An 85,994-nucleotide genomic window follows, 5' to 3' on the forward strand; every position below is an offset into this window, starting at 1 on the left:
CAGCGTGTACCCGCTTTTCTGGAACAGCTGCGCGATGTGCACGACCGGCAGGCCCTGCTGGCGCGCGGTGAGCAGGTCCGTGATCCACGTGGTGCCGAAGTCGGCGGTGCCGGTGGCGACCGTCTGGATGGGCGACTGGTCCCCGATGGGCAGCAGCGTCACGTCTAGGCCCTCGGCCTTGTAATAGCCCTTGGCCTGCGCGACGAAAAAGCCCGCGAACTGCGCCTGCGGGAACCACTTGAGCTGGAGCTTGACGGGCACGTTGGCGGCGTGGGCGGAACCGAGGGTGGCGGCGGCGAGGGCGAACAGCAGGGCTTTCTTCATCGGGAACCTCCGGAACGTGGGGAGCGGGTTAACGGTTCAGACGGCGGCTGGCGTGCCAGCCCGTGAAGCGGTGTTCGAGCCACTGGATGACCGCGTAGAACGCGATGCCCAGCACGGAGGCGACCACGATGGCTGCCCACACGATATCGAGGTTGAACCGCCCGGCCTCGATCTGGATGCGGAAGCCCAGGCCGCGCCCGGTTGTGCCGAAAAACTCCCCGACGATGGCGCCGATCATGGCGAGGGTCGAGGCGACCTTGAGCGCGTTGAACAGGAAGGGCAGGGCGCTCGGCACCCGCACCAGCGCGAACGCCTGTGCGGGCGGGGCGGCGTAGGTCCGCATCAGGTCGAGCAGCAGGGGATTGGCGCTCTGGAGGCCGCGCACCACGTTCACCACGACGGGGAAGAACACGGTGATCGCCACGATGATCGCTTTGCTGGTCCACTCCAGCCCGAAGGCCTTCACGACCACCGGCGCGAGCGCCACGATGGGAATGCTGGAGAACAGGCCCGCGTACGGCAGCGCTCCGCGCTCCAGGAACGGAAAGCGCACGGCCGCCAGCGCGACGAGGATGCCCAGCGCGGCGCCCGCTGCGTAGCCGGTCAGGGTCTCCTGCACGAAGGTCACGCGGGCGTCTTGCAGCAGCACCGCGCGGGCCGACCACAGCGCCTGCACCACCCGCGTGGGCGTGGGAATCAGGCCCGGCGGCACCCCGAAGGCCCGCAGCAGCGCCTCCACGCCGATCAGGACCAGCAGCGCGGCGATCAGCGCCGGGAGGAGCCCCGACAGGCGCGCGGCGACCGCGCCCAGCCCCGCGACGCCGCCCAGCGCGCCCAGCACCGTCAGGGCGATGCTCAGCGCCTTGCGGCCCGGCGGCACGCTGTCCAGCGGGTAGGGCCACACCACCCACACCGCCGCGAGCAGCAGCAGCGCGCCCAGCGCCAGCAGCGCCCAGCCGAGTGCGGTGCGGCTGCCCCCGCGCGTCAGCGTCACCGCGACTGTCCCGCTCGCCACGGCGTCACCAGCCTCTCGACCACGCCCAGCAGACCCACCAGGGCGATGCCCAGCGCCGCGCCGTACAGCATGATCACCCACAGCGCCAGCGTGTCCGATGCGCGCGAGTTCTCCGCCAGCATCTTGCCCAGTCCCGCAAAGGAGATGGTGCTGATCTCCGCCACGATGGAACCGATCAGCGCGGCCGTCGCGGCGACCTTCAGCGACGTGAACAGGAAGGGCAGGCTGGCCGGCAGCCGCAGCTTCCAGAACACCTGGGAGCCGGACGCGCGGTACGTGCGCATCAGGTCTTCCTGCATGGGGTCAGGGCTGCGCAGGCCCGCCGACACGCCCACCGCCACCGGGAAGAACGCGATGTACGCCGCGATCAGCGCCTTGGGCAGCCAGCCCTGCACGCCGTACTGCCCGAGCACCACCGCCAGCATGGGCGCGAGCGCCACCACCGGCACTGTCTGCGACGCGATCAGCCACGGCAGCGTCACGCGCTCGAAGGCGCGGCTGGCGACCAGCCCCACGGCCAGGATCACGCCCAGCACCGTGGCGATCCCCAGGCCGACCAGCGTCTCACCGGCGGTGACCAGGGTGTTGTACGGCACGCTGGTCGGGGACATCGGCGGCGTGCTCATGGTGCGGAAGCTCGCGCCGAGCTGCGCGGGGGCCGGCAGCACCGGGTTGCGGAGCTGTGTGGCGCACGCGATGGCCGTCTTGCACTCCAGTTCCGCGCCGCTGTCGAGCGTCCGCTGCGCCTGGCCCACGTTCGCCCACAGCATCAGCGGCCAGTACAGGGCCAGCACGACCACGGCCACGACCAGCATCGGCCCCAGGGTTCCGATGCTGCCCGGCCGGCGGAGGGTCGTCATCGGCTACTCCTCGACATCGAAGCCGTGTCCCTTGCGCAGCAGTTCGCGCACGCGCGTGGCCAGTTCAAAAAAGCGCGGCGACTCGCGCGTCTCCTGCGTGCGGGGGTGTGGCAGGTCGATGTCCACCACGCCCTCGATCTTGCCGGGTCTCGCGGTCATCACGACCACGCGGGTGCTCAGGAACACCGCCTCGGTGATGCCGTGGGTCACGAACACCACCGTCTTGCGCGTGTCCTGCCACAGCCGCAGCAGCTCGCCGTTCAGCTTCTCGCGGGTAATCTCGTCCAGCGCGCCGAAGGGTTCGTCCATCAGCAGCAGCGGCGGATCGAAGGCCAGCGCCCGCGCGATGGACACGCGCTGCTGCATGCCGCCCGACAGCTGCCACGGGTAGCGGCCCTCGAAACCGGTCAGACCCACCAGCTCCAGCATCTCGCGCGCCCGCGTCTCGCGGGTGGCCTTCGGGCGGTTCATGACGTCCAGCGGCAGCATCACGTTCTGGAGGACCGTGCGCCATTCCATCAGCGCCGGAGCCTGGAACACGTAGCCGTACTCGCGCGCCTGCCGCGCCTGCGCCGGCGTCTTGCCGCCGATCCGCAGCTCGCCGCTGGTGGGCGTGATCAGGTCGGCCATCAGCCGCAGCAGCGTGGTCTTGCCGCAGCCCGACGGCCCGATCAGCGAGATGAACTCGCCGGGCCGGATAGCAAGCGTGGCGTCCTGCAACGCGATGGTGTCGCTGCCCGCGCCCCGGAACACCATGTTCAGGTTCCGCAGGTGAACGGCCGCCGCGTCCGTGCCGACGGTGTATGGGGTGGCCGGTGCGCTCAAGCGGTGCTCCCGTGCGGGTGGCGGCGCAGCAGGTGCCCGCGCGACGGATCGCCCACGAACTCGCCGTCCCGCGCCGCGACCTGACCGCGCACCGTGACCACGCTGGGCCGCCCGTCGATGTCCATACCCTCGAAGCCGCTGTAGTCGTTGTTCACGTGGCAGGTCTCGGCGCTGATCTTGCCACGGTACGCCGGGTCGTAGATCACCAGATCGGCGTCCGAGCCCACCGCGATCTCGCCCTTCTTCGGGTACAGGCCGAAGATCTTCGCCGTGCGCGTGCTCGCCGCGTCCACGAAGCGGTGGACGTCCAGATTGCCCCGGCTGACGCCGTAGGTGTACAGCAGGTTCACGCGGTCCTCGATGGCGGGAATACCGTTGGGGATCTTTGTGAAGTCGCCGTCCCCCATGTGCTTCTGCGCTACGTCGAAGGGGCAGTGGTCGGTCGCCACCGTGTCGATCTCGCCCCGCTCCAGCGCCGTCCACAGCGCCTTCTGGTTCGATTTGTCGCGCAGCGGGGGGCTCATCACGTGCTTGGCGCCCTCCACGCCGGGCCGCTCGGCGTAGGTCTTGTCCAGCAGGAAGTGCGGAATCACCGACTCGATGTGGAGGTTCACGCCGCGCGCCTTGGCGTCCAGCGCGGCCTTCAGCGCACGGGCGTTCGACAGGTGCACCACGTAGCCCTCCGCGCCCGTCATCTCCAGGAAGGTGGCGAAATGCGCGGTGCCGTCGGCCTCCACCTGCTCCGGGCGGCTGGGTTCGTGCCACTCCGGCCCGGTCTTGCCCTCGGCAAGGAGCTTGGCCTGGAGCTGCGACACGAGTTCCGCGTTCTCGCAGTGGGCCGTGACGACCACGCCGAGTTCCTTCGCCAGCGTCAGCGTGCGGAACAGCGCCGCGTCCTCGATCCCGAAGGCGCCCTTGTACGCCAGGAACACCTTGAACGACGTCATGCCGCCCGCGACCAGCTCGCGCAGGTAGCCCTCGGTCGCGTCATTCCACGCGGTCACGCCGATGTGGAAGGTGTAGTCGCACGCGCTGTGGCCCTCGGCCATGCCGGACCACAGGTGCCACGCGTCCATCAGGTCCTCGCTGCCACCCGGCGCGAGCATCTCGATGTACGTGGTCGTCCCGCCGATCACGGCCGCCTGGCTGGCAGTGGTGTGCGTGTCCTTGGCAAACGTCCCCATGAACGGCAGATGGACGTGCACGTGCGGATCGATGAATCCGGGGAAGACCAGCTTGCCGCTCGCGTCGATCACCTCGGCGCCGTCCGGCGCGCTCAGGTGCTCCCCGATCTGCGCGATGGTCTCGCCCTCGACCAGGATGTCCGCCGTGTACCGCCGGTCCGCGGTGACGATCTCGCCGTTCTTGATGAGCAGGGTCATGTCAGCTCCAGAGAGGGGGCCAGAGAGAGGGACGGGGGCCGCTCAGCCGGCCGTGGTCACTTGCACTGCAACTGCACGGCGCGGCCGTTCGGGGTGTTGTCGTAGGCGATGGCGCAGGCCATCTGCGCGTTGCGGCACGATTCGATGGCGATGTTGGTGCTCGTGACGGTGGTCACGCACGCGAACTTGCTGGGCGGGAACTTGTTCGTCGCGGCGGTGCCCTGTGCGCGGGCGACGGTCGGGCCGACCACGCTGCCCGCCACGAAGGTGCCGATCAGGGCGAGAACCACCAGTGAGTTGCGCTTGTTGTTCATGTCTGCTCCCCGGTGGACGTCCGTGGCCGGTGCTCAGTGGATGTCGATGCCCTGTTCCTTGCGGTAGGCCATCATGGCATCCCAGCTCGTGGCAACCTCGGGCCGCTGCGCGGTCAGCTGATCCCACGTGATGCTCTCGCGCCCCGACGGCACGCTGACCATCTCGATACAGCCGTCCACCGGACAGACGTTCGCACACAGCGCGCACCCGACGCAATCCGGCTCGCGCACGACCGGCTGCGGCCGGGTGTCCGCGACCTGCCTGCCGTTCGCGCGGACGTCGAAGCCGGGGTTCACGCGCACGCCGCCGTCGGCAACAAGGTCGATGCACTGGTGCGCGGTGTCGTTGCACGCCACGTAACACAGGTTGCACTGGATGCACTTGTCCGGGTCGATGCGGGCGACCGCCTGGTAGCTCAGATCGAGTTCCCCGAAGGTGCTCGTCTGCGGCAGCGCCCTGCCGGCGACGTCGTAGATGGTGGCGAAGCCCTTGTCGTCCATCCAGTTGCTCAGGCCGTCGATCATGTCCTCGACGATGCGGTAGCCGTAGTGCATGGCGGCGGTGCACACCTGCAGCGAGGTCGCGCCCAGCAGCAGGAATTCCGCCGCATCGCGCCACGTCACGATGCCGCCCATGCCGCTGATCGGCACGCCGCTGGCGCGCACCCGCGCGTCCGTCATCAGCTCGGCGAGCATGTTCAGCGCGATGGGCTTGACCGCCGGGCCGGCATAGCCGCCGTGCGTGCCACGCCCGCCGATGTTCGGCGTGATTCTCAGCGTGTCCAGATCGATCTTCATGACCGAGTTGATGGTGTTGATGAGGCTCAGGGCCGTCGCGCCGCCCGCCAGCGCGGCGTGTGCGGGTTCGGTGATGTGCGTGATGTTCGGCGTGAGCTTCACGATCACCGGCAGCCGCGTGATGGACGTGACCCACTGCGTGTTCAGCTCGCACATCTCCGGCACCTGCCCGACGGCCGCGCCCATGCCGCGCTCGCTCATGCCCTGCGGGCAGCCGTAGTTCAGCTCGATGCCGTCGGCGCCGGTGTCCTCGATCTTCATCACGATGTCGCGCCACGCCTGCGGATCGGCGTCCACCATCGCGGAGACGATCACGGCGCGGTCCGGCCACATCCGCTTGACCTCCGCGATCTCGCGCAGGTTCACGTCCAGCGGGCGGTCACTGATCAGCTCGACGTTGTTGATGGCGAGCAGGCGCTGCCCGGCGATGCTGAGGCCGCCGTAGCGGTTGGAGATGTTCAGCACCGGCGCGCCGATGGTCTTCCACACCGCGCCGCCCCAGCCGTACTCGAAGGCGCGGTGGATCTGGTGCCCGCTGTTGGTGGGCGGCGCGGACGCCAGCCAGAAGGGGTTGGGCGCGCGGATGCCCGCGAAGTCGATGCTCAGGTCAGCCATGCGCGGCCTCCTTGGGTGCCGAGAGCTGCTCGTGGATGGCGGCGGCGGCGTACTTGCCGTCCTGCACGGCCATGACCGTGCTGGCGGTGCCGCGTGCCCGCACGCAGTCGCCGCCGGCGTACACGCGCGGAATGCTGGTCCGCATGCCGCCGTCCACGGCGATGTACCCGTGATCCAGTTCCAGGCCCAGCGCGACCGCCAGCGCGGGCTTCTCCTGCCCGATGGCCTTGATGACCTGATCGCAGGGAATCACGAACTCACTGCCGGGCAGTGGCCGGGGGCTGGGCCGGCCCGACGCGTCCGGCACGCCCAGCACCATCCGCACGCACTCCAGCCCGGTCACGGTGTCCCCCTCGGTCACGACGCGCACCGGCTGGGTCAGGAACTGGTAATTGATGCCCTCGTGCAGCGCGAACTCGTACTCGTGGCGGTACGCGGTCATCTCGGCTTCCGTGCGGCGGTAGACCATCGTGACGTCGGCGCCGTGCCGCCGGGCAATCGTCGCCGCGTCGATGGCGGTGTTGCCCGCACCGATCACCGCGACGCGCCGGCCCACCTGCAGCGCGTCCGGGCTCACCTTGCTGTCCTCGATGAGTTGCAGGCCGTCGAGCACGTACTCCTCGCCGGGCATGCCCATGGCGGGCACCGCGCCCAGGCCCACTGCCAGCACCACGGCGTCGTATTCGGCCAGCAGCACGTCGAGGTCGGCCGCGCCGACGAGTTCGCGCTGGGTCTGCACGTCCACGCCCAGTGCCCTGACCGCCTCGACCTCGCGCAGCGAGACCTCAACGGGTTCGCGCAGCACGATGATGCCGTATGTGGAGAGCCCGCCGCCCAGCTCGCGTTTTTCCAGCAGCGTGACCGCGTGGCCCAGCTTGGCGAGTTCGGCGGCGGCGCTCAGACCGGCCGGCCCGGAGCCGACCACGGCCACCCGGCGCCCGGTCGCGGGGCCGGGCTGGAACAGCTGAACGCCGCGCTCCTGTACGTGGTCGACCGCGTAGCGTTGCAGGCGGCCGATCGCAATGGGCTTGTCCTCGGCGTTCAGCACGCACGCGCCCTCGCACAGTTCCTGCACGGGGCACACCCGCGCGCAGGTGCCGCCCAGGAAGTTCGCCTCCAGGATGGTGCGGGCGCTGCCGCGCAGGTTCCCGGTGCTGATCTTGCGGATGAACGTCGGGATGTCGATGTGCGTGGGGCACGCCTGGAGGCACGGCGCGTCGAAGCAGTACAGGCAGCGGTTCGCCTCGACCGTCGCCTCGTGCGGGGTGAGCGGCATGTACGTCTCCGCGAAGAGGTTCGCGTCGGGCACGGGGGTGTTCGGCGGGACGTGGGCGGTCGCATCGGTCATCAGGAACCTCCGGGGCGTGGTGGGCCTCCCGGCGCCGCCGGCCGGGGCGGAGCGGGAAGCGGTTCAGACCCTCTCAGGAGACGATTAACCGCGTATTGGGCGCATGCTAGGGCGTGAATAAAGAGAAAGTCAACGCCAAATTCACGTCCAGCCCAGATGACGGGAAAGCCACGTTCTGGTCGGTAAAAACAACAATCGTTCGGGCGAATGATCGCAGCGCGAAAATATGCAACCTGTGCATAAACAAGGACGTTCCGACACCTCGGCGGAACAGGACAGCGCGGACTGGTGCCCCCATGGTACCAGTCCGCGCTGTGCCCGTGGTCAGCGGCTCTGTGTGTCGGCGGCGTCGCGCAGGGCGTCGCCCATGAAGTTGAAGGCCAGCACCGAGATCACGATCAGGACGCCGGGCAGCAGCAGCCACGGGTACAGGCTCAGGGTCTCGAAGTTCTGCGCGTCCTTCAGCAGCAGCCCCCACGACGTCATGGGCTCCTTGATGCCCAGGCCCAGAAAGCTCAGGGCGCTCTCGCCCAGGATGTAGCCGGGCAGCGCCAGGGTCGCCGTGACGATCAGGAACGAGCTCAGGTTCGGCATGATGTGCCGCAGGATCACGCGCAGGTCGCTGGCGCCCAGGCCGCGCGCCGCCTGCACGTAGTCCACGTTCCGCGCCGAGATGACCTGCCCGCGCACCACCCGCGCCAGCCCCGCCCAGCCGATCAGCGCGAGCACCGCCACGATGCCCAGATACACCCACGTCGAGGGCCAACGCGCCGGGATGATCGTCGAGAGCGCCAGCAGGATCGGCAGGCGCGGGAACGACAGCAGGATCTCCACCAGCCGCTGGATGACGTTGTCCACCCAGCCGCCGAAGTACCCGCTGACCCCGCCCAGCACGATGCCGATGGCGAAGGAGATCAGCACGCCGATCACGCCGACCGTCAGGCTGACCTGCGCGCCCACCAGCATGCGCGACAGCAGGTCGCGGCCGAACTTGTCGGTGCCCAGCGGGAAGTAGAAGCCCTCCTTCACGCCGAACAGGTGCCACTGGCTGTGGAAGACGCCCAGCAGCGAGTAGCGCGATTCGGTGGGGTCGTCGCCGCGCACGAAGAACAGGATCGGGATGGGGCGCGAGGTGTCCGGCGCGAAGGTGGCCTTGAAAGTCACGGGATCGCGGGATTTTTTGAAGCCGTACACGAAGGGCCGCATCAGCTTGCCCTGGTGCACCACGTGCACCGCCTGCGGCCGCTGGTACGGGTTGTCCTGGTGCTGCGCGGTGATCGAGTATGGCGAGAGGAACCCGGAGAAGATGGCGATCACGTACAGCGCGACCAGCACCCAGAAGCTCAGCACACCGACCTTGTTGCGCCGGAAGCGCCGCAGGGCCAGGCTCAGCGGCGTCTGGCGGACCTCGGCGGTCGGCGCGGTGGGGGAGAGGGTGGCGGTCACTCGAACCTCACGCGTGGGTCGGACCACGCCAGCGCGAGGTCCGCGAGCAGGTTCCCGAGCAGCAGCAGCGCGGCGCTCAACAGCAGCAGCGTCATGGCGACGTACTGGTCCTTGTTCAACAGCGAGTCGTACAGGAACGGCCCGATGGTGGGCAGGTTCAGCACGATGCTGGCGATGATCGTCCCGGAGATCAGGCTGGGCAGGCTCAGGCCCGCGAGACTGATGAGGGGATTGATCGCGTTGCGCACCGCGTGCCGCCACAGCACCGTGCGCTCGTCCAGGCCCTTGGAGCGCGCGGTCCGGACGTAGTCCTGGTTGATGACGTCCAGCGTGCTGGCGCGCATCTGGCGCATCAGGCCCGCCACGCCCTCCAGCCCGATGGCGATCATGGGAATCCACAGGTGGTTGAGCAGGTCGAGCACGCGCGCCGGGCTCCACGGCGCGTCGATGAACTTCGGGCTGAACAGGCCGCCCACGTTCGTGCCGCCGAAGTGCAGCACCAGCGCGATCAGCAGCAGCGCCACCAGAAAGTCCGGCGTGGCGAGGCTGACATAGCCCAGGAAGTTGGCGAAGGTGGACGCCGGGCCATAGCGGTTGATGGCGGTGTAGATGCCCAGCGGAATGGCAATTACCCAGCTCACGATCAGCGTGAGCACCGCCAGGAACACGGTCCAGCCGAGCCGTTCCCAGATCAGCGAGCTGACCGGGCGGCCGTTGGCGAACGAGAAGCCGAAGTCGCCGTGCAGCACGATGCCCTTGATCCACGTCAGGTACTGCACCCACGCGGGCTGGTCCAGGCCGAGCTGCTTGGTGATGGCGGCGACCGTTTCCTTGGTCACGCGCGGATCTTCGAGGTACTGGTCGAGAAAGGAGCCGGGCTGGAGGTTGATCACCACGAAGCACACGGCGCTGATCAGCAGCAGCGTGGGGATCATGCCCAGCACGCGGCGCAGGGCGTAGGTCAGCATGGACGGGAACTCAGGGGCACGGTGGACACTCCGGGGAACGAAAGAGGGCGTGGTGAGACGCCGGGGGCGGGCCTCACCACGCTCCCCTGGCGACTTACTTCTGGTAGATGAGCGGAACGGGGTTGTAGCCGGGAATCACGCCGAGGTTGTACACGTAGTTCCCGAACTTGTTGCTGACCGCGCCGATGTTCTCGGGCTTGGCGATGGGCGTGACCGGCAGGTTCTGCGCGAACAGCAGCTGCCAGCGGGTGTACAGCGCCTTGCGCTCGCTGGCGCTGGGCGTAACGGCCGCCTTCTCGAAGATCGAGTAGATCTCCTTTTCCCACGGGGCCATCTTGGCGACGTTCGGGGTCTCGCCGTCCTTGGCGGGCTGCAGCGAGCGGTGCCAGTAGTACAGGCTGCCGCCGGGCTCCCAGATGGGGCGGCGCAGTTCCGGGTCCGGCTGGTCGCCGAAGGCGTGCAGGATCATGTCGTAGTCGCCGGCCAGACCGGTCGAGAGCAGCTTGCTGCTGAGAATTCCGCGCAGGTTGACCTTCACGCCGACCTTGGCGAAGTCGCTCTGGAGGATGGTCGCGATGGGCGGGTACACCGCCGAGTCCGTGCCGTACGTCAGGTCGAACTCCAGCGGCTTGCCGTTCGGCAGCAGTCGCACGCCCGCGCTGTTCTTCTTGTTCAGGCCCATGGCGTCCAGCGCCGCGCCCGCGGCGGCCAGGTCGAAGCTGCCGAGCTGGCGGGTGGTGTTCACGTAGAACGCCTTGTTGGCTGGGGCAACGCCGTGGCCGGGCAGGCTCGCCAGGCCGTTGTACACCGTGTCGATCACGCGCTCACGGTTCACGGCAGACTGCATGGCCTTGCGGAAGCGCACGTCGCTGAACACCTTGGCGAGCGCCGCGTCCTTGTCGTCGAAGTTGTAGGCCACGAAGGGCGGGCTGCCGAACAGCGCCGTGAAGCGGTTGACCTTGAACGCGCCGCCGGCGAGTTCCTTCTGCTTGAGGTCCGGGAACTGCGCGCCGCTGGAGTTCAGCTGGTCGAGGTTGCCCGCCAGGAACTGCGCGAGCTGCGCCTGCGGATCGCGGATGATCAGGAAGTCCACCCGGTCGAGGTACGGCAGCTTCTGGCCCTTGCCGTCCACCTTCCAGTAGTTCGGGTTGCGCACCAGCGAGACCTTCTGCCCGGACGTGTACGAGTCGAGCTTGAAGGGACCGGTGCCGACGACCTCGCTGGGCGCCACGTTGGTGGGCCACGCGCCGTTGATGTCGGCGGCCTTGGCGCCCCCGTCGATGGAGAACTTGACCAGCTTGTGCTGCGGCAGGATGAAGTAGCGCTGCTGCAGGAGGAAGGCCGGCGCGGGGCGCGGCAGCGTGAAGCGCACGGTGTAGTCGTCTACCTTGGTGAACGTCACGTCCTGCCCGCCGAGCTTGAAGTTCCCGGCGTCGCCGGCGCGGGTCTCGGGGTTGGCGATCAGGTTCTTGTACGTGAAGATCACGTCGTCGGCGTTGAAGGTCTGGCCGTCGCTCCACTTCACGCCCTGACGCAGCTTGAAGGTGTAGACCTTGCCGTCGGGGCTGATGGTCCAGCTCTCGGCCAGGGCGGGCTCGATCTTGTACGTGGCGAGGTTGAACTCGACTAGGCCGTCGAACAGCTGCTGCGAGATCAGGCCCAGGTTGTTGTCGATGGCGCCGTAGTAGTTCAGGCTCTGTGGGCTGTCCCCCAGGCTCAGGGTGTAGGTGCCGCCGGACTTGCCGTCGGTGACGCCCAGGCTGCTGTAGCCGGTGACTTTTTTCGGCGCGGCCGAGGCGCCGCCGATCAGGGCGAGCGTGACGAGGGCGGCAGCCAGGTGGGGCGTGCGGGTACGGTGTGACATGAAAACCTCCGGGTGCGGGGAGTATGGCATGATGATGTTCCACCCACACTAATACCACTCTTCGTCCACTTGCAAGTCTTCCGGATCGTGGTCTGAAAGTGGTATCGTCTTGAGGATGCCCATGACCGACCACTGGTCCCTCCCCATCGACGCGGAGAGCGCCACGCCCGTGTACGTGCAGGTCGCGCAGCAGCTGCAACGCCGTATCGAGAGCGGCGAGCTGCGGCGCGGCAGCGCCCTGCCCGCCGAGCGCGACTTCGCTGCCCAGCTCGGCATCTCGCGGGTCACGGTCCGTCAGGCGCTGGCGCTGCTTGAAAAACAGGGCCTGCTGCTGCGCAAACACGGCAGCGGCACCTTCGTCACGCCCCCCGCCCGCCCCGGCGAGATGCCCAGCCGCCCGCTGGGTTTGCTCTCCTCCTTCTCCGAGGACGTCCGCTCGCGCGGGCAGCGGCCCGGCGCCCGCGTGCTCGCCTTCGAACGCGGCCGGCCCACCGCGCACGAGGCCCTGAGCCTGGCGCTGTCGCCCACCGAGTCCGTGTACCGCGTGCGGCGCCTGCGCACCGCGAACGACGAGCCCCTCGCCATCGAGGAAAGCACCCTGCCGGCCACCATGGTCGGCGTGCTCACCGCAGCGGACGTCACGGACACCAGCCTGTACGCCCTGCTGCGCCGCCGCAACCTCGAACCCAGCCGCGGCATCCGGCACCTGCGCGCGGTGAACGCGGACCTCACGCTGGCCGCGCAGCTGAACGTGCCGGTCGGCGCGGCGCTGCTGGCCACCGAGCGCGTGTCGTGGACCGCCGAGGGCCTGCCCATCGAGTACGCCCGCGCGCAGTACCGCGGCGACCGCTTCGACTTCGTGATGGAACTCCACGGGGACAATGACACCTGATGCCCACCGCGCCGCGACCGCCCGCGCCACACGCTCCGACCCTCGCCCGTCCCCAGGGGGCACCATGACCGCCGACCCGCGCCGCACCGAGGCCGTCCATCCGGCCCACGCCGACCTCGACCGGCTGGACCTGCGCGCGCTGGTGGACGCCTTCGTGGACGACCAGCAGGACGCCGTGCGCGCCGTGCAGGCGGCGGCGCCGGCCCTGACGGGCGCGGTGGGGGCCGCGCTGCCCCGACTGCGCGCCGGGGGCCGGCTGGTGTACGCCGGCGCGGGCACCAGCGGCCGCCTGGGCGTGCTGGACGCCACCGAACTCACGCCCACCTTCTCGTGGCCGCCCGAGCGCGCCGTGCCGCTGATCGCGGGCGGCGAGGGCGCCATCCGCCACGCCGTCGAGGGCGCCGAGGACAGCGTGCAGGCCGGTCAGGACGACGTCCGGGCCGCCGGCGTGGGCCGTGACGACGTGCTGCTCGCGCTGGCGGCCAGCGGCACCACCCCGTACGTGCTGGGCGCGATCCACGCCGCCCGCGCGGCCGGGGCGCTCACGGTGGGCATCGCCAACAACCCCGACACGCCGCTGCTCGCGGCAGTGGACTGCCCGGTGCTGCTCGACACCGGCCCGGAGGTGATCTCCGGCAGCACCCGTCTGAAGGCCGGCACGGCGCAGAAGATCGCGCTGAACACCCTGTCCAGCGCCCTGATGGTGCAGCTCGGCAAGGTGTACGGCAACCTGATGGTCGACATGCGCGCCAGCAACGAGAAGCTCCAGGGCCGCGCCCTGCGGCTGGTCGTGCACGCGACCGGCGCGGACGAGGCCGCCGCCCGCACTGCCCTGGCGCAGGCCGACGGCCACGTGAAGACTGCGGTCGTGATGCTGCTGCTGGGCGTGGACGCTTCCCACGCAGAGGCCCGGCTGCGCGCCGCCGGCGGTCAGGCCCGCGCGGCCCTGGAGCGGCCGTGATTCCGCAGAGCACCCGCGCCGTGCTGGACGCCGCGCTCGCCGCCGGCCTGCCCGGCGCGGCGCTGGGGGTCGTGGACGCCTCGGGGCAGCGAGACACCGTAGTGCTCGGTCTCGCGCAGCGGGAGCCCACTGCCGAGCCGCTGGGTGCCGATCATTTCTTCGACCTGGCCAGCCTCACCAAGCCGCTGTTCACCGCGCGCGAGGTGCTGCGCGCCGTGGCGGACGGCCTGCTCGACCTCGACGACGAGCTGGGCCACTTCCTGCCGGAACTCGCGTGGATGCAGGACACGCCGCTGCGGTCGCGCACGCTGCGCCAGCTGCTCACGCACACCGCCGGCCTGCCGGCGTGGGCGCCGGTGTACACCTGGGGCGACGCCGCGACCATCCGCGCCCGCATCATTCAGGAAGCGTGGCCCATGCAGGAGCCCGGCGAGGTCGTGTACTCGGACCTGGGGTACATGCTGCTGGGCCGCGTGCTGGAACGCGTGCACGGCCGCCCGCTGCGCGACTTTGCGCTGGACGACGGCCTGACCTTCGCGCCGGACCCCGCCCTATCCGTCGCCACCGAGCGCTGCGCGTGGCGTGAGCGCATGCTGCGCGGCGAGGTCCATGACGAGAACGCCGGCTCGCTCGGCGGCGTGTCCGGCCACGCGGGCCTGTTCGGCACGCTGGCGGGCGTCCTGCGTCACGCCGAACTGATCCTGCGCGGCGGCTGGCTGCCCCCCGCCGCGCAGGACGCCGCCCTGCGCCCCGCCGCGCCCGGCCGCACCCTGACCTTCGTGCAGATGCAGCCCGGCTGGAGCGGCGGCAGCCTCGCTGGCCCGAACGCCGTGGGGCACACCGGCTTCACCGGCACCGGCGTGTGGGTGGACCACGCGCGCGGCCTGGGCTGGGCGCTGCTCACCAACCGGGTGCACCCCACCCGGCACTCGGGCTTCGACATCCAGGGCCTGCGCCGCGCGGTCGGCAACACCCTGCTCGCCGCGCAGCACTAAGGGCTCTACCGGCCGAACAGGTCGGTCATCGGCGCAGCCGTCGCGGCGCCGCGCAGGGGAGGCAGGCCCCACGCGTCCTGCAGCGTGCGCAGCAGCGAGTAGTGCGTGTACGGTGTGCGCGACGTCACCCCGCGCGGCCCGGTTCGCGTCACGACCACCGTGGCGATCCGGCCGCCGCCGCCCACGTCGTCCTCGCCCTCGTCGAAGGTGATCACCAGGGCCGAGCGGCCCGTCCACGCCGGCGACGCCAGGATCGCGTCCGTCCAGGTCTTCAGGAAGGCGTCGGCGGCGCGGTTCAGGGCGCGGCCCGGCGGGCAGTGTGGCGCCCCGTGCAGGTCGTGGCACACGTCCGGAACGATCAGGGTGTAGGCCGGGACGCGGCCCGCTTTCAGGTCCGCGGCCAGCGTCTCCAGGCCCAGAACCTTCGCCCGCCGCGCCGGGTCCGCGGCGATCTCCGCGAACAGCATGAAGGGGTTGTGCTTCTTGCCGTAGTCGCCGGCTGCCCCGCCGTCCCAGCCGGGGCGCGGCAGGCCCTGGAAGTAGCCCCGCCAGTCCCGCCCGGCGTGTTCCAGCTGCAGGGGCAGGGTATCGCCCCGGAAGCGCTGGCGGGTGTCGTCGCTGGCGCTGCCGAAGGTGCTGCCGCTGATCATGGCGACATAGTTGGGCAGGCTGGGGTGCGCCACGCCGGTGTACGCGGCCGCCAGTCCATAGGTGCGCGCCAGGGTAGTCAGGGTGGGCAATTCCGGGTTGCCGATGGCCTGTGCATACGCGGTGTTTTCCAGCACGATCACGAACACGTGGTCGAAGGGCGTGGGTGCCGGAGCCCGGGCGCCCGTCAGGGCCGTCACGCCCAGCGTGGCCGTCAGCAGCAGCCGCTTCAGGACAGGGGAGGACCGCACGCCGCGTGGCCGGTGACCGGAGCGGTCCGGAACTGGGTGGGGAGAAGCCGCCATGCCCGCAGGGTAGCCCCGCAGCGTCAGCCGGACGTGCCCGGACCGCTCCACCTGCGGCGGTTCGGGTCGGCCCCGCCGGGTAAGCTGCGGCGGAACGCCCGGCCCTCCGCCCCTGCCACCCCCTGGAGTCCGTATGGCCCGATCGCCGCTCACCCGCACCGTCATCCGCACCGTGGCCCTCGTCGTGACCCTCATGGGCGCGGCCTGCGCGCAGCCTGCCCCGACTGCCAGACCACGCTCGGCCCGGTCACGGGCAGCGCCGAGGCGGGCGTGAACGTGTTCCGCGGCCTGCCCTTCGCCGCGCCGCCGGTGGGGCCGCTGCGCTTCCGCCCGCCGCAACCGGCCGTGCCCTGGAGCGCGCCACGCGCCGCGACCGCCTTCGGGCCGGAGTGCGCGCACGTGGTGGTGGGCCTGTTCAGCGACGGTCAGGGAGGCACGGTCGACGGCCAGGAGGACTGCCTCTACCTGAATGTGTACGTACCGGCGGAGCCCGCCAGCGAGCCGCGTCCCGTGATGGTCTGGATTCACGGCGGAGCCTTCACGTCCGGCGCGGGCAGCCTGTACGACGCCTCGGTGTTCGCCCGCACGCACGGCGTGGTGGTCGTGACCACCAACTACCGTCTGGGCGCGCTGGGCTTCCTGGCCCTGGCGGACCTCAGCGCGGAGAGCGGCGGCACGTCCGGCAACGTCGGCCTGATGGACCAGCAGGCGGCACTGGGCTGGGTCAAGGCCAACATCCGGGCCTTCGGCGGCGACCCCGCGCGCGTCACCATCGCCGGAGAATCGGCCGGGGGCATGAGCGTGTGCGCCCACCTCGCGTCCCCCACCTCGGCCGGACTGTTCCAGGGAGCGATCATCCAGAGCGGTCTGTGCGCCAGTCCCGGCAACACGGTCACGGAACCCGAGGCCGAACGGCGTAACGTGGCATGGGCCGCCCGCGTGGGGTGCCGCACCGACGTGCTCGCGTGCCTGCGGGCCAGGGACGCGGCCACGCTCCTGAAGACGGCGGTGCCGGGGCTGCGGCCCCTCGCCAACCTCGTGTGGTCGCCGGTGTACGGCACCCCCACCCTGCCGCGCCCACTGCTCGACGCGTACCGCAGCGGGCAGTTCAACCGTGTGCCCGTGCTGGTCGGCACCAACCATGACGAGGGCCGCGTGTTCGTGGTGCTCGCGTCGCCCCGCGGCAACCCGATCTCGCTGCCGCTGTACTGGGGGGGTGCCGGCCTGCTGACCGGCGCGGGCAAGGTCTCCCAGGTCCTGAAGGCGTATCCCGGCCGCGCACCGGGGACGCCCGCCCTGGCCTTCGCCACGCTGTTCACCGACGCGGTGTTCTCGTGCCCCGCGGTGCAGGTGAGCACGGCGCTGTCGGCCCACGTTCCCGTGTACGCCTTCGAATTCAACGACCCGCAGGCTGTCACGACCCTGAAGGTGCCGCCCGGCCTGACGTCCCTCGGGGCATTTCACGGGTCCAGCCTCGTCTACGTGTTCCAGACCCGCCTGTCTGGCCTGGCCGATCCGGCCGCCTTCACGCCCGCGCAGCGCGCCCTGGCGAACGACTTCGGCAGTGCGTGGGCGGCCTTCGTGAAGACCGGCCGGCCGGCGTCACAGGCCGCCTGGCCGCCGTTCGATCCGGCCCTGGGCAACGTCGAGGTCTTCATGCCCGGCGGCGCCGCGCAGCGCACCGACGTCGCCACCGACCACCAGTGTGGTCTGTGGTCGTCCCTGGGGCTGAAGTGACAGTCCAGCACAGCGGCTCGGCCGGGTGCTGGGGATCGTGAACGCGGCCCGGGGCGTGTCGTTCGGCGCCGCCACGCTGGTGCTCAGCACCGGCACCGCCCGACTCGTGTACAGCAAGAAGGAGACTGCCATGGACATGACGACCCGCCTTCACACGCGCTGGCGACTTGTGGGGGACGTCACGGACCCCGCCCCCACCCTCGAGTTCGCCGAGGACGGCCACGTGAGTGGTGACACCGGCTGCAACCGCCTGAGCGGCCGGTACACCGTGGACAGTCCGGCGCTGACCTTCTCGCCGCTGGCGACCACCCGCCGCGCGTGCATCAGCGCGGACCTTCAGGCACAGGAGACGGCCTTCCTGGCGATGCTGGCCCGGGTACGCCGCTACGCCGTGAGCGGCGCGCAGCTCGTGCTGACGCTGGACGACGGCCGTACCTGCACCTTCGTCCGCTCCATGGACTGACGGTCGCTGAGGCCTGCTCCGGCCTGGAGCGGCTTGTGGACATCGCTTACAAAGTGAAGCGTCTCCCAAGCGGGCTGAGGACCACATTGAGGCGCCTTGGGCGTCGCTTCAGCCGTCGGGGGATTGGCCGCCCCACACTACTCCATCGCCACAGTCACTCGCGGACTGCGCCATGGGGGAACTGATGACCATTCGACGGGTCCTGCTGCTCGGAAACCACACGCCGCGGCAGTGCGGCATTGCCACCTTCACGGCGGATCTCGCCGACGCGCTCCTCACCGTCCATCCAGAACTTGAGGTCTTCATCGCCGCGATGGACGACGGGCACCACTACGCCTACCCGGAGCGGGTGGCGCTCACGATTCCCCAGCACGACCCGGACGCCTACATCCACGCGGCTCAGGCTATCAACGACCTGAACGTGGACGTGGTGTGTGTTCAGCACGAGTTCGGCATCTACGGTGGGTCGGCCGGCAGTTACCTGCTGACCCTGCTGCGCGCCCTGGAAGCGCCGATCATCACCACGCTGCACACCGTGCTGGAGACGTATTCGCCTGAGCAGCGGGCCGTGATCGAGGAGCTTGCGGCGCTGAGCGAGCGGCTGGTCGTGATGAGCACCCGTGCGCTGGACTTCCTGACCGCGCAGGGCATCCCGGCGGGCAAGGTGGACTTCATCCACCACGGCATGCCGCGACTGGCGTTCGACCGGGACGTCGAGAAGGCGAACCTGGGCCTGGCTGGCCACGAGGTCATCCTCACCTTCGGCCTGCTGTCGCCGAACAAGGGTCTGGAGACCGCGATCCGCGCGCTGCCCGGCGTGGTGCCGGGCCACCCGCACCTCACCTATCTGATCCTCGGCGCCACGCACCCGCACCTACGCGAGCGCGAGGGCGAGGCGTACCGCGAGGGGCTGGTGGAGTTGGCGGCGTCGCTGGGCGTGGCGGCCCACGTCCGTTTCGAGAACCGCTTCGCCACTCTCGACGAGCTGGGCCGCTATATCGCTGCGGCCGACATCTACCTCACGCCGTACCTCAACCGTGAGCAGATCACGTCCGGCACGCTCGCCTATGCCCTGGGCAACGGCAAGGCGGTGGTTAGCACGCCGTACTGGCACGCCGAGGAACTCCTCGCGGACGGCCGGGGCGTGCTCGTGCCGTTCCGGGACGCGGTCACGCTGGGTCAGGAGTTGCGCGACCTGCTCGATAAGCCGGCCCGCCGCGCCGAGCTGGAGGCCCGCGCCCGCGCCTACGGCGAGGGCATGACGTGGCCCGCCATCGGTGCGCAGTACCTCCAGGTCTTCGCGGAGACCGGCCGTGCCGTGATCCTGACCCAGCCGCAGCCCGCCCTGCCGGAGGTGACGCTGCGGCACGTGGCGGCGCTGTCGGACGGCACCGGCGTGTTCCAGCACGCGACCTTCACGCTGCCCAACCCGCACGAGGGCTACACCACCGACGACAACGCCCGCGCGCTGACCCTCGCCGCCGCGTGTCCGGACGACCCGCACGCGCCGCTGCTGGCCCGCCGCGCCCTGACCTTCCTGCACGGCGCGCTGGGCCCGGACGGGCACTTCCGCAATTTCATGTCGTACGACCGCCACTGGCTGGAAGCGCGCGGTGCCGAGAATGCCCAGGCGCGGGCCGTGAGGGCGCTGGTTACGGCGGCGCGCACCCTGACGGACCCGGGCCTGCGCGGCGCGGCGCGTGAACTCCTGATCCACGCATGGCCGGCGATTCAGTCCCTCGAGAGCCCGCGCGCCCAGGCGCTGGCGCTGATGGCCCTGGCCGAGCAGCACCACCACGCCGGCCCGCACGCCGAACGCGACGAGCTGGCGCACCGCTACGCCGCGAATCTCCGCCGCCTGCACGCCGAGCACGCCACGCCCGGCTGGCTGTGGTTCGAGCCGTACCTGAGCTACTCGAATGCCAAGCTGCCGCACGGCCTGCTCGCCTATGGGCGCGTGTATGGCCGGCCCGGCGACGTCGCCCTGGCGCTGGACGCGCTGCGCTGGCTGGAGGGCGTGCAGACCGGGCCGCACGGCAGTTTCTGGCCGGTCGGCAACGAGCGGGTGTACCGCCGGGGCGAGGCCCGGCCCCTGTGGGACGGTCAGCCCATCGAGGTGTACGCGACCGTCGCCGCCGACCTGGAGGCGTACGCGGCGACCGGAGACGAGTCGTGGCTGGACCTGGCCCGCCGCGCGGTGAACTGGCTGCTGGGCGTGAATCCGCTGCGCCAGCCGCTGCTGAATCCCGAGAGCGGCGGCTGCCGCGACGGCCTGCACCGCGACCGCGTGAACATGAACGAGGGCGCCGAGAGCACCCTGGCGCTGTGGCAGAGCGTCGCGGACCTGCGCGCGGTGCAGGCCACGCCCAGTGCCGGCACCCTGACTGGGGACTGAGATGCCGCTCCCGGCGGTCGTGGGCCACGCTTCCGGCGTGCGGCACCCGCTGGCCCGCCACCCGCACGAGGACCGCCCGCTGCGGATCGGGATGCTCGCGCCCATCGCGTGGCGGGTGCCGCCCCGGCACTACGGTCCGTGGGAACGCGTGGTGTCGCTGCTCACCGAGGGGCTGGTGGCGGCCGGCGCGGACGTGACGCTGTACGCCACCCAGGACGCGCTCACCTCCGCCCGCCTGAGTGCGGTGGTGCCCGCGCCGTACGAGGAGACGCCGGGCATGGACGTGAAGGTGTGGGAGGGCCTGCACCTCGCGCACGCCTTCGGGGACGCCGCGCGGGTGGACGTGCTGCACAACCACGCCGACTTCCTGCCGCTGATGTTCGCGTCTCTGGTGACCACGCCCACCATCACGACCATTCACGGCTTCTCGGGCGCGGCGATCCTGCCCGCGTACACGGCCTATGCTGACCGGCTGGCCTTCGTGAGCATCAGCGACGCTGACCGCTCGCCCGCGCTGCCCTACGTGGCGACGGTGTACCACGGCATCGACCTGGGCGAGTTCACGTACCGCGCCGCGCCCGACGACCCGCCCTACCTGGCGTTCCTGGGCCGCCTCCACCCGGACAAGGGCGCCGCCGACGCCATCCGTGTGGCCTGTGCGGCCGGGCTGCCGCTGAAACTCGCGGGCATCATCCACGACCGGGCGTACTTCGACCGCGAGATCGAGCCGCAGCTGGGCGGCGACATCACGTATCTGGGGTCCGTCGGCCCGCCGGAACGCGACCGGCTGCTGGGCGGCGCGGCGGCGCTGCTGCACCTGATCCACTTCGACGAACCCTTCGGCCTGTCGGTGCTGGAGGCGATGGCCTGCGGCACTCCGGTGATCGCGTATGGGAGGGGCAGTATGAGAGAACTGATCGATGATGGCGTGAGCGGCTTCGTCGTGCCGGACGAGGCCGCTGCGGTGATCGCCGTTCACGCGCTGGACGGTCTCGACCGCGCCGCCGTGCGCGCCCGGGCCGAGACCTTCAGCGTGGCCCGGATGGTGGACGGTTACCTGCGGGTGTACCGGCAGCTCATTCTTGGCAGGGTTTCGTCATGACGCGCGGAGTAGCGTTGGGCATGTCACTTCCAGGGCGCAAACGCTCGCCGGTGCTGTTCCGCCGCGTCGACGACAACCCCATCCTGACCGCGGCCCAGTGGCCGTACCCGGCCAACTCGGTGTTCAACGCCGGCGCCACCCGCCTGCGCGACGGCACCACGCTGCTGCTGTGCCGCGTCGAGGACTTCCGAGGCCTGTCGCACCTCACGGCCGCCCGCTCGCGCGACGGCGTGAGCGCGTGGCGAATCGACCCCGAGCCCACCCTGGCCCCCCACCCGGATCACCCGGAGGAGGAGTGGGGCGTCGAGGATCCGCGGATCACGTACCTGCCGGATCAGGACTGTTACGCCGTGCTGTACACCGCGTACTGCCACAACGGCCCCGGCGTGGCCCTCGCGCTGACCGACGACTTCGTGACCTTCGAGCGGCGCGGCATCATCTTCCCCCCGGAGGACAAGGACGCCGCGCTGTATCCCCGGAAGTTCGGCGACCACTGGGCGGCCATCCACCGCCCGGTCACCAGCACCAGCGCGAACATGAACCTGTCGTTCAGCGCCAACCTCTACCACTTCGGCAACACCCGCACGGTGCTGGAAGCGCGGCGCGGCGCGTGGTGGGACGCCAACAAGGTGGGCCTGTCCGCGCCGCCCATCGAGACCGAGGAGGGCTGGCTGGTGATCTACCACGGCGTGAAACGGACCGGCAGCGGCGTGCTGTACCGCAACGGTCTGGCGCTGTTCGACCTGGACCACCCCGAACGCCTGATCCGCCGCGGCGATCCGTGGTGCTTCGGGCCGCGTGACCTGGCCGAGCGGGTCGGGGACGTGGACAACGTCGTCTTCCCCTGCGGCACCACCCTCCAGGATGACGGCGACACCCTGCACGTCTACTACGGGCAGGCGGACACCAGCATCGGCCTGGCGACCGCCAGCGTGCGGCAACTGCTGGGCTGGCTGCGCGAGAACTCCACCATGACGCCCGATCCCATCCGCGCCGAGGCGCAGCCCGCCGACGACTGACCCCCTCACCACCTGTGCTGCCCTGCACCACCGTGCGGGCAGCACGCTCTATGCTGCGGGCCACACTTCCTCTCCGCTGCTGGCGCTCCGCCCGAGGTCTCCATGTTCGATGAATTCAACGTCCATGCCCTGCTCACGCCCGACGAGCGCCTGATCCGTGAGAGCGTGCGCGCGTTCTGCGAGCGTGAACTGCTGCCCGAGGTGGCGGCGTGGTGGGACGACGGCGACCTTCCCGTGCGCGACGTGATGCGGCGCTTCGGCGCGGTGGGCCTGCTGGGGCCGACCCTTCCCGAGGAGTACGGGGGAGCGGGCGCCACGTACAGCGCCTACGGGGCCATGATGTACGAGCTGGAGCGTGTGGACAGCGGCCTGCGCAGCGCCGCCAGCGTGCAGGGCAGCCTGGTGATGTACCCCATCCACGAGTATGGCAGCGAGGATCAGAAACGCCGCTGGCTGCCGGGCCTGGCGAGCGGCGAGCTGATCGGCTGCTTCGGCCTGACCGAACCCGACGGCGGCAGCGACCCCGGCGCGATGCGCACCCGCGCCCGCCGGGACGGCGACCACTATGTCCTGAGCGGCAGCAAGATGTGGATCACGAACAGTCCCGCCGCCGACGTGGCCGTGGTGTGGGCCAAGGACGACGACGGCGTGGTCCGGGGGTTCATCGTGCCCACCGACACGCCCGGTTTCCACGCGCCCAAGGTCACCCGCAAGATGAGCCTGCGGGCGTCGGTCACCGGCGAGATCGTGCTGGACGACTGCCGCGTTCCCGCCGCGAACATGCTGCCCGGCAGCGGCGGCCTGAAAAGTCCTCTGTCCTGCCTGACATCCGCCCGCTTCGGGATCGCGTGGGGCGCGATGGGCGCGCTGGAGGCCGTGCTCCACGCGAGCCTGGACTACACCGGCAGCCGCACCACCTTCGGCAAGCCCATCGCCGCGCGGCAGCTCGTGCAGGACAAGCTGGTGCGCATGGCGACGGACCACAGCACGGGCACGCTGCTCGCGTGGCGGCTGGGGCAGCTCAAGGATGTCGGGCAAATGACCTACGCGCACGTCAGCTACGCTAAACGCCACAACGTCCGCGCGGCGCTGCAGGGCGCCCGACTGGCCCGCGAACTCCACGGCGGGAACGGCATCACCACCGAGTATCCCGTGATCCGTCACATGCTGAACCTGGAAACCGTGGACACCTACGAGGGCACGCACGACATCCACACCCTGATCATCGGTCGCCACCTGACCGGCCTGGGCGCCCTGGACTGAGCCGATGACTGCTCCTCCCCTGAGCCCCGCGCACCTCACCCTTGCGCTGCGTCCCGCCCAGCAGGGCGAGGGGCGTGAGGAGGGCGCTGTCGTGGTCGGTCCGTGGGTGGCCGCGCTGGAGACGCACGACCCACGCGGCCGGATGGTCGCGGTCGCGCGGCGGCCCGGCGTGGTGGCCGCCCTGCTGGGCGTGCTGTACGACCGGACGCTGGACAGCGCGCTCGACCTGTACCGCGAGACCGGGGACGCCTTCGCCGCGCAGCTCGAGGGCAGTTTCGTGCTCCTGCTGCTCGACGGGGCGGCGGGCCGGGTGCTGGCCGTGACGGACCGGGTCGGCACCCGCACGCTGTACCACCTGCGTGACGGCGACCGGGTGTGGCTCTCAACCCGGCCGGACCTCCCTGCGTTCACGCGCCGGCCACTGAGTATGGCCGGCCTGGCCTCCACCCTGGTCAACGGAGGCCTGCCGGCCGGCCTGACCTTGTACGAAGGCGTCCGTGCCCTCGTGCCCACCGACGTGCACGATGTCCGGCTGGAAGAGATCGTGAGCACGCCGTACTGGACGCTGCCGTTTGACCCCGCCCCGCCCGGCCGCCCGGACGTGGCGTACGCCGACGACCTGATCCACTTGCTGCGCGGCGCCGTGTCCCGGCGCGTGCGTGCCTGCAGGGAGCGGCCCTACCTGTCCCTCAGCGGCGGCTACGATTCCCGTGGGTTGCTGGGCCTGTTGTCCGCCGAGGGCGCCTCCTTCCGGACATTCGCATATGCGCTGCCCGCCGTCCGTCGCGGCAGCGATGCCGAGGTGGCAGGCCGGCTGGCCGCGCAGTACGGCGTGCCGCACGAGGCGCTGATCGCCTACCGGGGCGATCTGCCGCGGACCATCACGCGCAACGCCCGGCAGGGCCAGGGCGTGGTGCCATACTGCGAGGAGATCGACGCCCTCCACGACCTGGCGGAGCACGACCCGACCGATGTCTTCACCGGCGAAGAAGTCTTCGAGGTGCGGCCCGCGCCGCTGCGCACGGTCGCGGAGCAGCTGGCGCGCGTTCATATCAACGAGTTCTCGCGGCTGGGCTGGCTCGAACCCTTCCTGCCGCCCGGCGTCTTTGACGCCCTCCGCCATGCGTGGCAGCCCGAGTACGACGCGGCCCGCGCCCAGAGCGAGCGGTGGGCGCACGGCTACCACAAGGAAATGCAGCTGGTCCTCCATCACCACGAGGCGTGCCGGCTGCTGCGCTGGCGGGAGCAGTTCGTCGCCCAGCACGCCAACCTGCACGTGCCGTACCTCGACACCCCGGTGCTTGACTTCGGAGGTCGGCTGCCGCTGCATCTGATGGCGGACAAGACGATCCTCAAGCGCGCGCTGTATCGGCTGGACCCCGGACTGTTCCGCGCGCCGCTGGCGAGCGTGCCGGGGTACGGAGCCAACTGGCAGGCCGAACTCCTCGCCCTGAACGAGGACGTATGGGCACGGCTGCTCGCCGGCCCCAGCCGCCTGGACACCGTGATCGGACCGGATGCGATCCGCCACCTGGCACGCCAGCTGCCGCCGCACGACCCGGACGCGCGCACCCGCGCCATGACGTCCGTCCGAAAGGTGCTCGGCACGTGGCGGCGTACGCCGACGGGCCGCCGGGTGTTCGGCCACCCGCCCCTCAAGCCTAAGGTGCCGGGCCTCGCGGCCACGATCCTCAAGCTGCTGACGCTGCGCCAGGTGCTGGGCGAACCGCAGCGCTGAGCCGGGGCGTCGTCTGCAGTCGCCTCGACACGGCGCTGAAGGGAGACGGGCGCCCGCTGAGGGCGCCCGTCGCTGTTCCCGTGGCCCTCAGTTCAGGCGGGACAGGGCGCGCGGCGTCGGCAGGACCACCGGCGTGCCCTGGGTCTGCGCCACGCCCAGCAGGTCCACGCCGTCCACCTCGATCTGTCCTAGGGTCAGGGCGACATCCAGGCCGCGCACGCCGAGTTCCAGCACCTCGTCCGGTCCCTGGGCGGCCGGCAGGGTCACGCGATGCGACATCCAGATGCCCGCCTTGAGGTTCGCGTGGGGCACGTGGCGCAGGCCGTCCTCCGCGTACTCGCGGTGCACGTCCGGCGTGAACACGTGGGCTTCCGGGTCGCCGCAGCGGTGAAGGCGCAGCGCGAACGGCGCCTGCAGAGGACCCAGGTCCATGCCGCCCTGGAAGACCTCCAGGCGCCACACCACGCGGACCTGACGGGGGCCGGACTGCTCCGGCGCCGGCAGGGGCACATGTAGCCGCAGGGTGCGCGGATGCCCGGACCGCCCCTGGCTCACGATGCTGAGCCAGCCGCCCGTGCCGCGCGACAGGGTGTAGCCCTGCCATGTGGTGTTCAGTGCCGCGCCGCCCAGCCGGGCGGGCGCCTGCACGACGGGCACCGTCATGCGCATCGGGTCCGCGTACTCGCTGACGGGGGTGCCCAGCAGCGGGCTGTCTGCGTTCAGCCGGGCGTGGTAGGCGCGTCTCAGACGTTCGGTGAGCTGATCCGCTCCGACGCGCTCGGCGTAGTACAGCGCGAGGCCGGGCTCGCGTTCCTCCAGCGCGGCGGCCAGGCGGCGGCGCACGGCCTGTCGCTGTTCGTGCGGCAGGCCCGCGGCCACGCTCACGCGCAGGCCCTCGGAACGGAATGCGTACAGGCCCGAACCGCCGCTCTGCCGGACCGGGAGATCCAGGGTCGGGTAGCGCAGCGCCGTGTCGGGCTCCTGCTCGACGAGACATGTGCGCTCCAGCGCCTCTTTCAGCACGCTCTGCGCGAAGGGCAGGCTGGGTGCGTCCAGCGCGACGCGCATCAGGGACACGTCAAACTCGCCGTTGATCACGCTCAGGTAGCCCAGGGCCTCTCGCAGGGGTTCGGGCCAGCCGTCGATCTCGCCGGCGTACTGCTCGCGCACCGGGTCGGGCAGGCGCACGCCGCCGAAGCCAGCCGGGTGGTGCTCCTGCTCGAGCAGGCTCAGGAGGTGCAGGACGTTGCCCTCGCTGCGCTGCAGCAGCTCGGCGGCCCGCTCCACGGACGCGTGGCCGTGATCGTGGTCACGCAGGATGCGCTCGACGCCCGCGACGGTCAGGGGCACCATCTCGATCTGCGTACACTGGGTGGTGTCCAGGCGGCGCAGCAGGGAGCGGCACAGCGGCGACTTCGCGGGCGGCGTCCGTGACAGCAGCACCACGGCGCGCGGCGCCGCGCACGGGGCCATCAGCATGAATTCCAGCAGGGACGCCAGTTCCACCGGCGCGCTCTGCGTGTGGTCCAGCACCAGCGCCACCGGCGTCGGCAGCCGGGCCATCAGCGTGGCGAGCTTGACGGTGTCCTCCTCCAGCGTGCCGGGGTGCAGCAGCAGGCGGCGCAGCGTGTCGGCATCGGCGGCGTCGGCCACACGGGCGAGTTCCTGCGCGATGGACGCGATCACCAGGCGGCTCAGGCGGGTGCTGCGCACGCGCACGGTCAGCCAGTCCTGCGCCTGGAGGACGTGTTCGGTCAGGTAGGACTTGCCGCTGCCGAGCGGGCCGTGGATCACCACCGCCTGCGGCTGCGTGCGCGCGCGTTCCAGGGCGCCGATCAGCGCGCGCTCCTCGCCCGGAATGCCGGCCTCGGGGTCCTCGGGCTCTGCGGCCGGAACGTCCAGCACCCGCTCCGTGGCGGACGTCGGCATGGTCGCCGGGACCGGGCGGCCCAGTTCGACGATCGGCACGTCCAGGTGGTACCCGAGGGCCGCGGCCCTCGCCTGGATGATGCGGGTCGCCCACGGCTTGTTGTCTTCTAGGAAGCGGCGGTGCGCCTGCTCCAGCACCTGCTCTACCTGCTCTTCCAGCGTGCAGCGCTGCTGGTCCACCCATTCCTGCAGGGCAGTGCTGCCCAGGTCCTCCATGCCGCTCAGGGGCAGACCGCGCAGCATGGCCAGCCAGTGGGCGAGCTCCGGCTGATCCATGCCGCTGCTCAGGCGTGAGCGCCACACGTCCAGATCGGTGGTGACGTGCTCCAGGTACAGCAGCTGGCGGCTGCGAGGAAAGATATCGAGGCCCGCGGACCGGATACGGGCAAGTTCCACACGCAGGTTCTTGCGGGCCTCGGCGGTGGACCACAGCAGGTCGGCAAGCCGCTCGCGGTGTTGGGGCAGGCGTTCGAGCGTGAGGTACGTGATCAGGGCCACGGCCTTCGCGGAGAGGGGCACCAGGGTGCCCTTGTACGTGATGTGCGTGTGGCCGAGTACGTTCACCGTCAACATGTGGTCTCCGAGACGTTCCGCGTCCTGGCCGGCAATGCTCGTCGTGGGTGGCCTGGGGTGCACTGAATCCATCCACAGGGATGGAGCGGATGTTGGCTCCAGTGTAGGAACGCTTTGTCACCCAACAATCACTGCCGGGCCACTAGCTGCTGTCCATTAGACCGGACGGTTGACGAGACTTGCTGGCAATCCCATGAGTTCTCATACATTTTTCATCAGGCTTGCGTCAGATTCACTGGAATTTGCCCACGCAAACGTCAGCGCGCTGTTCCCTCTCTCAGTGACGTGCCCGGTGGTCTGCGGCGTGGTGATACGCGCTCATGAGAATCTCGTAGTTGGCTTGGGGGGAGTACGAGCGTTCGTAGGCGGCGCGGGCGTTCACCCGGAGTTGCCCGTCGTCCACGCGGCTGACGGCACGCCGCAGGGCCGCTGTCATGGACTCGGCATCCCCGGCCTCGAAGGTGAATCCTGTCACGCCGTCCTCCACGATCTCTGCCAGGCCACCGATGGCAGAGCACACCACGGGCGTGCCGTGTGCCAGGCCCTCAATGGCGGTCCTCCCGAACGGCTCGTACCACTCCGACGGCACGACCACGAACGCCGCCCCCGCGATCTGCGCGTAGGTCTGCGGCAGCGACAGACCGCCCAGGAACGAGATCCGGGCGTCGGAGCCAGCCAGGGCCTCCAGGTCGCCGCGTTCGGCGCCGTCGCCCACGATCCTCAGGTCCAGCCCGGGGCGCTCCCGCAGCCACACCTCGACCAGCCGCCGGACGCCCTTCTCAGCGCTGAGTCGTCCGACGAACAGCGCATACGAGCCGGGCGCCAGCTGGGCGCCCGGGTCCGGGTACACGAAGTTCGGTTTGACCACGATACGGTCCGGGTCAATGCCGAACTCGATGTACTTCTGCCGAACGAAGCCTGACACGGCGATGAACAGGTCGACGTGACGCTCGTAGGTCCGCAGCAGCTTGTGGGTGGACTGCATGGTGGCCACGACCGCGGACCCGACGGTGCTGTGCCGGTAACAGCGGTGCTGGATGCCCGGCAGGGCGAACGACCGCCCCGAGCACGACTCGCACAGGTGTCCGTCCCGGAACAGTAGGCCGTTCACACACGAGTGGCGGTAGTTACGCAGCGCCTGCACCACGGCTGCGCCCCGCCGGCGGGCCGCGCTGTACACGGCGGGCGACATCAGTGGGAAGGTGTTCTGGAAATGCACCACGTCGGCCCCCGCGTCGGCCGCCACCAGCCCGACCTCACGCGCACTCTGGGCGTTCCACAGGGTCTTCAGGGCGATCTGGGCGGCCGGCAGCCCGTCGAGTTCACGGTTGTGGCGCTCGTACCGCACGACGTGATGCCCATGGTCCTCCAGCAGCCGCGCCTCAGCCCGGTAGCTCTCGTCCTCGCCGCCTTTCTGCTTGTAGAAGGTGTGGGCCATCACCACCTTCATGCGCCCACCCGCTCGCCGTAATCCCGCAGATAGCGGTCGGCCTTCTCAGCCCAGCGGTGGTGCCGCGCAAAGGTCAGGGCGGCCTCGCCCATCGCCCGCCGCTGCGCGTCTGTCAGGGTGGCGAAACGGGTCAGAGCGGCCGCCACGTCCGTCGCCAGCGTGTCCGCGCCGCGCAGCGGGACCTTCAACGCCGCGCCCTCCGGCAGGAAATCCCCGGCTCCCTGATGGTCCAGGCACACGATCGGCAGGCCCTGTGACGCCGCTTCCAATAGCTGAGAGCCGAAGGAATCGCGCATACTTGTGAACAGGAACACGTCCTGCTCACGGTACAGCGCCATGACCTGGGCCCACGATACCCGGCCCAGCACGCTCACCCGGCCCTGGAGGCCGAGTTCCTCGATCCAGCCCGGCACCTCCTCCCGGTCCGGGCCGTCCCCCACCACCGTCAGGTGGACGGGCACCGTCAGCTCCGCTACGCTCTCCAGCGCCAGGCGCAGCGCCTTGCGGCGCAGGAGCCGGCCCACCCACAGGATCTTCAGGGCGCCGTCAGTGCGGGCCGGCACCGCGGACGCGATCAGATCGTCGGGCACGCCGCTGTCCAGCATCAGCTGAACCCGCTTCGCGCCCAGCCGCGTCATGAGGCGGGCCGTCTGGGCGTTCGTGGCGTACATCCTCGTCGCGCGGCAGGCCAGGACATGGTGCAGCGGCGAGAGCGTCAGCAGGCCCGTGAGGGCTGAACGCAAACGTTCCTGCCGCCACGCTGTCCCGAAGTACCGCCGGGCCTGCGGCGGCGCCATCTGTCCACCCCCCGCCGGACCGAAGAAGAACGGCCGTCCCAGCGCCCACAGCAGCGACCCGCCCTGAAGACTGCCGTAGGTGACGTGGTGAACGATGTCGACATTGGCAGCGCGGAGCAGCCGCCGGGCGTGAACAAGCGCGGCCACCTGCCACAGCAGGTAATGCGGTCCGCCCGCTTCCTTCAGGAACCGCAGGGCCGGAGGCAGGCGGACGTAATGGAAGGTGACCCGCGGGTGCGGATCAGCCGACGGCGACTCGATGGCGCTGCGGTTCCCGGCCCGCGTCAGCACATGCACTCTATGGCCGGCCGCAGCGAGATGCCGGCTGGTGAACCATCCGAACCCGGGTTCCGTGCCGGTGGCCGGCGCGCACGCGTAACACGAGAGCAACAGGGTTTTGGCAGGCACTCCACTCAAGAACAGGCCTCCGGTCGCGTGATCCTGACACGGTACACCGCCTCTTCCCTCCTCGACTGTGGGCGTGGTCCTTGGGTAGACGGGCGCTGCGTTCACCCGAGCGCAGCGTTGACCTTATGCCCTCAGGCCAGCGAGTGCTCGGCCTCGGTGGGCCGCTCGCCGCGCCTGGCCGCGTCGATCGTGCGGCGCAGACCGTCACGCAGCGGCACGAGGGGTTCCCAGCCGAGCAGGGCTTTGGCGCGGGAGATGTCCGGCTTGCGCTGCCGCGGATCGTCGTGCGGCATCGGCTCTGTCCGGGTCGCCAGCGGCTGGTCCAGCACCTCGCGCAGGACATCCACGAGGTCCAGCATGGTGAACTCGACCGGGTTCCCCAGGTTCACCGGATCGTGGTCCTGCACGCCCATCACGCGCACGATGCCTTCCACGAGGTCGTCCACGTACTGGAACGAGCGCGTCTGCTGTCCGTCGCCGTACACCGTGAGAGGCTCGCCGCGCAGCGCCTGGTGCACGAAGTTCGTGATCACGCGCCCGTCGTCGGGGCGCATGCGCGGACCGTATGTGTTGAAGATCCGGATGATGCGGGTGTCCACGCCGTAATGGCGGTGGTAGGCCATGGTGATCGCCTCGGCGTAGCGCTTGGCCTCGTCGTAGCACGAGCGCAGGCCGTTGGGATTCACGTGGCCCCAGTAGCTTTCCGGCTGCGGGTGCACGTGCGGGTCGCCGTACACCTCGCTGGTGCTCGCCATGAAGAACTTCGCGCCGTGCGCGCGGGCCAGTTCCAGGCCGTTCTGGGTGCCCTGGGCGCCGACCATCAGCGTCTCCACCGGGAACTGCTGGTAATGCGGCGGACTGGCCGGGCTCGCGAAGTGCATCACCCAGTCGAGCCGCCCGCCCGGATCGGGAAGGCCGTGGCTGACGTCCGCCTCGATGAACGAGAAGCCGGGGTGCTCCGCGAACAGCGCTGTGTTGCCCCGCTGGCCGCTGATGTAGTTGTCCACCCCGACGACCTCATGCCCGTCGGCCAGCAGGCGCTCGGTCAGGTGCGAGCCGACGAAGCCCGCGCTGCCGGTGAGCAGGATCCGCATCAGGCGCGCTCCGCACCGGCACGGCGACGTTCCCCGCGCGGCGCGTCACGCCCGACCTGCTCGACCAGCGCATTGATCGGCGAGCGGATCACGTTGCGCGCGTCGATCACCAGGGGGCGGCGCATGGTCGCCAGCAGCGGGTTCCAGTCCATGGTCATGTAGTCGTCCCATTCGGTCGCCAGGATCACGGCGTCGGCCCGCTCGAAAGCCTCCTGAATGCTGCTGGCGGGCGTGTAGTTCAGGTGCGTCCACTCGCGCTCGGCGCGTTTCATGGCGATCGGGTCATGCGCCGTGACCGACGCGCCCAGGCGGTTGAGCTGCGAGATCAGGTCGTGCGTCGGCGCGTCGCGCAGGTCGTCCGTGTTCGGCTTGAAGGCCATGCCCAGCACCGTCACGCGCTTGCCCTTCACGGTCTTGAGGTGCCGCAGCAGCTTGTCGATGATCACCCGGCGCTGGCGGTAGTTGATGTCGATGGCCGCCTGCAGGATCGGCATCTCGTACTGGTGTTCGCGCCCGGCGCTGATCAGGCCCTGGGTGTCCTTGCCGAAGCAGCTGCCGCCCCATCCCAGGCCCGCCTGCAAGAAGCGCTGCCCGATCCGCTGGTCCATGCCGATGCCGGCCGCGACTTCCTCGATGTCCGCGCCGACGCGCTCGCACAGGCCACTGATCTCGTTGGCGAAGGAGATCTTCAGCGCCAGGAAGGCATTCGCGGCGTACTTGATCATCTCCGCGCTCTGCAGCGACGTCTTGATCACTGCGGGCCGCGTGAACCACTCCGGCCGGGGTGCACCCTTGGGCGGCGAGAAGGTCTGGTCGATCAGCGGGGCGTAGAGCTGGGTCATGATCTCCAGCGCCTCCATCTGCCCGCCCAGCACGATGCGGTCCGGGTACAGCGAGTCGCCCAGCGCCGTGCCTTCGCGCAGGAACTCGGGATTGCTGACCACGAAGTGCCGCGTGGGATCGAAGGCGCGGGTGTGGTCTTCCAGCAGACGCTGTACGTAGTCACCGGTGCCGATCGGCACGGTGCTCTTGTTGACGATGACCTTCGCGTTGCCGTTCAGGTACTCGGCGATGCTCGCGGCGGCGCTCACCACGTACTGGAGGTCCGGCGTGCCGTCCAGGCCGGGGGGCGTGCCCACGCAGATGAAGATCACGTCGGCGTCCCGCACGGCGCTGTAGTCGGTCGTCCAGGTCAGCCGGTCGCCCTGGCTGGAGAGCAGGTCGTCCAGGCCGGGTTCGTGGATGGGCACTTCGCCGCGCAGCAGCATGTCGATCTTGTTCTGGTCGATGTCGATACCGGTGACTCGGTGGCCGATGTGGGCGAGCAGGCCGGCTGTACCGAGGCCGACGTATCCGGTGCCGATCACGGCGACGTTCGCGGGGTGGTTCAGCTGCATGGGATCACTCCTGTTCCGGAAAGAAGGGCTTGATGACGGGCGCTCCGGTGGGCGTGAAGAAATCGTGTGGGACGAAACGGGGGGAGATGGTGGCGCAGTCAGCAGTGTCTCCCGGGACGGTCAGGGCCGGTTGACCTCGATGGCCGAGATGGCCGGGTAATCGGCGCTGGCCGCGAAGGTGAGGCTCAGGGTGCCGTTCGTGACCGGGACAAGCACCGTCTGGTCGTACGCGGCGCACGCGCCGGCCTTCGCAAAGATGTCGAGGTTCGGGATCAGGGTGGTGCTGCCGGACTTCACATCGAAGACCCGTTGCCCGGCCCTGCTGGAGAACATGTCCATGAAGTGCAGGGTCACCGGGTACGTGCCGTTCTCGATGGGAATGGAGTACGTCAGCACGCGGCTGTCCGGCGTCGCCTTGCTGGTGTTGCCGCGGTAGGTCTTGTACAGCACGTCGTTAGCGGTGTTGGGCACGTCGGCGCCGCAGGGGCTGCTGATGTTCGGCTCGTCGTAGGCCTCGACCGGCGAGAAGTACTTGTAGGTCTGCAGCGCCGTGGTGCCGTCCTTGGTGTAGTTGTACTGATCCGAGAACCACACAGTGCTGTCGGGCGCTGTGACGCCGAGATTTCCAGTGGTGCTGGTCCCAACGGGCAGGCCAGTGTCGATCAGCAGCGGCGCAGGCTTGACGTTGCTGATCAGGAAGATGTTGTCGTTGTAGTCATAGTTGATGCCGGAGTAGTCCATGATCAGGAGGTAGGTGTTCGGCATCACGGCGCCGTTGGGGTCCTTGGCGCGGAAAAAGCGCAGGTGTTGACCGCAGGGGCCGGTGCAGCCCGCGCTGATGTCGGCGCTCTGTGCGTTGTAGGTGGGGTCGCTCCACTCGCTGTTGTCGACCCGGAACCCGAAGGTGTTCACGCCTGCCGCCGGGGTGACGTCTGCCCGCGCGTACTTCGTGGCGTCGCCATTGCTCCGGGGGAACAGCGACTGGGCGTCGCTGCCGGCCGACGTCAGGACAGCGCCGGTGGCGGACGACGCCGCGCTCTTCGACGTGGACTTGGGAAACCAGTACAGGCTCGCCGCGTTGTTGATGGTGTGGTACGACGCGATCTGCCACACGTTGACAGGCTGGCCGGTGTTCGCCCGCTGCCAGTAGGGGCTGATGACCTCGTCGCCCTGCGCGTACACCTGACCGTCCTTGTTGATGGCCGTGCCGTCGGGAATGGCGGTCTTGAAGCCGAGGACCTGGTTGATCAGCTGGGAGGTCGTGGGCTCTGGATTGCTTTCGATGGTAGGCTGCCACGCGCCAGCCAGCGTCAGGGTGAGCTTCGGGGCGGTGGGATCGTTGCTGCCCAGCGTGAGCGTGCCGGTCTGCACCGTGTCGCCGCTGCCCGTGAACTGTACCCGGACCGTGGCCGACTGCCCTGGAGCGATGGTGAGCTGATTGGCACCGTCTGGCAGCACGAAGTTGCCCGTCACCGCCGGGGTCACCAGCAGCGAATCCGTGCCGGTGTTCGAGAGTTTCACCGTCGAGATGGTGTGTTGCGCCGCCGACGGCTGCGTGATGGTGGCCGAACCGTCCTTGGTCCGGTCGACCTTGTTGAACGACATCCACGTGGGGAAGAGGCCGTCGGGATTGGTGACGCTCAGGCGGGCGCCGGAGGCCGCGCTGCCCACCGTGACCTCAGCCGAGCCCTTCTTGCTGGTGTCCGAGGTCGAGGTGGCGGTGATGATCGCCTGACCGGCGGCCCGGGCGGTCACGGTGCCGTCCTGGGCGACCGTCGCGACGGCGGGGTCGTCTGATGACCACGTCACCGTGTTGGAGATGCTGCCCGTACCCTCGACGGTGGCGGTGAGCGTGCCGCTGGCGCCGGCATTGAGGGCCAGTTTTGTCGGCGCGACCACGACCCTGGTCACCGTGTTGCCGGTCGCGACCGTCAGCGCGGCGCTGCCGGACTTTTTGGTGTCGGCGGTGGACGTGGCCGTGATCGTGGCCTTGCCAACGGCGATTGCATGCACGGTGCCGTCGGCATCGACAGTTGCAATTGCCTTGTCGCTCGACGACCACGTCACGGTCGTGGCGAAATTCCCGGTTCCGGCGACCGTCGCCTTGAACTTGCGCGTCTGGTTGGGCTGAGCTGCGCCGCTGTCCGGCACAACGGTGACGCTCGTCACAGCGGCGGGTACTCCCGGAGCTTTACAGGCGACCAAGGTCAGGGTGACCAGAGCGGCCATCAGGTGGGTCTTGGGCAGTTGGACTGTCTTCAGCATGCGGTTCTCCTGCGAGGACAGCTCGGCGTGCCCGCTGCCTCGTTCGCGGTCGTCCGGAGGTGAGTGGCGCCTCCTCCTTCATCGCCGCGTAGAATGTCGCCGCAGGCGTAACAGCATCGTTGCACCCGGCCGCTTCCCTGGCTCATGAACATCCTCCCGAACTGCTGCTCATGATGGCATCAGACAGGAGCCCGTGCACCTCAGCACGGGCTCCTGCTCTGAACGGATCGCTCTTGGGTTCAGGGTGCGCCGACGGTCAGGCCGGCCGCCACAAGCCGCGTCTGCCAGTCGGTGATCGCTTTGGTCAGCAGAACCGGGTCAATCGCTCCGGCGGCGACGCGTGTGTTGCCCCCGTCCACCCCGGCCGTGCTGATCGAGAAGTCCCAACGTGCGGTGGCGTTGCTCGCGTTCGGTCGTCCCCATCCCACGGTGTTGCCCGACGCCACCACGCTCGAGGCCACGTGCGCCGGATCGCTGGCGTAGTCACGCAGGTAGATTCCTGCGTCAGGGTCGGCGTCCAGGATGGTGCCGTCGTTGAGCTTGCCGGTCCCCAGCACGGTGTTGTTCCGCACGCTCATGTTGTTGCCGCCCGAGACCGCCACGCCATAGTTGCTGGTTTCCAGCACCACGTTGTTCGAGGCTTCCTGGTACTGGCCTCCGCCGTCGCCCAGCATGATGCCTCCACCCGAGTACGAACCGCTGGCCGGCGTCCCAAACGCCCCATTCAGGAGGTTGTCGTGCACCCGGATCGGCGACGTGGCCGTGCCGCTGGAGTTATACAGGTTGATGGTGTCCTCGACGTGCGACTGCATCGCGGTGTTGTCCACACGGTTCCACGCGATTTCGGCGCCCGAGACGTTTTTCACGGCGTTGAACTGCACGAACTGAATCCGGTAGAACTTGCCGTCCTGCCAGCCGCCGTTGCCGTTGCTGTACCGGCCCTCGATGTTGCGGGCGGTGTTGTAGCGGACCAGGATCGGCTGCGCCGCCGCCGAACCGTTCCACGCATTGAGGTAGATGCCGCTGGTCTTCTCGATGGTGTTGCGCTCCACGATCATGGTGGCGAAGCCCTCGGCCGCCAGGAATCGTCCGGCCGTCTTCGTGGCGTCGTTCGGGTTCAGGCCCTCGCCGCGGCAACCGCGCACCGTCAGATTCGCACTGCTCCAGGGGGCCGAGATCAGCACGCCCATGCCGCGCACCAAGCAGTTCTCGATGATCACGGGCTCCGCAGTCTTGACCGTCACGGCAGGCACAGCCGGGTTCAGGCTCTCCCACGCTCCGGTGTACGTCCCGCCTTTCGTGATGGTGATGGGCGCCGCGTAGGTGAGGGTGGTCGGAGCCGGCGTGGGAGCGGGAGCCGGTGCAGGAGCAGGTGCTGGCGCAGGGGCGGGAGCCGGCGCAGGAGCAGGGGCGGGAGCCGGCGCAGGAGCAGGTGCAACCGCGACAGCCGGCGCGGGAGCCACCACCAGGTAGCAGGCCTTGGCAACGGTATACGCCGGATCACCACCGAAGGTCGTGTTCGAGCAGGTGCCGGCGTCCGTGATGCTCTTGTAGATCCAGCGGGTGTCCACGCCGTAGCGGACGGTCTGCGTGCCACTCACCGTAAACGCCTGGCCCTCGCTGGCCAGCTTGACGTACGTGGTGCCGGCCGCGTCGTCGGCGCCAGTCACGGTGGCCACGGAAGCGGCGCACGAGCGCAGGATGGGCGTGGCCCAGTCCCCGTGATCGTAGGTGTTGCCGTTGCCGGCGTCCGTGACCACGAGGTCCAGGGTCTTCCGGCCGGTGATGTTCACGGTGATGCTCTTGGTGGCGCTGGTCCCGGTCATGGTGCCGGAGTCGTACAGTTTCGTGCCGTCCCCGAAGACCTGGAACACGACTGAACCCTTGTTGCTGACTTCATCATCCACGCCGATGTCGGCGGTCAGGGCAGTGCAGTTGCCGTCGAGCGTGAAGCTGAGTTTGGAGCTCGCGTGCACACCGTAGCCTGCCGCGTACGTCTTGCCGTTCAGCGTCAGGCTCCGGCCGTCACCGGCCTTGTTTTCGCCGTTGCTCTTGTTGACCTCAGCCGGGCCGTACCCGTTGGTCGCGGCCGTCCAGATCGAACCGGACAGGGCATTGTCACCGGTCTTGACCGTGAGGGCCTGCTCACCCAGCGAGGTGTCCGTCGTGGCGTCGTCCGCGCTGGGAATGCCCAGGTCAGCCGAGGTGGTCGCCGGCGCGTCGGCTTCGGTCGGCACTTCCGGCGCCGTGCTGGAGCACGCGGCCAGCGAGAGGGCGAGGGTAAAGGCCAGTAACGTGGCGGACAGGGGTGCGCGGGATGAGCGGATAGCGTTCATGAAGTACCTTCCTTCGGTAGCCCGGCGGACTCGACTTATGAGTTCCGTGGCTTTGCGTCCCCCCCTCACGGAGGGTTTGCCGTTTCGATGCAGGTCGCGTTGAGCTGATCTCGCTGCGGTTACTGACGGGGTTCATGATGCGGATCGCGGCACGACAGTTTCATCACATTAAGAGCCGTCTGAAGATGACTTCATGAAACATCCATTTGTTGAGACGGCTATGGACGTGGCGCTGAAAACCGTGTGTGGTACAGCAGTCTCTGCCTGACAAGGCGGGATCTCCTCGATGAAGCTGCGACCGGTGACACGTCAGAACTGTGTAAGACGCCAGAACCCACCCAGATTGGTGCATAGCCGAAAGATGCCGGCCAGGTCGTCATAGGCAGGCAGAAGCGGCCCCAAACACGCCCTGACCTCAAGATTGTCAGAAACCGGATTAAGACGGGTCTGCACGCCTGCCGTCCGCTGTCATGACAGTCCGCTGAAAACGGGACGTTCGAGCCCGTGTGTCTCCCGTGCAGAACGTGGACTGGTCGTACCATCCATCGCCAGCTCAATGCCCGCCGCCGAAGCCGGCGGGGGCAGAGCCAGCCCTCCGCGCAGAGCTAGCTGGACGGCTGGGCAGCGCGCCGACGGAGTTGCCGGAGGCTGGCGTACGCCATGTCCTTGAGTTCGCTCGGGGGGCCGAGCAGCACCACGCCTGCCAGGACCGCCGCTCCGAGGAGCAGTTCCAGGATGAACAGGACGGGCAGCGGCACGGCCATGGCACGCAGCGGGAACACTGCGGCGGCGGTGACCAGCGCGCCACCCATGAAGTACAGGGCGCCGACTCCGTAGGACTGGGCAATCTGACGGCCGCTCCCGCCGATGATGCCGCGGGCCACGACGGCAAACGCTGCGCTGCGGCATACGCTGGCCGCCACCAGCACCATCGCCAGGTGTTCGACATGGCCGCCCAGACGGTAGGTGATCCACAGGGCCGCGCCCAGGCCGACCATATACACGCTCTGGATGACGATTTTTACGTTCAGCCGCGCCGTGGCTTCCGCAAGCACCGCGGAGAGGTTGGTCAGCACCGCGAAGGGAATGTAGAGCGCGAAGATCTGCATCAGCGGAATGGATTCGACGAATTTAGGCCCCAGCAAGACCTTCACGATCTCCGGCGCGTCGATCAGGATGCAGCCGGTCGCCGTGAAGATCAGGATGGACATCGCTCGCAGGCCGGTCAGGTACGAGCGGCGCAAGCGGTCGGTGTCGTCCTGTACGGCGCTGAAGGATGGAGCCATGACCCTCGACAGGCTGGTCGCAAAGTTTGTCGCGGGCATGGCGAGGGTGCTGAATGTCCGGCTGTACGCGCCCAGCTGCGCCGACGAGTAGAACTTCCCGATGATGAAGGTGTCGAGGTTGGCGCTGAGGAATTCCAGGAAGTTGACGGCCGTGGCCTTGACGCCGAAGCGGAACAGCCCGCGGTAGGCGTCCCAGCGAAATATTGGCTTCAGGGTATGCCGTGTGGCCGAGTACAGCAGCACCAGCTGAATCACGGCCTGGGCGATGGCGCTGATCACCAGGCTCATGGCGCCGTACCCCAGGTACGCTGCCCCCAGGCCGATGATGCCGTGCCCAATGGCATACGACGTCAGTTCGGCGATGACCTGGGGCCTGAAATTCAGTGCCCGCCGCAGCAGACTGCCCGAGATGATGATTCCGCTGCTCAGGATGTACACCAGGGCGTAGCCGCGGACGACCGGAACCAGATCGGGAATGGTGGGGAAGAACGTGCTGATGGCAGGGGCCAGCAGCCACGCCAGCGCCGTGGTGAAGATGCCCAGTCCCAGCGACGACGTGAAGCCCGCCCGGATGTCGTCCTCGGTGAGTTTCGCTTTCTGGACGATGGCCTGACCGACACCGAGGTCGGTGATGAACTGTCCGAAGCGCTGCAACAGGGCCGCGATGGCCCACACGCCGAACTGCTGCTTCGTGAGCAGCCGCGACAGGATGGCCGCGAAAAAGAGTTGCATGGCCAGTCCGGCGAACATGGAGAAATAGCTCCATTTCATGGCGTTGACCGTTCTGGCTTTGAGGCTACTCATGCGCGCCTCGATCATAGTTGACGCGGACTCCTCCGGACTGACCCGAGGGTGGCACCAACCGGGTGTACAGGTCGAGGTACGCCTGAGCCTGCGCTTCGAAGGTGTAGGTGGCGAGGACGTGCTGGCGAGACTGCGCTGCGAGCCGTTGCGGCGCCGGATGGTCGAGCACGTAGGCGAGTCCTGCCGCGAGGTCCGCGATGTCCAGCGGCACGGCCTGATATCCGTGCTCCAGATGCGTGACGATCTCGGCGGTGCCGGTGCCCCGCAGACACACGACCGGGGTGCCACAGGCCATGGACTCCATGGCGACCTTCCCGAAGGCTTCCTCCAGAGACGGCATGGCCGTGACGGTCGAGGCGGCGTACAGCAGCCCCATGGTCCGGTCGTCGTCGATGCGGCCCAGGAAGGTGGTGGGCAGCGGCATCTCCGGCGCCGGACCATAGATGGGACCGCCGACCAGCACGTCCAGCTGACCAGCGTCCGGCCGCCGGGCGAGCACCTCCAGCGCTTCCCGGAACTGCGCGAAGCCCTTGCGCCGGTCCTCGATGGGATTCATGGCGCTGAAGAAGATCGAGCGCCGTGCCGGATCAAGCCCCAGTTCCGCGCGGGCCGCCGCCCGGTCGCGCGGCTGGAAGAGGTCGACGTCCAGGGCGTTCGGGATCACGATCGTCTCGTGCTCGCGCAGCAGGGCGCTGCGCCGCGCCTCGCGCGCGATCCACTCGCTGAGGGCCACGAAAGTCAGGGGCCGGCCGTGGAACGCCCGGGCCTTGCGGTGCCACACGCGGCGCGACAGGTCGTTCTCCACGCTTGACCGCAGCACCGGGCACTGGCCGCAGGTCGCGGTGAAACGCTCGCAGCCGCGGGTGTAGTGGCAGCCACCGGTCATGGGCCACACGTCGCGCAGCGTCCACACGACGGGCGCGTGGATGCGCCGCACGTTCTCGGGGGTGACGAAGCCCTCGTTCACCCAGTGCAGGTTCACGACGTCGGGCTGCATGGCGTTGACGGTCCGGTGTACCAGCCGGGGCATTGTGGCAGCAGAGAACAGGCCCCTGGCGTCCGGATAGGGGCGCAGCGGAAGCCGTTCGGCCCGGCGAGCCACCCGGGCGGCGAGGGACGAGCCGTACTGCACCACCTGCGGATCGGTGGTGCCCTTGTCCTGCACGAGCATCCGGGACGTGACATGACGCGACAGCGCCTGGTGCAGCCAGTACGCGCCGCGCGCCGCGCCGCCCCCACTGTCGGAGGTATTGAGGTGCAGCACCTGCATCAGGCGACGTCCACGGTGGTGTCGGACACCCCCACGGAAGGGCGGTGGGGAACGGAGATCATGGCTTCACCATAAGCCCGTCACATTACAGGAATGCAAACGATACGCGGCTGGGAGCGCTTCCAGGCCTGTAGAACCGGTGCCATCGCGCCCGGTTCATGGCCGTCGTCACTTTAACGGCGAGGTAACGCTGCGCTGGGCACACTGCCCTGGCAATGAGCATGCGACTTCCGCTGGACGCACGAATCTACGTGGCCGGGCACGACAGCCCGCTGGGCCGCATGCTCTGCCGCAAACTGCGCGCCAGCGGGTACGACAACGTGATCACCCGCGAGGCCCACGAACTCAACCTGCGCAACCAGCTGGACGTGAATCTCTTCTTCGAGCAGGAACTCCCGGATTACGTGTTCCTGGTCAACGACCACACCAGCGGTCAGGTCGCCCAGGTCGTGAACCCGGCGGAATTCCTGTACGGGCGAATGCTGGGCCTGTCGAACGTGATCCACGCCTCGTATGTCTACGAGGTGCGCAAGCTGCTGAACATCATCTTCACGCTGGATGGGGCGTCCGGCCTGCCCACCGCCCACGCGAGCGATCCGGCCGAGGACCCCTCCACCGAGACGCTGATCGAACTGCTGACCCTGGGCATGTGCGACCGCTACCGCCGCCAGTACGACTGCGACTTCATCTCCGCGCGGTTCCACCTCGACGTCCTGGACGAGACGCTGCCCGGGCGCCAGATCCCCGCAGTGTTGCCAGGCAACTGGGCCAGCAGCGACCAGCTGTACGCCCTCGACCCGACCGACGCGTGCCTGTTCCTGATGGAACACTTCTCGTCGGCCGGCGCGATCTCGGTGCGGTCGGGCGCGGGCAGCTTCGCGTCTCCGTGAGGACCGTCGGCTCAGCTGGGGCCGCATGTGCCGGACGCGGCGTGCCGGAGCAGAGTAGCCTGGGCGCCACATGAACCAGTCCGCCGTCCCGGATTCCGGCGACCCGCTCGTCAGCGTGGTCATTCCCACCCGCGGCCGTCCCGAGTTGCTGCTGTCCCGCGCGCTCCGCACGGCCCTGGCGCAGACGCTCGCGGCCATCGAGGTGATCGTGGTCGTGGACGGGCCGGATACCGCCACGCTGGACGCGCTGCACAGTGTGACCGACCCGCGCGTGCGCGTGCTGGCCCAGCCGGCCGCGGTGGGCGGGAGCGAGGCGCGCAACATCGGCGTCCGGGCGGCCCGCGCCGCGTGGATCGCCCTGCTCGACGACGACGACGAGTGGCTGCCTCACAAGCTCGAGCAGCAGTGGGCGGTCGCGCAGGCGCATGGAGACCGGGTGATCGTCGCGTGCCCGTGGATCGAGCGCACGCCCAGGGGAGACACGGCGCAACCTCCGCGGCAGCCCGAAGCCGGCGAGACCATCGGTGACTACATGCTGGCCCGCCGCACGTCCGGCGAGCGGGCGAGCGGGCTGGTCAGCAGCCTGCTGTTCACCTCACGTGACCTGCTGCTGGACGTTCCCTTTCAGCCTGGTCTGCCCAAGCACCAGGACTGGGACTGGCTCCTTCGGGCGGCGGCGCGTCCCGGCGTGCATCTCGCCACCTCGGCCGACGTGGGCGCCATCTGGTACTACGAGGAGCCGCGCGCGTCCGTCAGCCGTCACCAGGACTGGCGGTTCTCCCTGGCGTGGGCGCAGGAACACCTCCGGCGCGGCACCATGAGCCCGCGCGCCTTCGCGGCCTTCCTGAATTCGCATGTCAGCACGGCGGCCCAACTGTCCGGCGACCACGCGGCGGCCCTGCCGCTCCTGCGGGCATTCGCCGGCGCACGGCCGCGCGCTTTCGAGTGGGTCCGCTTCCTGTCGGGCTGGGTCATTCCGCTGGAAGCCCGGCGCACGCTGCGTTCCCGGCTGGGGCCGGCCTTGGCCCGGATGCGTGGTCGCCGGCCCCGACCGACCGCACCGCTGTCCGCGCTCTCTGTGAGCGGCCAGCGGGTGGCGCTGATCGATCCGCTCGACACCGGGCACCACACCGGCTACGCCGCCCTGCTGGCGGCCGGCCTGGTGGCGCGGGGTGACCGTGTGCAGGTGATTGGTCCGGCGCGGCTGGTGGACGCCGTGCAGCACGCGTCACCGCAGGTGCAGGGCGACGTCCTGCCCCTGTACGCTTCGGGTGCCGAGGCCTATTACCGTCTGCCCAGACGGCAGCGTGAACTCGTGAACGTGCGCTTCTTCCGCGCGGCACTCCGGGCGGCCAGGGCGCAGCGGGCGGATGTCGTGCACCTGCTCTACCTCGACAGTTACACTCAGTCGTTCCTCCTTGCCCTGCTCTCGATGAAGCCTGTGCTCGGCCGTGTTCGGGTGAGGGCCACGCTGCACTGGCTGTATTTCCTCCGGACATACAAGTCTCCGCCGGGTCACCCGCTGGGGGAGGCTGTTCACCTAGTCGTGGTGTTTCTGCTGGGCCTGCTGGGCGTGAGGATCATGGTGCACTCGCAGACGTTGGCCGCGCAGCTTCGGGCCCGTGTGCCCGGGCTTGCCGTCGATGCTGTGCCGTACTTCGCAGAGCCGCCGCGCACCACCTCTGCCACGCGGACCCAGGTGCGTGCCGCGCGCCGCGCCGACTTGAACCTTCCTGCAGACGCGGTTGCCCTTCTGGCCTTCGGTGGCACCCGCCATGACAAGGGCAGTGACATCGCGGTCCGGGCGCTGGCGCTGCTGCCCGCTCAGTTCCATCTCCTGATCGTCGGGCCGGCGCGCACCTTCGACTCCCAGGCGCTGGAGCAACTCGCCCAGACCTGCGGCGTTGCCGACCGTGTCCACTTCCGGGTGGAGTTCGTGCCGGATGACGAGGTCGAGAGTTATTTTGTGGCGGCGGACGCGGTCGTCCTGCCGTACCGCCGGGTGTTTGCGGGCCAGAGCGGCCCGCTGCTGATCGCAGCGTCCCTGGGCGTGCCAGTCGTCGCGTCTGACGTCGGCGTGCTCACAGAGACCGTCCGGGCGTACGATCTGGGGGTCCTGTGCGAGCCGGAGAATCCGGAGGCGCTTGCGGCGGCGCTGCGGCAGGTGCCGGATCTGGCGCCGCGCTCCAGGGTGCCCGACTTTCAGGCGGATCACACGCCGGAGCGGTTCACGCAGGCCACCGTCGAGAGTTACGGGACTTCGCGGTAAGCGCTGGTCCGGCCGGCTCCACGGAGTAGGCCATGTCGCTGGCGACAGAGGACAGCACGAGTGGGGCCTGGGATATGCCCCAGGCCCCACTTCGCCGCTCTCGATGTCAGTTCGTGCCGATCTTCTGCCCGTTCGAGGCGGCGCGGCTCTGCCAGGCCGAGAGTTCGGCCGCCTCGGTGCCGAGGGTCACCGTGTTGTACAGCGTGGTGTTGTTGAAGCACAGCGCCGCCGTGCAGTTGGCAAACCACGTGTTGCCGAGCGAGCTCTTTCCGTCGCTGCTGTAGCGCATCCAGGCGACTTTGTTGTCGTGAACGGTGTTGTTCGCCCACACGCCGCCCTTGATCGAGCCCTGCTGGTCCCAGACGTACAGGCCGACGTTCTGCGCGGCGATTTTCCGTCCGTCCGGCAGCAGACCGGCCGAGACGACACGGTTGTTGTAGACGTTCTGGTTGTGTCCACCGGCGATCCCGATGCCCTGGTTGGTGGTGCTGATGATGGTGTTGTTGTAGACGTCCACCCACCCGCCGGCCGTGCTCATGCTGCTTCCCTTGCCGTCGCCCAGGAGGATGCCGCCCCCACCATAGCCGGCCGTGGCGGCGGGATCGGGGGCGTAGGCGCCCCAGATCAGGTTGTCGTGGATCTTGATACGGCTCGACGGCGTGCCAGTCGACTCGTACATGTTGACGTTCTCTTCCAGCGCGCTCTTGTACGGCTCGTTGATCACCTGGTTCCACGCGATCTCGACGTTCGGGACGTTACGCACGCTGTTGAACTGGACGAACTGAACCCGGTAGAAGTCGTTGCGGTACCCGCCCGCACCGTTGCTGAAGCGGCCGTCGATGTTCTTGGCGCTGTTGCGCAGGATCTTGACGGTGTGGCCGGCGCCCGTGTTGCCGCGGAAGGCGCGGACGTAGATACCGCCGGTGCCCTCGAAGTAGTTGTTGGTGACGTTGAGGTTGATGGTCTCTTCGGAGCTGATGAAGCGGCCGACGTTGCGACCGGCGACATTGGGGTTGACGCCGTAGCCCTTGGTGTTGCGCACGGTGAGGTTCATGCTGAAGCCAGCGATCAGGTTGCCGGGCCCCTTGAGGTTGGCACCGTCGATGACGACGGGTTCGCTGGTCCGGACAGTGATCGCCGGGACGTTGGGGTCGGTGCTCTGGTAGTTCCCGGTGTACGTCCCGCCCTTCGTGATCACCAGCGGCGCCTTGTAGGTAACAGTGCCGCCCGGCGCGGGGCTCGGCGTCGGTGCAGGGGTCGAGCCAGCCGTGCAGCTCAGAAGCCGGGCGTTCGCCCAGTCGGCGTGATCGAAGTAGTTCTTGTCGCCCGCGTCCGTGACGACAAGCTTGAGTTCCTTCCTGCCGGCGACGCTGACGCTCAGGGACTTCGTGGCGCTCGAGCCGGTCATCTTGCCGGAGTCGTACAGTTTCACGCCATCGGCCCACACCTGGAAGACCGCTGAGCCCCGGGTGCCGACTTCGTCGTCGAGGCCGATATCGCTGGCGAAGGTGGCGCACTGACCGCCGAGGGCGAAGGTGACGGTGGAATTGGCATGCACACCCAGACCCGTCGAGTAGGTCTTGCCGTTCAGCGTCAGGGTGCGGCCGTCGCCGCCCTTGGTTTCACCGTTGCTCTTGTTGCGCTCGACCGGGCCCCAACCGCTGGTGGCCGAGGTCCAGCCCTGGCCGGACAGCTGGTTGTCCCCGGACGCGAGGCCGAGGCCCTTGAGGCTGCCCAGGCCGTCATCGCTGGCGGTCCAGGACCGGTCGATGCCGTCATAGGGGTAGTCGGCAGCACTCGCGTTCCCGTTCGTGGCGGACGTCTGGGGGGCGCTGGGGGCCTGCGAGCAGGCGGCAAGGGCCAGGGGAATCAGGAGAAGAGCGCAGGCGCGGAAGCGGGTGGGGGAGGTGTGGGTCATGTGGCGTGTCCTCTCGAAGGGGTTCGGCGGGGAACCTCTGGATTTAGAAGGCGATGAAGAAGGCAGGAGATTCAGAGGTGTGCGGAGCCCGAAGTCTTCATCAGACATTCAGCGGTCCTGGGCAGCACCTTAACCAAAGCTTATGAACGCTTTATGTACGGTCTCAAGCGGAATTTCTTACGTGTGAGTGAAGATGAGGAAGGGCCGGGGACCAAATACAACGTCTGTTTCTAGAAGAACGCCTGAGCCCTCGACCTGTGCCTCTCAACGCTCTCATGCACGCCGTCTCATGACCGCTGTTGAGCTGCAAAATGGGTCATGCGAGAAAATGCCGTCGTCATCACTAGAAAGGATGATGGCCGTCTCCACGCCCTGTCTAGGCAAGTGAATGCTGACGGCATGCTCACCTACAGTCGAGCAGTGTAGAGAAGGGTGGTTTTTCACACCCACTGCTCTGGACAGCGGCGGTCGTCAGCATGGGATCAGCCACCTGTGCAGTCACCCCTCCGCTGACACGATCTGGCCCTGAGCGCGCGGTGTGGCAGCGCTCTCCGGCTGAATGTGGGGGAGGCGTGTCCCCCGTCACAGCGCCATCAAAGCACCACTTTTCTGGCGCCGTTTACGATTCCTTAGCGAGTTCCACCGCACTCTGAACCCGTTACCGTGGGCACAGAAGGCCCGTTCGAGCTTCAGACCTGATTCACGTGAGGAGTTTCAAGATGCAGGCCACCAGCAATCCCACCCTTCTGCGGCAGACCGTGCTTGGCCTCAACCGGCGTGACGTTGGGCCGTGGAAACTCTGGCGGATCCTCAATGGCTGCGCGGTTGCGGGCGGCGATGTCGTCGCCATCCTGCTCGCGGGAATGCTGGTGTCGGTCGTCAGCGGACACGCAATGCTCGCTCCGCTCGACTCCGGGTGGCTGACCCTCATCGTGGTGGTGTGGCTGCTGGGTGCCAGCGTGCTGCACCTGCTGCCGGACTGGGGCATGTCGCCCCCCACCCAGCTTGAGCGGCTGTCCAAGCTGATGGGCGTCGTGTTCGTCACCACGGCCGCCGCGATGTATATCAGTCATGACACCCCGATGACCTTCCACCTGCTGCTGCTGGCGTCCCTGCCACTCGCCCTGGTGCTGATCGTCCTGACCCGCTCGATGCTGAAGTCCGCGCTGATCCGCTGGAACGTGTGGGGTGTGCCGGTCGTCGTGTACGGCGGCGCCGTGACGGGCAGCATGGTGATCGACGCGCTGCGCGCCAATCCCGGCTACGGCTACCGTCCGGTCGCGATCTTCGACGACAACGCCGCGCTCGAGGGCACCGCCATCCACTCCGTGCCGGTGGTGGGCGGCACCGGCAGCACGCTGGACGTGCCAGTGGCGATCCTGGCCATGCCCGGCATGCAGCGCCAGCGCCTCGTCGAGATGCTCGAAGGCCCGCTGGCGACCTACCCCAAAGTCATCCTGATCCCGGACCTGTTCGAGGTCGAGAGCATGTGGGCACAGACCCGCGACTTCGGCGGCGTGATGGGACTGGAGATCGCCCGCAACCTCCTCAACGGGTCTGCGCAGATGGTCAAGCGCGGCCTCGACATCGTGCTCGTCTCCCTGAGCGCGCCGCTGTGGCTGCCCGTGTGCGTGCTGCTCGGCGGCCTGATCTGGCTCGAGGACCGGACCCGGCCCGTGTTCTTCCAGCAGCGCGTGGGCTTCCGCGACCAGCCCTTCACGGCGTGGAAGTTCCGCACCATGGTCCCGGACGCCGAGGCGGTGCTGCAGCAGAAACTATCCGCAGACCCCGAACTGCGCGCAGAATGGGAAGCCAACTACAAACTGCGGAACGACCCGCGCATCACCCGGATCGGTCGCCTGCTGCGCCGCACCAGCCTGGACGAGCTGCCGCAGCTGATCAATGTGCTGCGCGGCGACATGTCACTGGTCGGCCCGCGGCCCCTGCCCAAGTACCACCACGATCAGCTCACCACGCAGACCCAGCATCTGCGCACGCTGGTGCACCCGGGCATGACGGGCCTGTGGCAGGTGTCTGGCCGCTCCGAGGCCGGCAACCTGGGCATGGAACGCTGGGATCCGTACTACGTCCGGAACTGGTCGATCTGGCTCGACATCTACATCCTGATCCGCACCTTCAGCGTCGTCGTCAAGGGCTCCGGTGCATACTGATCCTGTGAATCAGGCGTCCGGGCCACGTAAGCTCTCGGTTCTGCAGATCATCACGCACCTGGAACTGGGCGGCGCCGAGGAAGTGGCCATCTCGCTGGCCGAGGCGCTGCACGAGGAGGTCGACTTCACCTTCTTCATCGTGCAGGGCGGAGACCGCAGCGAGATCGGGCGCGACTTCTACCTGCGGTTGCAGGCGCTGCGAATCCCCGTGTACCTCGGTACGGTCGTGCCCATGAAGATGGGCGGCGCCATGGTCTCCGGCTTCAAGCTCAACCGGTTGATCCGGCGGCTCCGCCCCGATATCGTCCACCTGCACACCGAGATTCCCGAAACGACCTTTGCCTGCGCGACCCTCTTCGGCCTGCCTGACCAGCTAGAAGTGGTGCGGACGATCCACAACACGTCCCTGTGGCCGGCATGGGCACAGATCGGAGCGTGGGCTGAGCGCCGTCTGGCCGGCGCGCGGGTGGCCGCGGTCTCCCGTGGCGGCCTGGACGGGCTCAAACGCTTTCAGGATGCCTATGGACTGCCGCGGACGGACGAGACCCGGGCGCAGATCATCTACGCCGGCGTGTCCAAGGACACCGGTCCTCGGCCGACACCTCCCGCCGCAAACGCGTCCGGGCCGGTGCGCGTGCTCTTCGCCGGGCGTCTGGAACTGCAGAAGGGCGTGGACCTGATGCCGGCCATCGTCGAGAGGGCCAGTCGGCTCACCGTCCGGCCCGTCGCCTTCCATATCGCGGGCAGCGGCACCTATGCGCCGCAGCTCCGCGAGTGGGCAGAGCGCCAGCACACGGGCTGGGACGTCACGGTCGGCCCGCCCATCCCGAACCTCGCCGGCTATCTCCACGAGGGTCGCCACGATCTGGTCTTCATGCCGTCCCGATTCGAGGGCCTGTCGCTGGTCGCCGTCGAGTCGCTGCTGGCTGGCGTTCCCCTGGTGACCACACGCATCGACGGGCTGAAGGAGATCTTTCAGAGTGACTACCCGCTGCTTGCCGAGCCAGAGGATGTCGACGGCCTGGCGGACGTGCTGGCGCAGGCCATCAATGATGGGGACGCTGCGCTCCACGCGGCTCAGGTCCACAGGGCGTCGGTCATGGACCGCTTCAGCCAGACGGGCATGGGCCGGCATTACCTGCAGCTGTACCGGCGTGCGGTGGTGAATCCCGCGACGTGAAGATCCTGCTCGTCCACAATTACTACCAGCAGCCCGGCGGGGAGGACGTGGTCTTCCGTGCAGAAGCCACCCTGCTGCGCGATGCCGGGCATGACGTCGAGGAATACACCGTCAGCAACATGGAGATCGGTCAGCAGGGCAAGGCGGGCGTGGCGGCCCGGACGGTCTGGAATGCCGCGGCGGCCCGCACGCTGAACCGCATGGTGCGTAGCGGGCAGCACGACATCGTCCACTTCCACAACACCTTCCCTCTGCTGTCACCGGCAGTGTATGGAGCGGCGCGAGCGGCCGGGGCCGCGACCGTACAGACCCTGCACAACTACAGGATCGTCTGCGCCAGTGCGCTGCTGTTCCGCGACGGCCACGTCTGCGAGTCGTGCCTCGGCCGGCTGCCTGTGCCGGCCGTCCGCCACCGGTGTTACCGGGATAGCGTGGGCGCCTCTGCCACGGTGGCGGCCATGCAGGTCGCTCACCGCGTCCTGGGAACGTATCGCCGGGACGTGGACGCCTACGTCGCCCTCACGGAGTTTGCCCGCGACAAGTTCATTCAGGGTGGTCTTCCTGCGACCCGCCTGCACGTGAAGCCGAACTTCATCGATCCGGACCCGGGCGCTGGTCCCGGCGGCGGTGGGTACGCGCTGTTCGTCGGCCGCCTGACCGAGGAAAAGGGCGTGCAGACCCTGCTCGACGCGTGGCGCCGCATCGGTACGGCCCTGCCCCTCAAGGTGCTGGGCAGCGGCCCGCTGGTCGGGGACGTCGAGCAGGCCGCCGGCAGTGTGCCGGGAGTGACCTATCTGGGTCAGCGCGGCCGGGAGGAGGTCATGGCGCTGGCCGCCCGGGCCGAGTGTCTGATCTTCCCGTCCAGATGGTACGAAGGGTTTCCGATGACCATCGTCGAGTCGCTGGCGGTCGGCCTGCCGGTCATCGCCAGCCGTATCGGCGCGATGGAGCAGCTCATTCAGGATGGCGTGAACGGCATGCACTTTGAGCCCGGGAACGCCGACGACCTGGTCCGGGCCGTACAGTCTTTCCTGGCCGGCGACCGACCCCGCATGAGGAACGCGGCGCGTGAGACCTTCGTGAAGCATTACACCAGTGCCGAGAACCTGCGCCAGCTCATGTATATTTACGGGCAAGCCAGGAAAGCAGGTGGCGCAACGGAGTGACGAGGTGCGCGGAACAGGTCATCAACCGAACCGGCACCCGTGCCGTTTCGCACGACGGGTGGAGCAATGAGGATTCTCGGCCATCGCACGCACCGGACGGTGCGTCTGTGGCGTTCCGTCGCTGCGGGTCTGACCGGGCTTGCCCTGACGTGCGCGCCCCGCACCGAGGCGGCCACACCCATCAAATACGCCGGCCCCATCGTTATTTTCAAAGGGGGCGTCTACCGCGGGAACTGGGAGAGCCAGAATGCGCGGGTGCCGGCGGTGACGATCACCACCGCGCAGCCCGTCACCATCGAGTACTCGAATATTCGCAGCCGCGGACCACTGATCTACAGCGCCTTTCACAAGGCGAACGTCACGGTGCGGAATACCAGGGGTGAAGCGCTCAACCCCAACCGGCCGCTCAAGGAATACCGCCTGCCTGGACGCTTCGTGCAGCTCGAGGAATTCGGGAGCGCCACCATAGAGAATAACGAGCTGATGGGCACGTCGGGAATCTACCTGCGAGATTACAAGGGTCTGCCCAAGTCGGGTCAGACCGTGAAGATCGTCCGCAACCGGGCCAGAAACATAGACGGCCGGTACAGCATCGGTGTCGGCAAGTATTCCGACACGCGGTACCACCTGGTGCAGTTCGTCCAGTTCAATCAGGTGCGCCGTATTCCAAACGTTGAGATCGCGTGGAACGAGGTGATCAACGAACCGGGCAAGAGCCGCGTCGAGGAGGTCATCAGCATGTACCTGTCCAGCGGCGTGCCGTCGAGTTCTATCAAGATTCACGACAACTACATCCAGGGGGCTTACAACGTCCAGCCCACCAAACTCGACTATGGTGGAGCCGGGATGAATCTGGGCGACGGCCTGGCGAAAAAGCCAGGAGACGCCGCCTCGTACATCCGGGCCTACAACAACCAGATCGTCGGAACGAACTCGGGTATTGCGCTTTCGGCCGGGCACGACATCCTGGCGTACAACAACCGGTTGATCTCAAGCGGGTACCTGCCGGACGGGCGGGCGATTCGAGGCCAGAATGTCGGTATTTACGTCTGGGACTTCTACAACAATAAGAAGTACAAGACGTTTTACAACGTGATTGCCCGCGATAACCTCGTCGGCTGGTCCAAGCCCCTGCAGCGGTTCGGAGGACAGAATCCCTTCTGGTTCCCGGACTGCGACCGAGACAGCCGGGGGAAATCCAAGTGCGTGAACAACCGAACCGTGCCGGGCACCATCACGCTGGGCATGGAGAAGGCGGAATACACGAGGTGGCAGACAAAACTGCGCGCGGCGGGCCTGCGCGTGGGCGTGCTGCCCAAGTAGGTCCGGGCGCGGACAGCGGTCCCAGAGACTATCTGTTAACGGTCACCGTGGTTGAGTGGCACTCAGAATGTCCAGGTCGCCGACGCCGAACCCCAGACCGCTGCGCGCCGTCTTTGTCGATGTGCCGCTCATGTACAGCAGCGGCGTCACGCAGGTGCTGTACAAGCTGGCCCGCTACAAGCAAGCCGACCTTCTCGAGATGTCAATCGCCAGCCTGGACACGCCACAGAAGGCCATGGTCGAGATCCTCAAAGGCGACGACGTCGAGGTGAACCACCTCGGGAACAGCGGCGTGCTGATCTCTGCCCTGGCGCTCAGGCGGGTCATGAACCGGCGGTCCATCGACGTGGTGGTGGCGAACTCGTTCCGTTCGTATCTGGTGGCGAAGGCGGCCGCTCTGGGCAGCGGCACGCCGGTGGTGTACTGGGTACACACCATCAACCAGATCCTCACCAGCCGCTTCAGAAAGCTGCTCTATCCCCTGCTGACCAAGAACGACCCACTGCTGTATGTCTCGCAGTCGGTACTCGAAAACAACCGGCCCGCCGGTCACCGCGGTGAAGACATGGTGATCTACAACTCCGTGGAGCCGCCGGAGATCATGCCGGAGTGGCAGCCCTACCCACCGGAGAAACGGGCCGAGTTCGACCTTCCTGCCGATGCCATCGTGCTCGGCTACACGGCCAATTTCGCCACCTACAAGGACCATCCCACCCTGCTGCGCGCCTTCGACAGCCTGTCGAAGCGCTACCAGAACCTCTATCTGGTCCTAGTGGGCGACGGCCGGACACTCGACCCGGCCCGTGCGCAGGCCAAGCAGTTCGCGGCGTCTGACCGCATCCGCTTCCTGGGAACGCGGCATGACGCCAGGGCGCTGCTCGGCCTGGTGGACGTCTATGTCCACGTCTCGCCGGAAGAAGCGTTCGGGCTGGCCGTCGTCGAGGCCATGCTCGCCCGGCGTCCCGTCGTGGCCGCGCGCGCCTTCGCGCTGCCGGAACTCATCCGCGACGGCGAGACGGGGGTGCTGTTCGAGCCGGGAGACGCCAAGGACCTGGAACGTCAGGTGATCCGCATGATCGAGGACCGGGCCTACGCCGAGCGCCTCGCCCATGCCGGTGACCTGGAGTGCCGTCGGCGCTTTCCGCCGGAGCCGTTCGCCCGGCAGGTCACGGAGTTCCTCTACAGCGTGCTGTCCGCCCGGTCTGCCCGCACCCTCGCCGGCGAGCAGGCATGAGCGGCATGAAGACCTATCCCACGGCCCGGCCGCAGCCCGGGATGCTGTACTGGCACGCTGCCCTGGTGCTCGCGGCGGGCACTGGGGTCGGGCTGCTCTACACCGTCAGGCCCACCTATGCGGTGGGTCTGGGCGTGTTGCTCCTGCTCATGGCGATCCTGGGTCGAATCTGGGCGAACGTCCAGCTCTACGCGCTCGGCCTGATCGGCATTTCGCTCGCTGGCTACGCGTTTCTGGGGAAGGGCTACGCCTACGTGGGCGTGCCGCCACTGTTCATCGGTGAGGTGACGCTGGTTCTCGGGCTGCTGGCCACGCTGAAAAGTGTCGCCGAAGGGGTGAGGCTCACTCGGGTGGGTGGGCTGCTGCTGGCACTTGGCGTCTTCATGGCGATCAGCCTGAGCAGCACCCTGCCCTATATCGGCCGGTACGGACTCGACAGCCTGCGTGACGCGGCGACGTGGTATTACGCGCTGTTCGCAGTCGTCGTGCCCATTCTGATCGTCCGCTTCCGCGCCCTGGGCGCCGCCATCCGGCGCTATGGACAGATCCTGCCGTGTTTCCTGTTGCTGGCGCCGATCGTGTTCTGGATCTCCCGGCTGCTGCTGACGTCGTTGCCCAAGTGGCCAATCAGCGGACAGGCGATCGTCGAGGTCAAGGGTGGTGACCTGGCCGTTCAGCTGGCAGGCATCATGGTGTTCTTGCTGCTCGGTCTCCAGCGGGTCCGCGCCACGCCCACAGAGCCGGCGGTGGGCCGACGGATGCTCGACGGCAGCTCGCCGTGGTGGTGGTGGGTGCTGTGGATGGTGTCTTCCGTCGGTCTCTTCACCGGCCGCGCCGCCCTGATCTCGATCGCGGTGCCGCTGCTACTCGTGCTGGTCGTGCGTCCCCTGAGCCGCTGGGGACGGCCTCTGCTGGTGGTCGTTTCGCTGTTCTCCCTACTGCTGGTTGTCAATCCACGCTACGAGACCAGCACTGGCCGGGAACTGTCGATTGACGGACTGCTGCTGAACATTCAGAGCATCGGCGGCGGCACGGGAGATTCGGCCGTGGACGGCACGCGGACGTGGCGCCTGGACTGGTGGCACAAGATCGAGGAATACACCATCGGTGGTGACTATTTCTGGACCGGCAAGGGGTACGGGATCAACCTGGCCAATGCGGACGGCTTCCAGGTGCAGTCGGACCAGTCACTGCGCAACCCGCACTCCATCCACTTCTCCATTCTGGCCCGCTCCGGCGTTCCGGGTCTGGTCAGCTGGGCGGTCCTGAACATCGTCTTTGCCGGTAGCCTTCTCCTGGCATTTGTCCGTGCCCGGGTACGCGGCCACCTCATGTGGGCCAACGTCCACCTGTGGCTGCTGGCGTACTGGCTGGCCTTCATCATCAACGGCTCGTTTGACGTCTTTATCGAGGGGCCGCAGGGCGGCATCTGGTTCTGGAGCGTCATGGGCTTCGGAATCGCGGCGCTGGAGCTGTACCGGCGCGGGGAGGAACTATGAGCACCGCCAGCGGCCTGCCGCACCGAGAGATCCTGGGCATGCGCGTCGACGCGACCAGCTATGCCGACGCCACGAACCGCATTGCCGCGTGGGCCGCGCAGGGCGAGTCCCGGTACGTGTGCTGCTCGAACGTCCACATGGTCATGGAGACCTACGACAGCGACGAGTTCAGGGCCGTCGTGAACAATGCCAGCCTGGTCACCGCCGACGGCGTGCCGCTGGTGTGGGCGCTCAGGGCGCTGAGGGTGCCGGACGTGAGCCGGGTCTACGGCCCTACCCTGACCATGCACGTGTGCGAGCGGGCGGCCCGCGACGGCCTGCCCATCGCGTTGTATGGCGGCACGCCCGAGAGCCTGGAGGCCTTCGCGGCCGTGCTGCGGGAACGCTACCCGTCCATCCAACTGCCCTGCCTGATCGCGCCACCCTTCCGGGTCCTCACGCCCGAGGAGGACGCCGCGTACACGCAGCAGATCGTGGACTCCGGAGCGAGGATCGTGATGGTCGGCATCGGCTGTCCCAAGCAGGAGCGCTGGATGGCGGCCCATGCCGGGCGCATCCCGGCCGTGATGCTCGGAATCGGGGCGGCCTTCGACTTCCACTCTGGCCGCGTCCGGCAGGCGCCGGGAGCGCTGCAGCGTCTGGGTCTGGAGTGGCTGTTCCGACTGGCGATGGAGCCGCGGCGACTGTGGAAGCGCTACGCGCGGCACAATCCGCGGTTCGTGGGCCTGTTCCTGCGGCAATTGCTGGGGTCGCGGACGGCGTGAGTGTCCCCCGACGGGGGCAGGTGTGCCATCAACGATCCGTTTACGGCCCGTGCGGCATGCTACGTCCATGATCGGCGCCAACCCTCTCCGCACCGTTACACCCGCCAAAAGGATGACCCATGATTGACTCTGTCCAGCGCAGCCGCGCCCTCGACGTCGATACCCTGCCCGTGATGAGCACCCTGACCCGCTCGGCCCTGCCCATCGTCGGGGCCGCCGTCCTGGCCGGCGCGCTGGGCTACTTCGTCACCGCCGGACAGCCGAAGGTCTACGAGGCAGGCAGTGCGATCTTCGCCACGAACAGCAGCAACAGCCAGCTCGGCAACACCATGTACACCGCGCCCACCCTGCCGCGCGGAGCGCTGCGCGAGGCGCTGGTGTCGCCGGCCGTGATCCTGGACGTGGTGAGCCGCGTGCAGGGGTCGGGGCTGCCGCAGGGACAGGTCAGCAGCATGGTGAGCAGCCTCAAGAGCGAGCTGACCAATGGCAATGTCAAGTCTCTCAAGCTCGCGGTGGTGGACGAGTCCAGCAACGGCGGCGTCTACAGCGTGAACGGCCGCGCGTCCACCCCGGCCGCCGCCCGCGTGCTGACGAACGCCGCCGTGGACGCGCTGCTCGCGTGGGACGCCAAGCGCGCCCAGACGCGGATGGTCAAGGCCCGCGCGAGCCTGCAGAGCCAGTTGACTGCCCTGAACACCGAGACGCCCGACAACAACATCAACGCCTCGGCGTACCAGGCCACGCGCCAGCAGCTGCTCCAGGACCTCGCCCTGGTCGGCGCGGCCGCCAGCAGCGCCACCGGAACGCTGGACGTCGTGTCGCCGGCGATCGATCCGTCCGGCGCAGCCGCGCCCCGCCCGCTGCGCAGCGCGCTGCTGTCGGCGCTGTTGGCCCTGCTGACCGCCACGGCGCTGGCCCTGCTGCTGGCCAGCCTGCGCCCTGCTCCCAGCCTGGACACCCGGCCCGAGCGCTACACCGGCCGCTGAGCTTATCAGCATGACGGCCCCCCAGGACGCCACCCCTGCCCACGTGCGGCCCGGCGCGACGGGGGGCCGTTCTCCGCTTATCTCCGTGATCGTGCCTGCCTACAACGCGGCCGCCTACCTGCCGGACGCCCTGCGTAGTGTCCTGCGACAGACGCACCAGGACGTGGAAGTGATCGTGGTGAACGACGGCTCGACCGACGACACGGCCGAGCTCCTCGGCGCGTGGCAGCGCCGTGACATGCGGGTCCGGGCCGTCCACCAGCCGAACCGGGGACTGCCCGCCGCGCGCAACGCGGGCCTGAATGTGGCGCGTGGCGAGTACGTGGCGTTTCTGGACGCCGACGACGTGATTCACCCCGAGAAACTGGAGCGGCAGCTGGCCTACCTGACGGCGCACCCGGCCGCCGACCTGGTGTATTCGGATTACGTCACCGCCGACGCGGATCTGCACCTCCTGACCGAGGAGGTCATCGGCGTGAAGCGCCTGCCGCTGCGCGAGGCGTACGCGTTCACCAACGTCTTCCCGGTCATGTCCCCCCTGCTGCGGCGCACCCTGGTCGAGCGGGTCGGAGGCTTCGACGAGAGTCTGCGGGCGTGCGAGGACTGGGACTACTGGGTGAGGTGTGAACGTGCCGGCACGTTCGGTTACCTGCCCGGTCACTACTCGACCTACCGCATGCACGGCACGCAGATGCACCGTGACCTGAACTTCATGCTGAAGTACGCCCGCCTGGCCGCACGTAAGAACTACCCGACGGAACCCGGCAAGGTGCGCACCATGGTCGGCTCGGTACTGTGGTGGCAGTTCGGGTTGCAGATGCAGACGCACGACGTGAGCAAGATGCAGGTGCTGCTGCGCCCGCGCATCCTCGTCACCGCGCTGCGGATGGTGTGGGAGGTGCGCAGCCTGCGGGTGGCGTGGAAGGTGCGTCGCCTGTTCCGTCGCGGCGTGTGACTGCACTTACCCCTACGCGCGCCTCGCGGCCCCAGCTCCCGGCGCTGACCGGCGTCCGGTTCCTGGCCGCGCTTCTGGTCGTGCTGCTGCACGCCCACAGCGCCCTGCGTCTCGACGTTCCGCCCCTGCTGCGGCCTGTGGTGGAGTCCGGGCAACTGTCCGTGACGCTCTTTTTCATCCTGAGCGGCTTCATCCTGGTCTACACCTACGCCCGTACCGACCGGCTGGACACCATGACCGTGTCGGGGCCGACGTTCTGGCAGGCCCGCTTCGCGCGTATCTACCCGGTGTACGCGCTGGGCCTGCTGCTGGACGCCCCATTCTTTCTGGGCGCGTGGCTCGGCGGGGGACTGCACCTCAGCGGGCCGGTGACCCTGGCACTGGCGCCCACCCTGTTGCAGGCCTGGGTTCCGCCGAGCGCGTGCGTGTGGAACTGCCCCGGCTGGAGCATCTCCGCCGAGGCGTTCTTCTACCTCCTGTTCCCGGCGCTGCTGCCGCTCGCGCTCGCCGTGGCCCGGCGCGGCGTGTGGGCCGGTTTCGCGCCGGTGTGGCTGCTGTCGCTGCTGCCGGTCGTAGCCGTCCTGGTGCTGACGCCCGAGCTGCCACGTGAAGTGACGGCGCTGGACGTCCTGTACTACGCACCACTGTTCCGGGTGCCGGAATTCCTGCTGGGCATGGCGCTGGCCCAGCGGTTCTTGAATGCCCCACCCGGTCCACGCCAGGCGCAGGTGGCCCGCTGGTTCGGCCTCGTGGTGATCGCGGTGCTCGTGGTGGCTGGGCCGAGTGTCCTGAACAACAACCTTCGCAACTTGCTGGCCATTCCGGCGTTCGGAGCGCTGGTGTGGGGCCTCGCGCCCGGGCATGGGCGGCTGGCGGCCGCGCTGGGCCGACCCCTGCCGGTGTACCTGGGCGAGATCAGCTACGGCATCTACATCCTGCACGCGCCGCTGCTGAACCTGCTGGTCGAGCGGGGTGCCCGGACGTGGACCCAGGGCCATCCCGCGCTGCTGATCCTGGCTGGGGTGCTGGGTGCGCTGATCGTGATCGCGGGCGTAACCTACCGCTTCCTCGAACGGCCCGCCCAGGCCGCCCTGCGCCGCCGGACGCGGCGCCCGGTGCCCGCCACCTGAGTCGGAGCGGCGCCGGTGGTCCCTGGACGTCGCAGGCGGTCCCCTGTCCGGCCTTCAGGAGCCGGCGTCGCGGCGTGACCATTCGGCGTCCAGGTACACCAGACCGTTCTGGCGGGTCAGACGACGGGACGTGAGGCGACCGCCGTCGAGCACGTCGAAGCCCAGGGCGTCCGGCACGAGGTCGTAGGTCTGGTCGCCGTAATCGCTGCCCGCCCACAGGCCCAGCGAGTACGTGCCGGGGTAGAACCGCAGGTCTCTCAGGGCGACGCGGACCGTGTGGTGCGCCACGCCGCCCGGCAGCGCGAAGCCCGCATCCACGTCCGTGAGGTTCGCCAGGGGCGTGCCGTCCGAGTCCCGCACGAGCACGGAGAGCTGCACTGGATTTCCGAAGTCGGCGCGCGTGACGTCCACGCTGAGTTCCACCGTCAGGTCGTCGCCGACCGACAGGGCCGAGGTGTCCTGCCCGGAGGCGTCCAGCAGCCGGGCCGACGTGAAGCGGGCGCCGCCACTGCCGGAGCGGCCGGGATGGTCGCGCAGCGTGGCCGACGCCGGGGCGCGGGCGCTGCGGCTCAGGTAGGTCGCCACAACCTGCGTCACCGGGCCGGCGTCCGCGACGCGCCCTCCCTCGAGCAGCAGGCCGGTGGTGCACAGCTGCGTGACCGCCGCGAGGTTGTGGCTGACGAAGATCACGGTGCGGCCCTCCCGGCCGACCTCCTGCATCTTGCCCAGGCACTTCTTCTGGAAGTCCTGGTCGCCCACGGCCAGCACCTCGTCCACCACCAGGATCTCCGGTTCCAGGTGTGCGGCCACCGAGAACGCCAGGCGCACGTACATGCCGCTGGAGTAGCGCTTCACGGGCGTGTCGAGGAAGCGCTCGACTTCCGAGAAGGCCACGATCTCGTCGAAGCGGGCCCGGATCTCGTGACGGCGCATGCCGAGCAGCGCGCCGTTCAGGTAGATGTTCTCGCGGCCCGTGAGCTCGGGGTGGAAGCCGGTGCCGACCTCCAGCAGGCTGGCCAGGCGGCCGCGCATCCGCACGCGACCCGCGCTGGGTTCCACGATCCGTGACAGCACCTTCAGCAGCGTGGACTTTCCCGCGCCGTTGCGGCCCAGGATGCCCAGCCGGTCGCCCTGCTGCACGTCGAAGGCCACGTCGCGCAGCGCCCAGAACTCCTCGCTGGGCTGCGGCCGGGCGTGCCGGGCGGCCGAGCGCAGGGCGTCGCGCAGGGTGTCGGGCCGGGCCTCGCGGGCGCCGCCCAGTACGTAGCGTTTCGAGAGGCCGCGCACCTCCAGCGCGACTGTCACGGCTGGCCCACGCGCTCAGATGACATCGGCGAACTCCCGTTCGGAGCGGCGGAACGTCCACACGCCCCACAGCACGCACGCGGCGCTGACGCCCCACGCCAGCCACTGCGCGGGCGCGTACAGCGGGGCCGCCGAATACAGCACCGCCCAGCGGAAAGCGTCGATCACGCCGACCAGCGGGTTGACCGAGTACGCCAGGCGCCACGCCTCCGGCACCACGCTGCTGCTGTAGCCCACCGGCGACAGGTACAGGCTGAACTGCGTGAGCAGCGGCACCAGATGCCGCACATCGCGGTACTTGACGTTCAGGGCGCCCAGCCCGAGGCCCAGCCCGAGCGCGGTTAGCAGGGCCGGCAGCAGCAGCACCGGCAGCAGCAGCAGGCGCCACGAGAACTCGGCGTGCAGCGCAAGCATCAGGCCCAGCAGCACCAGCAGCGAGATCAGGAAGTCCACCACGCTGACCGCCACCGCACTGAGCGGCACCAGCACGCGCGGGAAGTACACCTTCGTGATGATCGAAGCGCTCGCCACCAGTGACCCGCTGGCGTCCGTGAACGCCCCGGAGAAGAACGTCCACGGCAACATCGCGGCGTAGACCAGCACCGCGTACGGGGCGCCGCCCTCGCTGGGCAGCCGCGCCAGCCGGCTGAACACGAACGTGAACACCAGCATGGTGATCAGAGGCCGCAATACGCTCCACGCCACGCCCACGGCCGTCTGCTTGTAGCGCACCAGCAGGTCACGCCCGGCGAGGAACAGCACGAGTTCGCGGGCCCGCCACGCCTCCGCCCAGTACGACCGGGCCGGCTGACGGGCCTCGATCACCAGATCGAAGTCGTCGCTGTCGCCGGGTCGGCGGGCATGACCGGGTACGGGCTCAGCGCGCATCCGGGTCCCTGTTCAGGGTCATGAAGCGCGGCCCGACCACAGGCGGCGGAGTGCGCGGCTGCGCCGCATCAGCCGAGTGGCACGCAGCGGGTCCAGGCCGGCCGCGACGACCAGGGCGGCCGCGGCGGCCAGGTAGCGGCGGTTGAAGACATTCACCTTGGCCATGTTGTAGTACCCCATCTGCCTCAGCGCACCCAGGCGCCTAGCGTGGTCGAGCGGAGTGCGGCGGAGGTCGGTCATGTACTCATCGTGCGACCATTCTGGCAGCCCCTGGGCGCGGCGCTGTGCGTTGACGTACGCGCGTTCGGCGTGCAGCAACATGGGCACGTACGAACTGTGTGACAGGTTCTGGCCGTGCATGCGGTACTCCGTGAGCCGCTGCGGCACGTTCACGACGGCGCCCAGCGCCCGCAGCCGCAGCCACAGGTCAAGGTCCTCGGTCGGGCTGTACTCCGGGCGGTAGCCGCCGGCCCGGGCGAACAGGTCTCGCCGGAACACCACGGAGGAATTGATCATCTTCAGCTCGGGGCTGGCGTCCAGCCGCTCTGCATCCGGCCAGGGCGACGCGGGCGGGTCAATGGGTCCGACTGGCCGGCCCGCCGCGTTGATGAAGTGGCCGCCCGTGCCGACAGCGGCCAGTGGGCCACGCTGCGGTTCGTCCCAGCGGCGCAGGACGGCGGCCTGGACTTCCAACTTGTGCGGGTGCCAGACGTCGTCCCCGTCGCACACGGCGATCCACGGCGCCGACGAATGGGCGATCGCCGTATTGCGGGTGGCCGCGATACCCCGGTTGGTTGTGCGGATCAGGTGGAAGCGTGCGTCGGCCCGTGCGTAGTGCAGCGCCATCTGAGCAGTGCCGTCGGTCGAGCCGTCGTCGACCATGACGACCTCGAAGTCCTGAAAGGACTGGGCCCGGATCGCCCGCAGCGTGTCCTCGAGGTACCGCTCAGCGTTGTACAGCGGCACGATCACTGCAAACAGGGGCCGGCAGGGGTCATGGTCGGTGCCCGTGGACCCGGTGTACTGAAGTGGCGTGCTGTGAGCGCTAGACATGAACACTCCTTGAGTCCGGACCCGGCACCGATTCCCCGAGCCTGTCGAGATGGAGTGTATGCAGGGGGGCGTTAAGAGATGCGTCCGTTTGCGTCCTCCCCCGGCGGGGGCGGTGGGTGGTGGCGTGCGAGTGCTGGCGGCCCGTCAGGGGGAGGCCGGCGCCGTGACCTGCCACGCCCGCACCTGCTGGACGCTGCCGCCTGCCAGCACGTTCCGCGGCCCGAAACTCAGGGCGGTCACTCCGTCTGCCAGGCGACCCACCTCGCCCAGGGCGCCGCCCGTGCGGGCGTTCCACAGCAGGATCCGCCGGTCGTCCGCGCCCGAGGCGAGCAGTGAACTGTCCCGCGAGAAGGTCAGGCTCCGCACCGGCCCCGCGTGGCCGTTCAGCGCGGCCCGCCGGGTGCCGTCCGCCGGGTTCCACAGCAGCACGCTGGCGTCCCAGCCCGCGCTGGCGAGGGTCTTGCCGTCCGGCGCGAAAGCCACCGCGCTCACGAAGTCGCTGTGCCCGTTCAGCACCCGCTCCGGCGTCAGGGTGTCCACGCGCCACAGCCGCACCGTCCGGTCCCGGCTGCCGCTGGCCAGCCGCGCGCCGCTCGGGTCGAAGGCCACCGCGGTCACGACGTCCGTGTGGCCGTTCAGGGTGCCGCGCAGGGTGCCGGCCGTGACATTCCAGAGCTTCACCGTGTCGCCGGAACCGGCCACGGCCCCGCCGCCTCCGGTCGCCACCGTGTGGCTGTCCGGACTGAAGGCCACAGAGGTCAGGAAGAAGGAGCTGGCCGCCTGTTCCCACTGGAGGCGCCGGGACGCCACGTTCCAGACCCGCAGGCGGCCGTCCGTTCCCGCCGTGGCCAGCCAGTGGCCGTCCGGGGACACCGCCAGGGCGCTGACTCCCGCCGCCTGGGGAAGCTGCCCCGCGGACCGCCCGCTGCGCGACCACAGGTCGATGTGTCCGGCGCTGTCTCCGGCGAACAGCACGTCGCCGCGCGGGCTGTAGGCCAGCGCCTGGACGGTGCCCCCCGTCACGGTCATCTGTGTGAGGGCGCGCGCGGGCGTCTGGGCGACGGCCGTCCCAAGCAGAAGGAGGAGCGTAGAGGCAGAGCGGAGGGTGTTCGTATGGGCCATGGCGTCACCTGGGAGGAATGCGGAACCGATGCCGCAGTCTGGCGGCCGAGCATGATGGCGGCCTGACCTGGGGGTGTGACGGGTGATCCGGCCCGCCACCACTCATCAAGAATGCGCCGCCCGATCTCCGCGGGCGGCGCACGTGACGGTCTTAGACCTTACTGCGTCTTTGGCCGGGCCAGTTTGATCAGGCCATTGCCCGTGGACTCGTCGAGCAGCGCGACGTACAGGTTGCCGTTGGTGCGGTTTTCCGTGATGTCCAGCGGCGAGAGCGACGTGCCGTTCCCAGCGAAGGTCAGGCCGGCCACGCCCGTCTGAACGCCCGAATCCGGGATGTTCCCGCTGCTGTCAGGCGTCAGCACGATCACGTCTTTGCCCACGCTGTAGCGCACGACCAGCAGCTTGTCGTTCACGGACTGGTTACCGGTGGTGTATTGCTCGATGGCGCCGTCGGCGGAGGCGTGCAGGCCGAAGTTGTACGCGAAGCCGCGGTAGTTGCTGTCCGGCATAGTGCCGACTGGGTATCCATTGTTCTGGTCGGCAGCGACCACCTCTGCCGGGTCGGCCAGGTTGGTGGGGTTGCCGCCGTTCATCACGAACTCGCAGCGCAGGGGGTTGGGGTGGCCGTAGTAGCCGCCCTTCACCACGCGGAACAGGTAGTCATTCTGCACCGACGCGTTCGTGAGGCCCGGCACGGCAGGGCCGTTGTACGTGGTGCCGTTCGCGCACTTGGCGCCGGCGGTGCTGGCGGGCGTGTTGCCGCCGGCCGCCGACCCGTTTGTGGGCGTGTAGATGTTGCCGTTGGTGTGGAACACCACGTCATAGGCGTTGCGGATGCCGGTCGCGTACAGCGTCAGCGGGGCGTTTGCAGCGTAGGGATTGTAGTAGGGCGTGCCGTCTGGCTTGGTACTGCCCGCATTCGGATTGGTGGCGTCTTTCGTGGTGACGTCCAGAGGCAGGGTGGTGGGCATCTTGTTCAGGTCGAGGCGCAGCAGGGCACCGTTCAGCAGCTGCTCGCTTCGGTTGCCCCATGTCGGGTCCGCCGCGCCCATTGCGGAGTTGCTGCCCTGCGTGAAGTACAGCACGCCCGGTTCCTTCGAATTGAAGGTCACCGAATTGGTCATGTGATCCTTCACCGAGCGGGGCAGGCCGATGACGTAGTCCTTCACGGTGTCCAGGTTGGCTCCGCTGAGCAGCGTGATCTTGCCGCTGAAGTCCGCCGGCGGGTTCGACTTGTTCAGCACGTTGTAAAAAGCGTTGTTGCTGATCCACAACTTCAGGTTGTCAGCCGTCGAGGTGGGATCGAACTTCAGGCCGATGACCGTGCGGTTCCCCTGCGCGTTGACCAGACCCTTGAGGATGTCAGGCGTGCCGAGGGTGCCGTCGGCGTTGATTGCGAAGCGCAGGATCTCGCCAGTCAGGGTCGAGGCGTAGAGCTTGCCGTCAGGTCCCATTTCCACCGAGGTGTACGCGTATGACGTGGGAACCGTGGGCAGGTCGACCTGCGTGAAGGCCAGATTGGTACTGGGCGGGGTGTACACGCCGGTCGTGAAGGTGGTCGTGTAGGGCAGCAGGGCCAGACCGTTGACGTCCTTCACGCCATCTGTGATCGTCAGGCGGTACTTGGTGTTGTCCTTGAGCCGCGCGGTGGGCTTCACCACGATCACGTCACCCCCGCCGGACGTGTTCGGCGAGACGGCCACGCTCGCGCCGGTCGCGTCTTCCTTGAGGAGGACGGTGGTGCTGTTCAGGGTGGTGGAGTCCAGGCCGCTGCCCTTGGGACCGCTGCTGGCAATCACGTTCAGTTCGCCGCTGAACGCGGCCGTCGGATCGACCATAGTCTGGCCTTCCTGCGGTACGGGCGAAGCCACGCTGGGGCGGTCACCCGGTGCGATGATCACGTAGTCGAGTTTGGTGTTGGTCCCGCCGATGGCGTCCACGGTCAGGAGGCCGTCGCTCACCTTGACGCGGCGGGTGACACTCGTGAAATGCTTGGTCGCGGTGGGCGTGAAGGCCGTGATGGTCGGTTGACCTTCGACGTTGATGACGTTCGAGGAGTTCGTGTCCGAGGCGGCGTCGCCCACGGCCACCGTCACCGTGTAGGTGCCGTTGGCGATCTTGTACTCCCACGCGGCCGGCGTGCTGACGCCAACACTAGTGGAGGGGAGTTGCATGTGGACCATCGTGTTGAGCCGCGCGTCTACACCGGCGGCGGCGCGGTCCCTGGTGTTCGCGCTGATGTCCAGGGGCGTGTGCGTGCCCTGCGTGACCCAGCCGTACCCGGCGGCGTCCGAGTACGCGGCCCCGCTGTCGATGGTGTACGGCTTGCCCGCGGAGTTGGTGGGCGCGGTGCTCGACGCAGGCTGGAAGTTGATGTACGTGATGCCGGTCAGGTTGCCGCCACTGTCGTCCTTCTTGGGCGGGGCGCCCAGGTTACAGGCTGACAGCAGGGCGGTCAGGAGGACGGCGGAGGCCAGCAGCGGGCGGGTGGGAACAAGCGCAGGGGATGTCATCAGCGGGGGGAGTCCTTTGTGGTGGGTTGGGTCGTGTGGGCGATCCGGAGGCACAGCGGCTCAGAACCCGGAACGGGCCGTCTGGGCGAGGCTATAGGGACCATCGCTACGCAATCGCTACTTCTTGGGACAGCACCAGCTGTATGAAGGGCGCATTCAGATGAGCTGAGAGCCGGCTGAGGATTGCGTTGGCCAGGCTCCGGAGCGCGCCCGTCAAGTCCTGATGCTCAGCGGACGAAGCGCCGGGCCAGTTCCTCGAGCTGGCGCAGCGTGGCCTGCACCTCGTCGGGCGTGGGGGCCTCGACGTAGAGGCGCACGACCGGCTCGGTGCCTGACGCGCGCACCATCCCGAACCCGCCGTTGAACACGAGTTTCACGCCGTCGAGGGTCACGACCTCCGTGACCGGGTGGTGCAGCAGGGTCTTCGTGTCCATGGTCGCGCGTTTCAGGCCCTCGCGGTCGAGGTCACCCGACAGGTGGAGGTCCACCCGGTCGTAGTGGTGCTGCATGCCCGTGAGCGCCTCGATCTCCGCGAACTGCTCGTCCAGGCCCTTGCCGCTGGCGGCGACCGTTTCGAGCAGCAGCAGGCCGTTGAAGATCCCGTCGCGTTCGGGCAGCCAGCCCTGGACACCGATGCCGCCGGATTCCTCGCCGCCGATCAGCACTGCCTTGGCCGGATCGGCCTGACCCTCCAGCACCGCCTCGGTGATGTACTTGAAGCCCACCGGGGTCTGAATGACATCCAGGCCGTGGTGGTCCGCGAGACGCTGGATGATGCCGCTGGTGGACACCGTGCGGATCACGCGTCCGCGCTTGCCCTGGCGGGCCAGGTGGTGCAGCAGCACCGCGAAGATCTGGTGCGAGTTGAAGTAGCGGCCGCCAGCCAGCACGGCGCCGACCCGGTCAGCGTCGCCGTCCGTGACGACCGCGAAGGCCGGCCCGGAGACCTCCCGCATGGCGTCCATCGTGAACGCCAGGTTGGATTCGATGGGTTCGGGATTCACGCCGCCGAACAGCGGGCTGGGCGTGTTCCGCAGGCCGTGGAACGGCACGTGCAGGTACCGCGCCGCGAACGCCTCCATCCACCCGCTCGCTGCGCCGTGCATGGCGTCGTGGTACAGGGGCACGCCCGCGCGGTCGATGGCGGCCACGTCGATGTGCTCGCTCACCGCCTGCAGGTACGCGTCCTGAATAGACGCCTCGGTCAGCGTGCCGGCTGCCGCCGGGGGGGCCGGCGCGTCGATCCGGCGCTCGACCTCGGCCACCAGGTCCGGCGTGGCGCTGCCTCCGTACGGGCCCTTGAGCTTGTAGCCCTGGTAGATCGGCGGGTTGTGGCTCGCGGTGATCATCACGCCGCCCGCCAGACCGCCGCTTTTCACCGCGTACGACAAAGCAGGGGTGGGCGTGGCACCGCCGAGCAGGGTCACGTCCAGTCCGGCGCCCTGGAGCGTTTCGGCCGCCGCGCGCGCGAAGCGGTCGCCCAGAAAGCGCGTGTCGTGCGCCACGGCCGCCGCCGTCCCGCCGCTGTCCCGCAGGGCCTGCGCGTGTGCCTGCGCCACGCGGCGCGTGTTCGCCACGGTGAACTCGTCGGCGATCACGCCCCGCCAGCCGTCTGTCCCGAACGTCAGCTTCATCACCCGACAGGGTAGCCTGTCAGGGGAGGGGCTTCCCGGGAAACTTCCCATGATCCGGGGGGGATGGGTGCCATCATGGGGGCAGCCCCACCGCCGGGTGGCCCGCACCCGCTGGTTCCGGCACGCATAAGGAGTGACGATGTTCTACCCGGTGATCCTGGCCGGCGGCAGCGGCGAGCGGTTCTGGCCCCTGTCCCGCAAGAGCAAACCCAAGCAGTTCCTCACCCTGGAGTCCGGCGGCCGCTCCCTGATCCAGGTCACCGCCGACCGCCTGAGCCAGCTCAGCGGCGGCATGGACCAGCTGATGGTGGTCACGGCCAACGACCAGCGCAGCAACGTGCTGGAGCACCTGCCGGACCTGCCGCTCGAGAACCTGCTCGTGGAGCCGGTCGCGCGGGACACGGCCGCCGCCATCCTGTACGGCGCGCTGACCATCGCCCGGGACGATCCGGACGCCGTGATGGGCGTCTTCCCGGCCGATCACCGGGTGGACAATCCGGAGGCGTTCTCGGAAGTGATCTCGCGGGCCATCGCGCATGCGCAGGCCCACGACGACCTGATCACCATCGGCATGACCCCCGTGTACCCCGCCACCGGGTACGGTTACATCGAACTCGGCCCCGAGGTGGGGCCGGGCGTGCACCGCGTGGCGCGCTTTACCGAGAAGCCCGACGCCGACACCGCCCGCGCCTTCCTGGCGACCGGCCACTTCCTGTGGAACTCCGGCATGTTCATCTGGCGCGTCCAGAGCATCCTGCACGCCTTCGAGACGCTCGTGCCCGAGCTGTACGGCCCGATGGCCGAGGCCGCGAAGGTGCGCGGCGGCCTGCGCGGCGCGTACCCGCAGCTCCCGAAGATCAGCGTGGACTACGCGATCATGGAGCGCGCGCAGAACGTGGTGGTCATTCCCGCCGCCTTTGGCTGGGACGACCTGGGCGACTGGAACGCGCTGGAGCGCCTGCTCAAGGGCGACGGCAGCAACGTCACGGTCGGGCGGACCGTCAGCCTGGACACCGGCGGGGCGATCATGTACACCACCGGCGGCGACGACCTGATCGCCACCATCGGCCTGGAAGATGTGGTCGTGGTGCGCGCCGGCGACGTCACGCTGGTCGTGCGCAAGGACCGCACCCAGGACATCAAGCAGGTCGTGCAGCAGCTCAAGAAGAGCCCGGAGCTCGAGCGCTTCGCATGATCCGGCGCGGTCCGGCGGGCGCGGCGGTCCGTTCCCGGGTGTGGTCCAGCGGCCGCGCATGACCACGGAGTCTCCACCGGCCCCACGCACCGTGCTCGTGACGGGCGGGGCAGGGTACATCGGCTCCACGGTCTGCTCGGCGCTCGAGGACCGCGGGCACACGCCCATCGTGCTCGACTCGCTGGTGCAGGGGCGCGAGGAGTTCACGCGGGGCCGCGTGTTCTACCGGGGAGACATCGCCGACGCGGCCCTGCTCGACCGGATTCTGGGCGAGCATCCCCGGGTCAGCGCCGTGATCCATCTGGCCGCGCTGATCGTGGTGCCTGAATCGGTGGCGCAGCCGGCCCGCTACTACGCCTCGAATGTCAGCGGCGCCCTGACGCTGTTCGACCGCGTGATCGCGCGCGGCATCCAGCGGCTCATCTTCAGCTCCAGTGCGGCCGTCTACGACGCGACGACCACCTTGACGGTGTCGGAGGACAGCCCCCTGCGCCCGCTGAGTCCCTACGCCCGCACCAAGGCCATGACCGAGCAGATCATGGAGGACCTGTGCCGGGCGGGCGGGGCGCGCGGGCTGGCGCTGCGGTACTTCAATCCCATCGGCGCGGACCCGGCCCTGCGCAGCGGTCCTTACCTGAGCAGCCCGTCGCACGTGCTGGGCCGGATCATGGAGGCCGCCGCCGGGCGCGCTCCCGAGTTCATGATCACCGGCACTGACTACGACACGCGCGACGGCACCGGCCTGCGCGATTACATCCACGTCTGGGACCTCGCCCAGGCACACGTGCGAGCGGTCGAGCGCTTCGACGACGTGTTCCGCGACGCGGCTGCCCTGGGCCTGGACCACACCTTCTTGCCCATCAACGTGGGCACCGGTCAGGGCGTGACGGTACGCGAACTCGTGCAGGCCTTCGAGCGCGCCACCGGCCGCCCCCTGCCCCACGGCGAGGCACCCCGCCGCCCGGGCGACTCGGCGGGCGCGTGCGCCGTGATCGACCGGGCCCGCACCCTGCTCGGCTGGGAACCGCGTTTGTCGACCGAGCAGGCGATCCACGACGCGCTGGCGTGGCTTGGGAACCGTCCGGATGTGCCCGTCGGGAGCTGAGGTCCCACGATTAGCGCGGCAGTAACGGGTTCTTGTGCTTTATGTGAGCAGTCGGCTGCCATCACGCCCGGCCACTCCGGCCCGGACGGCACGGAATCACAGGAGTCACACCATGAAGAAAGCACTGCTGACGGGAATCACTGGACAGGACGGCTCGTACCTGACCGAACTGCTGCTCGCCAAGGGATACGAGGTGCACGGCGTCATCCGCCGCGCGTCCACCTTCAACACGGATCGCATCGACCACCTGTACCGCGACCCCCACGAGAGCGGCGCGAAGATGCTGTTGCACTACGGCGACCTGGCCGACGCCAGCGGCCTGCGGGTGCTGCTCGAGCGCGTGCAGCCCGATGAGGTGTACAACCTGGGCGCGCAGAGCCACGTGAAGGTCAGCTACGACCAGGCCGAGTACACCGCCGACGTGACCGGCCTGGGCACCCTGAGACTGTTGGAAGCGATCCGCGACTACCAGGACCGCACGGGCCAGCAGGTGCGCTTCTACCAGGCGAGCTCCAGCGAGATGTTCGGGGCCGCCAAGCCCCCGCAGGGCCTGCACACGCCCTTCCACCCGCGCAGCCCCTACGCTGTGGCCAAGGTGTACTCGTACTGGCAGACCGTGAACCACCGCGAGGCGTACGACATGTACTCGTGCAACGGCATCCTGTTCAACCACGAGTCCCCCCGACGCGGCGAGACCTTCGTGACGCGCAAGATCACCCGCGCGGTCGGCCGGATCAAGATGGGCCTGCAGCCCAAGCTGTACCTGGGCAACCTGGACGCCAAGCGCGACTGGGGCCACGCCCGCGACTACGTGGAAGCGATGTGGATGATGCTCCAGCAGGACGCTCCCCGCGACTACTGCATCGCCACCGGCGAGGCGTACTCGGTGCGTGAGTTCGCGCAGCGCGCCTTCGATCTGGTCGGACTGGACGCCGAGGAGTACATCGAGATCGATCCGCGCTACTTCCGCCCGGCGGAGGTGGACTACCTGCTCGGTGACGCCACGGAAACGCGCGAGGTGCTGGGCTGGACGCCGAAGACGTCCTTCGACCAGCTCGTGCAGGAAATGGTCGAGCACGACCTGGAACTCGCCCAGCAGGAAAAGACCCTGATCGACGCCGGGCACCAGATCGCCCTCAAGGGCGTGGGGAACACCTGATGCCGGCCATGCAGCCGGAGTCGCGCATCTACGTGGCCGGGCACCGCGGTCTGGTCGGGGGCGCGATCCTGCGCCGCCTGCACGCGGAGGGGTACACGAACGTGATCACCCGCGGCAGCCGCGACCTCGACCTGCGCGACCAGGCGGCCGTGCGCGCGTTCTTCGCCGCCGAGCAGCCCGAGTTCGTGTTCCTGGCCGCCGCGAAGGTGGGCGGTATCCTGGCGAATTCCACGTACCCCGCGCAGTTCCTGTACGACAACATGATGATCGCGGCGAACGTGATCAACGCCGCGCACGAGCACGGCGTCACGAAGCTGCTGAACCTGGGGTCGAGCTGCATCTACCCGCGCCTGGCGCCGCAGCCCCTCAAGGAGGACTACCTCCTGACCGGCCCGCTGGAGGACACCAACCGCGCGTACGCCGTGGCGAAGATCGCCGCAATCGAGCTGTGCGATTCCTACCGCACGCAGTACGGCTCGGACTTCATCTCGGGCATGCCCACCAACCTGTACGGCCCCGGCGACAACTTCGACCTGAAGGGCTCGCACGTGTTGCCGGCGCTGCTGCGCAAGATGGTCGATGCCAAGGAGGCCGGCGCGAAGACCGTGGAGGTCTGGGGGTCCGGCACGCCGCTGCGCGAGTTCCTGTACGTGGACGACCTGGCCGACGCGTGCGTGTTCCTGATGGAGCAGGTGTCCGAGCCTGGCCCGATCAACATCGGCACGGGCACGGACCTGACCATCCGCGACCTCGCGCACGAGATCGCGGACGTGGTGGGCTTCACGGGCGACCTCGCCTTTGATGCCAGCAAGCCCGACGGCACGCCCCGCAAGCTGATGGACGTGTCGCGCCTGGCCGGCCTCGGCTGGACAGCCCGCACCACCCTGCGCGATGGCCTGGAGAAGACCTACGCGTGGTACCTGGCCAACCGCGAGCAGGCCCTCGCCGCGCGCTGACGGTCACCTCAGCGCTGCGTGGCCCGGCGTGTGCCGGGCCTCTTCCGTTCCGTGAGTCCATCCCGAACCCGCGACCCCCATACATAAAGGCCGGCGTGGTCAGCCGAGGGTGTACATGAGCTTTTCCATGGTTTACAATGCCGTGGTTGTTTTCCTTCACGACGCGACTCAAGCGGCGCCAGGTGACCACCGGGCGCCGCTCCGTCTATGGAAGACCAAGGAGTTGAAGATGGCTGTTGGGAAAGTGAAATGGTTCAACGCGGAAAAAGGATTCGGCTTCATCGAGACGCCCGGGAGCCCGGACGTGTTCGCGCACTTCAGCGCGATTCAGGCCACCGGCTTCAAGAAGCTCAACGAAGGTGACGAAGTCGAGTTCGACGTCGAGCCGGGCGAGCGCGGCAAGGGCCCGCAGGCCAAGAACATCGTGGTGACCAAGGCCGCTCCCGTCAGCGAGAGCAGCCGTCCCCCCCGCCGCGACGACCGCTGGTAAGCGACATCAAGTGAAGGGAGAGCCCGGTGCGGCTCTCCCTTTTTTTTATGGTCGCGCCGTAGGCGCCCCGCTACGGAGTGCCCGCAGCGCTGTCCGGCGAGGTGGCGGGTGCCAGCGCGGCGAGCTGACGGGCGGTGCCCGCAGCGCCCATACTCCGCGCGGCGTCCAGGGCCGTCGCGCCGCCGGCGTCCCGCGCATGGGGATCGGCGCCGTGCGCGAGCAGGAGGTCCATGAGGTCGGTGCGGTCGAACATGGCCGCGATCATCAGGGCCGTGCGGCCGTTGCCGCCGCGGCCCTCGACGTCCGCGCCGTGCGCCAGCAGCAGCTCCAGCATGTCGCGGTTGCCCTTGAAGGCCGTCCCCTGAAGCGGCGTCTGGCCCTGGTCATTGCCGACCTCGGGATCGGCTCCACGCTCAAGCAGCAGCCGGGTGGTGTCGAGAAAGCCGTGGTAGCTGGCGAGCATCACCAGCGAGTCGCCCTTCTCGTTGCGGAGCGTGGGCGGCACCCCCAGGTCGAGCAGGGCGCGCAGCGCGTCGGTGTCGCCGCTGCGGACGTGCATGAAGGCGTCCTGAAGCAGGGCGAGGATGGCGTCGTCGGTGGTCACAGTGTCCACGAGCATAGCGGGCTCATGGCGTGCCCGGGAGGGTGCCGCGGGCCAGCGACACGGCGCGTTCGAAGGCCAGGGGATTGCTGAAGCCCGCGTCCGCCGCCTGGAGGGGATAGTCGCGCAGCGCGGAGCGGCGCAGGCCGCTGGGGGGCAGGAACGCGATCCCGGCCCGCTGGCACGTCTGGAAGATCCGCAGCCGCAACGCGTCCTGCGAGTCGTAGGGGAAGATCCGGCGGCCGGAGAAGGTCTCGAGCTGCATGGGCCCGCCCTGCTGGGCGAGCAGCGCGTCCAGCGCCCGCAGGGTCATGTCGTCCAGGCGGGTGGCGGTGCGGTGGCGCAGCAGGACCCCGCTGTCCGGCTGGTACGCGCTCCAGCGCACGGCCAGGATCTCCGTGACCTGCACCGCGTGGTGCGTCAGGAGCAGCAGCGCCGCCGTGAGCGCGTCGTCCTTCTGCGCGCGGGCTTCGGCGATCAGCGCGTCGATGTCCGCGCGGGTGGGCAAAGGCGTCTTGCCGGTCTCGCCGCTGGGGGCCGCGTAGTCGAGCAGCGGATCGGTGTGCAGCAGGCCCTGGGCGCGCAGGTCGCGGTACAGGGTACGCAGCGCGCTCAGGCGCGACACGACCGAGTTCGGTTTGGCGGGCGTGCCGTTCTCGTTGGTGGTGAGCGTGCGCCGCAGCCACGGGTGGAAGTCGTCCGGCGGCATGAGCAGGTTCACGTGCTCGCCCTCGGCCGCGCGGAACACGCGCACCAGATTGGCGCGGCGCTGTTTGGTGGCCCGCGCGCCGCCGTGCGCGGCGAGGGTGTTGAGCAGGGTGTCCAGGTCGTAGGTCCTGAGGGCCTGCGTGAGGGTCAGGGCGACGGGGTCGGGAGTGGCAGTCATGACATCCTCCGTACCCACAGCCTACATGACTGGATATGAGCGCAGTGGGGAAGGGCGGTGAGCACCTGACCTCCCCCTGCCCCGTCACCCACCGAACGTCAGCTCGAGCTCCGCGCCGTCCACGTCACGGATCTCAGCTTCCCCGGCCAACCGGACGCGGTAGGGCCGGGCGCGGCCGTTGCGGGTCAGGTGCAGGGTGTGCCCACGACGCCGCACCTCGACGGTGAAGTCCTCCGAGCCGTCCGGGCGGAAGACCGTCGCGGTGGCCGTTCCGCCGTCCGCGAGCGCATACAGGGTCAGGAGGGGGGAGTCGCCGTGGTCGTCGTCCGGCCGGGCCATGCCGTCGCGCGTGGCGAGCAGGGTGCCGGGCCGCACGTACAGCGGCAGGGCCATCACGTCGTGCGTCTCGGTGCGCCACTGCGGCCCCTCGACCACGTCCCCCGTGAGGAGCGACGTCCACGTCCCGGCCGGGATATACACCTGCACCCGGCCGTCCTCACGGAACACCGGGGCAACCAGCAGCGCGTCGCCCAGCACGTACTGGCGGTCGAGCGTGGCGCAGGCTGGATCGTCCGGGAATTCCAGCACCATCGCGCGCATCATCGGCAGGCCGCGCCGGTGCGCGGTCACCGCCTGCGCCCACAGGTACGGCATCAGCGAGAGCTTCAGGCGCGTGAAGTGGCGCAGCACGTCCACGCTCTCGTCGTCGATCAGCCACGGCACGCGGTAGGTGGTGCTGGCGTGCAGGCGGCTGTGCGACGACAGCAGGCCGAAGGCCACCCAGCGCTTGTACAGCGCCGGCGGCGGGTTGCCCTCGAAGCCCCCGATGTCATGGCTCCAGAAGCCGAAGCCGCTCAGGCCCAGCGACAGCCCGCCGCGCAGGCTCTCGGCCATGCTCTCGAAGGTCGAGTCGCAGTCGCCGCCCCAGTGCACCGGGAACTGCTGCCCGCCCGCCGTGGCGCTGCGGGCGAACAGGGTCGCCTCGCCGGGCCGCTCGGCGTCCAGCGCGCGGAACACGGTCTGGTTGTAGAGCTGCGGGTAATAGTTGTGCATCCGCGCGGGGTCGCTGCCATCGTGCCACACCACGCCCGTCTCGGGAATGCGCTCGCCGAAATCGGTCTTGATCGCGTCCACGCCCTGCCGGGCCAGGCGCCGGATGTGCGCCGCGAACCACTCGCGCGCCGCCGGGTTCGTGAAGTCCACGATGCCCATGCCCGGCTGCCACAGGTCGCCCTGCCACACGCCGCCCCCCTCGCGGCGCAGCAGGTAGCCCTCCCGCGTCGCCTCCGCGAACAGGGGCGACTTCTGCGCGATGTACGGGTTGATCCACACGCTCACCTTCAGGCCACGGGCACGCAGCCGCGCGAGCATGCCCTCGGGGTCCGGGAACACGGCCGGATCCCACTGGAAGTCGCACCACTGGAAGGCCTTCATCCAGAAGCAGTCGAAATGGAACACCGACAGCGGCAGCTCGCGCTCCTGCATGCCGTTCAGGAAGGACGTGACCGTCGCCTCGTCGTAATCGGTGGTAAAGGACGTGCTCAGCCACAGGCCGAAACTCCACGCGGGCGGCAGCGCCGGGCGGCCGGTCAGGCGGGTGTAGCGCTCCAGCACCTCGGCCGGCGTGGGGCCGGCGATCACGAGGTACTCCAGCGCCTCGCCCGGCACGCTGAACTGCACGCGCGACACCCGCTCGCTGGCGACCTCGAAGGACACCGCGCCGGGGTCGTTCACGAACACGCCGTAGCCCTTGCTGGTCACGTAGAACGGCACGTTCTTGTACGCCTGGTCGCTGCCGGTGCCGCCATCGCGGTTCCAGATGTCCACGCTCTGCCCGTTCTTCACGAAGGCCGTGAAGCGTTCGCCCAGGCCGTACACCAGTTCCCCGACGTCCAGCGTGAGGCCCTCGTGCACGAAGGTGCGGCCGTCGTCGCGGCGGACGTAGCCCAGGCCGCGCCCCGCCGAGCGCGTCAGGGGCTCGCCCTCGTGGAAAAAGCGCAGGCTCCACGGAAAGCGCGTGACCTCGGCCCGCAGCGGCCCGCTCGTGAGCGACGCGAGCGAGTCGTCGATGTGGATGTCGACCGGCGCGTCCTGGCCGCAGATGTGGAAGGCCGGGCCGGCGTCCGGCGTGCCCTCGAAGTGCGTGACCCGCACCCGGATCACGCCGGGCAGCGGCGAGGACAGCCGCACCGTGAGCATCGGCCCCTCCAGCGTGTCGCCGCGATGCCGGATCGGCCGGGTGGGCGCGGACAGCTCCAGCGTGTGCCCGTCCTGCCGGGCGTCGTAGGCCTCGGCGGGGTACGCGGGCGTCACGCCGGGCAGGGTGAGCCAGTTGCCGTCGGTGAACTTCATGCGCCCGCTCCCTCATGGATGACCCGCACGCCACGCGGGGGCAGCGTCACGGTCTCGCCCAGGACGTCGCCACTGAGCAGGTCGGTGCCCGCGAGGCCCGGCACGCTCACCCGCCGCTCCTCGGCCGTGTGGTTCAGCAGGAACAGGAAGCGCCCGCCGGTCCCCTCGCGCCGCGTGACCTCCACGCCATCGGGCAGCTCCGGCACCAGGGGGAGAACGCCCGCCGCGTCGCACAGGGCGCGGGTCACGGCGCGCAGGCCCGCCGCGTCGGGGCTGGTGCCCAGCTTCCACGCCTGCCCCTTCCCGACCCGGCGGCGTGTGAGCACCGGTGACCCCGCGTAGAAGTCCTGGCCGTAGGTGGCGAGCACCTCGGCGTCATCCACGCGCAGCTGCTCGAACAGCAGCGAGCACGCGAAGGTGCCTTCCAGGCCGCCCTGCATCACCACCTCGTTGTCCTGGCCGGGCGGCAGGGCGTCGACCTCCTCGACCCACACGCCCAGCAGGTCGCGCAGCGGGCCGGGCGGGCCGCCGGGGAACACCCGGTCGGAGTCGTCGGCCACGCCGCTCAGCAACCCCGCCAGGAACGTGCCGCCGCCCTCCACGAAGGCGGTGATCGTCTCGGCGGCGCCGGCCGGCAGCAGGTACAGCAGCGTGGAGGCGACCACGCCGTATCCGCTCAGGTCGCTGTCCGATCCGACCAGATCGACGGCGTAGCCCTGCGCGTGGAAGGCAGCGTACAGCGCCGTGACCTCGCGCAGGTAGTCCAGCGCGTTCGACGGACCCATCGAGTTCTCCACCGCCCACCACGCCGGCCAGTCGAACCACACGGCGACCCTGGCCGGCACCCGGGCGCCCAGGGTCACGTCTCCCAGCGCGCGCAGTTCCGCGCCGAGCGCCGCGACCTCGCGGAACACGCGGGTGTCGGTGCGGCCGTGGTGTTCCATCACCGCGCCGTGGAACTTCTCGCACGCGCCCACCGAGCGCCGCATCTGGAAGAACATCACCGCGTCGGCGCCGTGCGCGACCGCCTGCCACGACTGGAGCCGCATCACGCCGGGCCGCTTGAGCGAGTTCACGGGCTGCCAGTTCGTCTGGCTGGGCGTCTGTTCCATCAGCATGAAGGGCTGCCCGGCCTTCAGGGAGCGCATCAGGTCGTGCTTGAGGGACACGGCGGCGGGCGGATCGTGCGGCGCGGGGTACGAGTCCCACGCGATCACGTCCAGGTGAGGTGCCCACGCGCGGTAGTCCAGCGGGCGGTACGGCCCCATCAGGTTCGTGGTGATCACGGCGTCCGGGATCTCGGCGCGGATGGCGTCGGCCTCCAGGCGGTACGCGCCCAGCAGCGCGTCCGACATGAAGCGCTGGTAGTCCAGCGTCAGGCCCTGCACGGCGGTGGAGCGCTCGGTCCACTGCACGGTCAGGACGTTCGGCACCACGATCTCGTCCCACTCCGTGATGGTCTGGCTCCAGAACGCGGCGTTCCACGCGTGATTCAGCGCGTCCAGGGTGCCGTACTTCGCGCGCAGCCACGTGCGGAACGCCGCCTCGCAACGCGGGCAGTAGCACGCCCCGCCGAACTCGTTCGACACGTGCCACAGCGCCACCACGTCCCGCCCCGCGTAGCGCCGTGCCAGCTGACCGGCCAGGGCGGGCGCGAAGCGCCGGTACGTGGGGCTGTTCGGGCACGCGTTGTGCCGGTCTCCGAATTTATGCGCGCGGCCCTGGAAGTCGGTGCGCAGCACGTCGGGAAAGCGCGTCGCCATCCACGCGGGAATCGCGGCGGTGCTGGTGCCCAGGCACGCGCGCAGTCCGCGCGACTCCAGCAGCGCCAGGATCTCGTCCAGCCGCGCGAAGTCATAGGTGTCCTTGTCCGGTTGCAGGGCCGTCCACGCGAAGATGTTGACGCTCAGCAGGTCGATGCCGGCGTGCCCGAACAGCGCCACGTCCTCGTCCCACACGGGCCGCTCCCACTGCTCGGGGTTCCAGTCGCCGCCATACGGCATCTTCGTGAAGGGCAGGGATCGGATCGTCATGGAGTCTCCAGGGACAGGGCGCCGGGTGGGGCGGACGGGGGCGTGAGGGACGGGCCGAGGGTAACGGGAGCGGCGGAATCGACCGTCACCCGAATGTGTCGGTCGGGGGTGTGCACGTCGACGGGCCGGGCCGGATCGCCCGCGACGCGCCGCAGGGTCACTTCGGTCAGGAGTCCGTCCTGCCACGTCAGATCGACGCTCAGGCCGCCGCGGGCGCGCAGGCCGGTCACGGTGCCGCGCGACCACTGAGGCGGCAAGGCGGGCAGCAGCCGCATCTCGCCCCCCTGACTCTGGAGAAGCAGTTCGGCAATCCCGGCCGTCCCGCCGAAGTTGCCGTCGATCTGGAACGGGGGGTGATTGTCGAACAGGTTCGGCAGGGTGGACTTCGACAGCAGCTGGCGCAGCATGGCCGCGGCCGCCGCGCCGTCGTGCAGGCGGGCGTGCAGGTTCAGCAGCCACGCGGCGCTCCAGCCGGTGTGCCCGCCGCCCGATGCCAGCCGCAGCTCCAGCGAGCGGCGGGCGGCGGCACGCAGGTCCGGGCGGTCTGCCCACAGGTGCGCCGGGTACAGGCCGTACAGGTGCGACACGTGGCGGTGCCCCGGCTCGGATTCGGGGAAGGGGCGGCTCCACTCCAGCAGCTCGCCGCGCTCACCCACCTCAAGCGGGCGGAGGCGCGGCAGGGCCAGCGCGATCTCCTGGCGCAGCTCGGCTGCGGTGTCCAGCGTCTCGGCCGCCTGCACGGCGATCTGGAGCAGGTCCCGGATGAGACTGAGGTCCATGGTGCTGCTCTCGCTCACGGCGCAGGGGCGTCCCTCCGCGTCCAAGAAGCGGTTCTCCGGACTGGTGGACGGACTGGTGCCCAGCGTGCCGCCCGGCTCCTCGACCAGCCAGTCGAGCAGGAAGCGGGCCACGCCCTCCAGCACGGGCCAGTCGCGGGCCAGCACGTCCAGGTCCGGGCGGAACAGCTGCCGTTCCCACAGCTGCCGAGAGAGCCACGCTCCGCCGAGCGGCCACATCGCCCAGCTGGCGTCGCCGCCGGTCGGGGTGCTCATGCGCCACAGGTCCGTGTTGTGGTGCGCGGCCCATCCGCCCGCGCCGTAGTTCACGCGCGCGGTGCGCTGTCCGGACGCGGCCAGCTCGTGCAGCATCGTCTCCAGCGGTTCACTCAGCTCGCCCAGGGCGCAGGGCTCGGCGGGCCAGTAGTTCATCTGGGTGTTGATGTTGATGGTGTAGTCCGACTGCCACGGGGGCTGCACGTGCGGATTCCACAGGCCCTGCAACGTGGCGGGCTGCCCGCCGGGCCGCGAGCACGCGATCAGCAGATACCGGCCGTAATCGAAGTACAGCCGCTCCAGGTCGGGATCGGCCTGGCCGCCCGCGTACTGCCGCAGCCGCTCGTCGGTGGGGATGTCGGCCCGCCCATGCCCGCCCAGATCGAGCGTGACCCGCCCGAACAGGGCGGCGTGATCCTGTCGGTGGCGCTCCGCGAGGGCGTCAGTCCCAAGCGCGGCCGCGGCGTCCAGCACGCGGATGCACCGCGCCCGTGGCTCCGGATCGCTGGGCTGGGGCGCGACATTCCAGCCCGCGAAGCTGCTCGCCGCCGTGAACAGCAGCGTGAACTCGCTGGCACCCTCGATCCGGAGCTGGGCCGGCAGCCCGGCGTCGGGGGAGTGCACCGTCACTCGGCCGTCCGTCGCAGCCACGCGCACCAGCCCGTGGCCCTCCAGCCCCAGGCCCGGCTCGTACAGCACGGGTTCCGGGTGCGGGGGAAGCCACGGGAAGGCGTCCATCACCCGCGTGGGCAGGTGCACGTGCAGGTGGAGGTCGCCGGTCTGCCCGTCAACCCGGCTGGGATGGGGTGATTCCAGCGTGACCACGTGACGGGCCGCTGCGTCCAACCCGCTCCAGCGGCTCACCAGCACGTGGTCGGGAGCGCTGATGAAGGTGTCGCGCCGCTCTGGACCGAGCTGCACGGTATGGACGGCGCCGCTCAGGTCGAGCGTGCGGCGGTACTCGCCCGGCGCCTCCTGGCCGCCCACACGGTGCACGCGCAGGGTGCCGAGCGGCTGGTAGGCCTCACCGAGGCGCCCTTCCAGGTGGGCCTCGATGAGCTGCTGGGCGTCGTGCCAGCGCTCCTCCCTCAGGAGCGCCCGAACGGCCGGAAGGTAGCGGCGGGCCCCGTAGTTCACGTCGTCGCGGGGCAGGCCCGACCACAGCGTGCCCTCGTTCAGGTCGAAGCGCTCTCCGTATGGGTCGCCGTCCACGGCGCCGTGCAGCATGGCGCCCAGCCGGCCGTTGCCGAGGGGCAGCGCTTCGTTCCAGTCGTCAGCCGGGCGGATGTACCACAGGGTGGAGGAAGTGGTCATGGGCGGAAGTCCTTCGGAGAGTGGCCAAGGGGGCGGGCAGGGGCCGTGCCGAGTAGAAGTATGGCCCGCGCGGGCGGGGGGTGAGATGACCAGGGGCGTGCCGGCGCGTCCTGAGAACGCCCGCCACATCCCGGTGGCGGGCGCGGCAGCCCCAGAGACCTACTTGATGACGTTCCAGAGCTTCAGGCGATCCTGCACCAGCGCCGTCTCCATGTCGGCGTACTTGCCGACCTTGGCGGTCAGCTCGGCCAGGAAGGCGTCGTACGCCTTGTCGAAGTCGGCGGGCTTGCCCAGGATCATGCGCGGGATGGCCTTGCGGGCGATGTCCTGCTCCTTGTTGAAGAACTCGTTGAGGGGATTGTCCTGCGCCACCTGGATCGACCACGCCGCGCCCCACGGTTTGGGCTGGAAGGTGCTCGCCCTGGGCAGCAGGTCGTTCCAGAGTTTGACCTTGTACGCGCTCAGCGCGGCCTTCTCGGCGGGCGTGTACGCGTCGATGATCTGCTCGGGGTACACGGGCGTGTAATAGTTGCCGCCCGCATCCTTCACGCCGTCGCCGTAGCGGATGGAGATGTTGTAGTTCCCGATACCGGTGCTGCGCTGGAACGTGGCGGGGTCGCTGTTCTTCTGCTTCAGGACGGCGTCCGGGATCACACGTTTGCCGCCCTGCACCGCGTAGTGCTTGCCGGCGACGCCCCAGTTCTTCAGCACCTGCCCCTCCGGACTGGCGAGGTAGTCGAGGAACTTGATGGCGGCGATGGGATCCTTGCACGACTTCGTGATCCCGATGCCCCAGCCGCCGATGAACCCGGTGGGCTGGTTGTACGCCACCTTGATGCCGGGTTTGGTGGTCACGCCGAAGCGGCCGTACATCTGGTCGTGCTTGCCGGCGGCCTTGAGCGAGTTCACAGCGTCCCCGATCTCCCACCCGGCGTCGATGACGCCCACCACGCGCCCCGAGGCGATCTTGGCGAGGTACTGGTCGTACTTCTGCGTGAAGCTCTCGGGGTCGAGCAGGCCCACGGCGTTCATGTGGTTCAGCCAGCGGAAGTACTCGCGCTCCTCGGGCCGGAAGAAGTGCAGCGTGGCCTTGTAGGTCTTGGGGTCGATGTACCACTCGCCGTCGTCGCTGCCGCCCGTCGCCCAGAACGCCGGGTTGGTCACGCTGATCAGGAAACGCCAGTCGTCCGCGAGCAGGCTCAGGCCGATGGTGGGGCGGCCGTCGGCGGTCTTGGGGTGCGCCTTGACGTACATGGCGATGACCTTCTCGTAGTCCGCCAGGGTCCTGACCTGCGGGTACTTCTGTTCCTTCAGCGCGCCGAGTTGCAGCTTGAACCACGCGTCGGTATCGAAGGACGTCTGGTTGATCGCGTCGTTGGTAGGGATGAAGTAGATGCCGCGGTCCTTGCTGGAAAAGCGCATGCGGTCGAACTGGTTGCCGATCACGCGCTTGATGTTGGGCGCGTATTTGTTGATCAGGTCCGTCAGGTCGAGCATCGCGCCGGCGTCCACCAGCACGCCCCCCGCTCCCTTGGGCGAGATCAGGTCCGGGTACTGCCCGGACGCCGCGATCAGGTTGATCTTCTCGTCGGGGCTGCCGACCGCGAACTCGGCCTTGACGGTCACGCCGGTCTTGGCGGTGATCACCTTGCCGACGTCGTCCTGCATGCCGTTCCAGTTGGCGTTCGGGTCCGCGAAGAAGGCCGTGAAGGTCACGGGCTTGGGCGCGCTGCCCTGGGCGAGCACGGCGCCGGAGGTCAGGACCGCGGTGAGCACGGCGAGGGCGGCAGCGGGGCGAAGGGTGCGGGAACGGTTCATGGGGCCTCCTTGGGGGCAGCGGGGCGGATCGGGAACAGGGAAGGGGACTCAGCCCTTGACAGCGCCGAGGGTCATGCCGCGCACGAAGTAGCGCTGCAAGAAGGGGTAGACGATCAGGATCGGGGTGATCGTGATGATGGTGATCGCCATCTTGATGCTGTCCGGGGTGATCTGCTGGGTCTTGAGCTGGTCGCTGTGCATGGCGTCCGCGCCGGCCTGGGTGGACTGCAGGATCTTCATCAGCTCGAACTGCAGGGTGCTGAGCTGCGGGTTGCTGCCGTTGTACAGGTACGTGTCGAACCACGAGTTCCACTGCCCCACCGCGATGAACAGCGCCACCGTGGCGAGTACCGGCGCGCACAGCGGCAGGATGATCCGGACGAAGATCACCAGGTCGTTCGCGCCGTCGATGCGGGCACTCTCCTGAAGCTCGATGGGCAGCTCGTCCATGTACGAGCGGATCATGAAGATGTTGAAGGCGTTCACCAGGGTGGGCAGGATGTACACCCAGAACGAGTTCATCAGGTGCAGGTCGCGGATCAGCAGGAAGCCGGGGATCAGGCCGCCGCTGACGTACAGCGTGATCGCCAGGAAGCGCGACAGCAGCGAGCGGCCCAGGAAGTCGCGGCGGCTCAGGACGTACGCGACCATCGCGCACGCGCCCAGGCTCAGCACCGTGCCGATCACCGTGCGCGCCACCGAGATGAAGAAGGCCTGCGGGATGTTGCCGTACGCGAAGATCGCCTGGAAGTTCGCCAGCGTGGGGTGACGGGGAAACACGGTGATGCCGCCGCGCACGGTGTCCTGCGACTCGTTCATCGCGATCGCCAGCACGTTCAGGAAGGGGTACAGCGTCACGACCAGCACCGTGAGCATCAGCGCGGCGTTGACGACGTCGAAGGTGGAGACGCGTGGGCGCGGGCCGGAGGGAAGGTGCGTCATGTCCAGGCCTCCTAGATGATGCTGTCGCCGGTGCGGCGGCGGAAGAAGGCGTTCGCGCCGAACAGCAGCGCCAGACCGACCAGCGAGTTCACGACGCCGATGGCCGTGCCGAAGCTGAACTTGTTCATGCCGATGCCGTTTTGCAGCGCGTACAGATCGAGCACCAGGGCGCTGTCCTTGACCACCGGGTTACTCAGCAGCAACTGTTTCTCGAAACCGATGGCCGTCAGGTGCCCGATGCTCAGCACGAACAGGATGATCACCACGCGGCTGATGCCCGGTAGGGTGATGTGCCGCATCAGCTGCCAGCGCCCGGCGCCGTCCACGCGCGCGGCCTCGTACAGCGCGGGCTCGATGGCGGTCATGGCGGCGAGGTAGATGATGGTGTTCCAGCCGATCTCTTTCCACAGGTCCGAGAGCACGACCACGCCCCAGAAGTAGGTGCTGTGCGCCATGAACTGCACCGGCTGGCCGCCGAAGTGCGCGATCAATTGGTTGATGGGGCCGCCGTCGGTGCTGAGCATCTTGTAGACCAGCCCCGCGACGACCACCCACGACACGAAGTGCGGCAGGTACGACACGGTCTGGACCGTGCGCTTGAACAGGCCGTCTCGCAGCTCGTTCAGCAGCAGCGCGAAGATGATCGGCATGGTGAAGCCGAGGATCAGGCCCAGCACGCTCATGCCCAGCGTGTTCCTGAGCGCTAGGTAGAAGGTCTCGTCCTGGAACAGGTCCGTGAAGTTCTTCAGCCCCACCCACTGCTGCTCCCAGAACGGGCGGCCGGGCCGGTAGCGCTGGAACGCGGTCAGCCAGCCCCAGATGGGCACGTAGTTGAACACGAACACCAGCGCCACGAAGGGCAGCGACATCGCGTACAGGTAGCGCTGCTCGTACGCGCGGCGCAGCAGCCGTGAGCGGCGGCGCGGTTCGGCGCGGGAGCGGGTGGCCGGGCTGAGTCCTGACGTGTGCATGGGGCCTCCGGGTGCGGAAGCGGCGGGCCGGGAAACGCAGACGTACACGACGTCCACGGACTCGGCGGGCCGGGGCTTGACAGCGGGTTGATGTGGCGTCACCGTACTATCGAAACGATTCGATTGTCAACTGCCGCCGTCCGTTCGACACCCGCCCCTGCCTCGACACCCGCCCGCCGCGCCCGCTATGGTGAACCCACTGAGACCCATGCCCACGATCAAGGATGTCGCTGCCCACGCCGGAGTGTCCCCGAGCACCGTCCACTACGCCCTGAACGGCAAACGTTCCATCTCGCCGGAGGTTCGCCAGCGCGTGCTGGACGCCGTGCAGGCCCTGGACTACTCCGCCAGCGCGGTCGCGCAGCGCATGCGCGAACACCGCTCGTACTCGCTGGGGCTGGTCGCGCCGGAACTGCCGGCCAGCGACGCCGCGATGATGGAGATCCTGACCGCGACCGCCGCCACCACCAGCGCCGCCGACCACACCCTGGGCATCTTCCTGAACCAGACGCCGGGGCAGGTGCTGGGCCTGCTGCGCGGGCAGTACGTGGACGGCGTCCTGCTGATCGAGACCACCCACCACGACCCGCGCATCGAGGCGATGCGCGCCACCCCGCACCCCTTCGTGCTGATCGGCCGGACTGGTGACATGAGTGGCCTGACCAGCGTGGATTTCGACTTCGAGGAGGCCTTCTACCTCGCGTTCGATCACCTCGCGCGGCTGGGGCACCGCGACATTGGGTTCATCGTGCCGTACGGCGCGCTGGACGACCAGGGGGAGCGCAAGGAGAACTGGTACGCCACACTGCGCGGCTTCCAGCGTGCCCAGCGCGAGCACGGCCTGCGGGTGGAACTCGAACCGGCGGTGCTGAACATCGAGGACGGCCACCGCGCCGCGCTGCGCCTGACCGGCCGCGCGCCGCAGATCACCGCCATCGTCGCGTCCGGGCATACACAGGTGGGCGTGCTGCGCGCCCTGTATTCGCAGGGTCGCCGTGTGCCCGACGACTGCTCGGTGATCGGCCTGACCACGGCCCAGATCGCCGAGTGGACGATTCCGCGCCTCACCAGCGTGGACCTGCCGCTGCGCGAGATGAGCGTCACGGCCACCGAACTGCTGCTGCGCAAGGTGAGCGGCGAGAGCGTCACGGAGCAGGTGCTGCTGCCCGCGCGGCTGGTAGAGCGCGAGAGCACCGCCCCGCCCCGCAAGGAGCACCCATGAACATCGACCTGACGGGCCGCCTGGCCCTCGTGACCGGCGGCAGCGGCCAGCTCGGGCGCGTGATGTGCCGCACCCTGGCCGCCTGCGGCGCGGACGTCGCCGTCCACTACCACCGCAACGCCGCGCAGGCCGCCGCCCTGGTGGCCGAACTGCGCGCCCTGGGCGTGCGCGCCCACGCCGTGCAGGCCGACGTGACCGACGAGGCCAGCGTGCTCGCCATGCAACGCGACGTGCACGCGGCGCTGGGCGACCCCGATATCATCGTGAACAACGCCGTGATCCAGTACACGTGGACGACCGTGCTCGAGCAGCCCCTCGCGGACTTCGACAGCCAGTACCGCTCCACCGTCCTGCACGGTGTCCTGATGGCCCGCGCCTTCGTGCCGGCCATGATCACGCGCGGCGGCGGGCGCGTGATCACTATCAACACCGAGTGCGCCATGCAGACCGCGCCCACGCAGGGCGCGTACGCCGCCGGCAAACGTGGTCTGGACGGCATCATGCGCGTCCTGGCACGCGAGATCGGCCCGCACAGCATCACCGTGAACCAGGTCGCGCCCGGCTGGATGATCAGCGAGGACCACCCGGCCGACGACAGCGACGCCCAGGCCGCCTACGCCCGCGGCGTGCCCCTGCGGCGGCGTGGCACGGATCAGGACGTGGCGAACCTCGTCACGTTCCTCGCGTCGGACCTCGCCGCCTTCATCAGCGGACAGTTCATCTCCGTCAGCGGCGGGAACGTGATGCCCACCATCTGAGCGGTCCGTGCACGACTGCACCGGGACCGCGGCAATCGAAGACAACGGAAGTGACGGCAGGTTCTACACCTGCCGTCACTGTGTCGATTTCAGATATGCGCTCAGAGAGCGTGCACTGGCGTGGCTCGCTTCCCGCTCAGTGACGGGTCGGGACGTGGTCCGGCTTGGGGCGGTCAGCACCCATCCCGCCACCGAGGGTAGCGAAGCCCAGGATCAGGCCCAGCGCCAGCAGGAAGCTCCACCCCGCCGTCGTC

66 protein-coding genes and 1 riboswitch (1 of these 67 cut by a window edge) are annotated in these 85,994 nt (G+C 68.9%); of the genes, 29 read left to right on the top strand and 37 right to left on the bottom strand.

The window, feature by feature from the left end:
- From HNQ07_RS06675 to HNQ07_RS06725, 11 genes are all read right to left on the bottom strand, one after another.
- Positions 1–324: the 5' end (the start) of an ABC transporter substrate-binding protein gene (locus HNQ07_RS06675; protein ID WP_184110150.1), read on the bottom strand. It extends 735 nt beyond the left edge of the window; 324 of the gene's 1,059 nt are visible here — the first part of the coding sequence; it begins with the start codon at positions 322–324; the stop codon falls past the left edge of the window.
- A 28-nt stretch (positions 325–352) separates the two neighbouring features.
- Positions 353–1,339 (bottom strand): ABC transporter permease, encoded by a 987-nt coding sequence (locus HNQ07_RS06680; RefSeq protein ID WP_184110151.1) that lies wholly within the window; start codon positions 1,337–1,339, stop codon positions 353–355.
- Entirely contained in the window at positions 1,315–2,199 is an 885-nt protein-coding gene (locus HNQ07_RS06685; RefSeq protein WP_229831838.1) for an ABC transporter permease, read from the bottom strand. Before HNQ07_RS06685 ends, HNQ07_RS06680 begins: the two co-directional genes overlap by 25 nt.
- Positions 2,200–2,202: 3 nt before the next feature.
- Entirely contained in the window at positions 2,203–3,024 is an 822-nt protein-coding gene (locus tag HNQ07_RS06690; RefSeq protein ID WP_229831837.1) for an ABC transporter ATP-binding protein, read from the bottom strand.
- The gene (gene hydA, locus HNQ07_RS06695; RefSeq protein ID WP_184110152.1) at positions 3,021–4,406 is read right to left on the bottom strand and encodes a dihydropyrimidinase; all 1,386 of its coding nucleotides are present in this window, start codon (positions 4,404–4,406) and stop codon (positions 3,021–3,023) included. The genes HNQ07_RS06690 and hydA overlap by 4 nt, the downstream gene beginning before the upstream one ends.
- A 56-nt stretch (positions 4,407–4,462) precedes the next feature.
- Positions 4,463–4,720: a hypothetical protein gene (locus HNQ07_RS06700; RefSeq protein ID WP_184110153.1), complete on the bottom strand. Its 258-nt coding sequence runs from the start codon at positions 4,718–4,720 to the stop codon at positions 4,463–4,465.
- Between the two features lie 33 nt (positions 4,721–4,753).
- Positions 4,754–6,133, bottom strand: a complete 1,380-nt coding sequence (preA, locus tag HNQ07_RS06705) for an NAD-dependent dihydropyrimidine dehydrogenase subunit PreA (protein ID WP_184110154.1) — start codon at positions 6,131–6,133, stop codon at positions 4,754–4,756.
- Positions 6,126–7,481, bottom strand: coding sequence for an NAD(P)-dependent oxidoreductase (locus tag HNQ07_RS06710; protein WP_184110155.1), 1,356 nt, complete (start codon positions 7,479–7,481; stop codon positions 6,126–6,128). The genes preA and HNQ07_RS06710 overlap by 8 nt, the downstream gene beginning before the upstream one ends.
- A 324-nt stretch (positions 7,482–7,805) precedes the next feature.
- Positions 7,806–8,927 (bottom strand): ABC transporter permease, encoded by a 1,122-nt coding sequence (locus tag HNQ07_RS06715; RefSeq protein ID WP_184110156.1) that lies wholly within the window; start codon positions 8,925–8,927, stop codon positions 7,806–7,808.
- Entirely contained in the window at positions 8,924–9,895 is a 972-nt protein-coding gene (locus HNQ07_RS06720; protein ID WP_184110157.1) for an ABC transporter permease, read from the bottom strand. Before HNQ07_RS06720 ends, HNQ07_RS06715 begins: the two co-directional genes overlap by 4 nt.
- Before the next feature lie 94 nt (positions 9,896–9,989).
- Positions 9,990–11,759, bottom strand: coding sequence for an ABC transporter substrate-binding protein (locus HNQ07_RS06725; protein ID WP_184110158.1), 1,770 nt, complete (start codon positions 11,757–11,759; stop codon positions 9,990–9,992).
- Between the two features lie 121 nt (positions 11,760–11,880).
- Here HNQ07_RS06725 and HNQ07_RS06730 point away from each other — a divergent pair, with 121 nt between their 5' ends.
- The 3 genes from HNQ07_RS06730 (at position 11,881) to HNQ07_RS06740 (ending at position 14,607) form a co-directional block, all read left to right on the top strand.
- Positions 11,881–12,651 carry a GntR family transcriptional regulator gene (locus tag HNQ07_RS06730; protein WP_184110159.1) on the top strand — a complete coding sequence of 257 codons (771 nt, stop codon included), beginning with the start codon at positions 11,881–11,883 and terminating at the stop codon, positions 12,649–12,651.
- A 64-nt stretch (positions 12,652–12,715) separates the two neighbouring features.
- Entirely contained in the window at positions 12,716–13,612 is an 897-nt protein-coding gene (murQ, locus tag HNQ07_RS06735; RefSeq protein ID WP_184110160.1) for an N-acetylmuramic acid 6-phosphate etherase, read from the top strand.
- Positions 13,609–14,607, top strand: a complete 999-nt coding sequence (locus tag HNQ07_RS06740) for a serine hydrolase domain-containing protein (protein ID WP_184110161.1) — start codon at positions 13,609–13,611, stop codon at positions 14,605–14,607. The genes murQ and HNQ07_RS06740 overlap by 4 nt, the downstream gene beginning before the upstream one ends.
- 5 nt (positions 14,608–14,612) lie before the next feature.
- Here HNQ07_RS06740 and HNQ07_RS06745 read toward each other — a convergent pair whose 3' ends face one another.
- Positions 14,613–15,560 (bottom strand): alkaline phosphatase family protein, encoded by a 948-nt coding sequence (locus HNQ07_RS06745; RefSeq protein ID WP_184110162.1) that lies wholly within the window; start codon positions 15,558–15,560, stop codon positions 14,613–14,615.
- Between the two features lie 33 nt (positions 15,561–15,593).
- Here HNQ07_RS06745 and HNQ07_RS06750 point away from each other — a divergent pair, with 33 nt between their 5' ends.
- The 7 genes from HNQ07_RS06750 (at position 15,594) to HNQ07_RS06780 (ending at position 25,277) form a co-directional block, all read left to right on the top strand.
- Positions 15,594–17,297, top strand: coding sequence for a carboxylesterase/lipase family protein (locus HNQ07_RS06750; RefSeq protein WP_184110163.1), 1,704 nt, complete (start codon positions 15,594–15,596; stop codon positions 17,295–17,297).
- 37 nt (positions 17,298–17,334) lie between these two features.
- On the top strand, positions 17,335–17,760 hold the full coding sequence (locus tag HNQ07_RS06755; protein ID WP_221274816.1) for an META domain-containing protein: 426 nt from the start codon (positions 17,335–17,337) through the stop codon (positions 17,758–17,760).
- Positions 17,761–17,944: 184 nt separating this feature from the next.
- Positions 17,945–20,155, top strand: a complete 2,211-nt coding sequence (locus HNQ07_RS06760; protein WP_184110164.1) for a glycosyltransferase family 4 protein — start codon at positions 17,945–17,947, stop codon at positions 20,153–20,155.
- Between the two features lie 37 nt (positions 20,156–20,192).
- On the top strand, positions 20,193–21,257 hold the full coding sequence (locus HNQ07_RS06765) for a glycosyltransferase family 4 protein (RefSeq protein ID WP_221274817.1): 1,065 nt from the start codon (positions 20,193–20,195) through the stop codon (positions 21,255–21,257).
- A 20-nt stretch (positions 21,258–21,277) separates the two neighbouring features.
- Complete coding sequence (locus tag HNQ07_RS06770; RefSeq protein ID WP_184110165.1) at positions 21,278–22,276, top strand: glycoside hydrolase family 130 protein; 999 nt, start codon at positions 21,278–21,280, stop codon at positions 22,274–22,276.
- A 102-nt stretch (positions 22,277–22,378) separates the two neighbouring features.
- Positions 22,379–23,539 carry an acyl-CoA dehydrogenase family protein gene (locus HNQ07_RS06775; RefSeq protein WP_184110166.1) on the top strand — a complete coding sequence of 387 codons (1,161 nt, stop codon included), beginning with the start codon at positions 22,379–22,381 and terminating at the stop codon, positions 23,537–23,539.
- 4 nt (positions 23,540–23,543) lie between these two features.
- A complete protein-coding gene (locus HNQ07_RS06780) occupies positions 23,544–25,277 on the top strand; it encodes an asparagine synthase-related protein (RefSeq protein ID WP_184110167.1) in 1,734 nt (577 codons plus the stop codon).
- Between the two features lie 87 nt (positions 25,278–25,364).
- Here the strand turns inward: HNQ07_RS06780 and HNQ07_RS06785 are convergent, their stop codons facing one another.
- The 9 genes from HNQ07_RS06785 to HNQ07_RS06825 all read right to left on the bottom strand — a co-directional run bounded on the left by HNQ07_RS06785 (position 25,365) and on the right by HNQ07_RS06825 (position 40,886).
- Positions 25,365–27,779 carry an AAA family ATPase gene (locus HNQ07_RS06785; RefSeq protein ID WP_184110168.1) on the bottom strand — a complete coding sequence of 805 codons (2,415 nt, stop codon included), beginning with the start codon at positions 27,777–27,779 and terminating at the stop codon, positions 25,365–25,367.
- A gap of 277 nt (positions 27,780–28,056) precedes the next feature.
- Positions 28,057–29,229: a glycosyltransferase family 4 protein gene (locus HNQ07_RS06790; RefSeq protein ID WP_184110169.1), complete on the bottom strand. Its 1,173-nt coding sequence runs from the start codon at positions 29,227–29,229 to the stop codon at positions 28,057–28,059.
- Entirely contained in the window at positions 29,226–30,539 is a 1,314-nt protein-coding gene (locus tag HNQ07_RS06795; protein WP_311733220.1) for a glycosyltransferase family 4 protein, read from the bottom strand. The genes HNQ07_RS06790 and HNQ07_RS06795 overlap by 4 nt, the downstream gene beginning before the upstream one ends.
- A 26-nt stretch (positions 30,540–30,565) precedes the next feature.
- A complete protein-coding gene (locus tag HNQ07_RS06800) occupies positions 30,566–31,528 on the bottom strand; it encodes a UDP-glucuronic acid decarboxylase family protein (RefSeq protein WP_184110171.1) in 963 nt (320 codons plus the stop codon).
- The gene (locus tag HNQ07_RS06805) at positions 31,528–32,925 is read right to left on the bottom strand and encodes a UDP-glucose dehydrogenase family protein (protein ID WP_184110172.1); all 1,398 of its coding nucleotides are present in this window, start codon (positions 32,923–32,925) and stop codon (positions 31,528–31,530) included. The genes HNQ07_RS06800 and HNQ07_RS06805 overlap by 1 nt, the downstream gene beginning before the upstream one ends.
- Before the next feature lie 120 nt (positions 32,926–33,045).
- A complete protein-coding gene (locus tag HNQ07_RS06810; protein WP_184110173.1) occupies positions 33,046–35,190 on the bottom strand; it encodes an Ig-like domain-containing protein in 2,145 nt (714 codons plus the stop codon).
- 239 nt (positions 35,191–35,429) lie between these two features.
- Complete coding sequence (locus HNQ07_RS06815) at positions 35,430–37,526, bottom strand: NPCBM/NEW2 domain-containing protein (protein ID WP_184110174.1); 2,097 nt, start codon at positions 37,524–37,526, stop codon at positions 35,430–35,432.
- 12 nt (positions 37,527–37,538) lie between these two features.
- Positions 37,539–37,617: riboswitch (cyclic di-GMP riboswitch) on the bottom strand.
- Positions 37,618–38,131: 514 nt separating this feature from the next.
- Positions 38,132–39,616 carry a lipopolysaccharide biosynthesis protein gene (locus HNQ07_RS06820; protein ID WP_184110175.1) on the bottom strand — a complete coding sequence of 495 codons (1,485 nt, stop codon included), beginning with the start codon at positions 39,614–39,616 and terminating at the stop codon, positions 38,132–38,134.
- On the bottom strand, positions 39,609–40,886 hold the full coding sequence (locus HNQ07_RS06825) for a glycosyltransferase (protein ID WP_184110176.1): 1,278 nt from the start codon (positions 40,884–40,886) through the stop codon (positions 39,609–39,611). Before HNQ07_RS06825 ends, HNQ07_RS06820 begins: the two co-directional genes overlap by 8 nt.
- Before the next feature lie 215 nt (positions 40,887–41,101).
- Between HNQ07_RS06825 and HNQ07_RS06830 the strand changes: the two genes are divergently transcribed.
- Both HNQ07_RS06830 and HNQ07_RS06835 read left to right on the top strand, forming a co-directional pair.
- Positions 41,102–41,776, top strand: a complete 675-nt coding sequence (locus tag HNQ07_RS06830; protein ID WP_184110177.1) for an NAD-dependent epimerase/dehydratase family protein — start codon at positions 41,102–41,104, stop codon at positions 41,774–41,776.
- A gap of 70 nt (positions 41,777–41,846) precedes the next feature.
- A complete protein-coding gene (locus HNQ07_RS06835; RefSeq protein WP_184110178.1) occupies positions 41,847–44,045 on the top strand; it encodes a glycosyltransferase in 2,199 nt (732 codons plus the stop codon).
- Positions 44,046–44,151: 106 nt separating this feature from the next.
- Here the strand turns inward: HNQ07_RS06835 and HNQ07_RS06840 are convergent, their stop codons facing one another.
- Together HNQ07_RS06840 and HNQ07_RS23995 are read right to left on the bottom strand one after the other, a co-directional pair.
- Entirely contained in the window at positions 44,152–45,963 is a 1,812-nt protein-coding gene (locus tag HNQ07_RS06840) for an NPCBM/NEW2 domain-containing protein (RefSeq protein WP_184110179.1), read from the bottom strand.
- A gap of 689 nt (positions 45,964–46,652) precedes the next feature.
- A complete protein-coding gene (locus HNQ07_RS23995; RefSeq protein ID WP_260322780.1) occupies positions 46,653–46,853 on the bottom strand; it encodes a hypothetical protein in 201 nt (66 codons plus the stop codon).
- Between the two features lie 3 nt (positions 46,854–46,856).
- On the opposite strand from HNQ07_RS23995, the gene HNQ07_RS06845 reads away from it, so the two are divergent.
- The 10 genes from HNQ07_RS06845 to HNQ07_RS06890 all read left to right on the top strand — a co-directional run bounded on the left by HNQ07_RS06845 (position 46,857) and on the right by HNQ07_RS06890 (position 58,371).
- Positions 46,857–48,134, top strand: a complete 1,278-nt coding sequence (locus tag HNQ07_RS06845; protein ID WP_260322781.1) for an exopolysaccharide biosynthesis polyprenyl glycosylphosphotransferase — start codon at positions 46,857–46,859, stop codon at positions 48,132–48,134.
- A 4-nt stretch (positions 48,135–48,138) separates the two neighbouring features.
- Positions 48,139–49,314, top strand: coding sequence for a glycosyltransferase family 4 protein (locus tag HNQ07_RS06850; RefSeq protein WP_184110181.1), 1,176 nt, complete (start codon positions 48,139–48,141; stop codon positions 49,312–49,314).
- Positions 49,311–50,480 carry a glycosyltransferase family 4 protein gene (locus tag HNQ07_RS06855; protein ID WP_184110182.1) on the top strand — a complete coding sequence of 390 codons (1,170 nt, stop codon included), beginning with the start codon at positions 49,311–49,313 and terminating at the stop codon, positions 50,478–50,480. The genes HNQ07_RS06850 and HNQ07_RS06855 overlap by 4 nt, the downstream gene beginning before the upstream one ends.
- A gap of 66 nt (positions 50,481–50,546) precedes the next feature.
- The gene (locus tag HNQ07_RS24000; RefSeq protein ID WP_184110183.1) at positions 50,547–51,803 is read left to right on the top strand and encodes a hypothetical protein; all 1,257 of its coding nucleotides are present in this window, start codon (positions 50,547–50,549) and stop codon (positions 51,801–51,803) included.
- Between the two features lie 67 nt (positions 51,804–51,870).
- Positions 51,871–53,037 (top strand): glycosyltransferase family 4 protein, encoded by a 1,167-nt coding sequence (locus HNQ07_RS06865; protein ID WP_184110184.1) that lies wholly within the window; start codon positions 51,871–51,873, stop codon positions 53,035–53,037.
- Between the two features lie 5 nt (positions 53,038–53,042).
- Positions 53,043–54,536, top strand: coding sequence for an O-antigen ligase family protein (locus tag HNQ07_RS06870; protein WP_184110185.1), 1,494 nt, complete (start codon positions 53,043–53,045; stop codon positions 54,534–54,536).
- On the top strand, positions 54,533–55,300 hold the full coding sequence (locus HNQ07_RS06875; RefSeq protein WP_221274818.1) for a WecB/TagA/CpsF family glycosyltransferase: 768 nt from the start codon (positions 54,533–54,535) through the stop codon (positions 55,298–55,300). The genes HNQ07_RS06870 and HNQ07_RS06875 overlap by 4 nt, the downstream gene beginning before the upstream one ends.
- Before the next feature lie 119 nt (positions 55,301–55,419).
- Positions 55,420–56,286 carry a GumC domain-containing protein gene (locus tag HNQ07_RS06880; protein WP_184110186.1) on the top strand — a complete coding sequence of 289 codons (867 nt, stop codon included), beginning with the start codon at positions 55,420–55,422 and terminating at the stop codon, positions 56,284–56,286.
- A gap of 85 nt (positions 56,287–56,371) precedes the next feature.
- A complete protein-coding gene (locus HNQ07_RS06885) occupies positions 56,372–57,241 on the top strand; it encodes a glycosyltransferase family 2 protein (protein ID WP_184110187.1) in 870 nt (289 codons plus the stop codon).
- The gene (locus HNQ07_RS06890) at positions 57,238–58,371 is read left to right on the top strand and encodes an acyltransferase family protein (protein WP_184110188.1); all 1,134 of its coding nucleotides are present in this window, start codon (positions 57,238–57,240) and stop codon (positions 58,369–58,371) included. The genes HNQ07_RS06885 and HNQ07_RS06890 overlap by 4 nt, the downstream gene beginning before the upstream one ends.
- Positions 58,372–58,425: 54 nt before the next feature.
- Here HNQ07_RS06890 and HNQ07_RS06895 read toward each other — a convergent pair whose 3' ends face one another.
- The 6 genes from HNQ07_RS06895 to HNQ07_RS06920 form a co-directional block, all read right to left on the bottom strand.
- Positions 58,426–59,676: an ABC transporter ATP-binding protein gene (locus tag HNQ07_RS06895; RefSeq protein ID WP_184110189.1), complete on the bottom strand. Its 1,251-nt coding sequence runs from the start codon at positions 59,674–59,676 to the stop codon at positions 58,426–58,428.
- A gap of 15 nt (positions 59,677–59,691) precedes the next feature.
- Positions 59,692–60,564, bottom strand: a complete 873-nt coding sequence (locus HNQ07_RS06900; RefSeq protein WP_184110190.1) for an ABC transporter permease — start codon at positions 60,562–60,564, stop codon at positions 59,692–59,694.
- Positions 60,565–60,582: 18 nt separating this feature from the next.
- Positions 60,583–61,617 (bottom strand): glycosyltransferase family 2 protein, encoded by a 1,035-nt coding sequence (locus tag HNQ07_RS06905; protein ID WP_184110191.1) that lies wholly within the window; start codon positions 61,615–61,617, stop codon positions 60,583–60,585.
- 144 nt (positions 61,618–61,761) lie between these two features.
- Entirely contained in the window at positions 61,762–62,739 is a 978-nt protein-coding gene (locus HNQ07_RS06910) for a WD40 repeat domain-containing protein (RefSeq protein ID WP_184110192.1), read from the bottom strand.
- A 158-nt stretch (positions 62,740–62,897) separates the two neighbouring features.
- Entirely contained in the window at positions 62,898–65,252 is a 2,355-nt protein-coding gene (locus tag HNQ07_RS06915; RefSeq protein WP_184110193.1) for a PQQ-dependent sugar dehydrogenase, read from the bottom strand.
- A 227-nt stretch (positions 65,253–65,479) separates the two neighbouring features.
- Positions 65,480–66,886 (bottom strand): phosphohexomutase domain-containing protein, encoded by a 1,407-nt coding sequence (locus HNQ07_RS06920; protein ID WP_184110194.1) that lies wholly within the window; start codon positions 66,884–66,886, stop codon positions 65,480–65,482.
- A gap of 139 nt (positions 66,887–67,025) precedes the next feature.
- Here HNQ07_RS06920 and HNQ07_RS06925 point away from each other — a divergent pair, with 139 nt between their 5' ends.
- The 5 genes from HNQ07_RS06925 (at position 67,026) to HNQ07_RS06945 (ending at position 71,791) form a co-directional block, all read left to right on the top strand.
- Positions 67,026–68,081 (top strand): mannose-1-phosphate guanylyltransferase, encoded by a 1,056-nt coding sequence (locus tag HNQ07_RS06925; RefSeq protein WP_184110195.1) that lies wholly within the window; start codon positions 67,026–67,028, stop codon positions 68,079–68,081.
- A gap of 58 nt (positions 68,082–68,139) precedes the next feature.
- A complete protein-coding gene (gene galE / locus HNQ07_RS06930) occupies positions 68,140–69,186 on the top strand; it encodes a UDP-glucose 4-epimerase GalE (protein WP_184110196.1) in 1,047 nt (348 codons plus the stop codon).
- A gap of 112 nt (positions 69,187–69,298) precedes the next feature.
- The gene (gene gmd, locus HNQ07_RS06935; protein ID WP_184110197.1) at positions 69,299–70,345 is read left to right on the top strand and encodes a GDP-mannose 4,6-dehydratase; all 1,047 of its coding nucleotides are present in this window, start codon (positions 69,299–69,301) and stop codon (positions 70,343–70,345) included.
- The gene (locus HNQ07_RS06940; protein WP_308430867.1) at positions 70,345–71,301 is read left to right on the top strand and encodes a GDP-L-fucose synthase family protein; all 957 of its coding nucleotides are present in this window, start codon (positions 70,345–70,347) and stop codon (positions 71,299–71,301) included. Before gmd ends, HNQ07_RS06940 begins: the two co-directional genes overlap by 1 nt.
- A 229-nt stretch (positions 71,302–71,530) precedes the next feature.
- The gene (locus tag HNQ07_RS06945; RefSeq protein WP_184110253.1) at positions 71,531–71,791 is read left to right on the top strand and encodes a cold-shock protein; all 261 of its coding nucleotides are present in this window, start codon (positions 71,531–71,533) and stop codon (positions 71,789–71,791) included.
- A 70-nt stretch (positions 71,792–71,861) separates the two neighbouring features.
- Here HNQ07_RS06945 and HNQ07_RS06950 read toward each other — a convergent pair whose 3' ends face one another.
- The 8 genes from HNQ07_RS06950 to HNQ07_RS06985 all read right to left on the bottom strand — a co-directional run bounded on the left by HNQ07_RS06950 (position 71,862) and on the right by HNQ07_RS06985 (position 83,760).
- Entirely contained in the window at positions 71,862–72,410 is a 549-nt protein-coding gene (locus tag HNQ07_RS06950) for an ankyrin repeat domain-containing protein (RefSeq protein WP_184110198.1), read from the bottom strand.
- Between the two features lie 7 nt (positions 72,411–72,417).
- A complete protein-coding gene (locus HNQ07_RS06955; protein WP_184110199.1) occupies positions 72,418–73,278 on the bottom strand; it encodes a site-specific integrase in 861 nt (286 codons plus the stop codon).
- An 84-nt stretch (positions 73,279–73,362) separates the two neighbouring features.
- Entirely contained in the window at positions 73,363–75,630 is a 2,268-nt protein-coding gene (gene yicI, locus HNQ07_RS06960) for an alpha-xylosidase (protein WP_184110200.1), read from the bottom strand.
- On the bottom strand, positions 75,627–77,663 hold the full coding sequence (locus HNQ07_RS06965) for a beta-galactosidase (protein ID WP_184110201.1): 2,037 nt from the start codon (positions 77,661–77,663) through the stop codon (positions 75,627–75,629). The genes yicI and HNQ07_RS06965 overlap by 4 nt, the downstream gene beginning before the upstream one ends.
- Positions 77,660–80,029 carry a glycoside hydrolase family 95 protein gene (locus HNQ07_RS06970; protein ID WP_184110202.1) on the bottom strand — a complete coding sequence of 790 codons (2,370 nt, stop codon included), beginning with the start codon at positions 80,027–80,029 and terminating at the stop codon, positions 77,660–77,662. The genes HNQ07_RS06965 and HNQ07_RS06970 overlap by 4 nt, the downstream gene beginning before the upstream one ends.
- 159 nt (positions 80,030–80,188) lie before the next feature.
- Positions 80,189–81,847 carry an ABC transporter substrate-binding protein gene (locus tag HNQ07_RS06975; RefSeq protein WP_184110203.1) on the bottom strand — a complete coding sequence of 553 codons (1,659 nt, stop codon included), beginning with the start codon at positions 81,845–81,847 and terminating at the stop codon, positions 80,189–80,191.
- A gap of 48 nt (positions 81,848–81,895) precedes the next feature.
- Positions 81,896–82,789: a carbohydrate ABC transporter permease gene (locus HNQ07_RS06980; RefSeq protein WP_184110204.1), complete on the bottom strand. Its 894-nt coding sequence runs from the start codon at positions 82,787–82,789 to the stop codon at positions 81,896–81,898.
- A gap of 11 nt (positions 82,790–82,800) precedes the next feature.
- Positions 82,801–83,760, bottom strand: a complete 960-nt coding sequence (locus tag HNQ07_RS06985) for an ABC transporter permease (protein WP_184110205.1) — start codon at positions 83,758–83,760, stop codon at positions 82,801–82,803.
- A gap of 208 nt (positions 83,761–83,968) precedes the next feature.
- Between HNQ07_RS06985 and HNQ07_RS06990 the strand changes: the two genes are divergently transcribed.
- Positions 83,969–84,982, top strand: coding sequence for a LacI family DNA-binding transcriptional regulator (locus HNQ07_RS06990; RefSeq protein ID WP_184110206.1), 1,014 nt, complete (start codon positions 83,969–83,971; stop codon positions 84,980–84,982).
- Entirely contained in the window at positions 84,979–85,740 is a 762-nt protein-coding gene (locus tag HNQ07_RS06995) for an SDR family NAD(P)-dependent oxidoreductase (RefSeq protein ID WP_184110207.1), read from the top strand. The genes HNQ07_RS06990 and HNQ07_RS06995 overlap by 4 nt, the downstream gene beginning before the upstream one ends.
- Positions 85,741–85,994 lie beyond the last annotated feature (254 nt).

Source organism: Deinococcus metalli, from assembly GCF_014201805.1.
Lineage (GTDB): Bacteria > Deinococcota > Deinococci > Deinococcales > Deinococcaceae > Deinococcus > Deinococcus metalli.

Coding starts and splice junctions, on each gene's coding strand:
- HNQ07_RS06770 (WP_184110165.1), top strand. CDS start 21,278: ATGTCACTTCCAGGGCGCAAACGCTCGCCGGTGCTGTTCCGCCGCGTC.
- HNQ07_RS06905 (WP_184110191.1), bottom strand. CDS start 61,617: ATGTCTAGCGCTCACAGCACGCCACTTCAGTACACCGGGTCCACGGGC.
- HNQ07_RS06805 (WP_184110172.1), bottom strand. CDS start 32,925: ATGCAGCTGAACCACCCCGCGAACGTCGCCGTGATCGGCACCGGATAC.
- HNQ07_RS06790 (WP_184110169.1), bottom strand. CDS start 29,229: ATGAAGGTGGTGATGGCCCACACCTTCTACAAGCAGAAAGGCGGCGAG.
- HNQ07_RS06995 (WP_184110207.1), top strand. CDS start 84,979: ATGAACATCGACCTGACGGGCCGCCTGGCCCTCGTGACCGGCGGCAGC.
- HNQ07_RS06955 (WP_184110199.1), bottom strand. CDS start 73,278: ATGACTGCCACTCCCGACCCCGTCGCCCTGACCCTCACGCAGGCCCTC.
- HNQ07_RS06725 (WP_184110158.1), bottom strand. CDS start 11,759: ATGTCACACCGTACCCGCACGCCCCACCTGGCTGCCGCCCTCGTCACG.
- HNQ07_RS06720 (WP_184110157.1), bottom strand. CDS start 9,895: ATGCTGACCTACGCCCTGCGCCGCGTGCTGGGCATGATCCCCACGCTG.
- HNQ07_RS06835 (WP_184110178.1), top strand. CDS start 41,847: ATGAACCAGTCCGCCGTCCCGGATTCCGGCGACCCGCTCGTCAGCGTG.
- HNQ07_RS06925 (WP_184110195.1), top strand. CDS start 67,026: ATGTTCTACCCGGTGATCCTGGCCGGCGGCAGCGGCGAGCGGTTCTGG.
- HNQ07_RS06745 (WP_184110162.1), bottom strand. CDS start 15,560: ATGGCGGCTTCTCCCCACCCAGTTCCGGACCGCTCCGGTCACCGGCCA.
- HNQ07_RS06870 (WP_184110185.1), top strand. CDS start 53,043: ATGAAGACCTATCCCACGGCCCGGCCGCAGCCCGGGATGCTGTACTGG.
- HNQ07_RS06880 (WP_184110186.1), top strand. CDS start 55,420: ATGATTGACTCTGTCCAGCGCAGCCGCGCCCTCGACGTCGATACCCTG.
- preA (WP_184110154.1), bottom strand. CDS start 6,133: ATGGCTGACCTGAGCATCGACTTCGCGGGCATCCGCGCGCCCAACCCC.
- HNQ07_RS06710 (WP_184110155.1), bottom strand. CDS start 7,481: ATGACCGATGCGACCGCCCACGTCCCGCCGAACACCCCCGTGCCCGAC.
- HNQ07_RS06830 (WP_184110177.1), top strand. CDS start 41,102: ATGAGCATGCGACTTCCGCTGGACGCACGAATCTACGTGGCCGGGCAC.
- HNQ07_RS06910 (WP_184110192.1), bottom strand. CDS start 62,739: ATGGCCCATACGAACACCCTCCGCTCTGCCTCTACGCTCCTCCTTCTG.
- HNQ07_RS06815 (WP_184110174.1), bottom strand. CDS start 37,526: ATGAACGCTATCCGCTCATCCCGCGCACCCCTGTCCGCCACGTTACTG.
- HNQ07_RS24000 (WP_184110183.1), top strand. CDS start 50,547: ATGAGGATTCTCGGCCATCGCACGCACCGGACGGTGCGTCTGTGGCGT.
- HNQ07_RS06940 (WP_308430867.1), top strand. CDS start 70,345: ATGCCGGCCATGCAGCCGGAGTCGCGCATCTACGTGGCCGGGCACCGC.
- HNQ07_RS06945 (WP_184110253.1), top strand. CDS start 71,531: ATGGCTGTTGGGAAAGTGAAATGGTTCAACGCGGAAAAAGGATTCGGC.
- HNQ07_RS06865 (WP_184110184.1), top strand. CDS start 51,871: ATGTCCAGGTCGCCGACGCCGAACCCCAGACCGCTGCGCGCCGTCTTT.
- HNQ07_RS06825 (WP_184110176.1), bottom strand. CDS start 40,886: ATGCAGGTGCTGCACCTCAATACCTCCGACAGTGGGGGCGGCGCGGCG.
- hydA (WP_184110152.1), bottom strand. CDS start 4,406: ATGACCCTGCTCATCAAGAACGGCGAGATCGTCACCGCGGACCGGCGG.
- HNQ07_RS06780 (WP_184110167.1), top strand. CDS start 23,544: ATGACTGCTCCTCCCCTGAGCCCCGCGCACCTCACCCTTGCGCTGCGT.
- HNQ07_RS06685 (WP_229831838.1), bottom strand. CDS start 2,199: ATGACGACCCTCCGCCGGCCGGGCAGCATCGGAACCCTGGGGCCGATG.
- galE (WP_184110196.1), top strand. CDS start 68,140: ATGACCACGGAGTCTCCACCGGCCCCACGCACCGTGCTCGTGACGGGC.
- HNQ07_RS06785 (WP_184110168.1), bottom strand. CDS start 27,779: ATGTTGACGGTGAACGTACTCGGCCACACGCACATCACGTACAAGGGC.
- HNQ07_RS06840 (WP_184110179.1), bottom strand. CDS start 45,963: ATGACCCACACCTCCCCCACCCGCTTCCGCGCCTGCGCTCTTCTCCTG.
- HNQ07_RS06700 (WP_184110153.1), bottom strand. CDS start 4,720: ATGAACAACAAGCGCAACTCACTGGTGGTTCTCGCCCTGATCGGCACC.
- HNQ07_RS06845 (WP_260322781.1), top strand. CDS start 46,857: ATGCTCGCTCCGCTCGACTCCGGGTGGCTGACCCTCATCGTGGTGGTG.
- HNQ07_RS06820 (WP_184110175.1), bottom strand. CDS start 39,616: ATGAGTAGCCTCAAAGCCAGAACGGTCAACGCCATGAAATGGAGCTAT.
- HNQ07_RS06800 (WP_184110171.1), bottom strand. CDS start 31,528: ATGCGGATCCTGCTCACCGGCAGCGCGGGCTTCGTCGGCTCGCACCTG.
- HNQ07_RS06875 (WP_221274818.1), top strand. CDS start 54,533: ATGAGCACCGCCAGCGGCCTGCCGCACCGAGAGATCCTGGGCATGCGC.
- gmd (WP_184110197.1), top strand. CDS start 69,299: ATGAAGAAAGCACTGCTGACGGGAATCACTGGACAGGACGGCTCGTAC.
- HNQ07_RS06980 (WP_184110204.1), bottom strand. CDS start 82,789: ATGACGCACCTTCCCTCCGGCCCGCGCCCACGCGTCTCCACCTTCGAC.
- yicI (WP_184110200.1), bottom strand. CDS start 75,630: ATGAAGTTCACCGACGGCAACTGGCTCACCCTGCCCGGCGTGACGCCC.
- HNQ07_RS06950 (WP_184110198.1), bottom strand. CDS start 72,410: ATGCTCGTGGACACTGTGACCACCGACGACGCCATCCTCGCCCTGCTT.
- HNQ07_RS06760 (WP_184110164.1), top strand. CDS start 17,945: ATGACCATTCGACGGGTCCTGCTGCTCGGAAACCACACGCCGCGGCAG.
- HNQ07_RS06810 (WP_184110173.1), bottom strand. CDS start 35,190: ATGCTGAAGACAGTCCAACTGCCCAAGACCCACCTGATGGCCGCTCTG.
- HNQ07_RS06915 (WP_184110193.1), bottom strand. CDS start 65,252: ATGACATCCCCTGCGCTTGTTCCCACCCGCCCGCTGCTGGCCTCCGCC.
- HNQ07_RS06975 (WP_184110203.1), bottom strand. CDS start 81,847: ATGAACCGTTCCCGCACCCTTCGCCCCGCTGCCGCCCTCGCCGTGCTC.
- HNQ07_RS06775 (WP_184110166.1), top strand. CDS start 22,379: ATGTTCGATGAATTCAACGTCCATGCCCTGCTCACGCCCGACGAGCGC.
- HNQ07_RS06965 (WP_184110201.1), bottom strand. CDS start 77,663: ATGACGATCCGATCCCTGCCCTTCACGAAGATGCCGTATGGCGGCGAC.
- HNQ07_RS06990 (WP_184110206.1), top strand. CDS start 83,969: ATGCCCACGATCAAGGATGTCGCTGCCCACGCCGGAGTGTCCCCGAGC.
- HNQ07_RS06985 (WP_184110205.1), bottom strand. CDS start 83,760: ATGCACACGTCAGGACTCAGCCCGGCCACCCGCTCCCGCGCCGAACCG.
- HNQ07_RS06730 (WP_184110159.1), top strand. CDS start 11,881: ATGACCGACCACTGGTCCCTCCCCATCGACGCGGAGAGCGCCACGCCC.
- HNQ07_RS06900 (WP_184110190.1), bottom strand. CDS start 60,564: ATGCGCGCTGAGCCCGTACCCGGTCATGCCCGCCGACCCGGCGACAGC.
- murQ (WP_184110160.1), top strand. CDS start 12,716: ATGACCGCCGACCCGCGCCGCACCGAGGCCGTCCATCCGGCCCACGCC.
- HNQ07_RS06970 (WP_184110202.1), bottom strand. CDS start 80,029: ATGACCACTTCCTCCACCCTGTGGTACATCCGCCCGGCTGACGACTGG.
- HNQ07_RS06920 (WP_184110194.1), bottom strand. CDS start 66,886: ATGAAGCTGACGTTCGGGACAGACGGCTGGCGGGGCGTGATCGCCGAC.